General features: G+C 53.3%; 114 protein-coding genes and 1 pseudogene (2 of these 115 cut by a window edge). 69 read left to right on the plus strand and 46 right to left on the minus strand.

All coding sequences use genetic code 11. The annotated features are described in order from the left end of the window. From ruvB to ACUN8H_RS15035, 9 genes are all read left to right on the plus strand, one after another. Positions 1-731, plus strand: the 3' portion of a protein-coding gene (gene ruvB, locus ACUN8H_RS14995; RefSeq protein WP_445532868.1) for a Holliday junction branch migration DNA helicase RuvB. 307 nt of this gene lie to the left of the window's left edge; only the last 731 of its 1,038 coding nucleotides appear in the window; the start codon falls outside the window, past its left edge; the stop codon is at positions 729-731. Further along, positions 728-1,141 (plus strand): tol-pal system-associated acyl-CoA thioesterase, encoded by a 414-nt coding sequence (ybgC, locus tag ACUN8H_RS15000; RefSeq protein WP_445532869.1) that lies wholly within the window; start codon positions 728-730, stop codon positions 1,139-1,141. The genes ruvB and ybgC overlap by 4 nt, the downstream gene beginning before the upstream one ends. Before the next feature lie 58 nt (positions 1,142-1,199). After that, on the plus strand, positions 1,200-1,895 hold the full coding sequence (gene tolQ, locus ACUN8H_RS15005) for a protein TolQ (RefSeq protein WP_445532870.1): 696 nt from the start codon (positions 1,200-1,202) through the stop codon (positions 1,893-1,895). An 11-nt stretch (positions 1,896-1,906) separates the two neighbouring features. Continuing rightward, the gene (gene tolR, locus ACUN8H_RS15010; RefSeq protein WP_445532871.1) at positions 1,907-2,344 is read left to right on the plus strand and encodes a protein TolR; all 438 of its coding nucleotides are present in this window, start codon (positions 1,907-1,909) and stop codon (positions 2,342-2,344) included. Between the two features lie 13 nt (positions 2,345-2,357). After that, the gene (tolA, locus tag ACUN8H_RS15015) at positions 2,358-3,530 is read left to right on the plus strand and encodes a cell envelope integrity protein TolA (RefSeq protein ID WP_445532872.1); all 1,173 of its coding nucleotides are present in this window, start codon (positions 2,358-2,360) and stop codon (positions 3,528-3,530) included. Continuing rightward, positions 3,530-4,816 carry a Tol-Pal system beta propeller repeat protein TolB gene (tolB, locus tag ACUN8H_RS15020; protein ID WP_445532873.1) on the plus strand — a complete coding sequence of 429 codons (1,287 nt, stop codon included), beginning with the start codon at positions 3,530-3,532 and terminating at the stop codon, positions 4,814-4,816. The genes tolA and tolB overlap by 1 nt, the downstream gene beginning before the upstream one ends. Positions 4,817-4,870: 54 nt before the next feature. Next, positions 4,871-5,410, plus strand: coding sequence for a peptidoglycan-associated lipoprotein Pal (gene pal, locus ACUN8H_RS15025; protein WP_295709181.1), 540 nt, complete (start codon positions 4,871-4,873; stop codon positions 5,408-5,410). Between the two features lie 62 nt (positions 5,411-5,472). Continuing rightward, the gene (ybgF, locus tag ACUN8H_RS15030) at positions 5,473-6,273 is read left to right on the plus strand and encodes a tol-pal system protein YbgF (protein ID WP_445532874.1); all 801 of its coding nucleotides are present in this window, start codon (positions 5,473-5,475) and stop codon (positions 6,271-6,273) included. A gap of 36 nt (positions 6,274-6,309) precedes the next feature. Continuing rightward, positions 6,310-7,071, plus strand: a complete 762-nt coding sequence (locus ACUN8H_RS15035) for a YciK family oxidoreductase (protein ID WP_445532875.1) — start codon at positions 6,310-6,312, stop codon at positions 7,069-7,071. Between the two features lie 71 nt (positions 7,072-7,142). On the opposite strand, the gene ACUN8H_RS15040 is transcribed toward ACUN8H_RS15035, so the two are convergent. Beyond that, the gene (locus ACUN8H_RS15040; protein WP_445532876.1) at positions 7,143-7,811 is read right to left on the minus strand and encodes an HAD-IA family hydrolase; all 669 of its coding nucleotides are present in this window, start codon (positions 7,809-7,811) and stop codon (positions 7,143-7,145) included. Continuing rightward, positions 7,812-8,555, minus strand: a complete 744-nt coding sequence (gene ubiG, locus ACUN8H_RS15045) for a bifunctional 2-polyprenyl-6-hydroxyphenol methylase/3-demethylubiquinol 3-O-methyltransferase UbiG (protein WP_445532877.1) — start codon at positions 8,553-8,555, stop codon at positions 7,812-7,814. Between the two features lie 148 nt (positions 8,556-8,703). Between ubiG and galU the strand changes: the two genes are divergently transcribed. The 7 genes from galU (at position 8,704) to ACUN8H_RS15080 (ending at position 18,952) form a co-directional block, all read left to right on the plus strand. Continuing rightward, a complete protein-coding gene (gene galU / locus ACUN8H_RS15050; RefSeq protein WP_445532878.1) occupies positions 8,704-9,594 on the plus strand; it encodes a UTP--glucose-1-phosphate uridylyltransferase GalU in 891 nt (296 codons plus the stop codon). 3 nt (positions 9,595-9,597) lie between these two features. Then, on the plus strand, positions 9,598-10,890 hold the full coding sequence (locus ACUN8H_RS15055) for a nucleotide sugar dehydrogenase (RefSeq protein WP_445532879.1): 1,293 nt from the start codon (positions 9,598-9,600) through the stop codon (positions 10,888-10,890). A gap of 9 nt (positions 10,891-10,899) precedes the next feature. Continuing rightward, a complete protein-coding gene (locus ACUN8H_RS15060) occupies positions 10,900-11,721 on the plus strand; it encodes a hypothetical protein (protein WP_445532880.1) in 822 nt (273 codons plus the stop codon). Positions 11,722-11,820: 99 nt separating this feature from the next. After that, positions 11,821-13,674 (plus strand): autotransporter assembly complex protein TamA, encoded by a 1,854-nt coding sequence (gene tamA, locus ACUN8H_RS15065; RefSeq protein WP_445532881.1) that lies wholly within the window; start codon positions 11,821-11,823, stop codon positions 13,672-13,674. A gap of 9 nt (positions 13,675-13,683) precedes the next feature. Then, complete coding sequence (gene tamB, locus ACUN8H_RS15070; protein WP_445532882.1) at positions 13,684-17,736, plus strand: autotransporter assembly complex protein TamB; 4,053 nt, start codon at positions 13,684-13,686, stop codon at positions 17,734-17,736. Positions 17,737-17,747: 11 nt separating this feature from the next. Continuing rightward, positions 17,748-18,380 carry a peptide-methionine (S)-S-oxide reductase MsrA gene (gene msrA / locus ACUN8H_RS15075; protein WP_445532883.1) on the plus strand — a complete coding sequence of 211 codons (633 nt, stop codon included), beginning with the start codon at positions 17,748-17,750 and terminating at the stop codon, positions 18,378-18,380. A gap of 38 nt (positions 18,381-18,418) precedes the next feature. Further along, entirely contained in the window at positions 18,419-18,952 is a 534-nt protein-coding gene (locus tag ACUN8H_RS15080) for a c-type cytochrome (protein ID WP_445532884.1), read from the plus strand. Between the two features lie 28 nt (positions 18,953-18,980). Here the strand turns inward: ACUN8H_RS15080 and can are convergent, their stop codons facing one another. Continuing rightward, positions 18,981-19,628, minus strand: a complete 648-nt coding sequence (gene can / locus ACUN8H_RS15085) for a carbonate dehydratase (RefSeq protein ID WP_445532885.1) — start codon at positions 19,626-19,628, stop codon at positions 18,981-18,983. A 164-nt stretch (positions 19,629-19,792) separates the two neighbouring features. Here can and gorA point away from each other — a divergent pair, with 164 nt between their 5' ends. From gorA to ACUN8H_RS15105, 4 genes are all read left to right on the plus strand, one after another. Next, positions 19,793-21,175, plus strand: coding sequence for a glutathione-disulfide reductase (gorA, locus tag ACUN8H_RS15090; RefSeq protein ID WP_445532886.1), 1,383 nt, complete (start codon positions 19,793-19,795; stop codon positions 21,173-21,175). Positions 21,176-21,410: 235 nt separating this feature from the next. Further along, on the plus strand, positions 21,411-21,989 hold the full coding sequence (gene ectA / locus ACUN8H_RS15095; protein WP_445532887.1) for a diaminobutyrate acetyltransferase: 579 nt from the start codon (positions 21,411-21,413) through the stop codon (positions 21,987-21,989). Between the two features lie 103 nt (positions 21,990-22,092). Next, positions 22,093-23,361 (plus strand): diaminobutyrate--2-oxoglutarate transaminase, encoded by a 1,269-nt coding sequence (gene ectB / locus ACUN8H_RS15100; RefSeq protein ID WP_445532888.1) that lies wholly within the window; start codon positions 22,093-22,095, stop codon positions 23,359-23,361. Positions 23,362-23,452: 91 nt separating this feature from the next. After that, positions 23,453-23,845 (plus strand): ectoine synthase, encoded by a 393-nt coding sequence (locus tag ACUN8H_RS15105; RefSeq protein ID WP_035558199.1) that lies wholly within the window; start codon positions 23,453-23,455, stop codon positions 23,843-23,845. 144 nt (positions 23,846-23,989) lie between these two features. Here the strand turns inward: ACUN8H_RS15105 and ACUN8H_RS15110 are convergent, their stop codons facing one another. Beyond that, positions 23,990-24,526 (minus strand): DUF3833 domain-containing protein, encoded by a 537-nt coding sequence (locus ACUN8H_RS15110; protein WP_445532889.1) that lies wholly within the window; start codon positions 24,524-24,526, stop codon positions 23,990-23,992. 228 nt (positions 24,527-24,754) lie between these two features. Here ACUN8H_RS15110 and ACUN8H_RS15115 point away from each other — a divergent pair, with 228 nt between their 5' ends. The 6 genes from ACUN8H_RS15115 (at position 24,755) to yidD (ending at position 29,529) form a co-directional block, all read left to right on the plus strand. After that, complete coding sequence (locus ACUN8H_RS15115) at positions 24,755-25,591, plus strand: ATP-dependent zinc protease family protein (RefSeq protein WP_445532890.1); 837 nt, start codon at positions 24,755-24,757, stop codon at positions 25,589-25,591. 38 nt (positions 25,592-25,629) lie between these two features. Continuing rightward, positions 25,630-27,153, plus strand: coding sequence for an inactive transglutaminase family protein (locus ACUN8H_RS15120; protein WP_445532891.1), 1,524 nt, complete (start codon positions 25,630-25,632; stop codon positions 27,151-27,153). After that, positions 27,150-28,148 (plus strand): alpha-L-glutamate ligase-like protein, encoded by a 999-nt coding sequence (locus ACUN8H_RS15125; RefSeq protein ID WP_445532892.1) that lies wholly within the window; start codon positions 27,150-27,152, stop codon positions 28,146-28,148. The genes ACUN8H_RS15120 and ACUN8H_RS15125 overlap by 4 nt, the downstream gene beginning before the upstream one ends. Positions 28,149-28,234: 86 nt before the next feature. Beyond that, positions 28,235-28,675 carry a transcriptional repressor gene (locus ACUN8H_RS15130; RefSeq protein WP_445532893.1) on the plus strand — a complete coding sequence of 147 codons (441 nt, stop codon included), beginning with the start codon at positions 28,235-28,237 and terminating at the stop codon, positions 28,673-28,675. Between the two features lie 27 nt (positions 28,676-28,702). Then, positions 28,703-29,179, plus strand: coding sequence for a phosphoribosyl-AMP cyclohydrolase (hisI, locus tag ACUN8H_RS15135; RefSeq protein WP_445532894.1), 477 nt, complete (start codon positions 28,703-28,705; stop codon positions 29,177-29,179). A gap of 65 nt (positions 29,180-29,244) precedes the next feature. Next, entirely contained in the window at positions 29,245-29,529 is a 285-nt protein-coding gene (yidD, locus tag ACUN8H_RS15140; RefSeq protein ID WP_445532895.1) for a membrane protein insertion efficiency factor YidD, read from the plus strand. On the opposite strand, the gene ACUN8H_RS15145 is transcribed toward yidD, so the two are convergent. Beyond that, positions 29,526-29,942, minus strand: coding sequence for a SufE family protein (locus ACUN8H_RS15145; protein WP_445532896.1), 417 nt, complete (start codon positions 29,940-29,942; stop codon positions 29,526-29,528). The two genes, yidD and ACUN8H_RS15145, sit on opposite strands and share 4 nt — an antisense overlap. Positions 29,943-30,014: 72 nt before the next feature. Continuing rightward, positions 30,015-31,178: a tyrosine-type recombinase/integrase gene (locus tag ACUN8H_RS15150; protein WP_445532897.1), complete on the minus strand. Its 1,164-nt coding sequence runs from the start codon at positions 31,176-31,178 to the stop codon at positions 30,015-30,017. A gap of 316 nt (positions 31,179-31,494) precedes the next feature. On the opposite strand from ACUN8H_RS15150, the gene ACUN8H_RS15155 reads away from it, so the two are divergent. Further along, complete coding sequence (locus ACUN8H_RS15155; RefSeq protein WP_445532898.1) at positions 31,495-32,544, plus strand: DNA-binding protein; 1,050 nt, start codon at positions 31,495-31,497, stop codon at positions 32,542-32,544. Positions 32,545-32,601: 57 nt separating this feature from the next. Here the strand turns inward: ACUN8H_RS15155 and nfuA are convergent, their stop codons facing one another. Then, the gene (gene nfuA / locus ACUN8H_RS15160; protein WP_445532899.1) at positions 32,602-33,225 is read right to left on the minus strand and encodes a Fe-S biogenesis protein NfuA; all 624 of its coding nucleotides are present in this window, start codon (positions 33,223-33,225) and stop codon (positions 32,602-32,604) included. 231 nt (positions 33,226-33,456) lie between these two features. On the opposite strand from nfuA, the gene metH reads away from it, so the two are divergent. From metH to ACUN8H_RS15180, 4 genes are all read left to right on the plus strand, one after another. Then, positions 33,457-37,152 (plus strand): methionine synthase, encoded by a 3,696-nt coding sequence (gene metH / locus ACUN8H_RS15165; RefSeq protein ID WP_445532900.1) that lies wholly within the window; start codon positions 33,457-33,459, stop codon positions 37,150-37,152. Between the two features lie 54 nt (positions 37,153-37,206). Further along, on the plus strand, positions 37,207-38,478 hold the full coding sequence (locus ACUN8H_RS15170; protein ID WP_445533014.1) for an MATE family efflux transporter: 1,272 nt from the start codon (positions 37,207-37,209) through the stop codon (positions 38,476-38,478). Positions 38,479-38,658: 180 nt separating this feature from the next. After that, the gene (locus tag ACUN8H_RS15175) at positions 38,659-40,311 is read left to right on the plus strand and encodes a nitrite/sulfite reductase (RefSeq protein WP_445532901.1); all 1,653 of its coding nucleotides are present in this window, start codon (positions 38,659-38,661) and stop codon (positions 40,309-40,311) included. Next, entirely contained in the window at positions 40,304-40,855 is a 552-nt protein-coding gene (locus ACUN8H_RS15180) for a DUF934 domain-containing protein (RefSeq protein WP_445532902.1), read from the plus strand. The genes ACUN8H_RS15175 and ACUN8H_RS15180 overlap by 8 nt, the downstream gene beginning before the upstream one ends. Before the next feature lie 67 nt (positions 40,856-40,922). On the opposite strand, the gene smrA is transcribed toward ACUN8H_RS15180, so the two are convergent. After that, positions 40,923-41,513, minus strand: a complete 591-nt coding sequence (smrA, locus tag ACUN8H_RS15185; RefSeq protein WP_445532903.1) for a DNA endonuclease SmrA — start codon at positions 41,511-41,513, stop codon at positions 40,923-40,925. A 215-nt stretch (positions 41,514-41,728) separates the two neighbouring features. On the opposite strand from smrA, the gene ACUN8H_RS15190 reads away from it, so the two are divergent. The 3 genes from ACUN8H_RS15190 to ACUN8H_RS15200 are packed head-to-tail and all read left to right on the plus strand — an operon-like array spanning position 41,729 to position 43,276. Further along, on the plus strand, positions 41,729-42,208 hold the full coding sequence (locus ACUN8H_RS15190) for a gamma-glutamylcyclotransferase family protein (protein WP_445532904.1): 480 nt from the start codon (positions 41,729-41,731) through the stop codon (positions 42,206-42,208). Between the two features lie 58 nt (positions 42,209-42,266). Then, entirely contained in the window at positions 42,267-42,890 is a 624-nt protein-coding gene (gene wrbA, locus ACUN8H_RS15195) for an NAD(P)H:quinone oxidoreductase (RefSeq protein ID WP_445532905.1), read from the plus strand. Next, a complete protein-coding gene (locus ACUN8H_RS15200; protein ID WP_445532906.1) occupies positions 42,887-43,276 on the plus strand; it encodes a DUF2069 domain-containing protein in 390 nt (129 codons plus the stop codon). Before wrbA ends, ACUN8H_RS15200 begins: the two co-directional genes overlap by 4 nt. A 7-nt stretch (positions 43,277-43,283) precedes the next feature. On the opposite strand, the gene ACUN8H_RS15205 is transcribed toward ACUN8H_RS15200, so the two are convergent. Beyond that, the gene (locus ACUN8H_RS15205; protein ID WP_445532907.1) at positions 43,284-43,970 is read right to left on the minus strand and encodes a cytochrome b/b6 domain-containing protein; all 687 of its coding nucleotides are present in this window, start codon (positions 43,968-43,970) and stop codon (positions 43,284-43,286) included. A 239-nt stretch (positions 43,971-44,209) separates the two neighbouring features. Between ACUN8H_RS15205 and pdxH the strand changes: the two genes are divergently transcribed. Next, the gene (gene pdxH, locus ACUN8H_RS15210) at positions 44,210-44,854 is read left to right on the plus strand and encodes a pyridoxamine 5'-phosphate oxidase (protein ID WP_445532908.1); all 645 of its coding nucleotides are present in this window, start codon (positions 44,210-44,212) and stop codon (positions 44,852-44,854) included. Between the two features lie 74 nt (positions 44,855-44,928). On the opposite strand, the gene ACUN8H_RS15215 is transcribed toward pdxH, so the two are convergent. After that, entirely contained in the window at positions 44,929-47,676 is a 2,748-nt protein-coding gene (locus tag ACUN8H_RS15215; protein ID WP_445532909.1) for a bifunctional acetate--CoA ligase family protein/GNAT family N-acetyltransferase, read from the minus strand. Positions 47,677-47,779: 103 nt separating this feature from the next. On the opposite strand from ACUN8H_RS15215, the gene ACUN8H_RS15220 reads away from it, so the two are divergent. Continuing rightward, entirely contained in the window at positions 47,780-48,721 is a 942-nt protein-coding gene (locus ACUN8H_RS15220) for a histone deacetylase family protein (protein ID WP_295709268.1), read from the plus strand. Between the two features lie 111 nt (positions 48,722-48,832). Next, positions 48,833-49,465 carry a helix-turn-helix domain-containing protein gene (locus ACUN8H_RS15225; RefSeq protein ID WP_445532910.1) on the plus strand — a complete coding sequence of 211 codons (633 nt, stop codon included), beginning with the start codon at positions 48,833-48,835 and terminating at the stop codon, positions 49,463-49,465. Positions 49,466-49,481: 16 nt separating this feature from the next. On the opposite strand, the gene ACUN8H_RS15230 is transcribed toward ACUN8H_RS15225, so the two are convergent. The 5 genes from ACUN8H_RS15230 to ACUN8H_RS15250 form a co-directional block, all read right to left on the minus strand. Then, positions 49,482-49,832 carry a TusE/DsrC/DsvC family sulfur relay protein gene (locus tag ACUN8H_RS15230; protein WP_445532911.1) on the minus strand — a complete coding sequence of 117 codons (351 nt, stop codon included), beginning with the start codon at positions 49,830-49,832 and terminating at the stop codon, positions 49,482-49,484. 3 nt (positions 49,833-49,835) lie between these two features. After that, entirely contained in the window at positions 49,836-50,126 is a 291-nt protein-coding gene (tusB, locus tag ACUN8H_RS15235) for a sulfurtransferase complex subunit TusB (protein ID WP_445532912.1), read from the minus strand. A 10-nt stretch (positions 50,127-50,136) separates the two neighbouring features. Further along, complete coding sequence (gene tusC / locus ACUN8H_RS15240) at positions 50,137-50,502, minus strand: sulfurtransferase complex subunit TusC (RefSeq protein WP_445532913.1); 366 nt, start codon at positions 50,500-50,502, stop codon at positions 50,137-50,139. Between the two features lie 11 nt (positions 50,503-50,513). Continuing rightward, on the minus strand, positions 50,514-50,903 hold the full coding sequence (gene tusD / locus ACUN8H_RS15245) for a sulfurtransferase complex subunit TusD (RefSeq protein WP_445532914.1): 390 nt from the start codon (positions 50,901-50,903) through the stop codon (positions 50,514-50,516). A 110-nt stretch (positions 50,904-51,013) separates the two neighbouring features. Continuing rightward, positions 51,014-51,694 (minus strand): Bax inhibitor-1/YccA family protein, encoded by a 681-nt coding sequence (locus ACUN8H_RS15250; protein WP_290700921.1) that lies wholly within the window; start codon positions 51,692-51,694, stop codon positions 51,014-51,016. 173 nt (positions 51,695-51,867) lie between these two features. On the opposite strand from ACUN8H_RS15250, the gene ACUN8H_RS15255 reads away from it, so the two are divergent. Beyond that, entirely contained in the window at positions 51,868-52,626 is a 759-nt protein-coding gene (locus tag ACUN8H_RS15255) for a dienelactone hydrolase family protein (RefSeq protein ID WP_445532915.1), read from the plus strand. Between the two features lie 167 nt (positions 52,627-52,793). On the opposite strand, the gene ACUN8H_RS15260 is transcribed toward ACUN8H_RS15255, so the two are convergent. Further along, positions 52,794-52,964, minus strand: a complete 171-nt coding sequence (locus ACUN8H_RS15260) for a hypothetical protein (protein ID WP_445532916.1) — start codon at positions 52,962-52,964, stop codon at positions 52,794-52,796. A 498-nt stretch (positions 52,965-53,462) separates the two neighbouring features. Beyond that, positions 53,463-53,669 carry a hypothetical protein gene (locus ACUN8H_RS15265; protein ID WP_445532917.1) on the minus strand — a complete coding sequence of 69 codons (207 nt, stop codon included), beginning with the start codon at positions 53,667-53,669 and terminating at the stop codon, positions 53,463-53,465. 312 nt (positions 53,670-53,981) lie between these two features. Between ACUN8H_RS15265 and ACUN8H_RS15270 the strand changes: the two genes are divergently transcribed. The 3 genes from ACUN8H_RS15270 (at position 53,982) to ACUN8H_RS15280 (ending at position 55,648) form a co-directional block, all read left to right on the plus strand. Then, positions 53,982-54,308, plus strand: coding sequence for a hypothetical protein (locus tag ACUN8H_RS15270; RefSeq protein ID WP_445532918.1), 327 nt, complete (start codon positions 53,982-53,984; stop codon positions 54,306-54,308). Next, positions 54,305-54,448: a hypothetical protein gene (locus tag ACUN8H_RS15275; protein ID WP_445532919.1), complete on the plus strand. Its 144-nt coding sequence runs from the start codon at positions 54,305-54,307 to the stop codon at positions 54,446-54,448. The genes ACUN8H_RS15270 and ACUN8H_RS15275 overlap by 4 nt, the downstream gene beginning before the upstream one ends. Positions 54,449-54,676: 228 nt before the next feature. Further along, the gene (locus tag ACUN8H_RS15280; RefSeq protein WP_445533015.1) at positions 54,677-55,648 is read left to right on the plus strand and encodes an ion channel; all 972 of its coding nucleotides are present in this window, start codon (positions 54,677-54,679) and stop codon (positions 55,646-55,648) included. A 37-nt stretch (positions 55,649-55,685) separates the two neighbouring features. Here the strand turns inward: ACUN8H_RS15280 and ACUN8H_RS15285 are convergent, their stop codons facing one another. The 3 genes from ACUN8H_RS15285 to ACUN8H_RS15295 form a co-directional block, all read right to left on the minus strand. Continuing rightward, positions 55,686-56,297, minus strand: coding sequence for a flavodoxin family protein (locus ACUN8H_RS15285; protein ID WP_445532920.1), 612 nt, complete (start codon positions 56,295-56,297; stop codon positions 55,686-55,688). Positions 56,298-56,334: 37 nt separating this feature from the next. Continuing rightward, positions 56,335-57,171 (minus strand): MBL fold metallo-hydrolase, encoded by an 837-nt coding sequence (locus ACUN8H_RS15290; RefSeq protein WP_445532921.1) that lies wholly within the window; start codon positions 57,169-57,171, stop codon positions 56,335-56,337. Between the two features lie 117 nt (positions 57,172-57,288). Further along, on the minus strand, positions 57,289-57,483 hold the full coding sequence (locus tag ACUN8H_RS15295) for a hypothetical protein (RefSeq protein WP_445532922.1): 195 nt from the start codon (positions 57,481-57,483) through the stop codon (positions 57,289-57,291). Between the two features lie 679 nt (positions 57,484-58,162). On the opposite strand from ACUN8H_RS15295, the gene ACUN8H_RS15300 reads away from it, so the two are divergent. Continuing rightward, a complete protein-coding gene (locus ACUN8H_RS15300; protein WP_445532923.1) occupies positions 58,163-58,513 on the plus strand; it encodes a general stress protein in 351 nt (116 codons plus the stop codon). Between the two features lie 118 nt (positions 58,514-58,631). Here the strand turns inward: ACUN8H_RS15300 and ACUN8H_RS15305 are convergent, their stop codons facing one another. After that, positions 58,632-59,765 (minus strand): endonuclease/exonuclease/phosphatase family protein, encoded by a 1,134-nt coding sequence (locus tag ACUN8H_RS15305; RefSeq protein ID WP_445532924.1) that lies wholly within the window; start codon positions 59,763-59,765, stop codon positions 58,632-58,634. Between the two features lie 436 nt (positions 59,766-60,201). On the opposite strand from ACUN8H_RS15305, the gene ACUN8H_RS15310 reads away from it, so the two are divergent. Genes ACUN8H_RS15310 through cydC form a run of 4 tightly spaced genes read left to right on the plus strand, consistent with a single transcriptional unit; the run spans position 60,202 to position 66,201 of the window. After that, positions 60,202-61,608, plus strand: a complete 1,407-nt coding sequence (locus ACUN8H_RS15310) for a cytochrome ubiquinol oxidase subunit I (RefSeq protein ID WP_445532925.1) — start codon at positions 60,202-60,204, stop codon at positions 61,606-61,608. Positions 61,609-61,662: 54 nt separating this feature from the next. Then, a complete protein-coding gene (locus ACUN8H_RS15315; RefSeq protein ID WP_445532926.1) occupies positions 61,663-62,661 on the plus strand; it encodes a cytochrome d ubiquinol oxidase subunit II in 999 nt (332 codons plus the stop codon). Then, positions 62,658-64,439: a thiol reductant ABC exporter subunit CydD gene (gene cydD / locus ACUN8H_RS15320; RefSeq protein WP_445532927.1), complete on the plus strand. Its 1,782-nt coding sequence runs from the start codon at positions 62,658-62,660 to the stop codon at positions 64,437-64,439. The genes ACUN8H_RS15315 and cydD overlap by 4 nt, the downstream gene beginning before the upstream one ends. Then, positions 64,432-66,201, plus strand: coding sequence for a thiol reductant ABC exporter subunit CydC (gene cydC / locus ACUN8H_RS15325; RefSeq protein WP_445532928.1), 1,770 nt, complete (start codon positions 64,432-64,434; stop codon positions 66,199-66,201). Before cydD ends, cydC begins: the two co-directional genes overlap by 8 nt. A gap of 62 nt (positions 66,202-66,263) precedes the next feature. Here the strand turns inward: cydC and ACUN8H_RS15330 are convergent, their stop codons facing one another. After that, positions 66,264-66,749, minus strand: coding sequence for a DUF1641 domain-containing protein (locus ACUN8H_RS15330; RefSeq protein WP_445532929.1), 486 nt, complete (start codon positions 66,747-66,749; stop codon positions 66,264-66,266). Then, positions 66,749-69,739 (minus strand): formate dehydrogenase subunit alpha, encoded by a 2,991-nt coding sequence (gene fdhF / locus ACUN8H_RS15335; protein WP_445532930.1) that lies wholly within the window; start codon positions 69,737-69,739, stop codon positions 66,749-66,751. The genes ACUN8H_RS15330 and fdhF overlap by 1 nt, the downstream gene beginning before the upstream one ends. 441 nt (positions 69,740-70,180) lie before the next feature. On the opposite strand from fdhF, the gene ACUN8H_RS15340 reads away from it, so the two are divergent. Beyond that, complete coding sequence (locus ACUN8H_RS15340) at positions 70,181-71,122, plus strand: cobyrinic acid a,c-diamide synthase (protein WP_445532931.1); 942 nt, start codon at positions 70,181-70,183, stop codon at positions 71,120-71,122. A gap of 13 nt (positions 71,123-71,135) precedes the next feature. Then, complete coding sequence (locus tag ACUN8H_RS15345) at positions 71,136-72,320, plus strand: toxic anion resistance protein (RefSeq protein WP_445532932.1); 1,185 nt, start codon at positions 71,136-71,138, stop codon at positions 72,318-72,320. 4 nt (positions 72,321-72,324) lie between these two features. Here ACUN8H_RS15345 and ACUN8H_RS15350 read toward each other — a convergent pair whose 3' ends face one another. The 5 genes from ACUN8H_RS15350 to ACUN8H_RS15370 all read right to left on the minus strand — a co-directional run bounded on the left by ACUN8H_RS15350 (position 72,325) and on the right by ACUN8H_RS15370 (position 77,228). Next, positions 72,325-73,482, minus strand: a complete 1,158-nt coding sequence (locus tag ACUN8H_RS15350) for an NAD(P)/FAD-dependent oxidoreductase (protein ID WP_445532933.1) — start codon at positions 73,480-73,482, stop codon at positions 72,325-72,327. Further along, positions 73,482-74,198, minus strand: coding sequence for a methyltransferase domain-containing protein (locus ACUN8H_RS15355; RefSeq protein WP_445532934.1), 717 nt, complete (start codon positions 74,196-74,198; stop codon positions 73,482-73,484). Before ACUN8H_RS15355 ends, ACUN8H_RS15350 begins: the two co-directional genes overlap by 1 nt. A 7-nt stretch (positions 74,199-74,205) precedes the next feature. Continuing rightward, complete coding sequence (locus tag ACUN8H_RS15360; RefSeq protein ID WP_445532935.1) at positions 74,206-75,255, minus strand: type III polyketide synthase; 1,050 nt, start codon at positions 75,253-75,255, stop codon at positions 74,206-74,208. 103 nt (positions 75,256-75,358) lie between these two features. After that, positions 75,359-76,129 carry an alpha/beta hydrolase family protein gene (locus tag ACUN8H_RS15365; RefSeq protein WP_445532936.1) on the minus strand — a complete coding sequence of 257 codons (771 nt, stop codon included), beginning with the start codon at positions 76,127-76,129 and terminating at the stop codon, positions 75,359-75,361. Then, entirely contained in the window at positions 76,113-77,228 is a 1,116-nt protein-coding gene (locus ACUN8H_RS15370; RefSeq protein WP_445532937.1) for a DUF3182 family protein, read from the minus strand. Before ACUN8H_RS15370 ends, ACUN8H_RS15365 begins: the two co-directional genes overlap by 17 nt. Positions 77,229-77,554: 326 nt before the next feature. Here ACUN8H_RS15370 and ACUN8H_RS15375 point away from each other — a divergent pair, with 326 nt between their 5' ends. Next, positions 77,555-77,761, plus strand: coding sequence for a DUF2795 domain-containing protein (locus tag ACUN8H_RS15375; RefSeq protein WP_445532938.1), 207 nt, complete (start codon positions 77,555-77,557; stop codon positions 77,759-77,761). 328 nt (positions 77,762-78,089) lie between these two features. Then, positions 78,090-79,247 carry a mechanosensitive ion channel family protein gene (locus tag ACUN8H_RS15380; RefSeq protein ID WP_445532939.1) on the plus strand — a complete coding sequence of 386 codons (1,158 nt, stop codon included), beginning with the start codon at positions 78,090-78,092 and terminating at the stop codon, positions 79,245-79,247. A 92-nt stretch (positions 79,248-79,339) separates the two neighbouring features. On the opposite strand, the gene ACUN8H_RS15385 is transcribed toward ACUN8H_RS15380, so the two are convergent. Further along, entirely contained in the window at positions 79,340-80,071 is a 732-nt protein-coding gene (locus ACUN8H_RS15385; RefSeq protein ID WP_445532940.1) for a Crp/Fnr family transcriptional regulator, read from the minus strand. Between the two features lie 616 nt (positions 80,072-80,687). Here ACUN8H_RS15385 and ACUN8H_RS15390 point away from each other — a divergent pair. The 4 genes and pseudogenes from ACUN8H_RS15390 (at position 80,688) to ACUN8H_RS15405 (ending at position 82,206) form a co-directional block, all read left to right on the plus strand. Then, the gene (locus tag ACUN8H_RS15390; RefSeq protein WP_445532941.1) at positions 80,688-81,428 is read left to right on the plus strand and encodes an SDR family oxidoreductase; all 741 of its coding nucleotides are present in this window, start codon (positions 80,688-80,690) and stop codon (positions 81,426-81,428) included. Between the two features lie 178 nt (positions 81,429-81,606). Beyond that, positions 81,607-81,735 (plus strand): hypothetical protein, encoded by a 129-nt coding sequence (locus tag ACUN8H_RS15395; RefSeq protein WP_445532942.1) that lies wholly within the window; start codon positions 81,607-81,609, stop codon positions 81,733-81,735. A gap of 12 nt (positions 81,736-81,747) precedes the next feature. Next, positions 81,748-81,909 (plus strand): annotated as a pseudogene (locus ACUN8H_RS15400) (hypothetical protein); the annotation flags it as partial. Positions 81,910-81,927: 18 nt separating this feature from the next. Further along, positions 81,928-82,206 (plus strand): hypothetical protein, encoded by a 279-nt coding sequence (locus tag ACUN8H_RS15405; protein ID WP_445532943.1) that lies wholly within the window; start codon positions 81,928-81,930, stop codon positions 82,204-82,206. A gap of 16 nt (positions 82,207-82,222) precedes the next feature. Here the strand turns inward: ACUN8H_RS15405 and ACUN8H_RS15410 are convergent, their stop codons facing one another. The 6 genes from ACUN8H_RS15410 to ACUN8H_RS15435 all read right to left on the minus strand — a co-directional run bounded on the left by ACUN8H_RS15410 (position 82,223) and on the right by ACUN8H_RS15435 (position 90,206). After that, entirely contained in the window at positions 82,223-84,202 is a 1,980-nt protein-coding gene (locus ACUN8H_RS15410; protein WP_445532944.1) for a 2Fe-2S iron-sulfur cluster-binding protein, read from the minus strand. Positions 84,203-84,259: 57 nt separating this feature from the next. Beyond that, on the minus strand, positions 84,260-84,883 hold the full coding sequence (locus ACUN8H_RS15415; protein ID WP_445532945.1) for a glutathione S-transferase N-terminal domain-containing protein: 624 nt from the start codon (positions 84,881-84,883) through the stop codon (positions 84,260-84,262). Between the two features lie 135 nt (positions 84,884-85,018). Continuing rightward, positions 85,019-85,927 carry a LysR substrate-binding domain-containing protein gene (locus ACUN8H_RS15420; RefSeq protein WP_445532946.1) on the minus strand — a complete coding sequence of 303 codons (909 nt, stop codon included), beginning with the start codon at positions 85,925-85,927 and terminating at the stop codon, positions 85,019-85,021. A gap of 2 nt (positions 85,928-85,929) precedes the next feature. Beyond that, a complete protein-coding gene (locus ACUN8H_RS15425) occupies positions 85,930-86,841 on the minus strand; it encodes a LysR substrate-binding domain-containing protein (RefSeq protein ID WP_445532947.1) in 912 nt (303 codons plus the stop codon). A gap of 307 nt (positions 86,842-87,148) precedes the next feature. After that, positions 87,149-88,909 carry a hypothetical protein gene (locus ACUN8H_RS15430; protein ID WP_445532948.1) on the minus strand — a complete coding sequence of 587 codons (1,761 nt, stop codon included), beginning with the start codon at positions 88,907-88,909 and terminating at the stop codon, positions 87,149-87,151. Between the two features lie 1,078 nt (positions 88,910-89,987). Further along, on the minus strand, positions 89,988-90,206 hold the full coding sequence (locus ACUN8H_RS15435) for a hypothetical protein (protein ID WP_445532949.1): 219 nt from the start codon (positions 90,204-90,206) through the stop codon (positions 89,988-89,990). Positions 90,207-90,544: 338 nt separating this feature from the next. Here ACUN8H_RS15435 and ACUN8H_RS15440 point away from each other — a divergent pair, with 338 nt between their 5' ends. Continuing rightward, entirely contained in the window at positions 90,545-90,910 is a 366-nt protein-coding gene (locus ACUN8H_RS15440; protein ID WP_445532950.1) for a tyrosine-type recombinase/integrase, read from the plus strand. Positions 90,911-91,152: 242 nt separating this feature from the next. Here the strand turns inward: ACUN8H_RS15440 and ACUN8H_RS15445 are convergent, their stop codons facing one another. Together ACUN8H_RS15445 and ACUN8H_RS15450 are read right to left on the minus strand one after the other, a co-directional pair. Beyond that, a complete protein-coding gene (locus tag ACUN8H_RS15445) occupies positions 91,153-91,740 on the minus strand; it encodes a TetR/AcrR family transcriptional regulator (RefSeq protein WP_445532951.1) in 588 nt (195 codons plus the stop codon). A gap of 133 nt (positions 91,741-91,873) precedes the next feature. Continuing rightward, complete coding sequence (locus tag ACUN8H_RS15450) at positions 91,874-92,830, minus strand: sulfurtransferase (RefSeq protein WP_445532952.1); 957 nt, start codon at positions 92,828-92,830, stop codon at positions 91,874-91,876. 191 nt (positions 92,831-93,021) lie between these two features. Here ACUN8H_RS15450 and ACUN8H_RS15455 point away from each other — a divergent pair, with 191 nt between their 5' ends. The 6 genes from ACUN8H_RS15455 (at position 93,022) to ACUN8H_RS15480 (ending at position 99,072) form a co-directional block, all read left to right on the plus strand. Beyond that, positions 93,022-95,325, plus strand: coding sequence for a PqqD family peptide modification chaperone (locus tag ACUN8H_RS15455; RefSeq protein ID WP_445532953.1), 2,304 nt, complete (start codon positions 93,022-93,024; stop codon positions 95,323-95,325). 57 nt (positions 95,326-95,382) lie between these two features. Further along, a complete protein-coding gene (locus ACUN8H_RS15460) occupies positions 95,383-95,631 on the plus strand; it encodes a hypothetical protein (protein WP_445532954.1) in 249 nt (82 codons plus the stop codon). Positions 95,632-95,708: 77 nt separating this feature from the next. Continuing rightward, on the plus strand, positions 95,709-96,266 hold the full coding sequence (locus tag ACUN8H_RS15465; RefSeq protein WP_445532955.1) for a DinB family protein: 558 nt from the start codon (positions 95,709-95,711) through the stop codon (positions 96,264-96,266). Positions 96,267-96,294: 28 nt separating this feature from the next. Then, positions 96,295-96,807, plus strand: coding sequence for a hypothetical protein (locus ACUN8H_RS15470; RefSeq protein ID WP_445532956.1), 513 nt, complete (start codon positions 96,295-96,297; stop codon positions 96,805-96,807). Positions 96,808-96,977: 170 nt separating this feature from the next. Next, a complete protein-coding gene (locus tag ACUN8H_RS15475; protein WP_445532957.1) occupies positions 96,978-98,420 on the plus strand; it encodes a dihydrolipoyl dehydrogenase in 1,443 nt (480 codons plus the stop codon). A gap of 133 nt (positions 98,421-98,553) precedes the next feature. Beyond that, positions 98,554-99,072 carry a peroxiredoxin-like family protein gene (locus tag ACUN8H_RS15480; RefSeq protein ID WP_445532958.1) on the plus strand — a complete coding sequence of 173 codons (519 nt, stop codon included), beginning with the start codon at positions 98,554-98,556 and terminating at the stop codon, positions 99,070-99,072. A 229-nt stretch (positions 99,073-99,301) separates the two neighbouring features. On the opposite strand, the gene ACUN8H_RS15485 is transcribed toward ACUN8H_RS15480, so the two are convergent. Continuing rightward, positions 99,302-99,997, minus strand: coding sequence for a haloacid dehalogenase type II (locus ACUN8H_RS15485; protein ID WP_445532959.1), 696 nt, complete (start codon positions 99,995-99,997; stop codon positions 99,302-99,304). Between the two features lie 807 nt (positions 99,998-100,804). On the opposite strand from ACUN8H_RS15485, the gene ACUN8H_RS15490 reads away from it, so the two are divergent. Then, positions 100,805-101,269, plus strand: coding sequence for a DoxX family protein (locus tag ACUN8H_RS15490; RefSeq protein ID WP_445532960.1), 465 nt, complete (start codon positions 100,805-100,807; stop codon positions 101,267-101,269). 95 nt (positions 101,270-101,364) lie between these two features. On the opposite strand, the gene ACUN8H_RS15495 is transcribed toward ACUN8H_RS15490, so the two are convergent. From ACUN8H_RS15495 to ACUN8H_RS15510, 4 genes are all read right to left on the minus strand, one after another. Continuing rightward, on the minus strand, positions 101,365-102,435 hold the full coding sequence (locus tag ACUN8H_RS15495) for a L,D-transpeptidase family protein (RefSeq protein WP_445533016.1): 1,071 nt from the start codon (positions 102,433-102,435) through the stop codon (positions 101,365-101,367). After that, a complete protein-coding gene (lgt, locus tag ACUN8H_RS15500; protein ID WP_445532961.1) occupies positions 102,435-103,226 on the minus strand; it encodes a prolipoprotein diacylglyceryl transferase in 792 nt (263 codons plus the stop codon). Before lgt ends, ACUN8H_RS15495 begins: the two co-directional genes overlap by 1 nt. Positions 103,227-103,313: 87 nt before the next feature. Continuing rightward, the gene (locus ACUN8H_RS15505; RefSeq protein ID WP_445532962.1) at positions 103,314-103,661 is read right to left on the minus strand and encodes a hypothetical protein; all 348 of its coding nucleotides are present in this window, start codon (positions 103,659-103,661) and stop codon (positions 103,314-103,316) included. 151 nt (positions 103,662-103,812) lie between these two features. Next, positions 103,813-104,526: a c-type cytochrome gene (locus ACUN8H_RS15510; RefSeq protein WP_445532963.1), complete on the minus strand. Its 714-nt coding sequence runs from the start codon at positions 104,524-104,526 to the stop codon at positions 103,813-103,815. 194 nt (positions 104,527-104,720) lie between these two features. Here ACUN8H_RS15510 and ACUN8H_RS15515 point away from each other — a divergent pair, with 194 nt between their 5' ends. The 7 genes from ACUN8H_RS15515 (at position 104,721) to ACUN8H_RS15545 (ending at position 108,316) form a co-directional block, all read left to right on the plus strand. Next, on the plus strand, positions 104,721-105,278 hold the full coding sequence (locus ACUN8H_RS15515) for a carboxymuconolactone decarboxylase family protein (RefSeq protein ID WP_445532964.1): 558 nt from the start codon (positions 104,721-104,723) through the stop codon (positions 105,276-105,278). A gap of 61 nt (positions 105,279-105,339) precedes the next feature. After that, positions 105,340-105,648: an EthD family reductase gene (locus ACUN8H_RS15520; protein ID WP_445532965.1), complete on the plus strand. Its 309-nt coding sequence runs from the start codon at positions 105,340-105,342 to the stop codon at positions 105,646-105,648. 61 nt (positions 105,649-105,709) lie between these two features. Then, a complete protein-coding gene (locus tag ACUN8H_RS15525) occupies positions 105,710-106,276 on the plus strand; it encodes a sigma-70 family RNA polymerase sigma factor (RefSeq protein WP_445532966.1) in 567 nt (188 codons plus the stop codon). Continuing rightward, positions 106,276-106,746, plus strand: a complete 471-nt coding sequence (locus ACUN8H_RS15530) for a hypothetical protein (protein ID WP_445532967.1) — start codon at positions 106,276-106,278, stop codon at positions 106,744-106,746. The genes ACUN8H_RS15525 and ACUN8H_RS15530 overlap by 1 nt, the downstream gene beginning before the upstream one ends. Before the next feature lie 155 nt (positions 106,747-106,901). Beyond that, positions 106,902-107,072, plus strand: coding sequence for a zf-HC2 domain-containing protein (locus ACUN8H_RS15535; protein WP_445533017.1), 171 nt, complete (start codon positions 106,902-106,904; stop codon positions 107,070-107,072). A 1-nt stretch (position 107,073) separates the two neighbouring features. Next, positions 107,074-107,757: a DUF3047 domain-containing protein gene (locus tag ACUN8H_RS15540; protein ID WP_445532968.1), complete on the plus strand. Its 684-nt coding sequence runs from the start codon at positions 107,074-107,076 to the stop codon at positions 107,755-107,757. A gap of 241 nt (positions 107,758-107,998) precedes the next feature. After that, complete coding sequence (locus tag ACUN8H_RS15545; RefSeq protein WP_445532969.1) at positions 107,999-108,316, plus strand: hypothetical protein; 318 nt, start codon at positions 107,999-108,001, stop codon at positions 108,314-108,316. A 155-nt stretch (positions 108,317-108,471) separates the two neighbouring features. On the opposite strand, the gene ACUN8H_RS15550 is transcribed toward ACUN8H_RS15545, so the two are convergent. The 4 genes from ACUN8H_RS15550 to ACUN8H_RS15565 all read right to left on the minus strand — a co-directional run. Beyond that, the gene (locus ACUN8H_RS15550) at positions 108,472-109,242 is read right to left on the minus strand and encodes a copper resistance protein B (protein ID WP_445532970.1); all 771 of its coding nucleotides are present in this window, start codon (positions 109,240-109,242) and stop codon (positions 108,472-108,474) included. Between the two features lie 9 nt (positions 109,243-109,251). Next, entirely contained in the window at positions 109,252-111,138 is a 1,887-nt protein-coding gene (locus ACUN8H_RS15555; protein WP_445532971.1) for a copper resistance system multicopper oxidase, read from the minus strand. Positions 111,139-111,206: 68 nt separating this feature from the next. Then, entirely contained in the window at positions 111,207-112,541 is a 1,335-nt protein-coding gene (locus ACUN8H_RS15560) for an ATP-binding protein (protein ID WP_445532972.1), read from the minus strand. Beyond that, positions 112,528-112,572, minus strand: partial view of a response regulator transcription factor gene (locus tag ACUN8H_RS15565; protein WP_445532973.1) — the final stretch only. Its footprint extends 621 nt past the window's final position; only the last 45 of its 666 coding nucleotides appear in the window; the start codon falls outside the window, past its right edge; its stop codon occupies positions 112,528-112,530. The genes ACUN8H_RS15560 and ACUN8H_RS15565 overlap by 14 nt, the downstream gene beginning before the upstream one ends.

Below are 112,572 nucleotides of genomic sequence, written 5' to 3' on the forward strand. Positions count from 1 at the left end.
ACCTGGAGCCCGGCGACGTGCTCTTTATCGATGAAATTCATCGCCTCTCACCGGTGGTCGAGGAAGTGCTTTACCCGGCCATGGAAGATTTTCAGCTGGATATTATGATTGGCGAAGGTCCGGCTGCGCGCTCTATCAAATTGGACTTGCCCCGCTTTACGCTAGTGGGCGCAACCACCCGGGCCGGTTTATTGACCTCGCCATTGCGAGATCGGTTTGGCATCGTCCAGCGGCTCGAGTTTTACAACCTCGAAGAGCTGACCGAAATCGTTTCGCGCTCTGCGCGCCTGCTAGGTGTTGAAACCAGCCATGACGGGGCGATCGAAGTCGCCCGCCGCTCGCGTGGAACGCCGCGAATCGCTAACCGGCTGTTACGTCGCGTACGTGATTACGCAGAAATGAAAGGCAACGGCGTGGTCGATGTCACCATGGCTGATGCGGCGCTTAATATGCTCAATGTGGATCACCACGGCTTGGATCATATGGATCGGCGGTTACTGCTGGCCATGATCGATAAATTCGATGGTGGACCGGTGGGGATCGATTCGCTATCAGCTGCCATCAGTGAAGAGCGCGATACAATCGAGGATGTCATTGAGCCCTATCTAATTCAGCAAGGCTTGATAATGCGCACGCCACGCGGGCGCGTCGTGACTCGCCAGGCGTGGCTGCATTTTGACCGTGTACCTCACGATCAAGCGACCGATATGGAAGGGGAGCGTCGTCCTTGAGTATACCGATTGACCAGGATTACCGTCTGCCGCTGCGTGTTTATATGGAAGATACTGACGCAGGTGGTATTGTCTACTACGTTAACTACTTGAAGTTTATGGAACGCGCGCGCAGCGAATGGCTGCGCCAACTGGGGCTTGATCAACAAACGCTGCTAGACGAAGGTACACAGCTAGTGGTATACCGCTTGGCCTGTCATTACGCGAAACCGGCTCGCCTGGATGATGTCCTGGAAATTAGCGCTCATGTCATCGATATTGGGCGCTGCCGGATGACCTTTGAGCAGCAAGTTTGGCGTGGAGTGGAACTCCTCTGTTCAGCCACAGTCGAGATAGCCTGCTTAAGCGCTGAGCGTCTGCGGCCTAAAGCATGGCCAGCTTCGTTGAAAATTTTGACCCGGGCCTCTTAACCAAGAGGTCACTCACTGCGTCGGCAATACCGACCCTAATAGATTGATGAGGGCACCTGTGAACGATAACACCATGTCCATTCCCCACTTGATAATGAATGCCAGCACGGTTGTGCAGCTGGTGATGTTGCTACTGTTGGTGGGGTCGGTTCTCTCTTGGGTAGTAATTTTCCAGCGCAGCATTGCATTGCGCCGCGCCAAGCAAGAGTACAACCAGTTTGAGGAGTCTTTTTGGTCGGGTGTCGACTTAAATGAACTCTATCGTGAAATCCCTGCCGATGATCCGCGTCATGGTGCCGAGCATATTTTTCAAGCGGGTTTTCGCGAGTTTAACCGCCTGATGCCTAAAACCCGCGATGCAGATACCGTTTTGGAAGGCGTACAGCGAAGCATGCGTGTTGCCTGGTCACGGGAGGAGGATCGCTTGACCCAGCATTTGGTGTTTCTGGCTACGGTAGCATCGGCAAGCCCTTATATTGGGTTATTCGGCACCGTATGGGGCATTATGGGGTCATTCCAGGCCCTGTCATTAACCCAACAAGCGACCCTTGCAACAGTGGCACCCTGGATTGCTGAGGCTCTGATTGCCACGGCCATGGGCTTGTTTGCGGCTATCCCAGCGGTCATTTTTTATAACCGCTTATCCAATACATCTTCTCGCTTACTCGGTAAATATGAAGATTTTGCCGAGGAGTTTCACGCTATCCTGCACCGTAATTTGCAAGGTCGTGACGGCAAGCCAAGCGCGGATTAAGGGAGACAGCCATGCAAGGACCTTTCAATCGCAGTGGTAAAAGCAAACCAATGGGTGAGATCAATGTGGTTCCTTTCATTGATGTCATGCTGGTACTGCTCGTTGTGTTTATGATTACCGCGCCCATGTTAACCCAGGGCGTACAAGTGGAACTGCCACAAGTTACTTCCCAGCCCATTGAAACGCAGGAAGACAACGACCCAATCGTCATTTCGGTTGATAGCGAGGGAGGATACTTCATCACCCTGGGTGAAGACTCGAACGCCGTCTCGCTGGATGAAATGGCGGTGCGTGTCACCACTATCCTTGAACGCCGCCCCGGCACGCCGGTGATGGTACGCGGTGACCGCAATGTAGCTTACGGACAAATTGTTGTCCTGATGAGTACATTGCAAGGCGCTGGTGTAGCTAACGTGGGGCTGCTTTCTGAGCCGCCGCAAGATGGGTAAAGGTAGCGCGCACATGGTAGTAAACTCCCCGCGCGATCCTCAAGATGTTGGCTATAAGTGGCCAACTGTCCTGGCGATTGGTGTGCACGTCGCGATCGTCTTATTTAGCTTGATCAGTTTGCCGACTCGCAACGCCGAGCCTGATAGTTCATCCATCGTTCAGGCCACACTGGTGAGTACCGAAACCTTTACTGATCAGGCCCAGCAGGCAACGGAACAGCAAGCGGCGATGAATGCGCCTGCTGAAGCGCCTGCGGAACCCGATGCGCCAGACGAACCTTCGGCCAGTGAAGCGCAAGCTGCCGCCGAACAACAAGCAGCCGAAGAGGCTGCTCAGCAAGCAGCGGAAGCGGAGGCGGAGGCGCAAGCATTAGAAGCGGCGCGTGAGGCCGCGGAAGCAGAAGCACAGCGTCGCGCTGCTGAGGCGGCTGAACAAGCTGAACAGCAGGCCGCTGAAGCCGCTGAGCGTGAGGCAGAGGCCGAAGCCGTAGCTGAACGACAGCGTGAGGTGGAAGAGGCGCGTCGCCAGCAAGAGGCGGCGGAGCAGCAGCGCCAGGCAGAGGCGGAAGCTGAACGCCAGCGTGAAGCAGAAGAACAGCAGCGGCGTGAAGCGGAAGAAGCCGAACGCCAACGTGAAGCAGCAGAGCAGCAGCGCCGCGAAAAGGAAGAAGCCGAGCGTCAACGCGAAGCCGAAGAGCAGCGTCTTCGTGAAGAGGAAGCGGCTCAGCGAGAACGTGAGGCAGAAGCCCAGCGCCAACGTGAAGCCGAAGAGCAGCAGCGTCGCGAGGCCGAGGCAGAGCGTCAGCGCCAAGCTGCGGAAGCCGCCGAGGCGGCGATGCAACGCCAGTTGGCAGGGGAGGCCGAAGCGGCCGCTAATGCTCAGCAAGCGGAACAGGCGGCCAATAGTTTTATCAATATTGTCCGTCGTGCGGTTGAACAGGCATGGTTGATTCCGGCCGGTGCAAGTGATTCGATGAGTGCTACCCTACAAGTTAGGCTAGGGCCGTCTGGGGAATTATTGGCAACGTCGATCGTGACATCCAGTGGCGATAGTGCTTTTGATCGGTCTGTCATGCAGGCTGTTGAACATGCTGCACCGTTTGGTGAGTTGCGAGACTTACCAGCGGATCAGCAGCGTAATTTACGTCAGTTTAATCTGCGATTTACCCCGGGAGATGTTCGCTGATGCAAAGTTTGAGCAAAGTATGGTTATTCTGTGCACTACTCCTAGTGAGTAGTGTGGCAAGTGCCAACCTAACCATTGAAATTACGCGAGGAAGCGATCAAGCGCTGCCTATTGGCGTGGTACCGTTTGCGGGTTCAGAGGGAATGCCGGAGGACGTCGCCCAAATTGTTCAAGATGACCTTGAGCGCAGTGGTTATTTCGACCCGTTAGCGCGTAGCGCCATGTTTGAACAGCCTAGTCAATCCGATGATGTTGAGTTCGGGACCTGGCGGTCACTAGACGTACGCTACTTGGTCGTTGGCCGTGCAGCGCAAACCAGCGGTGGCTTCGAAATACAGTTTGAGCTGATGGATATTAGCGGCCAGCGCCGGATGATTGGCGAAACCGTCACCGTAAGAGGCAATGACTTGCGTGGTGCCGCTCATTACATTAGCGATCAAATTTTTGAAGAGATCACCGATATTCGTGGTGCTTTCTCAACCAAAATCGCTTACGTCACTGCCCAGGGTATTGGCGACAATATGCAGTTCGGCTTGTACGTTGCCGACGCAGATGGGCGCCGCAGCGAGCAAGTATTGACCTCTGATGAGCCCATCATGTCACCCGCTTGGTCTCCAGACGGCACCAAGCTTGCCTACGTATCTTTTGAAACGGAGCGTCCGGCTATCTATATCCAGGATGTCGCCACTGGGCAGCGTGTTATGGCAACCTCGTTTGACGGTATCAACGGTGCACCAGCATGGTCGCCCGATGGACGCCGTATTGCGATGTCGCTCTCAAAAGATGGCCAGCCAGAAATTTATATCATGGATGTGGCTAACCGTTCAGTAGAGCGAATTACCAATAACAACAGCATTGACACTGAGCCCGCTTGGGCGCCAGATGGACGCAGCTTGCTGTTTACCTCTGACCGCAGCGGTGGTCCGCAACTTTATCAGTACTCAATGGGTGGTGGAGATGCTGAGCGCATAACGTTTACCGGTAATTACAATGCCCGGGGACGCTACTCACCAGACGGTGAACAGATATTCTTGATTCACCGCTCTAGCCGTGGCTATCAAGTGGCAAGGCAAGATGTAAGCGGTGATCGCTTAGTAGTTTTAAGTGAATCGACAAGAGATGAATCTCCTAGTGTTGCGCCGAACGGGACCATGGTAATCTTCGCTACCCAACAGGGTAACAGCGGGGTGCTAAGTGCTGTTTCTGCCGATGGTCGCTCTTCCTTTAGACTGCCATCAGCACAGGGCGATGTACGTGACCCAGCTTGGTCACCCTTCTTAAATTGATCAACACCATTGATTAATATTGAAATTTTTAGTTTTCAGGCAAGGAGTCTGATTATGCAACTTAAACCGTTGGCTCGCTCACTAGCAGCAGCGCTATCTATCGTGGTAATCGCTGGCTGTTCCAGCACCGGCGGAACCCAAGACGGTGACTCGTACGGTAGCCAGGACGGCAGCACTACCGGATCAAGCACCTCGGGTACAGGCACGGGTAGCCAGTACGGTTCTTCTTCTGGCTCAGGCGCTGGTCAGCAGGCTGATTCACGCATTCCAGAAGTAAGGACTATCTATTTCGATTATGATCGCGACACGATCAAAAGCGAGTATGAATCTGTAGTAATGGCGCATGCGCGTTACTTGCGTGCTAACCCCAGTGCTCAGGTGGTTCTACACGGGCATACGGATGAGCGCGGCACACGTGAATACAATATGGCGCTAGGTGAGCGTCGTGCCAATGCGGTAGAGCGCTTCCTGAACATTCAGGGCGTCTCTTCTTCGCAGATGAGCGTCGTTAGCTATGGTGAAGAACGTCCGGCCGTTAACGGCCAAGACGAGAGCGCCTATTCGCAGAATCGTCGCGTCGTGTTTAATTACTAAGCCTTTAACTACTGATGAATTCGGCGTGCTAATCGCACGCCGTTTTTCTCTACGGAGTCATCATGAATCACAGTCTCAAGCGTCTCATTGAGAGGCTGTGCGGTGCGGGAGCCATAGCGCTCCCGCTGTCCGTATTGCCCCTGGTGGCCGTTGCCCAGCAGCCACTTGTTCAAGATCTTTCCAGTGCTGACTCTTCAAACAGCAGCTTCTATCAACAGACGCAGCGTCAAGAAGCGTCTAGCGGTAATTTAGTGCTGTTTAATCAGGTTCAAGAGCATCAACAAGAGATCCAGCAACTGCGCGGCCAGATTGAAGAGTTGCGTCACCAATTAGAACAACTCCGTCGTCAATCGCAGCAGCAGTATCTAGATATTGAAGATCGCTTGATGAGCAGTGGGCCAACCCAGATCGAGCAATCGACGCCAGCGGTTGAGCCGGAAGCGGCCGCAGAGGTCGTTAATGCGCCTTCCGCCAGCAACGTCAGCGAAGACGCGCAAGCAGATTACCAAGCCGCTTTTGCCCACGTTCAAGCACGCCGTTTTGAAGAAGCAATTGCGGCCTTTGAAGGCTTTGTCAGCGATCATCCTGATACCAGTTTAACGGCTAATGGCCATTACTGGTTGGGTGAATTATACGCCGCAGAGGGAGAGCTGGAGTCGGCGGATCAAGCATTTAGCCATGTTATCGAGCAGTACAGCGGTAGCAGCAAAGTGCCTGATGCGATCTATAAGCTAGGCTTGGTAAAAGCACGTCAAGGCGAAGCGGAACGCAGCCGTGAACTACTTGAGCGAGTGCGTGACGACTACCCGCAAAGCAGTGCCGCAGGGCTTGCCAGCGACTTCTTGCGCCAATCGGCAGGTTAATATTTTTTTGAGCCATTTTTGCTTCAGGGAATCAGCATGAGCTGCAAGATCGACTATCAACCAGCGCCCAACCTATTGGAAAATCGCGTCGTGTTGGTAACCGGCGCAGGAGACGGAATTGGCAGGGCGGCAGCGTTGAGCTACGCCCAGCATGGCGCTACGGTGATTCTATTGGGGCGTACCATCGCTAAATTAGAGCGTGTTTACGATGAAATCGAAGCGGCTGGTGGCCCCCAGCCGGCGATTTTTCCGCTCAATTTTGAAGGCGCTACGCTGAAAGATTTCCATGATATGGCCGAAACGCTGGATCAGGAATTTGGCCGCTTAGATGGGCTGCTACACAACGCTGGGCTGTTAGGTCGTATTACGCCGTTTGAGCAGTACAACCCTGAATTATGGCAGCAGGTGATGCAGGTCAATATCAACGGGCCTATCTGGATGACGCAAGCGCTGCTGCCATTGCTGCAGCAATCGGATGATGCTTCGGTGATCTTTACATCTTCAAGCGTTGGCCGCAAGGGACGTGCCTATTGGGGCGCGTATTCGGTTTCTAAGTTCGCCACAGAAGGCTTTGTCGATGTGCTCGCCGACGAATTACATAATCAGCCGAATATCCGCGTGAATTCGCTTAACCCAGGCGCCACGCGTACTCAAATGCGGCGCACTGCGTTCCCCGGTGAAGATCCGTTTACCCTGCGTACGCCGGAAGAGATAATGCCGACTTACCTATGGTTAATGGGCTCCGATAGTGCGGGCACCAGCGGTCAACAGCTCGATGCCCAGCCGCCTCGGGTTTAAGCTGTTAAGTACTCACCAAACTCTTAAGCACTAAAGCGGTGTCGGTGCCCATGGATGTCAGCGTTTAAAAGTTAGCGCTTGAAAGCACCCAGGGCATCGACCAGCATCGCACACTCTTCAAACCATATGTCAGCAGGCCACTGCTGGTAGTCATCCTCTTCGCTAATATACCCATAGCCAACCGCCACGGCGGTCATCCCCGCGGCCACGGCCGCTTCCATATCTCGCACATGGTCACCGATATACCAGCACCGTTCAGGGGCCACGCCAAGGCGGTGAGCAGCTTCCCAGAGCGGCTCGGGGGCTGGTTTTTTGACGCTCAAATCATCCGCGCATAGCAGCGCTCCAGGTTGCAGCAAAAGTGCTTCTAACAACGGTAAGGTGTAGCGGCGCGGTTTATTGGTCACGATCCCCCAAGGCCGCTGACTGCCGTGCCACTCTTGTAGCCACACATCAAGTGGCGAGAAAACCCGGCTATGCACAGCGACGGCCTGCTCATAGGCATCGAGTAAAAACTGGCGTGCTTGGATATGCCCATCAGCGGTGGCCTCTAATCCTAGCGCCAGCGTGACCAGGGCACTCCCCCCGTTAGAAACTTGGCGGCGAATTACCTCAAAAGGTAGCGGCGCTAACCCATGGTGAGCGCGAAGGGCATTGGTGGCGTTGGCCAAATCAGGGGCGGTATCGACCAGCGTGCCGTCCAGGTCGAAGAGTATTGCTTGCGGTGCTTGTAGCGACATTTAAGCGTTCACCTTGCGGCAATACATCATGTAATTGACCGAAACATCGTGGCTAACCAAACGGTAATGGCGGGTCAGCGGGTTATAGGTCAGCCCTGTCTGTTCGCGCACTTCTAAACCACTATGACGAGACCAAGCCGCCATTTCTGAAGGGCGAATAAATTTTGCGTAAGTATGCGTGCCACGCGGCAAGAGTTTAAGCACATACTCAGCGCCTAAAATGGCAAACGCGTAGGATTTTGGGGTTCGATTCAAGGTAGAGAAAAACACATAACCACCGGGGCGTACCAGGGCGCTGCAGGCACGAATAACGGAAGCAGGATCCGGCACGTGTTCAAGCATTTCCATACAAGTTACCACATCATAAAAGCCGGGCTTTTGAGCGGCCAGTGCCTCCACACTGATATGTTGATACTCCACCTTTACGCCACGCTCTTCGGCATGTAAACGAGCCACTGCTAACGGTGCTTCGCCAAGGTCAATGCCCGTTACCTTCGCCCCGCGGTGGGCCATAGACTCGCTTAAAATACCACCGCCACAGCCGACATCAAGCACCTTCTTACCCGCTAATCCTGAGCGCGCGTCAATAAAGTCTAGGCGCAGGGGGTTGATATCATGCAGGGGCTTAAATTCACCTTGCGGGTCCCACCAGCGGCTAGCAAGCGCTTCAAATTTGGCGACTTCCGCTGCATCGACATTGCCTTGATAGTGATGAGCAGTGCTATCCTGTGATGTCGCTTGCATAGTGTGACTCCCATAAATTTTGAACATTTAGCAAAATATTGACGTGTAACCACTTGTTCGCTGTTCGCGAGGTGGTATCCATTCACGCCTTCAGTATTATGGACATTCTAACCACTCCTGTGTCGGAACGCATGAAAAGGACCTTGCTATGATTCGTAAAGCCGTACTTCCTGTTGCTGGGTTTGGTACTCGCTGCTTGCCAGCATCGAAAGCTATTCCCAAGGAGATGATTACCATTGTCGATAGGCCGGTGATTCAGTACGTCGTGGAAGAGGCCATTGCTGCCGGCATTCGTGAAATCGTGCTGGTCACAAGTAGCAACAAAAGCGCCATCGAGAACCACTTCGATACCCATGCTGAGTTGGAAGCCAGCCTGGAAAAGAAGGGCAAACACGAATTATTGACGATGTTGCGCAATTTAGTTCCGGATGACGTCAATATCATTAGTATCCGGCAAGGTGTGCCTTTAGGACTTGGCCATGCGGTGCTATGCGCTCGTCCGATCATTGGCGATGACGAACCATTCGCGGTGCTGCTGCCCGATGTGCTGGTCGATAACAGCGCCAATTCAGCAACTGATTTAGCGGGCATGTTAGCGGCCTTCGACCAACAGCAAACGGCGCAGTTGATGGTAGAAGAGGTCGCCTGGGAACAAGTGGAGAAATACGGGATTGTGGCCCCCAAGGAGGAAGCGCCTGCTGCCAATGAATCTGCCGACTTGGTCGGTATGGTGGAAAAGCCCAAACGTGATGATGCCCCTTCGAATCTTGCCGTAATAGGCCGCTATGCACTGCCAGGTAGTATTTTTTCGATCCTGGAAAAGACCCCGCCGGGTGCGGGTGGTGAAATTCAATTGACCGATGCCATTGAGTCCCTGCGCGAGCAGTCGGGTGTTCAGGCCTATCGTATGCAAGGTATCACTTACGATTGTGGCCAGCCCTTAGGGTATCTCGAAGCCACTCTTGCCTACGCGCGCCGTCACCCCGAGTTTGGAGAGGCTTTCCAAACACTGCTGTCACGTTACCACCAGGAGGCGTAACGCATGCAGGTGTTACTTTACGGCAGCGAATTAAGCGCCGCGACGGCTGCGGCGGCGCTTGCTTGGGTGGGCCATCAGGTTCAGTGGTTACCCCATGCAGATGCGCCCTGGTCGACCCTTTCCCAGGAGGACTGGTTACGCAGCGAACCGCATTTAATGACCCAGCTCGAGCAGGGTTTAGCCGAGGGCTCTCTGCAGGTCATTGAGCACCTTGAGGATGCCGTCGTTCCTGAAGTGATCTGGATGGCCTTATCGCCGGCACAGCGAAGTGCTGCCAGTGAAATTCTTGACACATCGTTGTTAGCCGATCAGCACAGTATCGTGCTGATCAATAACTCGACATTCCCAGTTGGTGAGACCGAGCGCCTGCATACGTTAATGGGGTCTCAGCATACCAGTGTGGCGCTTCCCGACACCCTAGAAGAGGGCCGTGCGTGGGACTCTTTTACACGCCCAACCCGACGCTTGCTAGGCTGTGACGATGCCATGGGGGAGCAAGTCACCAGAGAGCTCTTACGCGCTTTTAACCGTCGCAGTGAAGTCTTTCAGTGTATGCCACGCCGCGCGGCGGAGTTAACGAAGCTGGCCATTAACGGAATGCTGGCCACACGAATCAGTTATATGAATGAAATTGCTGGTTTGGCTGATACTCTGGGCGTGGATGTCGAGCATGTCCGCCAAGGCATGGGGGCCGATTCGCGTATCGGCTTTGAGTACCTGTACCCTGGTTGTGGTTTTGGGGGGCCTAACTTCTCTCGCGATTTGATGCGCTTAGCCGATGTACAGCTAAAGAGTGGTCGGTATTCAGCGTTGCTTGAGCAAGTGATGGATATTAACGAGCAGAAAAAAGAAACCCTGTTTCGAAAGCTTTGGTCGCATTTCTCCGGCGAAATGGCAGGTAAAACGGTGGCGATTTGGGGGGCTGCATTTAAACCCGGCACCGCCCGTATTGATCATGCGCCCGTGTTGACCTTGCTTGAAGCGCTTTGGGCGCAAGGAGTCAAGGTTCAACTTCATGACCCGGCCGCGGTGCCTGCTTTGCATGCGCTGGTAGGGAATCGTGAGGACCTGCGTACGTATACGCATGATCCCTACCAAGCCTGCGAGGGAGCCGATGTGCTAATGCTGGTGACCGAATGGAAAACCTATTGGAACCCGGACTGGCATCGGCTTAGCGCGTTATTAAACGCTAAGCTCGTATTAGATGGACGCAACATTTACGACCCTGAATTTGTTGCTAGCTGTGGATTAATGTACCGAGGTATAGGCCGCCGTGCCGACCCTAAGACTCTCTGAGGAACTGTTATGCCAGACGCCACTGCATCCTCTCGAATTGTGCCCGATGTGGATCAAAGTTTGACGGCGCAGCATTTGCGCCACCGAAAGGGGCCTATCCTGTGGCCATTATGGCTATGCTTGCTCTTAATCATTGCCCTGTTGGGTGCGGCGGCGGCTGGACTCTGGTACGAACGTGAACGACTGTTAGACGAACTACATAGGGTGAGTGGAGAAGTATCAAATGTTCATGCTCGCTTGGATTCGGATGACACGGGTGTACAAGATACGATAACCTTTGTACAAGCTCAGATGTCGACGCTCTTCCAAGAGCAAGAGCAACTCTCCATTGCGCTGAACGATACCCGCGAAGAGTTGTACAGCCTACTTACCATGAATGAGGACATGGCTTCTAGTGATTCGATTAATTCATTGCTCCAGCAGTTAAACCAGCTTAATGAGCAGGCTGAATTGCGTGACAGCCAACTGATGGCAATGCGGGAATCGCTGGATGCACTGGAACAAACGGGAACCTCGGGACGTCAGAACCTTATTGAAGAAGTGTCCCACCTGGAGCAACTGACCGAACAGCGCCTGTCTGTATTGGATAGCCAGCTCAATTCGATGGGTAGTGATTGGGAAGAGCAGTTGTCAGCGCAAAGAAACGCCATTGAGGCACGCTTTGACGAATTGGAATCTTCCGTTGCTGAGGTTGAAGCGCCCGCGGATCAACAAGCGCTAGCGGCATTAGAGCAGGAGTGGTCTCAACGCTTGAATTCGCTGGAGAGCGACGTGAGGCAAGTTCGTCAAGCACAGCTCGCGTTCAGTGCTCAATTAGAAATGTTGCGTTAAAAAATCTGCATAATGGTTATACGTTCTGCTACTGAGATTTTGCTAAGACGTTGTAATGCTTAGGTAATGAAGCCGCTGATTTAGGTTAGGATAAAATGTATGGGAAGACAACGGCGATGGACTTCAGCCACTGGTCGCACCGTGTTGGTGGTGCTTCCACTGTTATACGTATCGCACGGAGCATGGGCATTACAGGCGACGATCACGGGTGTTTCCGATGAAGTCGAAGGCAATATTCAAGCTTATCTACAGAACGTCGAGGCTGAGCAGTACACCGAAGTACGCTTGGAAGGCGAGGTTCGCCAGCGCACCCAAGAAGCTATGCGTGTGTATGGTTATTACGAGCCTGATATCTCTTTCGGACACGCTGACGATGAGCGAGTGTCGCTGGATATTGATCCAGGGCCGCAAGTTGAAATTGAAATTTTATCCATCAATGTCGAAGGCGACGCCAGTGGCGATCCACCCTTTCAGCAAGCAGTAGAGGACTTTCCGCTGGAAGAGGGCAATGTGTTGCGGCATGCTCCTTGGGAGCGCTTGCGTGGTCAACTCTCCGGATTGGCTATTGAGCGAGGCTATTTCGACTGGGGCTTTACGGACCGTCGTATGGAAGTGCGTCCTTATTTACAAAGTGCGCGCCTCTATATGGATTTTGACAGCGGGCCACGCTACCAGTTTGGAAACACGTCGATAACGGGCAGCCATATCGAGCTCGATCGATTACGCCGTATACAGCCCTTTGAAAGTGGTGATCCTTATCTCGCGCAAACACTGGCTGACTATAACCAATCGCTTGCAGAAACCGGCTGGTTTAGCTCAGTGTCAGTACGCCCACGCCTTGAAACAGCGCAAGAGTTAACCATTGCTCCTCCTGGCGGTGGCGACCCATGGTGGAGCGAAGCCACCGCGTCTCAGCCTGAGCGCCCACGGGTCAGCAGTGCCGCGTTAGCCAGTGCATTAATCCTTAATAAACCCAGCGACACGCAATTACCTATCGATGTCACCGTTGAGCCTGCTGACCGTCATCAGTTCGAAGTCGGTATTGGCTACGCAACCGACGTAGGCCCCAGGCTACGGTTTGGTTGGGAACAGCCATGGATCAATCGCTATGGCCATAGTCTGGATCACGATCTCTATTTATCCGCGCCTGAGCAGCGTTTTACCGGGGTATATAACGTTCCGTTAGAAGACCCGCTGCGCGATAGCTATCGGCTTCAATACGGTATCCGCAACGTCGACGACAGTGATACCCAATCACTCGAAGGTACCGTCGAAATTGCAAGACGCTGGGAGTTTGATAACGACTGGGTACAAACCGTTTACTTCCGCACCACTTATGAAGACTTCGAGCAGGGCGGTGAAGCCGACCAAGTATGGCTGTTTTACCCTGGGGTTCAGTGGTCTCGGACCCGAACACGTCCTCAGCGCTTTCCATTATGGGGCGATCGCCAACAGCTTTCGTTGGAGTACTCTGACAAGGTCTGGGGGTCAGATGCACAGTTCACCCGTGTTACGGCCGATACCGAGTGGATTCGCACCATTGGCAACGATAACCGCTTCTTAGCGCGGGTAAGCGTAGGCGCTATCGAAACCGATGACTTTGCCAAAATTCCGCCGTCGCTACGCTTTTTTGCCGGTGGTGACCGCAGTGTGCGGGGTTATTCTTATGAAAGTCTTTCTCCGCGCAATGAACAAGGTCGACTACGTGGCGGCCAGCAAATGCTTACCTCTACCCTCGAGTATCAACGCCGTGTCACGGGAGATTGGTGGGCAGCCACCTTCGTTGATAATGGCGATGCTTTTGATAACTGGGGGCCCAATGATTTAAAAACAGGCGCCGGTGCCGGGGTGCGCTGGGTGTCACCGGTCGGGCCAATTCGCTTTGATATCGCTCATCCCTTTGATGATGAAGACGATTGGCGTTTGCACTTTTCCATCGGACCGGAATTCTAGGAGATAGCTTTGTCTCAGGTTGAAGCAGCGACGTCTGATAAGCGCCAGCGATTGTCACCCAAGTATCGGACTTGGCTGTTATTCTGGAGCCTGTTGCGCCTTGTTATCGTAGTGCCTATCTGGCTGCTGGGTATTGTAGCGCTGGTATTGGGGGTGGCGTTATCTCCCTGGGGCACGGGGATACTGCTGTCGCAAGGTGAGCAACGCGATTTTTTCTCCTACGCGCAGCATGAGGGCGGTTTGCTTGATCATTTTATGATCAAAGATTTCCAGCTTCAGCTGGGTGGAACCCGCATAAGCGTCGACGAATTTGAGCTTGATTGGGCGGATGACTGCGTCCTTTCAGGCCGGTTATGCGTCGATACACTCCGCGTGGTGGGTGCTGATGTAAGGCTAGGTGCCTCGGATGAACAGCAACAACCACCAGAAGAAGAGGGCGCGCCACTATCTATTCGTTTCCCTTTTCCCATCGAGTTACGTTCATTACAGCTCGATGATGTCAACCTGCGGCTTGCCGATGGTACACAAGTAGCGTGGCGCTCATTGAGTTCGGCGGCCGTCGCTGAAGGCAACCAAGTGCGGCTTGAGCCGACACATTTGGAGCAACCGCGGCTTTACCTGCCACCCTCGGCAGGCGTTTTATTAACGCAAAATATGGACAGTCCTCTTTCTGCCCAGGCGATCGATGCCGCTATATTGCTCCGCGAACCGCAAGACCAAGCCATTCAGGCGGTCACGTCGCCAGAGGAGCAGTTAGAAGCACGCGAACGTCTCGAGTTACCCGATATCTCCTTGCCGGTAGATATCCAAATACCCGAATTTACAGTGAACGATTTTCGTCTTGAGGGGGCCACAGAATATCGCGTGGAGCGGCTCCAGCTTGGGTTAATGACCGAGGGTAACCACGTCGAATTAAACGAGCTTGCGGTCAAGACACCTGATGTGCAGGCTGATTTAACGGCCAACGTCACACTAAGGGATAATTATCCACTTGATGCACGCTTGAATGTAGAACTGTTTTTAGCCGAGACGTTTCCTGAGTTGGATGGCGAGACATTATCGTTAACGCTCTCGGGCCCTCTGGATGCACTTAACGCTCAGTTGAATGCCTCTGGTGCTGTTAATGCTTCGCTAAGCGGCCAAATTGATGCGCTAGCACCCACACTGCCGTTTCAACTTCAGCTGCAGAGTGATCAGGTTCAGTGGCCGTTGCCAGTCACCACGGATGAAGCGTCGGATCAATCCGAAGAGAGCGTGGCAACCGACCCCTATGTGGTGGATGACCTGAATTTGCAGGTATCAGGGAGCCTGGATAATTACAACGCTCAGCTCGCGATGTCGGTCGAAGGCCCCAGTGTACCACTTACCCAGATTGACCTTCGCGGTGAGGGCGATCTTGAGCAGTTTAGCTGGCAGCCGCTCACACTGGCGATCGACGAAAGCTCCTTGCGCAGCGAAGGCACCATTCGCTGGTTAGCCCCGATACAGGTGGATGCCAATGTTCGTTTGGATCAGTTTGACCCCTCCCACTTTGTGAATCAGTTAGATGGAAATTTGAATGGCGACATTGAATTTTCCTTGTCTCAACAAACGAGCCCGCAAGGCGATCTATGGGCTGTCAGTATCCCTAACCTATCGATTGATGGTGTGTTGCGTGATTATCCGCTAACACTGCAAGCGTCGCTGGACGCCAACAGCAATATGGAAGTTGATATTGATCAGCTGCTGTTTACCCAGGGCGATAACCGGCTGGAAGCAGCGGGGCAAATCAGCGAACAGACGATGTCGCTCGATGCCGACATCGCGCTACGCCAACTACAGACCCTCTCACCCGATCTGGCGGGCACTATCGTAGGGACGTTGGAGGCTAGCGGCAGTTTTGACCAACCGCAATTGCTGGCTGACTTACAAGGCGATAGTGTTCGATTCGGCGAAAATCGTGTGGAAAGATTGACGTTGAATGCCGATGTTCAGGGGATCGAAGATCCAAATCTCGATGTACAGTTGGCACTGCAAAACGTCAATGCTGGTGGTCAGGCGCTCTCCACAGTGGCCGTGGATCTTGACGGAAGGCTGTCAGCGCACCGTCTTGAACTCAATGTCCAGGGAATGGGTGACAATGTAGTAAGCCGCGCGCAGCTTGCCCTTGATGGGCGTTTCGACCAGCAACGTCAGCGATATCAGGCCCGGCTAACACCGCTGGAAGTTGACTCGGAGGCGGGCGATATTCGCCTCGAAGCGCCGTTGGATCTCCGCTATAACCTTACCAACGGTCAGGCGAATATTAGCCCATTCTGTTTGCGCCGTGAGCAGGGAGGCGTGGTGTGTTCGGAAGAACCGATTAGTGCATCCGCGCAACAGGGCAATGCCATACTCACGTTACGTGAAGTACCTATGGAGATGTTGGAGCCCTTTTTACCCGAAGAGTGGCAGCTAGCGGGTGATACAACGGCGGATCTTGACGCTCGCTGGCGTCAAGGAGGGGCGCAATGGCAGGCTAATCTGCAGGTGCTCAGTGAGCTTGCAGTGACTGCTATCAATGACTATGGCCAGCCCGTGCCACTGCCCGAAATCAGTTTGGATGCTCAAATCGAAGCTAACCAAGCGCAGGCGGATGCCAATGTGGCTTTTTCGCTTGCCGAAGCGGGTGATTTGAACCTGAGTTTATCGATCAATGATCCACTCGGGGCTGGCGAGCTCAGTGGTGAATTGCGTGCTGATGATGTTTCGCTGCAGCCTTATCGTCCCATGCTGGTGGGGATGGATCGATTGGAAGGTGATCTCAGCGGCAGCGTGCAAATTTCCGGCTCCACCGCTCAGCCTGATTTGCAGGGTCAGCTAGGTCTTCGCGGTATAGGGGTCAGTGGCCCCGATATTCCTGTCGATGTGCAAGGGGGTGAATTGGTAGTCACTTTCGACGGTGAGCAGGGCGGTATTGATGGTTACCTGGCGGCGGAACGTGGGCGCTTGGAAATTACCGGAGATGCTTACTGGCCAAGCGGTGACGACTGGCGAATTGGGGTAGACCTCAATGCCGTTCAAGAGCCTATACTGATCGTATTGCCGCAGTTTGGGCGATTAGAAGCTGCCCCGGATATTCGCATTCGTGTGACGCCTGACAGACTACAAGTTAGAGGTGATATCAATCTGCCTTGGGCAAGGCTTGAAATCGGCGATATGCCGTCATCCGCGGTAACGCCCAGTGGTGACGAAGTCATTATTACCGAGCGCGACGATCGACAGGCAGAAATCGAGGCCCAGCGTGCCGCCGCAAGGGGCGATGAGCCGAGTAATTCCGATGAGCTCGCCGCGACCGGCATGGCGCTTGATGTGCTGGTAACGTTGACGCTAGGCAGCGACATGCAGATTTCAGCCTATGGCCTAGAGTCAGGTTTGGGCGGCGCCTTGGAAGTTCGCCAAAGTGACGGAGCGTTACAGCTGTTCGGCGATGTCAATCTCGTGGATGGCCGCTTCCAGGCGTTTGGTCAAGACCTGGTCATTCGTCGCGGTGAGCTACTCTTCAGCGGTCCGCCTGGGTTGCCTACTCTTGACTTCGAGGCCATCCGAAACCCGGAGGTGACCGAAGATGACGTCATTGCAGGCCTCCGGGTCACCGGTAATGCTGAAACACCTAACGTGATGATCTTTTCTGAGCCAGCGATGGACGAATCTCGTGCGCTTTCCTACTTACTCCGTGGCCGTGCCCCGGACGCCTCTGGTGGCGGAGTTGACAGCGCGCTCACCACGGCACTGATAGGAATGTCGTTAGGACGCACCGGCGGCGCCGTAGGTTCCATAGGTGAGGCTTTCGGTATCGACGATTTAACCCTCGACACCGCCGGCGCAGGCGACGAGAGTCAAGTAGCCGTCAGCGGTCAACTAACTGATGACTTGAGAATCAGTTACGGTGTGGGAATTTTCTCGCCGATTGCAGAACTAACCTTACGTTATACGCTATGGCGTAATCTTTATCTTCAGGCCGTATCGGGTACCAATCAGGCGGTGGATTTGATCTACACCTTTACCCGTTCCGGTGATCCAACCATCTTAAAGCAGCAATGAGTGAGGACGATATGTCGCTATTTTCAAGTGCTAGTTCAAGTGCCAGCCGGGTACTGCCTGGCCGCGATGTCCCGATTAAAACCAGCGATGTCCACACCATCAGCGGCCACTCTCTACATCCGCCGTTTCCAGAGGGGCACGAGGAAATTGTGGTGGGCATGGGCTGCTTCTGGGGCGTCGAGCGACTATTCTGGCAGTTGCCCGGCGTCTATGTCACTGCGGCGGGGTATGCCGGTGGTGAAACCCCCAACCCGACGTATGACGAGACCTGCACGGGGCGTACCGGCCACACTGAAGTAGTGAGAATTGTTTATGACCCGCAGCGGGTCGATCTTGAAACGCTGTTGCAGGTATTCTGGGAGCAGCACGACCCTACCCAAGGAAACCGCCAAGGTAATGACATTGGCTCGCAGTACCGCTCCGCTATTTTCACCACTACCCAAGCGCAGCTTGCCACCGCCGAACAGAGCGCAGCGGCTTATCAGCAGGCGTTAGAAAAGGCGGGCAGAGGCCAAATCACCACTGAAATAAAACCGCTGGACACGTTTTATTATGCAGAGGCTTATCATCAGCAGTACCTCGATAAAAACCCGCATGGCTATTGCGGCTTAAAAGGCACTGGGGTGACATGCCCGATAGGCTAACGAATATTGATGAACCCGCACACCCACAGGAAGCTTCTATGCTGAAGCGTGAAAACCAAACACGGGCTTTTCAACGTCACGCACTGGGCGCCAGCTTGGCATTACTGCTTTGCGTGCCGCCAGTCTTGGCGGGCGAAGAGAGCAATGGCGCGGCGTTAACGATGCCTGAATCCGTGGGCGATACACCATTCGCTAGCGAGCGTGAAGCTGTGATGTGGCGCCAGCAAGAGCTCAAAGATATTGAAAGCCTGGTTCGTCAACTGCGTTTTGACTTGGTTAACAATCAAGATGTCGAGGCTGCCGCCCCTCGCTTAGCTGAACTACAGGAGCGTGCGCGTGGCCAGCAGCTACTCCCCGCTTTTATAAAAGGGACTCATGGCAGTGGTTCGGACGCTCGACCCACGCTATGGGAGGAATGGGATGAGTTTGCGGCTGGCTTTACGGATCTTGAAGCTAAAATCGACCAGTTGGCTGAAATAGCCGAACAGGGTGACGTCCGCCAGACGGCCAAAGCGCTTTCTGAGGTAGGGGCCAGTTGTAAGAGTTGCCATCGCGCCTACCGCTACGACTAGTGTCTCGGCAGGCGCTCAAAGATAAGGCTTAATCGCCTGGTTGTAGGCGGTCGATGCGGTAAAGCGTTTCGACTTGTTCTAACCCACTGATGGTGCAATTAAGGTCTTTCACGCGGCCATCACTTAAACCGTAAACCCAGCCGTGCACCGAGATTTGTTGGCCTCGCTGCCAGGCGCGCTGCAGAATCTTGGTGCGGCATAAACTGTTCACCTGGGCTTTGACGTTGAGCTCGCACATACGGTCAATTTGGTCTTCCAAAGGAAGGTGGCCGAGGGTGTCTCGGTGGCGATTATACTGCTCACGGACCGAATGCAGCCAATAATCGACTACACCGCATTCGCCGCCCATCATGGCGGCCTTGATGCCGCCACAACCATAGTGCCCAACGATCATGATATGGCTAACTTTAAGCACATCCACGGCATACTGAACCACCGAGAGGGCGTTCATATCCGTGTGGTGGAGCAGGTTGGCTACATTACGGTGAACGAAAACTTCCCCGGGTGGCAGCGCAATAATTTGATTGGCAGGCACACGACTATCGGAACAGCCAATCCATAGATAGTCGGGGTTCTGCTGACTTGAGAGACGTTTAAAATAGTCGGGATCCTCTTCGCACATGCGCTCAGCCCAGGCACGATTGTTATCGAGTAGCGTCGCAATAGGGTCAGCCATAAAGTCTCCAGCTAAGTTTAATAGAGTTAAGCCACTGATCGAGAAGCAGAATAATAAATCTTGGTAAGTATAAAGGATTGGACAGTATAAAATAGCAGCAAATGGTTTTAACCTCCCTCAGCGGCCAGGTCAATAACCCTACTTTAACTCCACAGGAGCAAACGATGGCAGACGTTTCTGAATACGAATATGACCTCCTGGTGATTGGTGCAGGCTCGGGTGGTGTGCGTGCAGCCCGGATGGCTGCCGCCACGGGCGCCAAGGTAGCCATTGCTGAAGATAGGTACCTGGGCGGCACCTGTGTCAACGTAGGGTGTGTTCCTAAAAAACTTTACGCTTACGCTGCCCATTTCCACGACAGTTTTGACGATTCCGCCGGCTTTGGCTGGCAGTTGCCCGGGCCTGCCAGCTTTGACTGGGCGACCCTGCGGGACAATAAAATCAGTGAAATAAAACGCCTTAATGGCATCTACCAGCGCATGCTGGAGGGGGCGGGGGTAACGCTCTTGAATGCGCGAGCGCGGTTAACAGATGCGCATACGGTAGCCCTAAGTGGCGAGCATGGCGACTCATCGGTGACCGCTAGAAAAATCCTGCTGGCGACCGGCGGCTGGCCGTGGGTGCCGAATTTTCCGGGCAGTGAGCATGCATTAGACTCCAACCAGATTTTTGATTTGGACACGTTTCCCAAGCGCTTTCTCGTCCTGGGTGGCGGCTATATTGCCGTTGAGTTTTCCAGCATTTTTAACGGGCTCGGCAGTGATACGCACCTGATTTACCGAGGCGAGCTCTTTTTAAAAGGTTTTGATCAGCAGGTGCGCGAGTTCACCTGTGCGGAAATGGAGAGAAAAGGGGTCAATCTCCATTTCAATATCAATATCGAGCGCATCGAAGCCACCCAAGATGCCTATAATGTCTACCTCACCGATGGGCAGGTGATGGAAGTCGATGTGGTGTTGGCGGCCACCGGGCGTAAAGCTAATATTCGTGATTTAGGGCTTGAGGCCTTAGGGTTGGGGCTAGATGAAGCGGGCAAAATTCCGGTGAATGACCGGTTTGAAACAGCGCTGCCTTCAGTATTGGCGCTTGGTGATTTAACCGAGGGGCCTGAGTTAACTCCCGTGGCCTTAGCGGAAGCGATGCAGTTAGTGGATATCCACTTCTCGGATGCCATTCCTCAACCGTTGGATTACATCACCATTCCTACTGCGGTGTTTTGTCATCCCAATATTGGCACGGTAGGGCTGTCCGAAGAGGCAGCGCGGGAAAAATTTGCCAATATCCGTGTTTACAGCACCAACTTCCGCGCCATGAAGCACACGCTCTCCGGCAGTCAAGAGCGTACTTTAATGAAATTGGTGGTAGATGATGCCTCTGATGTGGTCGTTGGTGCCCACATGGTGGGCGATGATGCAGGTGAAATCATTCAAGGAATTGCTATTGCAATAAGGGCGGGACTGACCAAGCATGATTTTGATCGCACTGTGGGTATTCACCCGACAGGAGCCGAGGAGTTTGTCACCATGCGGACGCTCACACGCCGCTAACTACTGTAGTCATTATATCCCCGAACAGGCGTGCCATTGGTGCGCCTTTTTTTGTCGCCCAGTTGCGCTACTCTAAAAGCAGTGAAGGCATCCCCTTGAATGTGAGCAGGCTGGGCATAACAGCATTTTCATAACAAAATATTATGGAAAACAGGATGGTGAATAATATGATTTTTGAATTGCTCATAATCAGCTGTTATAATGATTCTCAAATTCGCTACAGCGAAGCATAACTATGAGTACGCCGATACAACCGTTTACCCCCTCTGCTGATTTAGCACGACCTACAGTGGCCGATGCGGTCGTTGGGCATGCTGAAATGCCGCTTTTTATTCGCAAACCTAACGCGGATGATGGTTGGGGCGTTTACGAGCTTGTCAAAGCCTGCCCGCCACTGGACGTTAACTCTGCCTACGCTTACCTATTATTAGCCACGCAGTTTCGTGATACCTGTGCGGTGGCTACCAACGAAGAAGGCGAGGTCGTTGGTTTTGTTTCCGGCTATGTGAAAGATAACGCGCCGGATACCTACTTTTTATGGCAGGTGGCCGTGGGTGAAAAAGCCCGTGGCACAGGGTTGGCACGTCGCTTGGTTGAGGCAATCATGTCTCGCCCAGAGCTTGATGATGTGCACCATCTTGAAACCACGATTACCCCCGATAATTTAGCTTCATGGGGCTTATTTCGCCGCTTGGCAGCGCGTTGGCACGCACCGCTCAACAGCCGCGAATACTTCTCTACCGAACAGCTCGGCGGCGAGCATGATCCGGAAAATCTGGTACGCATCGGTCCGTTTCAAACCGACCGCATCTAAAGCGTGCCACGCCGTTAGAAACGCAATGGATCGAGGTTTTTCCACTTCTGTTGCGCCGGGCTAGCAACGTCTAATAGCAAACTGATCAACTAAGGAGGTCGCAATGCAGACCCAGACGCTTGAACGCATGGAATCCAACGTACGTACTTACTCTCGTTCCTTTCCGGTGGTATTTACCAAGGCGCAAAATGCGCGCCTGACCGATGAAAACGGCCGTGAGTACATTGATTTCCTCGCCGGCGCGGGCACGCTCAATTACGGCCACAACAATCCGCACATGAAGCAGGCAATGATTGACTACCTGTCAACGGACGGCGTCGTTCATGGGCTGGATATGTGGACCAATGCCAAGCGCGATTACCTTGAAACGCTCGAAGAGGTCATTTTCAAGCCACGTGGGCTCGACTATAAAGTGCATCTGCCTGGCCCAACGGGCACCAATGCTGTTGAAGCCGCTATACGTTTGGCCCGTGTCGCTAAGGGTCGCCATAATATTGTCACGTTTACCAATGGCTTTCATGGCGTGACCATGGGCGCATTGGCGACGACCGGTAACCGTAAGTTTCGTGAAGCCACGGGCGGCGTACCTACTCAGGGTGCCAGCTTTTTACCCTATGATGGCTACATGGGCGAGCATACCGATACACTCGATTATTTTGAAAAACTGCTGGGCGATAAATCTGGCGGCTTGGATATACCTGCCGGTGTGATTATTGAAACCGTGCAAGGCGAGGGCGGTATTAACGTTGCAGGCCTGGAGTGGCTAAAGCGTCTGGAAGGCATCTGTCGCGCTCACGATATTCTGCTGATTATCGATGACATCCAAGCGGGCTGTGGTCGTACCGGTAAATTCTTCAGCTTTGAGCATGCGGGCATTACCCCCGACATTATTACCAATTCGAAGTCACTCTCTGGCTTTGGTCTGCCGTTCGCCCATGTCTTGATGCGCCCTGAGCTGGATCAGTGGAAGCCGGGTCAATATAACGGCACTTTCCGCGGTTTCAGCTTAGCGATGGTGACCGCCACGGCCGCCTTGAAAAAATACTGGTCCAACGACACCTTTGAGCGTGATGTTCAGCGCAAAGGGCGTATTGTAGAAGAGCGTTTCCAAAAGCTTGCAGCACTACTGACGGAAAGCGGCATGCCTGCTACCGAACGTGGCCGTGGCCTGATGCGGGGTATTGACGTTGTTTCTGGCGATATCGCCGACAAGATTACCAGTAAAGCATTCGAGCATGGCTTGGTGATTGAGACCAGTGGCCAGGACGGCGAAGTCGTTAAATGCCTTTGCCCGCTAACCATTAGTGATGAGGATTTGCTAGAAGGCTTGGATATCCTGGAAATGTGCGTGAAGGCTGTTGCTAGCGAGTAATTTAACGTTAGGATAAAGCGTGGGCCCACGCCTGATTCGTTAGGGAAACCGCGGCTGGTAATCGCTAGTCGCTATGCTATGGAGTACTTCTATGATCGTTCGTAACCTCGAAGAAGCACGCAAAACAGAACGCCTAGTGACTGCTGAAAACGGTAACTGGGACAGCACACGCCTGGTTTTGGCTAACGACAACGCCGGTTTCTCGTTCCATATAACCCGTATTTTTCCCGGTACTGAAACCCACATTCATTACAAAAATCACTACGAAGCAGTGTTTTGCTATGAAGGTGAAGGCGAAGTAGAAACCCTGGCCGATGGCAAAATCTGGCCGATCAAAGCGGGCGATATTTACCTGCTTGATCAGCATGATGAGCATCTGCTGCGCGGTAAAGAGAAAGGCATGACGGTGGCCTGTGTCTTCACGCCACCCATCACTGGCAACGAAGTTCACCAGGAAGACGGCTCTTACGCAGCGCCTGAGTAAAGCCTGGGTAATAAGAAACCAAGTGATAAAAGCGTCAGCCTAGAATGAAAAAAGCAGCCTGCTAAATAGCGGGCTGCTTTTTATCGCATAGCTTTTTACGAGGCTATCGATGGTTTATCAGGCTGCGATGCTGCGTACATTGTATTAACCACTCGATTTATCGAACACCAGTGTAATCTCTCCCAACGCAAAGCCGAATTTACGCATGGCAGTTTTGTTGATCAAGCGGCCATCCGGTTGAAGATACATCCAGTCATCCATAGTGAACGTGATCATTCGACCATCAATAGCGAGCTCAAGCGGGTAACGCATGTGGAAAGCATGGCCGTATTGACGGGCTTCAACGTGGCCCTCTACATCGCTTGCAGTACCGATCCAGCGGTGTTCGTCAATCCGCTTAAATGTCCATACACGTCGATCAGTTTCGCCGTCTGAAAACACGAAAGACTCATCCAGCGTCAAGGTGTCGTCTTCGTAGGTTCCTTCGATCTCCACGGTGAAACGGCGCTGTACTTCACCCGAATAGTCCTGAACCATGCCCCAGGCTTTGGTGGTACCAGAAAAGTACTCAGCGATATCCAGGCGTGGTTCTGAACCAGCGTACTCTTCAATATCAACACTCGCGCAGCCCGCCAGCAGAAAAAGCAGGGTGAAAAAACTAATACGCAGAAAGGAGAACATACCATTATTTCCTGTATTTATAGTGGCCTTAGATACAAGTATGGTAAAACATTTTACTAGCATAGGGCAGCTAACCATTTGTCGCTACTCAACCTTGGTCGGGTTCGCTTAATATATATTATGTTAAATCAAGTAAACTGAGTGGCCGAAAAAACATTGATGGCGTTGGACACTCGTCGCCCATCTCCTTATTATTCCCCCACCTATTGTCCAAGGATATCTCTCGTTATGCGCCCAGGTGTTTTGTGGCTTATAGCTGGCTTGTCGCTTTCTATTGCAGGCTGTGCAGCAACCCAGCCAGAAACTAATGAACCGCCTCCACTAAGCGAAGCGTCTTTCAATACCCGTATCCTTGAATTAGAGACTCAACTGACGCAGCAATGCGACACCCACGCTGAGCTGCAGTCACGCCAGCTTGATCAACAGCAGGTGCTCACTGCTGACGTGCGTGAAGTAGGCAGTTTGTTACGTTCACTGCGCCAAGATGTTCAGCAGTTAGAAGCTCGTGGTGACGAACCTGTCATCATCCGTGAAGAGTGTGAAGTGGATGAGACACTAAGCACTAAAACGCTGCTGGGCCGAAGTGAATGGGTCGGTCTGCCCAGCCTGGGGACTTATCTTAAAGCGCGTGTCGATTCTGGCGCCAACACATCGTCGCTTTCTGCGGCAGATATTACTCGCTTCGAACGCGACGGTGAGGACTGGGTGCGCTTCAAACTGGCGCTTAACGACGACGATGTCGCCGTTGAGGCGCAGCGTGATGAATGGGTGGAAGCGCCCATCGTGCGTCGAGTGCGGATTGTTCAAGCGTCGGGCGAAGAGTCACGGCCAGTCATTTCCCTATTGATGACGCTTGGCCCTATCCGTGAAAACGTCGAATTTACCCTCAATGACCGTTCCCATTTGGATTACCCGGTACTGCTTGGCCGCCGTTTTTTGATGGACATAGCGATCATTGATGTAGCCGACACCTATCTGTATGACCGCCCCGAGTTTCCAGGTGGCGAGCCAGCCGATCAAGCTGCTGAAGACGAAGCAGCCGATCAAGACGATACAGAAGAGTAACTGCTCTCCCCTGGCGCTATACGCTGAAAGGAATCTCCATGTCACGGTTAATGTTTTATATTATTGTCGGCTTGCTACTGGTGGCGGGTGTTGCCACCAGCGTACATCGCCATGTGCAGTTTGAAATTCCCTGGTTACCCGGTGAACAACGTCAGGTTTGGGAAATTGAAGCCGGCATCACTTTTAATGCTCAAGATGGCCCCGTGCAGGTCGACTTGGCGCTGCCCTCTCATCAGGCGGGTTATCGCGTTTTAACCGAAAACACCGCATCGTCAGGCTATGGTTTAGCCTATCAAGCAGACGAGCTGGGCCGTACGGCGCAATGGACGATCCGTGAGGCAGCAGGCAGTCAAACGCTTTACTACTCAGTGCAAATGTTGGTATCACAAGATGCTCGCTCCCCAGTGCAAACACCGCCTCAAATGTCGCCTGCGACCCCATGGGAAAGCCCCTACGACACGGCGGCTAGCCAGCTAATTGAACAAGCCTGGGCGCGTAGCGCTAACAATGCGACGTTTGCCCGTGAGTTAATCCGTGATGTAAACGGTGAGCGGCAGGAAGAAAACGCCCGGCTACTGCTTTCTCAAGAGAATCCAGCGGCCCTGGTGGTGCGCTTGTTAAACCAAGCGGGCGTGTTAGCGCGTGAAGTGAGCGGCCTACTATTGGAAGATGGACGTCGACGGCAAACGCTGAGCAGTTGGATTCAAGTTTTCAACGAATCGGGTGAAGAGTGGTCTATTTTCAACCCCTTAACCGGCGAACAAGGTAAGCCTGACAATCTGCTGTTGTGGGAAACCGGCGGTCGCGCCGTGTTGGAAGTTCAGGGCGGCACCAATTCACGAGTGACGTTCTCGATGATGACCCATGATCAGCCTGCATCGGCGGCGGTACGCAATCATTACTCTGAAGACACCCTGCTGAACTTCTCTATTCATAGCTTGCCCCTGGAAGAGCAGGCGCTGTTCCAAACCATCCTGTTGATTCCGATTGGCGCATTGATGGTGGTTTTCCTGCGTGTCTTGGTGGGTATCAAGACCTCCGGTACGTTTATGCCGGTGTTGATTGCCCTCGCTTTCATTCAAACCACCCTACCCACCGGCCTGATCGGCTTTCTCTTGATCGTCGCGGTTGGCCTGATTATCCGAAATTATCTTTCTTACTTGAACTTACTGCTGGTGGCCAGGGTGTCCGCGGTCATCATTACGGTGATAGCGATCATCTCCATCTTTACTGTGCTGGCCTATCGTATGGGGCTGAGTGCTGGCTTAACGATTACCTTCTTCCCGATGATCATTCTGGCCTGGACGATCGAGCGGATGTCAATTTTGTGGGAAGAGGAAGGCCCCAAACAGGTGCTGATACAGGGTGGCGGCAGTTTGATTACCGCTATCTTGGCTTACTTGGCAATGAACAACCCTTGGGTGCGCCATATCACGTTCAACTTCCTGGGCGTTCAGCTGATACTGATGGCAATGATCCTGCTGCTGGGTAATTACACCGGGTATCGTCTGCTGGAGCTGCGTCGCTTTAAGCCCATCACTGATGATGAGAAACCTTCATGAGCTGGTTGAAAAACTGGACCTGGCCCACGCGACTGCGCGACAAGGGCATCATCGGTATGAATCGGCGTAATATCCGCTATATTGGTCGTTACAATAGTCGCCGGCTCTATCCGCTAGTGGACGATAAGCTTAAAACCAAGCTGCTCGCCCAGCAGTATGGGATTACGTCGCCAGAGCTGATCGGCACGGTAACCACCCAATTTGGGGTGAAACACATCGGAGAAATGCTTACCGGTCATGCAGGCTTTGTGATAAAGCCTGCTAAGGGCAGTGGCGGCAAGGGTATCCTGGTCATTGAAAAGGTGGAAGATAACGCCTTTATCAAACCAAGCGGTGCCCAGCTGTCGATTACCGATGTCGAGCGGCATGTCTCCAATATTCTGTCGGGCCTCTACTCCCTGGGCGGCTCGCCCGATGTGGCGGTGATTGAAACACTGATCAACTTTGATGAAAGCTTGATGGATTACACCTACGAAGGGGTTCCCGACATAAGGGTTATCGTCTTCAAGGGCTACCCTGTCATGGCCATGATGCGATTATCCACCGCCGCCTCTGACGGTAAGGCAAACTTACACCAGGGTGCCGTTGGGGTGGGTTTAAACATTGCGACGGGAGCTGCCCTCCGCGCCGTTCAGTTTGACCGTCCCTGCTTTAGCCATCCTGACACAGGCCACGATTTAGCGAGTTTGGTGGTGCCTCAATGGGACACTCTGTTGAACTTGGCGGCAGGCTGTTACGAGATGACGGGCCTGGGCTATTTAGGTACCGATATGGTGTTGGATCGTAAGCATGGGCCAATGCTACTCGAACTTAATGCACGCCCAGGACTCGCCATTCAGATGACCAATGGTGAAGGGTTGCGGCGACGTCTAGACCTTATTGAACGTCAGCCGGATGGCGTGCCTGCCAAACAGCGTGTTGCCTTTGCCCAGCATCACTTTGCACGGCAAAGTGAGTTGGTAGAAAGCCCTGACACCTCCTCATCCAGCGCGTAGACTAACGGCGTGTAGGTAAGCGCCTCAGACTGGCCAGAAGTAGTGAAAGGCCAGATACTAGGCTAATAACGTCCAATGAGTTGCCCATGACCCAAGCGAATACACTACTGCAGCAGGCGGAGTCTCAATGCCACATTCGAGGCGTTCGTTTCACCCCCATACGCAGGCGCGTACTTGAGCTAATTGCCGAAAATGGGGGTGGGCTGAAAGCGTATGATCTACTCGATAAACTGTCGACTGAACATGCGGCGGCTCGGCCACCGACGGTTTACCGGGCGCTTGAATTCCTGATCGACCAAGGCTTAGTGCACCGCATTGAATCTCAGAACGCCTATGTGGCTTGTGCATGTCCTGAGCATGTTCATGGTTTCCAGCTACTGATATGCCGTCATTGTGGCTATGTCGAAGAGCTGCATTTGGATGAGATCAGTGATCAGTTGGCAGCACTGGCAAAAAGCCAAGGATTCAATGTTGAGCGCCAAACCATTGAGCTTCAAGGGCTCTGTCAAGATTGTCGAGCACACTGAAGCACCAATAGCTAGTGAGTAGAATGTATGTCCCGTTTTGATCAAGTAACACCCGAGGCACTTTTTAAGCAGCTTGAGCGTGCGACCCCCGCTGATAGCTTACCCGCTGTATCGACCCTGCTGGCAGCCGTTCGCTTTAATGCCGATGGCCTGATTCCAGCCATTGCCCAGCAGCATGATTCCAAAGAAGTGTTGATGATGGCGTGGATGAACCGACAGGCGCTCGAAGAGACGCTAGCCACCCAGCGGGTGTGTTACTACTCACGATCAAGAGGTAAGCTGTGGCGTAAAGGCGAATCGTCGGGGCAGCAGCAGCTGCTTATCTCAGCGGCGTTTGATTGCGACGGTGACACCCTACTGCTCCAGGTGGACCAAACAGGCCCCGCTTGTCACACCGGACGGCGTAGCTGCTTTTATGTGCAGGTAGGCCATGAGCAAGTAGCGATTACCAGCACGCCGCTAATCGATCCCGATGAGCTCTACGGCCAAAAAGCGACATCCTAACCGTGAAGCGCTTCGCCGCGAGCCGTTGGCTGACAGCCCTACCATCAGCGTTGCGCTGGTTGCTGATGAAAGTAATGATCGGGTGCGTTAAAACCTACCAATACACGATCAGCCCCCTGCTAGGGCCGCGCTGCCGGTTCTGGCCAAGTTGCTCGTCTTATACGATTGAAGCAATACAGGTGCATGGGCCGTTAATGGGCGGCTGGATGGCTATCAAGCGAATTGTTAAGTGTCACCCCGGCAACCCTGGTGGAATGGATCCTGTGCCGGGCGGTCGCAGCGAGCAGCTCTACCGTGAAGATCAGGAAGCGCTCCCACACGCCTGCAGCAACGACCACCTGCCCCGCTAGTGCTGCTGAGCCACTTGGTAGATTCTTTCCAACATGGCATGCAGGCCATTGCTACGCGTCGGCGAAAGATGCTTGTCCAGCCCCAAGTCCGCTAAAAAGTGCGGTTCGGTAGCACGAATTTCAGCCGCCGTACGGTCGCTGTAGATACGCAGCAATACCGCTATCAGCCCGGACACGATAGCGGCATCGGACGTTGCTTTGAAAATCAGCTTATCGCCCTCCTCTTCATGCCGCATCCAGACATTTGACTGGCAGCCCTGGATTTTAAACTCTTCACTTTTCCAGTCGTCGGGAAAATCAGGTAGTTGTTTCCCCATATCGATAATGTATTGATAACGATCCATCCAGTTATCGAATATTTCGAAATCTTCAATTAGCTCTTGTTGGGCCTGCTCGGCGCCGGAAGTGCTCATGGCGTTTCCTTCTACGTTGGTCAATGCGTTGGTCATTCTCTATGGCGAATGCAATGATCCTATTATAACGACTCAGTCGCGGCTTGAGGGGTTATCAAGCGGCGAATTGTCTAAGCGATGGCGCTGCTGTTCGCCATGCCACTCGATGTCCTCGTTGTGTAGGTATCTTGACGTGGTTTCAAGGCGCGCATGGCGGGCGGACTCGGCCAAATAGCGTAGGCTAACGCCCGATTGAGCCTGATGAGTTATCGAGGTGTGCCGTAACCAGTGTGGGGTTGCCTGACGCAACGTGTTGATATGCGATGAGACTCCGCCCTGCGCTTCAAGCGCTAGTGCTGCCTGTTGAAACGTTGCCCTAATCAGCCTGTACAGCTGATTGTCGCCCAACCCACGCTGACCATCCAGGGCGCGAAGCGCCGGTGTCGTGCGCTCCTGCTCGCCAGGCTGATCTGGCAAGCCTAGCGCTTGTCTCCATTGCAGCAGGCAATCCAGCATATCGCCGGGCAGCGGAATTCTCGCCACCTTACTGCCCTTGCCTACCACGCTCCACCACCAGCGCCCTTCGCTGCGCTGAAAATCGCCCATATTGGCCACCGCCATTTCACTGATACGCGGGGCAAGCAAATAGGCAAACGCAAAGATAAAGCGTCGCCGTGCCTGCTCAAACAGCGCCCGACTACCCGCCTTTGCTGGCAGCGGTTCATTGAGCCACTGCCATAGCCATGCCCACAAATCACTCTCCAGGTAACGCTCGATGCGTGGGGTTTGATTATTCAATCGGCGTGACTTGTCCCGCATCAGCCGAAACGGGTTGTGACTCACCCACCCAGCCTCTACTAGCCAGGCAAACATTCCTTGCAGAATGACCAAGCTCTGGCGTCGACTAGATGCCGATAAGGGCCCGCGAAACGGTCGCCACGCTGGATGAGCCCGAGGCTTGGAGGGTCCGATCCACTGCTCTCTTGGCTGTGGGTCAGTAAGGAAATGCTCAAATCGGCGCAGCAGCTCTCGGTCTATTGCTGCCAGCGTCAGCCCTTGCTGCGTTAACCAAAGCAGCAGCCGCTCGGATTCCCGGCGATACGCTTTCCAGGTCTGTGGGCTATCCACGTACTCGTCCAGCCATGCCATAACTGCCTGAGTATCGTTGTGCGCTTTTATTCTAACGTCAAGCTGTCCGCCTTCGGGCGTGCGCCCCAAAAAAGACACGACACGGCCGGGTATCAGCGCTTTAGGCATTGCTTACGGCTCGATGAGGCATTTTTTGATGACCTATTGATTGCCTACCTGTTTTTTGAACACCCATTTTTGAGACCCCTTTCCTCGCTCAACTATTCCCTGAACACCCATTCCCTACAACACAATAACCTCTAGGTGCTAATTGTGTCGCTGTAGCGCTATAAATTCAAGATAAGACGGGTAATCTTGAATTTATGCTTTTTATAATAAATATTATTACGTAATACGTAATATGTAACAATTGCTTTTTACTACTTAACTATCGACAATGGTGGCTCTAAGGCGGCTAGCAACATACACAGGGAAGGACGACACCATGGCCCGCAACGGCATTCAGTACAGCGATGTTCAGCAAGCAATTGATGAATTGCTCTCTCGCGGCGATACGCCCAGCGTGCAGCGTATCCGCGATGTACTGGGCACCGGCAGCTTTACAACGATCAGCGATCACTTCCGCCTTTGGCGCAGCGAGCGCGAGCAGAATCGTGACGTACCACCGCCCAAGGGTGTCCCGGAAGTGGTGGTGAGCATGGCCAGCGAACTGTGGCGCGAGGCTCAGGAGGTGGCGAATCAAACGCTGCTCCACTATCGCGAAGATGCAAATCGCCAAGTGGCTGACGCCCAGCAGCTCGCAGAGGAGGCTAAACAGCAGGCCGCTAACGCTGAACAGCGCGAAAGCGCCCTCGCCGAGCATTTGCGCCATATGGAGCAGCGGATGGAGGCGTTAAACCGGGAATTAGCCGCTAGTCAAACCAATGAACATCACTGGCATCAACAGGCCGAAGCGTCGCAAGAAGAAGTAACCCAACTGAAGCAGGTACAGCAGCAGCTAGAGAGGCAAGCAGACTCACAGCGCGATGCGCATAGCAATGCCATCAGCGAGCAGCAGGTAGCTTGGGAGCAGCGTCTAGTCCAGGAGGAGCAGCGTCATGAGGCGGCCGAAGGAAGGCTAATGGCAATGCTGGATAGTGCTCAGCAGGCGCGTGCCCAGGAGGAGAAGAGTTTCCAAAAACGCCTGCAGCAGTCTGAGCAGCGCACTAATACATTGAGCCAGGAGTTAAAGACAAAACAGCAGACCCTGCATCAACTGCAGTTGCAAGCCAGTGAGCGTGAGCAGCAGCTAAGTGAGCAGAAGCAGCAAATGACGGAACTGGAAAAACAAGAGAAAGCGCTGACTCAGCAGTTAAATGAGGCCAAAGCCACGCTAAACAGCCAATCCCAGCAGCATGCCGAGCGCGAAGCGGCGCTACAACAAGCTTGGCAAGAGAAGCTTTGGAGCCGCATGGAAGCACTGCAAACACAGCTAACGGCGCTCCCCGAAGCGCTTTCCAAGCAGAGCAGTGAGCCAGGCCAATCGTCAACCTAAAGACATAAAAAAAGCCCAGCGATGCAAGCTGGGCTTCTGAGGCTGACGATCGCTAATTTAACGATAGTAAGCGTTAGTGGTGTCGCTGTGATCCGTTACGTCGCGGATGCCTGCCAGCTCTGGAATACGCTCCATCAATGTCTTCTCAACGCCATCTTTAAGCGTTAAGTCAACGGCTGCACAACCCTGACAGCCGCCGCCAAAAGCAAGCACGGCGTACTGCTGCTCTGTCAGCTCGACCAACTTAATCTCACCGCCGTGGGCTGCTAGGCCGGGGTTAATCTCGCTGTAAAGTACGTAGTTAATACGGTCTTCCAGCGGACTGTCGGCATTGACCTTGGGCATCTTGGCGTTAGGCGCCTTGATGGTTAGCTGGCCGCCCATGCGATCGGCGTTGAAATCCACCACTGCCTCTTCTAAGAATGCCAAGCTGTTTTTGTCGAGATAGACGTTGATCTTCTCGAGTTCCAGCAGCACATCTGTCGGCTCTTCTTCACCAGGGCGGCAATAAGCCAGACAGGTCTCTGCGTAAGGCGTGCCGGGCTGGGTGATAAAGATGCGCACGGCGATGCCTTCGACGTTTTGCTTTTCCAGCAATTCCGCAAGGTAAACCTGGGCGCTATCGGTAATATCGATACCCTGAGTATCGGTATGCGTATCTTTTTCGCTAGTCGTGGTCATGAGGGCTGTCTTCCTCCCGTGGTAGTGGCTTGGCCACTTCACATGTCATTTGTGTCTATGGTAAGCAAAACGGCGCGCGGACACAATCCCGACTGTTTTAGTCGGCTATTTTAAGGGCGCCTTTTGCCCTCCCTTTTGCTACAATTGCGCGCCTGATAATCACATATGCTGCTTTCACGACGATTATAAGCTCCCCTTTGACGACTGTGACGCTGGAGAATTCCCCCTGCCATGGCTGATAGTGCTTTGACCGCAACCCTCACCCAACGCCTTGCTGAACGCATCCTGATTCTGGACGGTGGTATGGGAACCATGCTGCAAAACGCCCAGCTGAGTGAGGAAGATTTTCGTGGCAAACGGTTCAGCGATTGGCCCTCAGATCTTAAAGGCAACAATGACTTGCTCGCCCTAACCTGCCCGGATGTGGTCGCACGGATTCACCGCGACTACCTGGAAGCCGGTGCGGATATCGTTGAGACCAACACTTTCAACAGCACCCAGCTTTCCCAGTCTGATTACGGCATGGAAGCGCTGGTGGTGGAGCTAAACCGCGAGTCAGCGCGGCTTGCCCGTGAAGTGTGCGATGCCGTCGCCGCTGAAACCGGTGTGCCTCGCTACGTTGCGGGCGTCCTTGGCCCAACGTCGCGCACCGCATCGCTGTCGCCGGATGTGAATGATCCCGCCAAGCGTAACGTCACCTTTGATGAGCTGCGCGAGAATTACTATGAAGCCGCCGAAGCGCTAATCGCTGGCGGTGCCGATTTGATCATGATCGAAACCATCTTCGATACGCTCAACGCCAAGGCGGCGATTTATGCCCTTGAAGAGCTATTCGACGATCGCGGCGAGCGCCTGCCGGTCATGATCTCTGGCACGATCACCGATGCATCCGGGCGTACGCTCTCTGGCCAAACCACCGAAGCCTTCTGGAACTCCGTACGCCACGCCCAGCCGCTCTCCGTTGGCTTGAACTGCGCCTTGGGTGCCGAAGAACTTCGCCCTTACCTGGAAGAGCTTTCCACCAAGGCAGATACCTTCGTCTCAGCGCACCCCAACGCGGGCTTACCCAACGAGTTTGGCGAGTACGACCAAACACCAGAAGAGATGTCGGCGATCGTCAGCGAGTTCGCCGAGAGCGGCTTGGTCAACATAATCGGCGGTTGCTGTGGCTCCACGCCTGAGCACATTCGCGCCATTGCCGATTCCGTGCGCGATATGGCACCGCGGGTCATTCCTGAGCGCCGCCGCGCCTGCCGCTTATCCGGGTTAGAGCCGTTCAACATCGAAGCGGATTCACTCTTCGTCAACGTCGGTGAACGCACCAACGTCACCGGTTCGGCGCGTTTTAAGCGCTTGATCGTAGAAGAGGACTTCACCACAGCGCTGGAAGTCGCCCTTGAGCAAGTGGAGAACGGTGCTCAGGTCATCGATATCAATATGGACGAGGGGATGCTCGAGTCCAAGGAAGCCATGGAGCGCTTTCTTAACCTGATTGCCGGTGAACCCGATATTGCCCGCGTGCCGATCATGATCGACTCCTCCAAATGGGAGATCATCGAAGCGGGGTTAAAGTGTGTTCAAGGCAAAGCGGTGGTGAACTCCATTTCGCTAAAAGAAGGTGAAGCCGCCTTCCGTGAGCAGGCAACCAAGTGCCGCCGCTTTGGTGCGGCCATTGTGGTGATGGCGTTTGACGAAGAAGGCCAGGCAGATACCTTCGCGCGCAAAACCGAGATTTGTCAGCGTGCTTACCGTCTATTGGTCGATGAAATCGGCTTCCCTGCCGAAGATATCATTTTTGACCCGAACATTTTCGCCATCGCCACCGGCATCGAAGAACACAACAATTACGCGGTCGACTTTATCGAGGCGACCCAGTGGATTCGCGACAACCTGCCTCACGCCATGGTATCTGGCGGTGTTTCCAACGTGTCGTTCTCGTTCCGTGGCAACAACCCTGTGCGCGAAGCGATTCACTCGGCGTTTCTGTATCACGCTATCCGGGCGGGCCTCACCATGGGCATCGTCAACGCGGGTCAGCTCGCGGTTTATGACGACCTTCCCGCCGAGCTTCGCGAAGCCGTCGAAGACGTCGTACTCAACCGTCGTAGCGACGGCACTGAGCGGTTGTTAGATATCGCCGACAAGTACAAGGGGGATGGCAGCGGCGCGGCGAAGAAAGAGGACCTTGAGTGGCGCAGCTGGCCTGTCAATAAGCGTATCGAGCATGCGTTGGTGAAAGGCATAACCGCCTATATCGAAGATGATACCGAACAGGCCCGTGCCCAGGCGGAGCGCCCTATCGAAGTGATCGAAGGCCCGCTGATGGACGGCATGAACGTGGTCGGCGACTTGTTTGGCGACGGCAAGATGTTTCTGCCGCAGGTCGTCAAATCGGCGCGAGTGATGAAGCAAGCTGTTGCCTACTTGATTCCTTATATCGAAGCAGAGAAGAGCGAAGAGGCCAAGGCCAAGGGCAAAATCGTCATGGCCACGGTAAAAGGGGATGTTCACGATATCGGTAAAAACATCGTGGGAGTCGTGTTGCAGTGTAATAACTACGAAGTGATTGATCTCGGGGTCATGGTCGCTGCAGACAAAATCTTGCAAGCCGCCAAAGAGCATAACGCCGATATTATCGGTCTCTCTGGCTTGATTACCCCATCGCTCGATGAAATGGTGCACGTGGCCAAAGAGATGCAGCGCCGTGGCATGGACCTCCCCTTATTAATCGGTGGCGCAACCACTTCTAAAGCGCATACCGCGGTGAAAATCGAACCTCAATACGAACACCCGGTGATTTATGTGACTGATGCTTCTCGCGCGGTGGGAGTCGCAGGTCGTTTGCTAGCGCCTAATCAAAAAGCCGCTTACGTGGCGGAGATCCGCGAAGAGTATGAGAAAGTGCGAGAGCGTAATGCCAAGCGTCGGCCGAAGGCGGCGGATCTTGACTACACTCAGGCACGTAAACGGCGCTTTCGTACCGACTGGAACGCCCACACCCCAGCCGAGCCCAACATGCTGGGGCTGAAGACCTTCAATAATTACGATCTGGAAGAGCTGATCGAGCGCATCGACTGGACGCCCTTTTTCATGAGCTGGCAGCTAGCGGGCAAGTATCCCAAGATTCTTGACGACAAGGTGGTAGGTGAAGCGGCCCGCAACTTGTTTGAAGACGCCAAAGTCATGCTGCGCAAGCTGGTTGAAGAGAAGCGCGTTCAGGCCTGCGGTGTCATTGGCCTTTGGCCCGCCAACAGCGTCGATGATGATGTGATTGAAGTGTATGCCGACGAGTCACGCAGCGAAGTGATAGAGCGGCTACACCACATTCGCCAGCAGACCACGAAAGGCCGCGATGGCATTTGCTACAGCCTGGCTGATTTCATTGCGCCGAAAGAGAGCGGCAAAGCCGACTGGATCGGCGGTTTCGCGGTCACTACCGGCCACGGTGTCGACGAGCTCTCCAAAGCATACGAGGCGGCCGGTGATGACTATAACGCGATCATGGTGCAGGCATTAACGGATCGCCTGGCGGAAGCCTTTGCCGAACGTATGCACGAACGCGTACGCAAAGAGTTTTGGGGCTATGTGCCGGATGAAACGCTGGACAACGATGCTCTGATTGCCGAGAAATATCAGGGCATCCGCCCTGCCCCTGGCTACCCCGCCTGCCCGGATCATACCGAAAAAGCGGCCCTCTTCCGGCTGCTGGATGCGACTGAAAATACCGGATTGGCGTTGACTGAAAACTTTGCCATGTGGCCCGCGGCCGCTGTTTCCGGTTGGTACTTTGCGCATCCCCAGTCGAAGTACTTCTCGACGGGCAAAATCACGCGGGATCAGGTAGAGGCTATTGCCGCCCGTAAGCAGATGCCCCTTGAGGAAATGGAGCGCTGGCTCTCGCCGGTGCTCTCCTACGACCCGAGCTAACCATTGCTGTTTGCACAACGCCATGGCCGGGTATTACGCCTGGCCTTTCCCATCATGTTGGGCATGCTGTCGCAAAGCGTGCTCAATTTGGTCGATGCTGCCCTGGTCGGCCATTTGGGTGAAGTGGCACTGGCCGGCGTAGGCGTGGGTGGTTACGCCATGTTCATGTTGAGCGCGGCCGTGTTTGGCCTCTCTTCTAGTGTGCAATCACAAACCGCTCAACGCTTGGGCGCGGCCCGATCAGGGCTCTACCACCCGCTTCAGTCAGGCTTGGTGGTCGGTCTTGCAGTGGCGCTACCGCTTTCCCTGTGGGCATGGTGGCAGGCACCGCTGCTGATTGGCTTGATCACTGACGCAAGAGACGTACACAGCGTTGCCGTCGACTATTTCCGTTGGCGCGTAGTGTCGCTGGTGGCCATCGCTTTGACGCTTTGTTTTCGTGGCTACTGGAATGGACGCCATCAGACACACCTCTATTTGCGTATCATCGTGGCGGTTCACCTGCTCAATGTGGGGCTAAGCGCCGGGTTGATTTATGGCCTGGCAGGCTTACCCACCTTGGGGCCTAGTGGTGCTGGCGCGGGCACTACGCTATCGCTGTGTGCAGGCTTGATGGCGTGGTATTGGGTGACGACAATGCATGTATCCTTGCCACCAGTGTTGACCCAATTACCGTGCCTGACCACGTTGCGCACTACCCTACGGCTTGCCGTGCCTCATTCAATGCAGCAGCTTTTATTTGCAGCGGGCTACGCGGTACTATTTTGGCTGTTAGGCCAGCTAGGAACCGCTAGTGTCGCGGTTGGCCATGTGCTGATTAATTTGTCGCTGTTACTGATCTTGCCGGGCGTGGGCGTTGGGGTAGCCGCGATGAGCTTAGTCGGCGAAGCGCTAGGCCGGGATGCCCAACAAGAGGCTCACCGCTGGGGCTTGGATGCATTAAGAATCGCTTGGTTGCTGCTGCTGTTGCTGGCATTACCTATGCTGTTATTGCCAGAGTACGTATTGAGCCTCTTTTTCACCGATCATGCGCTAGTTGCCCTGGGAGCCCTGCCGCTGCAGTTAACCGGCGTGATGATTGTATTCGATGCGGCAGCATTAGTGCTTGCCCAGGCGTTGATGGGCGCGGGGGCTCAGCGTACCGTTATGCTTCTGACGCTGGGGATGCAGTGGCTGCTATTTCTACCTCTGGCTTGGTGGGTAGGCATTAGTCTTGAACACGGCTTGCCGGGTATCTGGCTGATGCAGCTACTTTACCGCTCGATTAATTCAGTTGGATTTTTATGGGTATGGCAACGTCGCCGTTGGGTAGCGCTGGCTGTTTAGCCCCGCCCCCCAATCTGGGTTCTTTTAACCGTCCCTTTGCTTGATTATTATCTAAATAGCTTTTAGAGATAAAAAGATAATTATATATTCTTTTGTAGAATATGACGCCCGCGTTAAGGTGACGCTACATTAACGTCCGTCTCAACGTGACCATTTCGCTTTTTAGCAGGATCGTGCCACATGTACCGTTATGATATTCACGACCAAACACTGGTTGATGAGCGTGTCGCTCAGTTCCGCGACCAAATGGAACGCTACCGCGCTGGGCGTTTGGGTGAAGAAGAATTCCGCCCATTAAGGTTGCAGAACGGCCTCTATATTCAACGCCATGCGCCTATGCTGCGTATTGCGATACCCTACGGCATGCTGGCGGGTAATCAGCTGCGTGCGCTGGCTGAGATTACTCGTCGCTATGACCGTGGTTACGGCCACTTCACCACGCGGCAGAACCTTCAGTTGAACTGGCCTGCCCTTGAGGATGTGCCAGATATCCTGGCCGACCTGGCCAAGGTACAGATGCACGCGATTCAGACCAGCGGCAACTGTATCCGCAACACCACCAGCGATCAATTTGCCGGTATCGCCAATGATGAAGTGGAAGACCCGCGCCCCTGGTGCGAATTAATTCGTCAGTGGTCTACCCTGCACCCTGAATTTGCCTATCTGCCGCGCAAATTTAAAATCGCCGTCAGCGGTGCAGCCCAAGACCGCGCCGCGATTCAGGTACACGATATTGGCCTACGCCTATGGCGCAATGCCGATGGCGAGCTGCGCATCAAGGTGTTAGCCGGTGGTGGCCTGGGCCGCACCCCCATGATTGCCGATGTGGTGCGCGAAGATCTGCCCTGGCAGCATCTGCTGACCTATCTGGAAGCCTGTGTGCGGGTTTATAACCAGTTCGGCCGTCGTGACAACAAGTTCAAGGCGCGGATTAAAATCCTGGTTAAAGCGCTAGGCATCGAGGAATTCCGCCGCCGCGTCGATGAAGAGTGGGCGCACTTGAAAGACGGCCCTCAGACGCTCAACCAAGCCGCAGTCGATGCCGCTAAAGGCCACTTCCCCGAGCCGGATCGCCGCCCGGTGGCGGAAAACGCCAATGAAGCGTTTGACCAACTGCGTGCCGAGAATCGTAGCTTCGCCCGCTTTGTGACCAATAACGTGTCGGATCATAAGGTGCCTGGTTATAAAGCAGTCACGCTTTCCTTGAAGCGCCGTGAGCACGCGCCTGGCGATGTGACCGCCGATCAGATGGAGGCAGTCGCTGATCTGGCTGATCGCTACAGTTTTGGTGAAGTGCGCGTTACCCACGAGCAAAACCTAGTGCTTTCAGACGTGCCGGTCGATGAGCTGGAAGCGCTGTGGCAAGAGCTCGAAGCGCTGGGCATGGCCAATCCGACGGTGGGCACACTCAACGATATCATCTGCTGCCCGGGTGGCGATTACTGCAGCCTGGCCAATGCGGTGTCTATTCCCATTGCTCAGGCGCTGCAGGAGCGCTTCGAAGACCTGGACTTCCTCTACGATTTGGGGCCACTGGATTTGAACATTTCTGGCTGCATGAACGCCTGTGGCCACCACCATGTCGGCCATATCGGCATCCTGGGTGTCGATAAAAAAGGCGAAGAGTTCTACCAGATCTCCATTGGCGGTAACTCCACCGATGATGCATCGCTGGGTAAAATTCTGGGCCCCTCATTTTTCCGCTCTGACGTGCCGGATGTGGTCGAAAAAGTATTGGAAGTCTACGTGGCGCAGCGCCATGAAGACGAGCGCTTCCTAGATACTTACCGCCGTATTGGCTTAAAACCCTTCAAGGAGCGTGTTTATGCCTAATAAAGCCAATGAGACAACCGCTGAACCCGTTGAACAGACGCCAGTGCATGTTGATCATCTGATTGCCAACGGCGAGCTAGCGGCGGAGAACGCTTGGTGTGTCTCCTACGATGCGGAAGCACTTCCCGAACAGCGCCCGGCGTTTGTACCACTGACGCTTTGGCAAGCTAACCAGGAGGATGACGAAGAGCTGTCGCCGTTGCTTACCAGTGATACTGAACTGACACCAGAATTGGCGCAGCAAATTGGTAAAGCTGCAGCGATTGCCGTCGATTTCCCGGCCTTTACCGATGGCCGTGGCTACACCCTGGCCCGCTTATTGCGCGAGCGGTACGGTTATGCAGGTGAAGTGCGTGCGGTGGGTGATGTTTTGGTAGATCAATTGGAGTACATGCGCCGCTGTGGGTTTTCTGCCATGGCGCTGCGTGATGATCAGGACCCAGAGGACGCCCTACGCGCACTGAGCTTTATCAGCGTGCGTTACCAGCCGGATGTAGAAGAGCGTCAGGCGCTGTTTGAACGCCGTTTGACCACTAGCGAGTAGCTTAATCAGGCAGGCATAAAAACATAAGGGCAGCTTCGGCTGCCCTTTTCAATGAATAAGGGTCAGATTACCCTCGCCGTTTCTGCTGTCGTTCACGGTTATTGGCTTTAGCGCGATCGCTCTTACGCAGCATCACCCAAGTAGCGCCCAGCCCCCCTTCCGATGGTTGCGCTGATACGTAAGCTTGGACTTCCTCAAATTGACTTAGCCATTTGGCAAGATAAGAACGCAGCACATTGGCAGGACTGTCGATTTCACGCCCGCGGCCGTGCACGATGAGTACCGAGCGTAAATCATGCGCGTAAGCTTCCTGAATAAAGGGAAATAGCATCCGACGGCACTCACTCAGCGGTCGCCGAAGTAGGTGGAGTTGGGATTGAGCACTATAGCCACCGTGCTTTAATTTATCGATGACGCCTTGCTGAATGCCCTCCCGGCGATACTCCATCGGGTCGAACGGAGGAAGCAGGTCGACAAAGTCATCGGACAGAAAGTTGCGAGCGCCCATCTCTTCCTCCGCCCACTCACGCCGGGCCAGCTGCGACTCGGAAGGCTTTTTACGATTAGCGCCAGGATCTGCACGGTTGCTGGGCGCTATTGGCGCGACATCACCGACTAGCGCGCGAAAATCCATTTCATCTCGAAGTGGCTGATTCATTGCAGACTCCTCCGGCAGGGGCTAATAACCACCTAGTTTACATACATAGCCTAGCAAACACGTCCACTTTGCTTAAGCAGATAAAATAAGTCGATAACCCAGTACTAGAAAAATAGCGCGTGAAAGATAACGCTTAGAAGATAGCGCTTGTCATCGATAAGTTGACGCGCCAAGCTGAGCAGCCACTTCTTTCTATCGCCTAGGAGCCTGTTAGTGTGGCTAAAAAGGTTTGGATAAAACGTTTTTTTGTAGTCGGTGGTGTGGGCATGCTCAGCCTGGCGGGATGGCTATGGTTAATCATGCTTAGCCCTTGGTTTTATGAACGCCCCAATGACTTGGCCGAGATTGAACCGCGCCCCCATCAGGTCTTTGTTTACGGCACGCTACGCTATGCTCCCATTCGCTTGATCGTGATGGGTAGTTTTGGCGAACCTAAACAGGCTTTGCTTGAAGGGTATGAGCGCAGTGGACTGGACCTTTCCCCTGACGCAGGAAGTCGCGTAGAAGGCCTGCTACTTCGCGTCGATCCCACCGAGCTTGCGCGTCTGGATCGCTATGAGCGGCTGGGTATTCGTTACCAGCGGCGGGAGATCACGCTAAGCGATGGCACTCGCGCCTGGGTCTACCAGCGACTTAATGCGCTAGAAAATACCTTTGTACCGCACACGGACTTACCCATAGCTCTGGTACCATAGATACCCCTGTTATGTGCTTATGGCGTGACAGTTTCCATGATTTTAGCCAGGAATAAAGATGAGTGAAATGACTCCGTACGTTTTGGTGCTCTACTACTCCCGCTCAGGTGCAACGGCCACCATGGCGCAGCAAATTGCCGCCGGTGTCGAAAGCATAGCCGGCATTCAAGCACGTTTGCGCACAGTGCCACCGGTTTCAACGACCTGTGAAGCCGTTGACCCCGAGATTCCTGAGCAGGGCGCGGTCTACGTTGACTTGGATGATTTGCGTCATTGCAGCGCACTGGCGATAGGCAGCCCTACCCGATTTGGCAACATGGCCGCGCCGCTGAAATATTTTATCGATTCGACCAGCAGCCTTTGGATAAATGGCGCACTGATCGATAAACCCGCCTGCGCCTTTACCTCGACCTCAAGCTTACACGGTGGTCAAGAGAGTACGCTGCTGACCATGCTGGTGCCACTGTTGCACCATGGCATGGTTTACGCAGGCGTACCGTATAGTGAAACTACGCTCCTAGAGACGCATACCGGCGGCACTCCCTATGGGACCAGCCACTTGGCAGGCCCACGTAGCGACCGCTCGGTTGATGAACACGAGCGCTCGCTATGCTTAGCCCAGGGTAAACGTATCGCCCGACTCGCACTGGCGCTGCGCGCTATGCGTCAGGAGGCGTTATGAGGCAGTGGTTAGAGGATGTGGAAGCCCGCCACGGTATTGATAAACTCACAAAAAGAGCTCGCCAACTGGTGTTAGCGAGCTTTGGCCTATTGCTGATGCTGGTGATCTACCGCGGCTTTCTCGTTCAAGGCGATGAGTTCAACTGGCGCCCGGTGGTCGCTTTCGTGCTGCCTTTGGTGCTGTTTTTGCCTTCTATCATTGGCCAGCGCGCCCGCGGACATGCGTGGCTTGCCTTCGTCAGCCTGCTCTATTTTACCCAAGGGGTAATGCTGGCAACGCTTCCCGGACAAAGTATGCGCGGGGTGCTGGAAGCGGCGGTTTCAATGGCGCTTTTTGCGGGTTGCATGGGCTATGCACGCTTTCGTAGCCGGCAGTTACGGCGTTAAATAGCAATTAAAACCAAAGCCATACGACAACGCCTGCCGCTATTAGCAGGCAACCCAGCGCGCGTAATCGCAGCATGGCAGCATTCAAGGGTTCACTACGGGCATCAACCGGCTGCTGATTAAAGCGTTTGGTGCCTGCCAGCATTGCCGCTAATAATGGCTCGCCAAGTAGCCGATGCACGATCAACCCCACTAAGTGCAGCCCTATGAGAATAAGCAAGAAATCGCTATTCCACTGATGCAAGGTTCTCAGTTGGCTGCTAGTGGCGTCATTGACGAGGCTGTAGAGAGGCGCCTGAAAAAATATATCATCACTTAAAAACAAGCCACTCACCGCTTGAAAAGTGAGCGAAAGCAGCATCACAACCACCATCCAGCCACCCAACGGGTTATGGCTAGCGTAGGCACTCGGTTTTCGTTTGATGAGCGCTTTTGAATAGGTCATGGCTTTTGTGGGTGGATATAAAAACGTTTGGAACCTTGCATATATACTGCCCAGCACCCCCCATAGCCAGCGAAAAACGAGTAGGCCGATAACCAAGTAGCCCGCTTGTGCATGCACCTCAATGGGAAAGAGAAAAGGCGTGGCGCTCGTCTTAGTGGTATAAAATGAGAACAGTATGGCCAGTACCAACCCCCAATGAAATAGACGAATCCATCGATCCCATACCTCTATTGCTACCTTATCAGGCATAGCCCTTTCCTCTATCAGCCGTAATGAGTTAACCGGTGGTGAGCCCCTATGGGTGGGACAGCTTCGCATTAATTCTAGCTTTCTCATAGAATGCGAGACAGTTGGTCGCAACGGTGTTTCTTCTGACAGTTCAGAAACAGCCACTATGAATAAGTGCGTCAAACATTCATTGATGGCGATCACTTGAGCTTTATAGGCAGACCAGCGAACATGGAAGAAATTCAAGGGAGCAGCATGCGATGACACGTAATATAGCCGATATACGACGTGATTATGAAGGCGGCAGGCTAGACGAGTCCCAGGCACCTGACGATCCATTCGTGTTATTTGATGAGTGGTTCTCCCTCGCGCTGGAGAAAGAGGGTAAAGATGGTAATGCCATGACGCTGGCTACCGTAGACAGTCAAGGCAGGCCTCATTCGCGGGTCGTGTTGCTAAAGGGGTTTGACGAGCGTGGCATGGTATTTTTCACCAACTACCATAGCCATAAAGGTAGCGAATTAAGCAATGTACCCTATGCCGCGATGACCTTTTGGTGGCCTTCGCTCTCTCGTCAGGTACGCATCGAAGGCCCCGTTGAGCAAGTCACCACGGATGAGTCGGATGAGTACTTTGGCAGCCGCCCACGAGGCAGTCAGTTAGGCGCCTGGATCGCAACGCAGAGCGTCGTCATACCTGATCGTAACTGGATCGAAGAGCGCCAAAAACGCTTCGAGCAAGCCTACGACGGCCAGCCTATTCCTCGCCCGATTCATTGGGGAGGCTATCGTGTTGAGCCAGAAATGATCGAGTTTTGGCAGGGCCAGCCGAGCCGCTTACATGACCGGCTGCGCTTTGAACGCCGCGATGGTGGCGAGTGGAGCCGTTTCCGTTTGGCCCCTTAATTGCCAAGAGAATTGCCCAACGCTCATTGAAGGCCTGCCGATGAAGACGCAGGCCTTTTTACTGGATGGCTAACTTAGTCTGGCAGACTCTCCAGGCGATGTCGCTGCCATTCGCTTTCGGGTTCGTTAAGGCGCAGCACGGCATCAATCACCTGCTCTTCCATGTTGTAACGGGATTTAAAGCCCAAATGCTTCATTAGTGCCCGCATCGGATGGTTGTCGACCATGATCTTACCAATCATTTCCAGCGTGCCGATGTTGGTGCAGTAATCGATCATTTTCTTCATCAGCAGGCTGCCAATGCCCAGCCCCTGCAGGTCATCGCGAATAATAACGGAAAACTCGGTACGGATATTGTCCGGATCGTTCCACACCCGCACGACGCCAAGCATCTCCTTGCTGCCATCGTCGCTCAAGTGCTCGGCGATAAAGGCCATCTGGCGGTCATAATTGATATGCGACAAGATCGATAGATCGCGCTGGGTAAGGTTGGATTTATTATGAAAGTAGCGAAAGCGGATACTCTCTTCCGAGAGCTGACGGTGGAAGGTGGTAATCAGGTGGGCATCCTCGGCGCGAATCGGCCGCACCTCTACTTGCCAGCCATTTTTGAGTGTCACCCATTCCCGCAGCTCTTCCGGGTACGGCATGATGGCAAACCGCGAGGGAGTGCCGAGATCCATTGCAAAGTCGACCGCCACCATGCCATCGCGATTGAGTAGCAGCGGATTCACTTCCAGCCCACGTAAATCACCCAGGTCCGACGCCATCTGAGAGAGCTTCACCAGCATTTGACAAAGGTGCTGGATGTCGCGCTCAGGATCGGCGGAGTGCTCACGGATCAGCGAGGCAGCATGCGTTCTACCCACGACGTCCGCCGCGAGGCTCATATTGAGTGGCGGCAATGCCACCTGGCGGTCAGCCAGTACGTTGACTTTATAACCGCCGATACCGAAGACAATCAGCGGCCCGAACACAGGGTCGCGTGTAATGCCTGCGCAAATCTGCATCGAATGCTTGCCACGCTGCATGGGCTGCAAACAGTATTCGCGTATGGCGTACTCGGGGAATTTCTCAGCGACTTTTTCGCCGAGTTGAAGAACCCCCGCGGCTACCTGCTCGGGGGTGTCCAAGTCCTGCAGCAGCCCTGCCGAAATTTTATGCGGATGCTTGCGGTAGCGATAAGGGCGGCAGTTACCTTCGTGAACGACTTTAAGCGCCTTGGTGCCAGGTATCTCCGCAGCACGCGCAAGCGCCTCATCGGGGTTGGCCAAATACACGCTGGGGGCCGTTGGGATACCGTAGGCCTCAAGCACTTGGGCCGTTTCCGAGTGTGTTAGGGTTTGTCTACCCTGCTCTTTTGCCTGTTTAATCAGTTGGCGGCACTGAGCACGAATTTCGGGGCTGGTCGAAAACGGCAGGCTGGGCGGAATTTCCTGAAGCAACGCTTGAACGCGCTGGTAAATCACCATATGCATAAAGGCCTTAACGGCTTTTTCTGGTGAAATATACGTCGGGATCCCCGCTAAATTACATATATGCCGTGCGTTAAGTGCTTCTTTTAACCCCATCCAACTGGTCAGTAGATTGCGGCGAAACTTTTTGCGGTTATCGATCAGGGCTTGCGCTGTCACCAGCGAAGGAGCCATCCGGGTGGGAGCATGAACCACCAACACAGCGTCCACATTGGCATCGGAGGCGACGATCTCCAGCGCCTGAACAAACCGCTCTGGTGAGGCATTGCCGCCCAGATCCACCGGATTCTCGCCTGGCTTGCTCATATCCACCTGGCTCTGATGGAGAGCAGCCTGGGTGTCGGCACTGAATTCGGCTAACTTACCGCCCGCACTGATCAGCTTATCAATGGCCAGCATGGCAGGCCCCAAACCATTCGAGACGATGGCCAAGCGGTCACCCTTCAATGGTTTCATCCGCGATAGGGTTTCCAACGCATCGAGCAGTTCGTCGGAGTCATCCACCCGCACGACCCCGGCTCGGGCAAAGGCAGCATCGAATACCACATCACGGTTGGCGATGCCGGGCGTGGGTGCCATGCCGGAAATATCCGATTCTGGGGTGCGACCGCTTTTTATCGCTAGTACCAGACGATTACGTGATGCGTCACGCACGGCGGTCATAAAGTGCTGGGCGTCGCTGATTCGCTCAAGGTGCAGCATGATGGCCTGAGCTGGCGAAAATTGATTTACGTAATCGATTAGGTCGGGCAGTAACACATCAACGCTATCGCCTACCGTAATTAGGTGCGAAAAACCGACGTCACGCCCTGCCGCCCAATCGATCATTGCATTGGCGAGCATCCCGGACTGCCCCAGATACGCGACACGGCCAGCTTTCACTGGTTGGCTGGCATAGGAGGCGTTGAGTTTTTTACCCGGCACAATCAGACCCATGCACTCCGGGCCCAGTACTCGGATACCGGATACCCGAGCCGCACTCAGCATGCGTTCGCGAATCGAGCCCTTGTTGCCTTTATCGCGGTCAAGGTAGGCACCGCCAGACAGCACGAGTGCTGCCTTGACCCCGTGCTGGCCGAGCTTTTTGATCAGGCTGGGCACGCCTTCAATGGGTGAGCAAACCACCGCTAGATCCGGCACTTCAGGTAACTCGCTCACACGGCTGAAGCACGGCACGCGGAATACCTGCGAATACCCTTTTAGATTGACCGCCCAAAGCGATCCTTTAAAGCCGCCCTCTTGAATATTTCTCAGTACCAAACCGCCCAGCGATGCGGGCTTTTCAGAGGCGCCAAACACCGCTAGTGTACGAGGTTCGAAAAAATGGTGTAAAAAGCGCGTGCTCACGGATGAGTCTCCCTGACATAAATAGCGACCGTACGACTTATTGACACTGTCGCGTAGGGCATGGAGGCGATTAAGGTGGCATCAATAATAATGGAGCGTTTGAATGATTACCGCCTACCTTACCCACCCAGACTGCTCATTGCATCATATGGGGCCGGAACATCCCGAAAGCCCTCAGCGTCTGGAGGCTATTCGCGCTCGTCTATCGCTTGCTGGCCTATTACAGCAGACCATGCAGGCAGATGCCAAAGAAGCCTGCGAAGAAGCCCTTGCCCGCGTTCACCCCTTGCGTCACCTGCGCGCGCTTGAGAAGTGCCTGCCTACGGAGGGCATCGTCAGCCTAGATAGCGATACCATGATGAACCCTAACAGCCTGCAAGCGGCGCGTGTGGCTGCGGGTGCGGTCATTCGTGGCGTTGACCAAGTCTTCAAACGCCAGGCCGACAATGTTTTCTGCGCGGTAAGGCCACCGGGGCACCACGCAGAAGCCAGCGATGCCATGGGATTTTGCTTCTATAACAATATCGCGGTCGGTGCTGCGCACGCCCGAGCCAAATACGGGGCTAAACGGATTGCCATTCTCGATTTCGATGTGCATCAGTGTAACGGCACCATCGATATCTTTAAAAATGATCCGGAGGTGTTGATATGCACCAGCTTTCAATACCCCTTCTACCCATGGCGCTACCTTCGCAGCGAGTGGCAAAACGTGGTGAATACACCGCTGGAAGTAGGCACGGAGGGCCACGAGTTTCGCCGCATTGTAGAACGCCATTGGTTACCTGCGCTACATGCCTTTAAGCCTGACCTTGTGATGATATCCGCTGGCTTTGATGCGCATCGTGACGACCCGATGGGCGATGTTTGCTTGGAGGATGAGGATTTCTATTGGATCACTCACTTGGCGATGGAAATTGCGACGCTCTATGCGGATAACCGAATTGTCTCGGTACTCGAAGGTGGCTATAACCCCAAATCACTGGCCAGCGGTGTAGAAGCGCATCTCAAAGCACTCTTGGGCCTACCCTTTGGGGAAGTGCCATAATTAAGGCCTCATTTACACCTGCTTGGCGGGCATCTTCCCGCTTCTAGGCTGTGCTATCATGCGCTTCTTACGACACACGCCTAAGCTATCGCCGCCAACGTGACGAGCCTTATGACCGCAACTTCTGAAGAGCATGCCGCACTGCGTATCGCATCGGGAAGCAAACCCTTTGTTGAGCCTCTGCGCCTTGGTGAACGGCTCAAACAAATTCGCTTGGCCAATCAGTGGACCCTAGAAGACGTTAGCCAGCGCACGGGGCTAGCGCGCTCCACGCTATCCAAAATTGAAAATGACCAAGTCTCTCCTACGTTCAGCGTGGTTCAAAAGCTGACCACCGGCCTGAATATCGACCTACCTCAGTTGCTGACGCCGCCCAAGCGGGAGCGTTACACCATGGGGCGGCGAGATCTAACCCGCAAAGGAAAAGGCCAGCTACACCCAACACCGACTTATGAGCACGAACTGCTGGGGCATCAACTGGCTCAAAAGCGAATGATACCCTTCAAAACCATCGTACGGGCGCGTAGCTTTGATGAGTATCAGCAGTGGGTGCGCCATGATGGCGAAGAGTTCTTGATGGTGCTGCATGGCGACATCATGCTCTACACCGAATTCTACGCCCCGCTGCTGTTAGCAGAGGGTGACAGCATCTATTTTGATAGCGACATGGGGCATGCGCTCGTCTCTACTAGCCAAGATGATGCGGTGGTGCTTTCCGTGTGTACCCGTGGCGATGCGGCGTAGCTAGAAACAGTGCGTTCTACAAGCAATTGGTAGGCTTGGGCAGCCCGGCTAGGCGAGCAATCCTTTTGGCGGGGCTGCCGGGGAATAGCTGCATCAGATAGATCGATCGCCCCTTCTCTTCTCCCAGCGCATTTTTGGTTGCCTTGACGAGTGGGCGCATGGCCGGTGCCATTTCGTAGCGCTGGTAGAAGGCCCGCACCACATCAATCACTTCCCAATGTTCAGCAGTAAGTGTCAAGCCTTCCTCTTCAGCCATCAATTTGGCAACGGATTCGCCCCAGTCTGCTTGATTAACTAAATATCCCTCCGGATCGAGCGGATACTTTTTTTCAGAATCAAGATAACGGTATATTTTTGGTTCCGACATTCATTAATACCAGGTAACTGTCTTTAGGTGCTGTTCGGTAAGCGATACAAAATCGTCCATTTCTATCGTCGGCAACTGGTGCTTGGCTGCAATGCTGGCAAGCCCACGCGAGGTTAGGTCTTCCGATAGCATAAAAATACGCGACTGATAGCGTTGCCAAGCCTCCCAAGTGGGGTCAAGCGCCGCAGTAACCGCCTCTTCAATCAGCAGCACACTATCTTGCTCCCCAATCGCTTGCTGCATTTCGAAAGATGCGCTGCTGTTAGGCCCCTTGGTGAGGATGTGTAGCATCATCGTTACCCCACTAAAAGTTGAGTATGTTGGTGTGTTGCTGCAATAAGTCAGGTATGTCCCGCTCTGCGATCACGGTTACCCCATTCACTAACATGTCAGTGGCGATATACAACGCTTGCAGAGCTTCTTCGGCTATCCAGAGCTTATCAATATCGTACATTTCTAACATATCGATGGTAGGAAGGGTCGCCTTTTGCCCAGGCGCCCCACTGCTCTGCTCCTTCATTAGCGCCAGTATTCCCTGCCCCATAAAAAGCAGATGAACAGGTTGACCAAACGCAGCGGCCACCAAGGCGGCATCTAGCCCTTCACGCAACCAGTTAGAGCCGTGGGGAGCGTGTCGGATAATCACTAATAGCGCATTAGGGGTCGCCATGTAATCTCCTCTCAAGCAAACGTAATGAGTCGGTCGGCGCGTTGCTGTAAGGCATGCAACTGGCCAAGGCCGGTTAACTCAAAGGGGGAAAAGACATTGTACGTCTGCTTACCGTGGCGCTGCGCCTCGGATTCATTCATTAATCCGCGCCTTAGTGCGGCGGCGATGCACACATCCAACGGAATAGCATGCTGCTGATTCAATTCCAGCCAGGCGTCATGGAGGTTGAGTTCGTCCTGAGGAGGCGCCATCAAGGAAGACGCATTATGAACGCCATCGTGATAGAAAAACACACCCGCCAATTGATGCCCACGTGATAGCACGGCGTACGCAAAACGTAATGCAGAGTGCGGTGCCGGGCTACTGTACGGCGCGCCCATTACTAATAAACCGTACTGCATCTCTAGATACCTAGTCGTTGATGAAAAAAAGATTGATGCCCAGTAGTGGTGGCCTAAAAAAAGACAGACCCTAAATAGGGCCTGTCATTGCTTCTAATTACTGCCAAGAATCAATCGTTGCTCATGATGCCTAAAATGGAAAGCAGGCTCACAAACAAGTTATAGATGGATACATAGAGCGTTACGGTAGCGAGAATGTAGTTGGTTTCACCGGCACGGTGAATAATCTCGCTGGTTTGATACAGAATGGCGGCTGAAGCAAACAAAACAAAGCCTGCCGAAACCATTAGTGATAGCGCAGGAATGTTAAAGAAGAAACCAGCGACCATGGCAAGGATCAACACGATGGCACCTGCCATCAGGAAATTGCTCAAGAAGCTGAAGTCTTTTTTGGTGGTTAACGCGACTGCCGAAAGACCCACAAACGTCAGGCCAGTCATAGCCAGGGCGTTCATGATCAACGCGCCGCCATTGGGCAGGGTTAGGTAGGCAGAAAGTATCGGCCCTAACGTGAACCCCATGAAGCCTGTGAAAGCGAACGTGGCCAATAAGCCCGCAGCAGAATTCGCGGTTTTGTGGACAAGGAACATCAGGCCGTAGGCACCGATGAAGAACACGAAAATGTTCATCTGCTGAATGCCAAGTGCAACAGCGGCACCTGCCGTAACTGCTGAAAACAGCAGCGTCATTGCCAGTAGTGCGTAAGTGTTACGCAACACCTTGTTAGTGCTGACACTGTTGGCAACACCGCCCGACTGGGGGCGTGCCATACGTGAATCATTATAAGCCATGTGTTCATGCTCCCTAATGGTATTTCCAACAACTGACAAGAATGCCGTTGCCGAGTTCCAGACGCAAGTCTTTGTCTATCTTACACAGTCTAGCGAACAAATGGTTATTCAACGTTTTATCAGTTCACCCGCTATCGGCTATGCTTCATCAACACTCGATTGGACACAATAATATGAAAAAAATTCTACTCCCAGGCAGCGCTTTAACGCTCTTCTTTTTAGCGCTGCCGGCTTCAGCATTCTCCCCCGCGGGGCAAGATATTGCTTACAACGTCAACGGTGAAGATTTTCAGGGCTATTTCATCACTGGCGGTGAAAACGCAAAAGGCAGCGTACTGATCGTTCATGACTGGGATGGGCTGGATGACTATGAGCGCCAACGCGCTGATATGCTGGCCGATAAAGGGTATGACGTTTTTGCTGTCGACCTATATGGCGAAGGAAACCGCCCCCAAGCGGTCGACGACAAGCGGGCGGCCACTAACCGCCTCTACCAGGATCGAGAACGAATGCGCGCTCTAACGCTGGGCGGCTTGGCACAGGCAAGAGAACAGGGCGCTACTGAACAAACGGTGATCATGGGCTACTGTTTTGGCGGTGCGGTAACGCTAGAAATCGCTCGCTCCGGGGAAGCCGACAACATCGCGGCCTACGCCAGTTTTCACGGTGGGCTAACAACACCGGAAGGCCAAGCCTATGCCAGCGAAACGGCTCCCCTCTTCATCGCCCATGGCGGTGCGGATAGCTCGGTGAGCTTAGAGGATGTGGCGACGCTGGCAGAAGAGCTAGAAACCGCGGGGGTGACGTATGAAGTAGGTATCTATTCAGGCGCCCCCCACGCCTTCAGCGTGTTTGGCAGCGACGCTTACCACGAACGCGCAGATCAACGCTCATGGGCGACTTTTAACGCTTGGCTCGATGAAATGCTTTAAAAGCAAAAACCCTAGCGGGGCTTCGCGCCACTAGGGTTCAATTAAAACGTTGTTGTCACTCTGCCTTTTAGCGCTGGTCTTATAGCTCTGTTCTTATAGCTCTGTTCTTATAGCTCTATTCTTATATACCTGCCCTTTTGGCTATGTTCTTTTAATGCTACTTTTTTCTAACTCAGCATTTCTTCTCCGTCATCTTTCTCCTCTTTATGGGGCGTAACGGTAGTGGTAGCCGTTTGCCGCGCATCTTGAGGAGAATTATAAAGCCGAGCATCAATCACATGCAGCACCGCCAATTGTGCAAATAACACCGCAAAACAGACGATTAAACCTTTTAACATGGCGGACTTCCTGAGGGCTAGTGTTAAACGCATAGTAGCTCATCGTTAGCCAAACACCATCTATTTAAGCGTCAAAAAATGCTCCGTCTAACAGCCTGAAAATCAGGCAAAGCAGCCCGTTGGTGGCACAAGGCAAACAGCGCAAAGACATGTTGTGCAATGCGCTTCATCTATTACTCCCAACAATTTTAAAAGATGGTCTACAGTGAAGGTGTCTCAAAACCCAAGGAGAGGATGATGTCGACATTTATTGTCTACAGAGCCGTTAAGGAAGGTGCGGAGATCGATTCACAGCCCGAATGGTGGGTAGTCGATACTCGCGAGGCGAGTGATAGAGATGGCGAGTTCGTTAGGCACCGCTGCGCAACGAAGCCTGAAGCGGATAAGAAGTGCAAGTGCTCAACGAGCAATATGCCGCCCCTTGAGCAAGGCGGTGGAGGCCTCTCTGGCCTCCTTTCCACTTATGGTAAGCGCACTGAGAAATTGAGGCGCGTTGCGTTAATCCTTCACCGAGACAGTACGCAGATCATCAACCGTCACCCCTTCTGGCAAATCTGAGATGTCGGCAGGTAACCACACGGGAGAAAGGTCACTGTCTTCTCTGCCATCGTCAAAGTGATGGCCAGGAATTCGATAAACGACGCGGTTATGGTGATGATCCCAGGCAAATACACGATCCATATGCTTATCCCGATAGTTGAACATACTCCTTCTGACACCCTCCAGGCGTATGACGTTCCCTATCACTAATCGACACCTATGGCTTAAATGATGTTAAATGCAGCAAGGAAATTCCTATGGCAAGGAGTCATTAATGAAAACACTTATCTCTCTTTGCCTACTTCTCTTCATCCTTGCAGGCTGTAGCACTGGCCCCACCTCTTCCAGAACCGCAGATTGCCGTAAGCTCGCAGAAGAAACCGGAGATACAATGGCCTACGGTGACTGTATCCGCGGCACACAGGTCAACAAAGCCGGGTTCTAATATACTCTTCAAGCTATTCAATAGGTGGCCGTTTGAAGGAACCGCATGAGGGTAAAGACCCGCAAGAGGCGCTACGGGTAAGGCTCAATAAAAGCTTACGAGAACGCAGAGCTTCAGCGGCTCGTAGAAAAATAGGCGCACGCGCAACCCGTCAGCAGTTCCTGGAAGCAACTCGCAACGTAGGCGTTATCGTTGTGGCCACCTGCTTTACTGCAGGCTGGGTGGTGACCAATCCCAGCTTGAATACTGATAACGTTTGGATGGGCGTGGGGCTAGGTCTACTCTTGATCTTTGTGGGGTCGTTCGGCTATGGTTACGTAGAGCGGGACAAAACCTCTGATGAGGAAAGAAAGCCATGAATGAATTTATTCTTGCCAGTATGTTGATGAGCCTTGCGGTCGTTTCCGGTGGCATGGTTTGGAGCCAGCACCGTGAACACCATGGAAAAAAATCACTTACCGAGAGCGCATTTTCCTGGATTGTCAAACGCTTTGCCTGATTGCTTCAGTTTGTGAATATCAAAGGGTCGCTACCAGCGGCCCTTTTTGTTTCTTCAACGTAAGCTAAAGCGGTAGTTCTCGACTTCCGCGCCCACTATAAAATATGCACGCCATTACCATTACTTTAAGGGACCCAAATGCCTGTCATCCAACGACTGCTTCGTGTCCTCAAAGCATCGACGCTCCAAATCTCATGGACCTTTCTTCTGCTAGTCGTCCTGGCCCACATGGGGACGACATGGGGGCTTTTTTCTCTCATTGGCGAAGCAATGGCCGATTCCGTTTCAGATTGGGTGTATTTTTACGTAGTAGTTGCCAGCACCGTTGGCTTCGGTGATTTCAGCCCAGAAACAGTGGCTGGCAAATGGATCGCTACGCTCTACCTCATTCCCGGTGGCATTTCACTCTTTGCGGCATTAATCGGTAAAGCCACGGTCACACTATCAACTTTTTGGAGACTCCAGATGCAAGGCAAAGGCGATTTTAGCCATCTGAGCGGTCATACCCTTGTCATCGGCTGGCACGGCGAAACCACAGAGCGAATTTTGGATATTCTCAAAGCCGACAAAAGCCTGCCGGACGAGATTGTACTGTGCGTCATTAAAGAAATGAGCAATCCACGCCCAGCTGATCTTAAATTCATTAAAGGCGAGAGCTTTTCCAATGCAGAGTTGCTCAAACGGGCAGGTGTTGAGAACGCGAGCCGCATTATCATCTATGACACCAGTGATGACCGTGTTGCAACAGTCGCGCTCAGTGCTTACAGCCTAAAAGGGGATGACGCCCATATCGTCGCCCACTGCGCCAATCCCGATACCGCCGCCATGCTACGCCGCACCTTGCCCGGCATTGAGTGCACCCAAGCGCTAGCGTTAGAGATGCTGGTACGCTCCGCTTCGGATGCCGGGATTTCGAGGGTGGTCAATGAGCTGCTTGCCGTCGATCGTGGCGCTACGCAATATCAAACGAAACTCATTGACCCGCCAGCGGGTGCTACGTTTGGCAACCTGTTTGTACAGGCGAAAAAAGTCTGTAATGCGACCGTCTTAGGATTGGCCAGCAGTCATGATGATAGCGACGGCAGTATGCTGAACCCAGCTACCGACCGCCTACTGCAAGATGGCGATGTTGTGTACTACATGGCCAATACGCGACTTTCAGAGCGACAGCTAGGTGACCTGCTTAACGAGGCCCACTAGCACTTTGCCCCCTCGCCCTGCTTACCCTAGCCAAGTGTTAACTTTCCTGTTTAGGGTAAGGGGTTTGTTTCAGTAGCGTCGCCAGATGAACGCAGTTGCGAGCAAGCCCCGCCGTAGCGGTTTGTACCATCTCCGGCGTTTGCTTCAAATCTTTGAAATCGGTTGCCTGCATTGCTTCACCCACCCAGTAGGTAGAAGCATTCGCTGGAATAGTGAATCCAACATCGTTCAAGCCTTGAAACAGTTCGGCGATAATGTGGTGAGCGCCATCTTCATTCCCCACTGCTACAACGCCAGCAACACAACCGTATGAAACCAGCCGCCCCTGGTCGTCTTTCTCATCCAGAAACGCATCCAGGCGCTCTAAAACACGCTGACAAATACTGGAGTGATGACCGAGCCAGACCGGACTGCCCAAGATGAAGATATCAGCGTCCAGGATACGCTGGCGAATACCAGGCCAGTCATCTCCTTCCCCTTCGTCGGAAGTCACGCCAGGCTTGATATTATAATCTACCGCACGGATCTGCTCGCCGGTGACACCGTGGCGCTCGAGTTCTGCCAGCGTCTCAGTGATAAGTCGCTCGCAAGAGGAGTCGGCAGGTGAAGGGGTAAGGGTGCAGTTAATTGCGAATGCCGTCAGTGCCATGTTGTTACCTCCATGTGAAAACAGTTTTATTGCCAGGTTATCGCACGCTCTTACCGTGCGAAGGACGGGCAATGTGGTCAAAATGCTGGGCTAGATTCTCTAGCTCATGCTCCAAGGCTTCACCCTCCATGGGACGACCATGACCAGTGATCACCGCGCGTGGCTTAAGCTCGGCCAGACGCCGCACGGAGACACGCGCAGCGTCCCAGTCGGGCGTAAAATAGCGGGGTGGCCCACTAAGCTCCTGATGCTGGGTCAAGACTTGATAGAGTTCATCCTGCCGAACCGTCACGAATGCATCGCCTGCGATCATGGCGCGGTCACTATCGCGAAAGAACGAAACATGTCCCTCGGTATGGCCTGGCGTGGCTATCCAGCGCCAATCAGGTAGACCGGGAACGCTGCCATCCTCGGACAAAGGGTGAATATGGGGTCGTAGATCTATCGGCGTGTTAGGAAAGAGGGCTGACAGCTTGGCCAGGATGCCCCCCTCCACCTTGGTGTCTGGGTAGGGGTAATGCTTTTCCCCAATGAGATAAGGCAACTCTAAAGCGTGAGCGTAAACAGGCACCTCCCAATACTCTGCCAACTCAATAGCTGACCCCACATGGTCGAAGTGGCCATGCGTCAGCAAAATAGCGTTAGGAGGGACATTATCGCCAAATCGGGACGCCGCCGCTTCGACGATCAGCTCTTTGCTGTGGGGCATTCCAGCATCAATTAAGACCCAATCGCTGCTACCGGGGTGTCCGACAAAGCAAACATTAACGATTTTAACGGTGAGTCCCGCTACATCAGGAAGCAGCTCGAAAAGGTCACCACTCTTAATTGATGTCAGCGGCATCATTTTGCTATTAAGCGGATTGTTAGGCATAACCCCCTCCTTGGGCCAGTAACAAGCGCGATATAACCATCATCGTCGCCCACCTTTTCTTGCTGCGTTTGGTAAAAAAATAGTGATGTCGCTACGAAAAGAAGTCAGTGGTGGTTATTACTTTTTCCGCATAAAAGGAAAAATCTTCGCCATCGTATCGGCCATTACTTGATCGATAGGTTTATGATCCAAGCTGATAGCCGCCCTTGCAGCCGTGTACGTTCCTTTATACGCCCGGGCGATTTCACTATCCGTCATGTTATCGGGTAGCTGCTCTTTGGCTCGGATAATATCTATGACCTGCTTATCCATATAGCCTCTCCTTTAAACTCAGCGTGCTCTCTAGCCTAGTACAGAGCGGATATTGGCGGGGATGGTAAAAGGTTAACAAATTTTAGAATTTACGCTCCCACGCTAATTAAAATGAAAATTTTCGTTATTGCTGATGGAAAATATTTAGTGAAAAAATCGCGATCTAGGCCCATCACCTGCTCAAAACTGCATCCGGTTCAGGAAACACCTGCACGAATCGATAGGCAACGGATATACCGCCAGCAAACAAGAGCCATGCACTGCGCTGCCACGCTTGAAGAGAGCAAAGTTTACCAGCCACGAGATGAATGCTAGCCAACCCTATGATAGCCACTAGCTGAAACCATATATTTAAACTTAACCTACATTTTAACTTTTAAAAAAGTAGCTATTAACAGCTTTTTAGAAATTTCTCTTTAGCCTCCTCGTTTCAATAAAACCAGACTCCGCTTAATTAACAATAGTCAAAAAAATCAAGAAACGATTATAAATAAGTTGATAAAAATTAAAAAATATCTTTCCGGCTTGTTAGCAAGATTATTTCTACATATGTTTTGGTCACCAGCACAGGATTGCTGCGTCCACTGGGTAGACCAGTGGAAGTGAAGCGTTAGGAATGGCGACGTTGAGTAACCTATAAACGCGCTTTTCCCCAATAATTTGCTGAAAGGAGAATGCAATGAGTGATAAACGGAATAGCAATTCAGATAAAATGTCTGTCAGTGAAGCGGGTAAAAAAGGCGGTGACGCCACTGCCAAAACCCACGATAAAGAATTCTACGAAGATATTGGCCACAAAGGGGGTCAGAATAGCGGCGGTAATTTCGCCAACGACCCTGAAAGAGCGGCCGAAGCGGGCCACAAAGGCGGTCAAAACAGTGGCGGCAACTTCGCCAACGATCCCGAAAAGGCGTCGGAAGCGGGCCAAAAAGGCGGCCACAATAGCGGTGGTAACTTCGCCAATGATCCAGAGAAAGCTTCCGAAGCGGGACAGAAAGGCGGAAAAAACAGCCACAGTGGCGGCCGCTAATCACTGAAATATCTTCTCAAGGATGAGTATAAAAGTACGACAAGGACATATCAACGCTGCTAGCGATGCCCCTTTCGCTAGCAGCGTTTTGTAAAAGACATTTTCTTACGACAGCTTCTTACTCTGAAGCACCCGCATCATGTTCCGCAGCATCTTCTTCACCCTCTTCGACCATTTCTTGTGCTTCCTCCTCTTCTTCCTCTGACGCTTCGGGCTTTTCCTGATCTTTACGCCCAACGGCGAGCGTCGTAACGATGCCGAAGTGGTCGGAGCCAATCACTTTGATCCGTTCAAGCTCAACAAGGTGAAGCCCGTCAGAGACAAAAAGATGGTCGATTGGGTAGCGCCAAAACGGGTACGCCGAATGGTAAGTACTCAGCAATCGTCGGCCACGACGTGGATCTTTTAGATCGCTCAAATCGGCAAACAATCGCGTGGTATACGACCAGCCTACATCGTTAAAATCACCGGTGACGATCCAGCGGTTATCCGGGTCCTTTTGCACATGCTCGGCTATCAACATCAGTTCCGCATCGCGTTCACGGCTGTCCCGTCGGGCCTCGGTATCTTCGCTCTCGATATCTTCTTCAAGGCCTGGTGGGACTGGATGAGCCCCCACAAACCGCACGGGCCCTATGCCTGGTACATCTAGGGTGGCAAAAACCGAAGGCCTGCGCTCGGAAACCAAGTGCTCCACCTGCTTCTCCAGAAACGGATAACGCGACCAAAGCACAAGCCCCTGGCCTTCATCACGCACCTCTCCCACTCGATAATCGTAGTCGTCGTCCAGCGGAGCCAGCCCTTCTTCCCAGGCGCTATCAACTTCAATCAACAGTAAGAGATCTGGATCCTCACGCCGCACCATCTCTATCAATTCGGCATAATGATCGTTTTTGAAGGTAATATTGGCGGTCAGTACTTTTAATGCGGTCCGATCGTCATCGGATCGCATTTCCGCCGATGGCACCTCGGTGGGCCAAACGGGTGTAAATGGCAAAATGTGATAAAGGTGCCACCCAGCAATAGCCAGGATAACGGCAACCCAGGCGGCATGCTCTTTTCGGGGACGCTTGAGCCATGCATGGATAGCTAACAGAAGAAGCGGAAACACCAACGCGGCGGTTAACTGCACACGAGGGAAATCCCACAACCTAACCCACCACTCACCACTAGGTAACAAAGGCAGAAGGCATACCACCAGCATTAAGGTAACCAACACTCGGCTGGCCCAGAGCAGGAGCTTTAAAAACATGAAACCTCTCAAAAGCAGCGACGGCGAACGCGGGAATCCCGGGCATAGTGAATCATGTTGCCGCCAATATGGTTACGATTTATATATTCCGCTTCACTAAGGGGCAAATTCACCGAGTACTTCGTGCCTGAACCAGTGAAGGCTAACCTAGCTTGCCGCCCTAAGCGCATTAGGCAATTACGCTTTCATGGAGCAAATTCAGCGTATGTTGCACTCATTTTGTGGCCGCCTAAGGGTACGGATTTACCGCAAAATAGCCAAGCAAGGTATAGCGCATCGCGGGTATCGCTGCCGGCGCCAGCACGTAACACTCTCAGCGCTAACTTAACATGTGTAAAGGCACTCCGCTGCTACACTTATCTGTTTAGAGGATTCATCAGCAGCCTAAATATGGTCTTTCATTAGTGCGTGTTTTTCGGACAAGGAGAGTCCAGTCATGATGGGGTTAGACACCGTCGACTTGGCCCGCCTCCAGTTTGCCACCACGGTGATGTACCACATCATTTTTTTGGCGCTAAGCATTGGGTTGGCTACTTATCTGGCCTTTCTCGAAGGAATGTGGCTCAAAACAGGCAATCGAGTCTACTTGGGTATCTATCACTACTGGCTGCCTCACTTCGCCGTCAACTACACAGCAGGCGTGGTGTCTGGGGTCATCATGGCTTTCGAGTTCGGCACCAACTGGAGCGTATTCTCGTCTAAAGCGGGCGAAATCAGCGGAGTATTGCTGACCTATGAAGTAGTCACCGCCTTTTTTCTCGAAGCGGGCTTCTTCGGCATTATGATGTTTGGCGAAGAGCGCGTTGGTCGAAAGGTCCACTTTTTCGCCACCTGTATGGTCGCGCTTGGCGCCTACATTTCCAGCTTTTGGATCCTAGCCTCGAACAGCTGGATGCAAACACCCGCCGGTTATGCATTCCAGGACGGTCGGATTATTCCTGCAAACTGGTGGGAGGTCATTTTTAATCCTTCCCAACCCTTTCGCTTTGTCCACATGTCACTAGCGGCTCTAATCGCGACGGCTTTTGTCGTGGCCGGTGTTGCTGCCTGGCATCTGTATAGGAATCACCGTGATACCGTCGCAAGAAAGATGTTCTCAATGGCACTGTGGATGCTAACGCTGATCGTACCGCTGCAGATCATCGCCGGTGACGTGCATGGGTTGAATACCCTCAAGCATCAGCCCGCCAAGGTAGCCGCAATGGAAGCGTACTGGAAAAGCGAGCCTGACCGTGAAGGAATGCCCATGGTGGTTTTTGCTTGGCCTGACCCAGAACAGGAGAAAAACCTGTTTAGCTTGGACATTCCGCGACTCAGCAGCCTCTACCTGACCCATTCATTGTCCGGCAAAATTCAAGCACTGGAGCAATGGCCAAAAGAGGATCGGCCCTATGTACCGCTTGTGTTCTATGCCTTTCGGCTGATGGTTTATTTAGGTTTTACGATGTTCGGTCTGGTTGCTGTGTCGCTATGGATGCGTAAGCGAAAGCAGCTTTACCAATCACGCTGGTTCTTGATCCTGATGATGCTGGCCACCCCCATTGGCGTTATCGCCATTGAGGCCGGTTGGGTCACCACGGAAGCGGGAAGGCAGCCCTGGATTATTTATGGCTTATTACGAACTGCTGATGGCGTTTCGCCATTTAGCGTCACCACGTTGGTCACCAGTTTGGCCGGACTATGGGGCATCTACACTCTGATCTTTTTCATCGGTGCCTACTTTTTCTTCAAGCTGATACGCCACACGCCTGAGAGCATATTGCCTGACAACGAGGAGCATGATGATGCCCATGAGCAACGCGGCCCTAAAGACCCCTTCAGCCGACGATATAAGCGCCAGTGATAAGGTTTATTGACTTAGATAACCAACACATGAGCCAGTGGCAAGGAAGCCTCTATGAGTGATGAACTCTTTCCCATCATCTGGTTTGGACTCATCGGTTTTGCACTGATTGTTTACGTCATTCTGGATGGCTATAGCCTGGGTATAGGCATTCTGTTTAATGTCATTCAGGACGATGAGCAGCGTGGCGTCATGCTAACGACTGCCTCGCCCTTTTGGGATGGCAACCAAACCTGGCTGGTGCTCAGCGTTGCGGGCCTTTACGGCACTTTCCCTCTGGTCTACTCCTCACTCCTGCCCGCTATGTACTTGCCATTGATTTTAATGTTGATGTGTCTTTTTTTTCGCGGCATGACCTTTGAGTTCCGCGCCAAAGCACGCACTCATCAACGCGTTGATAACGGCTTTCGCGTGGTGACAACGGCCGTCGCTTTTATTCAGGGCATGATCGTGGGTAGCGTAGTGGACGGCGTGGGGACGGATGACGGCAACTTCGCCGAGAATGCCTTAAGTGCTTTTTCGTGGTTCGGGTTATGCACTGGCGCAGCCCTCGTGATCGGCTATGCACTGCTAGGAGCCGCCTGGCTAATTATCAAGACAGAAGGCCAACTGCAAAGAAAGTTTTACCGATTAATCCGACCACTCATGCTGCTTTTTATATTGGCCATTGGAATCGTGGTGGCCATAACACCAATTGTTAACGAGCAAATTGCTGAACGCTGGTCGCAGTGGCCCAACCCGCTTTGGCTGGCAGTGACCGCGGTATTAATGATGGCCCTAGCCGTGCTTACCATCCGCAGTGCCACTCATCGACACGAAAAACGTATCTTCGTCCAAATTGCGATGATGTTCATGATAGGCGTGATCGGTTTGGCCGCTAGTTTTTTCCCCGTCATGCTCCCCCCCGACATTACCTTATGGGAGGCTGCATCTAGTCGCGCCAGCCAACAATTCCTGCTGGTGGGTTATGCCGCGCTCATCCCTATCACTCTTGGCTACACTGCTTATAGTTATTGGTTGTTTCGTGGCAAGGTTCGCGTGAGCGAAGAATGAGCCAGGAAACAGCCACTACTCGTCGCTGGCTGGCAAGCCAAGCACGGCATGGCGGATTCTGGCCCTATGTCACTATCCTCGCAGGCAGTGCCACCACGCCCTTGCTTTTCTTACAGGCATGGGCCATTGCCAGCATTACGCAACGCATGGTCATCGATAAAGCGACATTCACCGATGTGACTATCCCGCTGTTGATTTTACCGCTGGCCTTCTCTGCTCGCGGTGCACTGGCTTGGGTGAAGACCGAAGCCGCCACACGTAGCGCGGTGGACGTGCGTCGGGCGATCCGCAGTGAATTGCTTCAACGGATCGGTGAAAATGGGCCGCTTTGGGCCCGCCGATATCACACGGCAGCCCTCGGGAGTCGTGTTTGGGATCAAATCGATGCATTGCACGGTTACTATGCTGATTACCGCCCTCAGCGGGTATTGTGCATTATTATTCCTTTATTGATTCTAATCGCCGTATTTCCACTGAACTGGGCGGCAGGGCTGATTTTATTGATCACCGCACCGTTTATCCCCCTCAATATGGCGATGGTCGGGATTGGTGCCCAAAAAAAGCATCAGCTTCAGTTTCAGGAAATGGCGCGCATGAGCCGTCATTTTCTGGATGCGTTACGGGGTCTGCCAACCCTCAAGCTATTTGGGGTCAGCCATGCTCAAGCCGAGGTGGTGCATGAGGTCTCTGAGCGCTATCGAGTGCGAGCGATGCGCGTGTTGCGGGTAGCGTTCCTGTCGTCAGCGTTGCTTGAGTTTTTTAGCTCCTTGGCCATCGCATTACTGGCCATTTATATCGGCTTTGTCTACCTGGACCATTTCGAGTTTGGCACCTGGGGCGACGAGCTAACGCTGTTTGCGGGCATGTTCATTCTGATACTTGCGCCCGCTTTTTATCAACCCCTGCGTGATCTGGGCACCCACTACCACGCCAAAGCCGAAGCGGAAGCGGCGGCAGGCGAGTTGATCCCCTTGCTCGCCCCCCCGGTGGCCGCCCGCCAGGGCCGCCCCGAATGGCAGGCACCCAAGCGACTGGGCGTAGCGCTAAAACATGCCACCTGCCGCTACGCAAATCAGCCCACGCCGGCCCTGGATAACGTCAGCTTCACGCTTCAACCGGGCGAGTGCTTGGCGGTAGCGGGCGCAAGCGGAGCGGGCAAGTCTAGTTTACTTAACTTGCTGATGGGCTTTTTGCCGCTTGAGTCAGGCAGCCTGGAAACACACGACGGCCTACGCATCGGCTCCTTGGCTATACAGTCGTGGCAGCGCGCTATTGGCTGGATGGGGCAGCGACCGACGATACTCTCGGGCACGCTGGCCGATAATCTACGGCTGGCCGATCCAGACGCTGACGACGATGACCTCCGCCAAGCACTTCAGGAAGTCGATTTAAGCAATTGGCTCACTTCGCTACCCAAGGGGCTTGCCACGCCTATTGGCGAAGGCGGCCAGCCCGTATCCGGCGGCGAGGCGCGACGCATTGCATTAGCACGAGCGTTTTTGTGCGGTTCACCGTTACTGCTTCTTGATGAGCCCACCGCCAGCCTGGATCGTCTTAGCGAAGCACACGTTATGCGGGCGCTGGCACGGCTCAAGCAGGAACGTACGCTGGTGGTGCTCACTCACCGGCTGGATCTTCTCGCCTTGGCCGACCGCATTTTGATACTCGAACACGGCAGGGTTCGCGCCATTGATACACTGGTTGGTCTTCGCGCCAGCTGTCCTGAACTGCTTAATGCTTCTTCTTATGCTCCTTCCAGGGAGGATAAGCATGCCTAAGCACGCCAATCCGTCATCTCGTGTCAGCGTACTGAGCCCTTACCTGGGTCAGATGCGCCCTTTCGCTGCCTGGTTGATGGCTGGCATGCTGTTCAGCCTCGTTACCTTACTTTCCAGCATTGGCATGATTGCCCTGTCGGGCTGGTTCTTAAGCGCTTCTGCCCTGGCGGGACTAACCGCCAGCACGGCCGCCGCTTTTAACTACTTTTTGCCCTCGGCGGGCATTCGCTTGTTTGTGCTTACCCGTACGTCGGGCCGCTACGGCGAGCGCGTGACCTCTCATGAGGGAACGTTACGACTATTGTCGCAACTACGCAGGCATGTCTATGCAGCCATTGAGCCGCTTTCACCCACGGCTCTGCAGCGCTACGGCAGTGGCGAATTGTTTAGCCGCTTAACGGCCGATATTGATGCTCTGGATAGCCTTTATTTGCGCATCGTTGCGCCCTCTATCGTCGCGCTGCTCGCCATTATTGGCTGTGGCACGCTGGTCGGGGTGTTCTCTCCCGTTATCGGCGTGTTTGCCGCGCTCGCGCTAACCTTTTCAGGCACGTTGGGCCCATGGCTTGCTTGGCGCATGAACCACTCACCTTCCTCAACCTGGCAAGCGCTCAATGGTCGCCTGCGTGGGCAGTTGATTGAAAGGTTGGATGCGCTTGCGGAACTGTTGATTTATGGCCGCTGGGAAGCCGAGTCCGCGTCTCTAATCCGTGTGCAGCGCCAGCGCGATGCGGCTGAATGCCAAACGGCAAGGATATGGGGGTTCTCGCAATGGCTAACCCAAACGTTACTTGGCTTGACGCTTACTACCGCCCTCGCCATGGCCGCCTGGTTCATTAGTCATGGTCGGTTAGAGGCACCGCTAATTGCCTTTATGGGTTTGGCCGTGCTCGCCGGCTTCGAAGCAATCTCGCTCCTGCCCCAGGCGTGGCAAAACGTCGGCAGAATTCAGTACGCCGCTCAGCGGCTTGAAGGGGTGCGTACCCAAGTGCCGACAGTGCGTTACCCTTCTCAGGATCAAGCGGAACCGCTGGGTACCCAACTGACGATCGATCACCTTCACGTTACTTTTGCCGATGGCACTCAGGCACTCAGCGATGTGTCGCTAACCATCAATGTGGGTGAACATGTGGCACTTCTCGGCCCATCGGGCAGTGGCAAGACGACGCTGCTGAATGCGTTGGTACGCTTTGTTGAGCCACAGCGTGGCGAGGTATCGTTGGGGCAAGCCCCGCTATTTACGCTAAGCGAGCACACCTTGCGAGCGGCTTTCGCCGTGGCTCCGCAAAACATCCACTTGTTTGTAGCGAGTTACCGGGAGAACCTGAAACTGGGCGATCCTCAGGCTAGCGATGAACAAATGACCGAACTGCTGTTAGCGCTAGGGCTAGGCGAATGGCTGAGCGAGCAACCTGAGGGGCTCGATAACTATCCTGATGAAGGCGGCAGTTCATTATCAGGCGGCCAGCTCCGCCGCTTCGGCGTGGCTCGGGCATTGCTATCCTTAGCCCCCATCGTGCTACTGGATGAACCCACCGAAGGGCTCGATGACACCACGGCAACCCAAGTACTCAATGTGATAGGTCAGCGCTGCCAGGGGCGGACGCTGCTGTTGGTGACGCACCGCCCTGCTGGCCTTACTCAGTTGGATCGTATTGCTGTTCTCGACAGAGGGCGTCTGCTCGAAGCAGGAACGCCCCAAGCGCTACTAGCCAAGCCCAAGAGTTACTTTTGCAAAATTAACCAACGGGTTGTGCTGTAGCCCTGCCGCTGTCGTATGGCGCAGTATCTAAAGCACTTTGAGGAGCGCCTTTTACCTGCGAATTAAGGGCCACTGGTCGGTTTACCGGTGTAATCCGATACCGGCTTGTCGACCGGCGTATCCAGCCTTTCGGCGAACGCTTTTAGCCCATCAATAACCGGCATAATGGCGTGCCATAGCTGGTCATCGTGCAGCATTTTGTAAGCGCCACTCACCCCGGGCGAGGCGTGCTTTTCGTCCTCAGGCTGATGCTGGCTGATCTTTTCCACGGCATCGCGTAGCGCAAAGGTAACGCGGTAGAAATCGTTGGGCTCTATACGCGACAACACCATGCCCAGAATGGAAATATTCTGGATCGCATTGAGTGACCCTGGTTTGCCAAGCCCATTGATGAGCACCTGGGCAACCTCAGTATTGGCACCGACCACATCATTGGCGAAGCGCAGCACGCCATGCTCGTGCAGCGTTTGTAATAAACGCTCCAACTCCTCATGGGCATCAGGTCCGATTTTGGGAGGCGTCACGGTGTGTGAAATTCGTTCTGCCATTACATTTTCCTCGGATTGGATAGCTGAGCGGGCGGCGTCACGTAATCGCTTTTATCCCATTTAACCTCGACCTCTACGCCTTTTCTCGGCGTGCGGTGGCCGTAGCGGAAATTATTGCTTTTCAAAGGAGGCGCGCCCTTTTCACGTGGCAGTACTTCAAGCTTGACCGCCGTTTCCTTATAGGCGGGCGTTTCAACATCAGGGTCATGGTGCTCCCCCGTGAGCGCATTGACGCCAGGCTTACCCTGGTGGATCGGCAAATATAGCGTGTAGCCGCTGACGCGGTCGGTGACCAGCGCACGGACTTCGATATCATCTCGCCGTGAAGTGAGCTTCACCCAGGTACCGTCTTCAATGCCGTACTCCTCGGCCAACTCGGGACTGACTTCCACGAACCAACCTGGCGCTTCGTACCAAATGCGGGGGCCACGCCCGGTTTGATTGGTTGCCTGAAAATGTTCGAGCATTCGCCCGTTGTTCATCGAGAACGGATACTCCTCGTCTGGCGCCTCTGCGGGTTCTTGCCACTCCATTGGGTACAAATTCGCTTTACCGTCCTCGGTGTGAAAACGATCGGTATATAGCAATGGCGTATCACTGCCGTCAGCCTTGACCGGCCACTGAAGTGATTTCCAATCCGCTAGCCTTTCATAGGTCACCCCGGCGAACAGAGGCGCGATACTGGCGCACTCTTCCATAATTTGAGAAGGATGCGTGTAACCCCAGTCATGCCCCATGCGCGCGGCTAAATCGGTGAGGATTCGCCAATCGGGCCGGCTATCACCCAGAGGTGGCATTACCTCATAGAAACGCTGGATACGCCGTTCGGTATTGACGAAGGTGCCCTCTTTCTCGACGCTTGGCGCACCCGGCAACACGACATCGGCGAACTCAGCGGTGCGGCTCAAGAAAATGTCTTGCACGACAAGAAAATCCAAATCTCTAAACGCCGCGTGCACATTGTGCGAGTCGGCGTCAGAGAATGCGGTTTCCTCACCAATAACGTACATGGCCTTGAGCCTATCCTCAGCGGCCGCCTGCACCATCAAAAAGTTGCCTTCGCCAACTTTATTCGAGAGCTGCTCTTTGGGAACACCCCACCCCTTTGCCCAGCGCTCGCGTGCCGAGTCGTCCGTGACTTTTTCATAGCCGGGATACATATTGCGTAAGCAGCCAAAATCGCTGGCGCCCTGAACGTTGTTGTGGCCCCGCATGGGGTAACCGCCAGTGCCCGGCTTGCCATAATTACCCGTTACCACCAACAGGTTTGATAATGCCGTACTGGTGTCCGAACCGTGACTGTGTTGCGTGATGCCCATGGCCCACAGCAGGCAAACACTCTTTGCCTGACCAATCATCTCCGCTGCATCGACCAGCTCCTGCCTGGAGAGGCCGGTTTTTTGCTCGGCAAATTCCAGCGTGAATGGCTCCAGCGACTCACGGTACTCACCGACCTTATTGACCCACTTTTCGAGGAACTCCTGATCGGCGTAACCACTGTCAAACATATAGCGCGAGAGTGCCGAGGCCCACACCAAGTCAGTGCTCGCCTTGGGACGTAAAAATATATCGGCTCGCTCGGCCATTTCATGTTTACGCGGGTCGACAACGATGAGCTTTTGTCCGCGTAATTTCTGTGCGGCCTTGATACGTGAGGCAATCACCGGATGGTTCTCGGCGGTATTGCTGCCGACGATGACGACCACTTCGGCTTTCTCGATATCTTCGATAGAGCCCGCGTCGCCACCATAACCCACCGTCCGGAACAAGCCCTTAGTCGCGGGGTTCTGGCAGTAGCGCGAGGAATTATCGACACTGTTGGTGCCGATGATCAAGCGGGCGATTTTTTGCGTCAGGTAGGCTTCTTCATTACTCGCCTTACTCGAACCAATAAAACCCAGGCTATCGGCACCGTACTTATCGCGCGTTTCAAGCAAACGGCGAGCAACCAGATCGAGCGCTTCATCCCAGCTGGCTTCACGGAAACGTCCGTTGTCACGAATGAGCGGCATGGTCAGCCGTTTCTCGCTATTAACGAAATCCCAGGCGAATTTGCCTTTAATGCAGGTCGAAATCCCGTTGGCCGGGGCATCTATAACAGGCTGAACCTTCAAAATATGCCGATCCCGAGTCCACATTTCAAAGGAGCAGCCCACCCCACAGTAGGTACACACCGTTTTAGTGCGTTTGATCTCCGGCTGACGCCAATGCATATCCATTTTGGACAGACCGGTCACCGCAGTCGCACCAGTGGTGGTCTCGACAGTTTTGATAATGTCGATCATTGGCCGCTTTAGCGACTGTGGCATTGACGTGAAAGGGCCCGCATCAGGCTGCATGGTTTTTTCCATCAGCGCGTTACAAGGACAGACAGTGACGCAATGACCGCACTGTACACAGCTAGAATCATCAATCTGTTTGCCGCCATCCCACAACACACGTGGGTCTTCCATGGAATAGTCGATGCTGAGCGTTTCGTTAACTTCAACGTTCTGGCAGGCTTCTACACAGCGTCCGCATAGAATGCATTGATCAGGGTCGTACGTGTAAAACGGGCTCGAAGTATCCTTTTCGTAAGGCTTACGCTGGAACTCATAACGCTGGATGGGAATATCCATCTCGGCCATGGTGTTGTGCAACGTACAATCACCGGTATTGTTTTCACATACGGTACAGTAAAGCTCGTGCTTACCAAGAAGGCGATCCATCCCTTCATGACGGGCAGCGATGGCAAATTCGTTTTGGCTGGTAACCGTCAGCCCTTCTTCGGCTTTTAACGTACAACCACGCTTTAATTCGCCATCGACTTCCACCCAACATGAGTCACAGGTTTCTAGCGGCCCCAACGCAGGATGGTAACAAACGTGGGGTAAATCAATGTCATGGGTTTCTAGAAAATCAATTAGTGGCATGTCTGCCTTACCCGACAGCGACTTGCCATCAAAGACAATTGTGCAGATATTATCGGTGCAAATATAATCCTTAGCCATAACAATCCCTCTCTCCCTGTTGGATCCTTGACTCTTTTTTACCGTAGTAAATGCCCTTAATATTGTCGAGAGGATAGCAAGAGGGAAAAGTGTATCGCTTTAACGTTGATTTAAAAAAGCCACTATGACGTGTTGTACATCAGCACAGCAGGCCATAATGCTGTCGATGGTTAATATATTTTAAATTTTTTTGCACGTTAAAAATTAAGCTTAAATAACCGATGAAATTAACACTGATCATCACTTTCATTTTTTCACTTTCAGTATAAAAGCGAAGACAGTTTAGTAGCATTCTTCGCCGAGGCGTTGCGCCGACAAGCGCTCACCAATCTGGCGTAAACGACTGACGAACAGCATACCCAATTAGCGCTTAGCGCCCCCGCTCGGTTACTCTACACTCGACATTGGCACTCTATGAACGAAGGAAGGATAGCCGTCTCCATGTTGGGATTTTTGCAGGGTTTTTCCTATGGCCTCTTTATGACCTGCCTGCCCTGGCTACTGGTCGGCCTTTTTAACCCAGCGCTGGCGCTTCCTGGCCTGGCGCCCAACAGGCTGCAGGTCATCTTGCGCTATTGCCTGCTGGTGCCCTTTATCAGTGTGCTGGCATGGCTAACCTCCTTATGGGGCGGCTTCAGCCCCAGTTTATTGGGCTGGCTGGCGGGGATTATCGCCATTCCGGTAGCATTACCCCTTGAACGAACGCTGCGCGGTTGGCTGGCCCGCCGTCGACAGCGGCGCCAGGAAGCCCAAAGAGCCGACGCGGTGCGAAAGCAACGTGCGCAGGAGGAGCGGAAGGTCTATGAGTCGGGGGTCAGGGTACTTGACCCAGCCCACCCGCCCGAAGGAGCCGACGAACTGGTACTCGCGATGTGTCGGGTAAAACAGCGCCTGATCGACGCCCAGCGTCCCGACCTAGCGATCCAGGCAGACCGCCTCTATAGTCGCTACTCCCATGTGCTGGAGGCCTTGGGTAGCCGTTTTCATACCGGCGAACTGGCCTTCGAGCGTTCGCGGGGCCTAGTGGCTCAGGTCTGCCTCGGCGGTGTTGATACCCTAACGACCATGGCTTCCCACGCACGCGGGGTAGCGAGCGTAGACGGCCATTACGTGCGCGAACGCCTAACCCGGGAAGGTAAGCGACTGAGCGACGAAGAGCGCACGGCCCTGGTGCGGCGCCTGGATCTTCTGGTAGAGACCGAGCACCGTTTAAATGGCCTCACCGCCCGTATTGAATCGGCCCTGACCGTGCTCGACGATACCGCTGTCGCCATGGCACGTATCGAGACAGCGCGCCCACAGGCTGCCGTTACCACTGAGAAAGCACTGGAAGATTTGCGCCGCTTCGTCGAAGGCGCCGATCGTTATGCCCGCAAAGAGTAATTAGGAGACTTAAATGACGCAGCCATCCAGTGATAAACGCCTCTCCCTACCGCTGGTAGATGATATCGCTAGCCAACTGGGCACTGGCCAAGCGAATTCAGCTGATGCCGAGCTAGAAGCCATGGCCGACCGCTTTATCGACGATATTCTCGCTGAGGGTGAAGACGCGTCAAGGGTTCGTCAGCGCCGTGCGGTAGACGAAATGGGGCTTGAATTACAGCAGCAGGCCGCCCATCGCAGCGCTATGCTACAAACCCCATTGAACCAGTTGGCCCACCAGGGCGACGAGGGAGGCCCGGTCGCCAAAGCGCTAAGTGACCTGCGGGGGCGCATGGAAGGGCTCGATCCTACTCGCCACCGGTTGGCTCCAAGCGCGCTGGATCGCGTAATGGCCGTCATTCCCGGCCTCGATAGCCGCCTGCAGCGCTATTTTCGTAAGTTCGAGAATGCCCAACAGGCCTTGGACGCCATCATTGACGAGCTAAAAAGTGGTCACGATATGCTGCAGCGTGACAACCTCACGTTAAACGATGACCAGCAGGCCTTAACGCACATTCTTACCGAATTGGATCGTCAGATTACGCTAGGCCGCTTGATCGACCGTCGCTTACAAGATGAAATTGCCGCGCGTGATGCTGATGACCCACGCCGTCACTTTATCGAGGAAGAGCTGCTCTTTCCGCTACGCCAGCGCATTGTTGACCTTCAGCAGCAATTAGCGGTTAGCCAACAAGGCGTGCTGGCGATCGAGGTCATCATACGCAACAACCGGGAGTTGATGCGCGGGGTCGATAGGGCCATCAACGTCACCGTCTCGGCGCTAACCGTGGCAGTGACGGTCGCCATGGCGATGGCCAATCAGCGCTTGGTGTTGGATCGTATCGAAGCACTCAATACGACCACTTCACAAATGATTGGCGGCACCGCAAAAGCCCTGCGCCAGCAAGGGGTGGATATCCAAAAACGCGCCTCTTCGGCGATGCTCGACATGCAAGTACTCGAAGAAGCCTTTCGTGAGGTAATGGGCGCGATCAACGATCTCTCAAGCTATCGCCAGGAGGCGCTGCCCCGGCTGGAGGAGCAAATCGAACGTCTGGCAACGTTAGCCAAGCAGGGCAAAACATCCATCGATCATCTTCAAGAAGGCAGCCGTTCGCAACCCGATAGCGACTTTACCCCTAACGACACGCGTCAGTAGGGTTTTAGACCCTTATCCGCGTTCGCAGCGCCGCTGCGCTCAATAACGCTGGCCAACGCCGAGCGCACATAAACGCCGCCTTTCGGCCTAAGCGATAGGAAAGCAGGTTGGCCAATTGCTCCGCATGGCGAACAGGCCGCGTTAGATCGGCATAGGCCAGGCGCTGATACGCTTTGGTATCGTCTCCCGCAGTGTAGATGCGGGCAGCAAGTAACGCTGTGTGCAGCGCAATCGCAATGCCATCGCCTGCGAAAGAGGGAATCACCGCGGCTTGATCCCCCAGCGGAAACAGGCCCGGCAGTGAGTGGCCTGGGGAGCGGAGATAACCGTAAGGAACACTGGAAATGGCCAAGGGCGCATGCCAACACGGGGTTAAATCGGCGAGGCGCTGCTTCATATGGGATGATGTCTCACTCAACCACCCAAGCACACCCGGCCAATCCCCTCCACACGCTTTGTAGATATCCTGCCGAATTAAAAAGCTGAGATTGACACCGCCCTGCTCTATCGGCTCCAAGCCAGCATAACCGCCATTGAATAAATGCACCTCAACCGTGTCCTGCCATGGATGCTGCTGCCATGTGCTAGGACTAAAATGCATTTTAAAACCAATATAGTCATGGTGACGCTTATAGTGATAGAGGCGCTTAACAACAGAGCGGCGCTGGGCGTGAGGGCGGCGTTTCCAATCACGCAGCTCATGCTTGCCCGTGGCGAGAAACACCGTATTCGCTGACATCGCTGAGCGGTGGCCAAATCGGTTCCGAGTAAGTAGTTCCCACCCATCATCTACATGCGCTAAGTGTCTGACGGTCGTACCAAGTTCAACAGCCGCGCCTGCTAATTCTGCCTGCTCAAGTAGCGCATGATCCAAGCGGTAACGGGACAAGCTCCAGGCAGTAAAAGGCAGTGGGAAGTTAAGCTCGCTCTCGCCGTTGTAAAACCGAGCGTTGTGAATGGGTTCAGCGCCTAACGCCGCTAGATTCACCCCTAAACCCGCCAGGTAATGCGCGGCTTCCACACTAATGAATTCGCCACACACCTTATGGTGCGCATCCGCTTTACGTTCTAGCAAGCGTACCGGTACGCCGCGCCTGGATAGCGCAATAGCGGTCGCCGATCCCGCGGGGCCGCCGCCAATGATGACGGCCTCTTCCCCCATCAGCAATACGCCTCTTTGTGGCAGGAAACACAAATACGAAACGGAAAATACCGCTTAACCTGCACACGCCCCTCAAGCCCCGCCTGGCCGACCAGGCGTTGCCAGTCCACGACGCTAAAAGCACGTGCCACCGAGACAGCCGCATCATGACGAATGAGCCGGTTGCGACTAAACAGTGCAGTCGCTAACTTTATAAAATAGTAGGGAACCGGATGCCGATGTAGATCATTAATAAACCAGCCTTTATGCGCACGCCGGTCCATCCACTGCATAAACTCGACCACCTGCTTATCGGTGAGATGGTGGGTAAAGAGAGACGATATGATCAGATCGATGGGCTGTCCTGGCTCAAATGCAAATACATCCGCGGTTTGATAATCGATAGCGGCGGATGATGGCCAAGATTCGGCAGTTTTTTTTGACCACGGGTTCAAGTCAACGCCCACTAAGCGGCAAGGCTTCTCCGCGTCCACAGGCTCCGGCCGCCGCTGGGCAATCTTTCGTAGCATATCCCCTCCGCCGCTGGCCACGTCCAGAACCAAAAGCCGCTGCCTGTTTTTTAACCAGGGGCGAAGCCATTGCAAGGTCGGGCGATAAGCGAGCGTTAGATGATTAATGCGTTCAAGGCCGATGAGACAATCGTGAAACTCTTCGAAAGCGATATCCTCCTCATCCATAAGCTCATGTTCATCGCTGCGCTGGCTGAAATCCCGCATGGCCGCTCTATTCCTTCAGCTCGAAAAGCATGCTTTCGACCGTTACCCCCGGCCCAAAGGCCATGGCGAGCCCTGGCCCTGGCTTCTGGCTGTTCATCATCTTTTGCAGAACAAACATGATAGTGGCCGACGACATATTGCCAAACTGGCAAAGCACTTCCCGTGATTCCATCAACTGCTGCTCTTCCAGCTCAGCACCGGCTTTGACCGCATCTAACACCGTTCGCCCGCCGGGATGAATTGCCCAGTGCGCTATATCCGCGTGTCGATAGCCGCTCAACAAGGTTTTCAAGACACCCGGTAAGTGCTGGGCAATGGCGCCGGGCACTTTTCCTGATAACTGCATATCGAAGCCCTGATTGCCAATACGCCAGGTAATTAAAGCGTCTGTTTCCGGCAGTACGTCGGCGTTAAAGTGATGCATTTCAAGACCAGTAGGTTGGGCCGAGACGATACTAGCAGCACAGCCGTCGGCAAACAGTGCGAACGACAAAATCTCTTCAAGCGTTTCCGTGGGCTTTAGGTGCAGGGTACAGAGTTCAAGATTGAGCACCAGCACTGTGGCGTGTGGCTCTGAGCGCACAATATGGCGCGCCATTTTCAGCGCATTGATGGCCGCGTAACAGCCCATAAAACCGACATTGGTACGTTCAATGTGCGTCGCTAGCCCGTAATGGTGAATCAATTGATGGTCTAGTCCTGGTGCATAAAAACCGGTGCACGTCGTGGCTACCAAGTGGGTAACGCCGGAGAGATCAAGTTGATCAAGCGCGCGCTTCGCTAAAGTAAAAGCGAAGCGTTCGTAGAACTGCATGCGCGCGTGCGTATCCGGGAAAGCTTGATTGTGATAGAAGCCTTCTTCGTCCAGCTTATCGTTGTCTGAGTGAGGTTTCAGGAAAGAGTAACGATGCGCTATCTGCGCCCTTTCAGCCATCCGCTGGAACACCTTTACCGAGCGCTTATCCGGCAGCAGTCGGGGGCAGTAGTCGATGAATTTGCTATGGATGTCATGATCCGGCACGGCAGTGGCGATACGATTGATAAAAACTGGCGTCATGTCTACCCTCCTTGGCAACCAAAGGCCTGGCCGCTGCGCCTGTGCTTCGTTTGACCAACTGGCTATCCGCGTCAAGATCGCCCTGCGGTGCGGATAAGCAGCGTCAGGGTTGGCGCACCATGCTCGACTCCATAAACCCCATCCGACGTCCTATGATCATTTCCATGGCCCAGGCGGAGAGGATGGACGTATAGGCCTGCTGGCAAATTTCGCCACTCATGGCATGATCGGCGCCATCCACAATGCGGTGTGTCAATGAGTGCGCCTTCTCGAAGGCTCGCCGGTAATTCATGATCGTTTCATGGGGAATCAAGTGATCATGCTCGGCTTCGATCAGCAGCACGTCGCCTTCGAATTGCGCGCAGGCGGCGAGCGCCTTATTCTCGCTCGACACGACTTGCCGGTGGCGATACTCCGTCAGATCCGCTCGATTCAGCGCTCGCTTGGGCATGTCCCACTGCGTATCTCTATACAGCGCGGGCACGCTCAATGCCAACCACTTCACCGGTCGGCGAGTGCTCAATAACGTTGCCAGATAGGCCCCATAGCTGTTGCCCATCACGGCAATCGCCGAGGGATCAATATCAGGGTTGTTAGCCAAGACATCATAAGCTGCGATTACATCGTTCAGATTATCCGCTCGACTCACGGTTTGCTGCTGCGCCAAGGTGCCCCCGTGGCCGCGCAAGTCAAAAGTAAGGCATATACAGCCCAGGGCAGCGATCCGCTTGGCGCGGATAAGATCGCTCTCTTGGCTTCCGCCCCAACCGTGCACAAACAGCACACCGGGAATTTTGGCTTCCGGAGCGAGCACCGTACCGGCTACTTTGCCGTTGTCGACCGTAATCTCGATCGCTTCACTGCTTGTAGTCATAACCACCCAACATGACGCATTTCGTTATGGGGCCTACCGTCGCATCCACCCCACTGAAGAGGATGATTGCCTCCGGTGGCGTTGTTTGCTCTGCCCCATAGCGTTCAATGGATGAGGTCTGGACGATTTTCGGGGCTGGCGTGGCTTGAAACGCTTCCATCGCCACTATCTCAGCGCTACTCGCCCCGCCAATGCGCCAGGACTGCTCAAGCACACCGACTCGTCTTATGCCCTTCGCATCCACCCCACACGCCACATCATAGTTTCGGCGTGAGGCAAAAAAGCCCGGTAGACACTGCGTCGCCGCGGTATCAAAAATTTGTGCTTTCGAAATTGCTTCGCGTAGTTCGTCGGAGAGTTTTAATGTAAGCAGCACCTCGAAGCTGCCCTCAACGGCCACAAGATCCGTGCCGCCATAGACAACGGCGCCTTGGTTATCGGTAGTGAGGTGCTGAGTTCCGTAATAGGCAATTTGGGAGTTCCCTATTCGAACTTGCCCAACACTGTGGGTGGTTACATCAGAGAGATGCCCTTCAAGTACAAGGCCATGACTCGCTATCTCGTCGGCATTAAGTGTGTTTAAGATGCTGGTGAGCTCATCAACGTTGGAGGCAACCGCCTGCCCTCGCCCCGCCGTGGCCCGCACCGCTTTAATACGCACCGGGCCATGCTCAAGCAGGAGTAACCCCGCCACTTTTGCGTCATCCAGCGAAAAGGCTGAGTAGCCATCAAGCACGACACGTTGAACACGCTGACAAAACTCATCGGACCATGCAGAAGGTGCCGGCGATTGTGAGCTGACAAGGGGATGCACAATCGCCTTTGTGGCCATAAAAGGTTCCGATACCACACCCCCGAACAAGTCTTGTTCGCTTCGTATACCTAAGCGATGGGCTTTTTGCCTATCGGTCAACACATCAGCAGGCACAAAATAAACAGGCGCGGGGTAATCTTTTGCCGGATCATACTCACCAAGGAAATCCATTCCATGGCGCTTGGCGATCCACCGAGCGATCTCGCGGTGGGTGGCTCGCTCATGCTCAGCGGCGTGTTCGGGTTGCGGATATGTGACCACGCTTCCGCGCTTCTCGTTTGGCATAGGCTTCCTTGTCCTTGGTATGAACGAACACGTTACGACCGCGCGCTCCCAGAACGTTGTCAAAGTTCTCCATCATAGTTTCAAAGGTAGCTAAGTCGGATACCTTTACAAGAGAAATAGAAACTGACACAGTCATTTATTTAATCGATACTCTCTTATGCTGCCAGACAGTGCCAAGAATCCTATAACAGCTATAAAAAGTTAAATAAAATAACCGGCCTTGTTTCCTGCTTTTAGTATCCTCTATGTTTATAAGGGTAAGGTTAAAATGCGGCAAAAAAGCACTACGACATTTGCAACGAAATTGATAGAAAAGGAGGTCAATCATGACACGTGCTCTTGGTGGTCAATCGCCCGCTAACGTGACACATCACCTTAGTGGCATAGACTTTCCCGCCAGTCGCTCCGACCTTGAACAGCATGCCAAGGATAACGGAGCAGAGAACGAAGTACTGGATGTCATACGTCAAATGCCCGACCAGCAGTATGGCAGCATGGCCGATGTGACGAAGGGCGTCGGCGAAGTGGAGTAATAGCAGCATAATATTCGTCGCCCTCTAGGCTAAGCGCTCTTGCGCGTAGAGGGCGCACTCTATGACTGGACTCAACAAAGCAACGGCCAAGCGGGAAAACTGTTTATGTGCGTCTTGGCGACAGATGCATCATAAAAAGCTACCTAGGTAATACTGTATTCCCATTAACGCCTCTACCCCGCCTTCCTTTTGCGATTGTGTTCTCATCAAAGCGGGCGGGCTCCCTGTAATATCGTTGAAGGCAAAACCGGTGTTAGATAGTTTACTGGCTTGTTTTAAGATTTAACCTAATCCGGAAAACTCATACTGCATAAAAAGGAATTTATGTATGTTTAACAGGGATTCATGGCAATCCTGGGAGATATGGATTTCTCAACCAAGTTTTGTGAACTTCCTTTTAGTGATAGGTATCGCGGTCGTCAGCTATATCGCGCTGCGCCTATTAATGAACTCGGTCCTGGCGCGGGTGGTTAATTGGCTATCCCATAAAAAAGGTCGCTGGAGCCGATACGGTGCAGAAGTTTTTAAGCACACCAGTCGGCTACTGATCGCCGCCATGGCATTGCAAATCGGCTTGGCAGTGGCTGAATTAGGCCCCGTCTGGAGCGCACGCGTCAGCCATTTATGGTTCTTAGTACTCGCCCTGCAGTTTGGCCTTTGGGTCGACGCCGCCATCGCTTTTTGGAAAGAGGGCATCGTTCAAGATAAAGCGGGCCGTGATAACCAACTGACGGTGACCATGGTCGCGCTGATGTTTCGCATTGTGGTCTGGGCCGTTGTATTGCTATCGGTATTAGCAAACCTTGGGGTAGATATTACCGCTTTCGTTGCCAGCCTTGGTATTGGTGGTATTGCCATCGCCCTTGCCGTACAAACGCTCTTAAGTGACTTGTTCGCCTCGGCTGCTATTGGCGTCGATAAACCTTTCAAGACGGGTCATTTTATCGTCTTCAACGACATTGCCGGCACGATCGAATATATAGGCTTAAAAACCACACGTATCCGCAGCTTGAGTGGCGAACAAATCATTTGCTCGAATACAAAGCTCCTTCAGCAAACGATTCACAACTACAGCCGAATGAGCGAACGGCGTGTGGTGTTCAATCTGGCCATCTCCTTTCGGACAACCGCCGAGAGAGCACGCGAGATTCCGCCCCTCGTCCAACAAGCCATCGAGGCAGTGGAGAACACTCGGTTTGATCGGGCGCATTTACTGATGTTTGATGATTATGCGCTTAAATACGAAGTCGTTTATTACGTTCTGAGCGCAGACTACAACCTCTATATGGATATACAACAAGCGATTAACTTCACGTTGTTGGAAGAGTTCAGGCAGCGGGGTATCCAATTCGCCATGCCGTTGCGTGCGCTGGAGTTCCTTGAGGATGTGCCGCTCGCCACCGAGGGGCGAGGAGTTGGTCAGCGTGGGCCAGCTCCTTCTGATACAACGACATTGCACCCAGGCGGTGGGCATTCAAATAGTTAAATGAGAATAGTAAAAACCATTGCCGTTACTTCCTTTTCACACTCACTAGCCAATTAGTAATAAAACATAGAATTAGACTAACCCAATTCAGATTATGCCACTAGATGCAGGTAAAGAGGATCGAATTCACCCGTTTCCTTTAACTTTTCCCAATCATTTACAGTTATCTGGTTTTTATGGCTGCTAATTAGGCCATCTAAACGAAGTGATTGAAGTACTCTGTTCATATGGATCTGGGTCATCCCTGTTGCATCAGCTAATTCAACCTGGGTAACAGGCATATCAAATGTTTTATGTGGCGCCAACCCTACTGCATCCAGTCGTACTAATAGTTCGCAGATAAGGTGGGCAATTCGGTTATATGCATGCCGTTGCCCGTTATTCAAAAGCCACTCACGGGTAATAGAAGCACTCACCAGGGTCTCACGCCAAAGAACCGCTGTAAGGCGTGGATGAAGCTCACAAAGTCTTAGCACATCGTCGTGCTCGATAAAGCCAAGTATGCAGGGCGTAATCGAGGCAATATTTATATCTAGATACGACAAATGCAAGCTTTCAAGATCAGGAATATCTCCCGGTATATAAAGGGATAATATTTGACGTTTGCCTTCAGATGTCAGCTTATAGGCACAGATAAATCCGTCAACCACTAGACAGCACTGAGTCGGGTGATCGCCAACTTTTAATATATCTTGATCTGCTTTAAGGGATACCGTCTTTATCGATAACGCCTGTATTGCTTGCTTTTCCTCATCATTAAGAACAGAAATGCTTTCTAACTTACGGATAAAAAGGAAGTTAGGTGTAAGGATTAGGGTTTTCATAGGAGGCTCCACAATTTGCAGGTATGAAGCCGAATGCAACATTTTACTGCTCGTCTATAGACGATGAAACGTATTTCTCATTATGCGCTTCGTGGGTACAAAATGATAGCGCGCGCTTCTGTTGTCTTTTTTGGACGCATTTTGGAAACGTGAGTGTCGAGTAGCCTACCACGCGTTATTATAGTGAAAAATGAAGCCATCTCTTAGCATGGTCGAGTCTTTAAAAAAAGTGGCCATTAAGTTAAGAGTGGGTATGGCTACACTAAATTTAAATATCAGGTTTTATATCATAAAATTGTAAGCGTTCGCCGTTAAAAGCTGCTCGCAACAAAGGCTCTAAAGATTCGCTCTCAATGTACGGAATATTTCAGTCAGGGTTTTGATGAGCTAACAGCAAGGCAGCCCTTAGACCTATCCTCATCATACCTAGTGCTTGGGGTGTCTTCAGAGGTGTTGCTCTCCCCCTTCGTAGCTTGAAAGTTGGAAAGTGATGCCGACCGCCCGCACATCTTTTGCTAGTAATAGGATTAGGCAAACATATAGCAGGATCGTCTCTGTTGCCTCTTGCTCCCGCTAGTTAATCTTCACCAGGTATTTTTAATGAGAGGATTAACCCATGACAGTTTCAACTAACTTCGTATCAAAAGTTGTTTTATTAACCGGCGCCAGCAGCGGTATCGGCGAAGCCACTGCTCTCTGGCTTGCAGATCAAGGTCACCGTCTCATCATCGGCGCACGCCGTACCGACAGATTAAAAGCATTGGCCACGAGCATTCGTGCCAAAGGTGGCGTGGTGGATTATCGAACCCTGGATGTTACCGACCTGGACGACATGCAGGCATTCGCGGATTCTGCCGTCAATTTGCATGGGCGCGTTGATGTCATCATCAACAACGCTGGTGTAATGCCGCTCTCACCACTGGCCTCTCTTAAAATTGACGAGTGGAACCGTATGATCGACGTCAACATTCGTGGCGTCCTTAATGGTATTGCCGCCGTTCTACCCACCATGCAGTCACAGGAAGGTGGCCAAGTAATCAATGTATCTTCAATTGGCGGCTTCACGGTCGTCCCGACCGCTGCGGTCTACTGCGCCACTAAATATGCAGTGCGCGCTATTTCGGATGGGTTACGCCAGGAAACAGACAACATCCGCGTTACCTGCGTTTATCCCGGGGTGGTGGAATCAGAATTAGCCAACACCATCACAGACCCCGAAGCAGCTAAAGCGATGGTGGCTTATCGTCAGATTGCTCTTAAACCTGAAGCAATCGCTTCAGCGATAGCACACGTCATTAATCAGCCAGATGACGTGGATACCAGTGACATAGTGGTACGGCCTACAGCGAGTGTATGATCAGAGTACCTTTTAGCCGCCGTTCGCTCGGGCGGCTTTCGGTTCGTATCGGGCCGAGTCGGCAGCCGTGAAGACGGCTCAACCGAGCCGGCCTTCGCTACTCAGTACAGCCCCCTTCGGCAGTCAGCGAACGTTCGCGCCACCACGTTCGTGTATGGTCCCGAGTCGCCTAGCGTTTATGACTACTTTCAATAAGGCCGCTTCTGGGGCAAGTTTTCTAGCCATCACCACCGCCCATGTGCTTGATATCATCGAAGCCGTGCTGGGCAACGTTACAGAAGTCGATGCCAGAACGGAGCTCTTATGACGGGAGGTTAAACTGACCGATACCGGCGAAACCTCGGTTCGAGAGATTCCCGACCATGTCCACATCATCGCGAAAACAGCGCTCGGCGCCCCCGTTTCCGTTCAGGTGCTGGCCGGCGTTCCAGAAAACGAGGCGAATTTTGTAATGGAAATTCGCGGCTCGAAAGGCTCACTACAACTAAGAGGTAATCATATGGCCGGTGTCCAGGTTGGTGATCTGGCGCTATCGGCAAGTGTGGCGTTCGCGCCACCCGAAACACCGATAGCACTGGGTGCCGTCAATGCCTCTGCCCCCAGTGTGTGGGCAGGCGCCGCTATCAATGTAGGTGAAGTGTATGACAGCTTGGCCCGCGATATGGCGCAAGGTACCTTCAATACACCGGGCTTTGCGCACGCAGTTCATAATAGCCAGCTGGTAGCTGCGGTCGAACGTGCGGCGCAAACGGGCGAACGGCAGCGCAACCTCGGCTGATGAAGACGGGTGACGGCTACTTTGCCTCGCCAGCATTGACCGTCACTAACCGTAGAGCAAGCCTCCCAGAATGTGCAGCAGGACGAGCACTGCACAGTAGAATTTTCCCCTCCGGTGACGATATGCCATCGGGATAGGTCACCTCCCCCTGCTCCAATAGACAGGCGCACTCACCACAATTGCCACTGCGACATCCAAAGGCAGGTTGAAGCCCGGCTTTTTCAGCGGTTTCCAACAGGCTTTCGCCTGGCTGCCAATGGGCCACCACGTTTGAATAGGCAAAGCTGACTTCAACGGATTGTTCGGCGACTGGCACTGTATAGGTTGGCGTCAGCGCCGAAGGGCCAAACGCTTCGGTGTGTATCTGCTCAGGTAATAGGCCGATAGCCAACGCCTCTTGGTGGTAGCGCTGGACAAAGGCAGCGGGGCCACATAAGTACAACTGCACTTCTGAAAGGGGCTTATCAGCCAGTACCGACGCCAGCGAAACTCGACCTGAAAACCAGTCGTTAGCGGCAGCGGTTGACCCGGTAACGTGTCGCTGCAATCGTAGCCCTTTCGCGCCAAGGTCGTGTAGCTCCTCGCTAAAAGGCGCCTCGCTAGCAGCTCGCACGCTCTGAATTAACGTTACGGGGCCGCGGTCTGCGCCTGTTAACTCATGCGCTAAACTCAGTAGCGGCGTAATACCGATGCCACCGCCCAGCAGCACCCAATGAGCACGCTTTGAGCCGCTAGCATCTGCTGTAAAAGCCCCTTTCGGCAGGCTCACTGTCAGCGATGAGCCCACCTGTAGCACGCTGTGCAGGTAACGCGATCCCTCACCGTCAGCCTTCACGCTGATGCGATAATCGTCCTGCTGGCTATCACCAGAAAGGGTGTAGCTGCGCGTCAGTGAAGTACCATCCAAGCGCGGCACGCGCAGCGTAATGAACTGCCCCGCTTTAAAGGGAGCCAGCGTCTCACCCTTTAAATAGAAAGAGCGAATCTCAGACGTCTCCTGCACCACGGCGGTCACCTGGACAGGCTGCTGTGTAGAGGGAGCAAGTGCTTTCCATGGCCCATAGGGCGCTGCTTCAGGGGCCACCTTGCTGGCATGGCTACGCCAACTCATAGCCCCTGGGCGCCAAACGATATGACGGGGAGTTAAGCACCAATAGCGCTCAGCGCCTGGATAGTGTGCCCCAGCGGTCCCTTCATCCACCAGCCGCGCCTCACCGGAGAGATGCAGCAAATCGCCGCTGGCAAAATCTGGTATCACTAAAGCGGCGCGTCCGCTGGTCAGCACGTTGCCTAGCGTGTTGAAGAACCGATTGCCCGCAAAATCGGGCAGAATCAGATCACCTCCCTGGCGCCGAATAAACCCCGGTTGACCACCGCGATGAGAAGCGTCCACCTGAACGCCCTGGTCAGTATGCGCATAACTGCCTACGAAGGCTGTGATCGCCCGGTCGATATGCGCAAGTACTTCAGAGGGTAATTGGCTGAGGGATGAGTCGCGCATGGCGAGTACGGGGCCTGGCTGGGGGTGCACCGACCTCATCGCCGACCAGTCGTGAATGTACTGCGGGCAATTACCGAAGGCGTGCGCCACTTCCAACTGCCATTGGCCAGCTGATCCCCGCAATACACCGTTGACCCGGTTACGACGGCGTGTGTGCAGCTCGATGCCCAATAGGCCAATGCTGGTGCCGCTGCTGAATAGTGGTGTAAGAGGGTCATGCTCAGGCGGCGTTAACGTTAGCTCAAGGCGTGACTCGTTCGGCGCATCAACAAATCCCGGCGCGCCCTCCAGTAGCGTGACCCAAGGCCAACCGTCACCGTCCACCGCCGCCGCCACTACAAACGGCAGTTGAGGGAAGAAGTGCTGCAGTTGCGGCGTTAAAAAGGGGCGCATCACCTTGCGGCCTACCTCTGCCATCTGTTGTTCCACGCCGACCACGCGCTGCAAGGCAAGTTCGCCTTCATGCCACGGACGGCTGGTAATGTCTTTATTCACCCTCGACTCCTCGCGAGCAGTTCACCTGCACCGATTTGAAATGCTGCCACGGCTGGCCTAGCGCACCAGACCCACTTTGGTTACCCCCATAGACACAAAGCCTTCCAGCACCTCGATGCGCCTCAACCAATCGCGAATATACGGGTAGGGTTCCAGCGAGACATTTCCTTCTGGCGCGTGAGCGATGTAGCTGTAGAGCGAAATCTCCGCCAGGGTAGCCTGATCACCCGCCAGGAAAGGCTGATCCGCCAAGTGGGCATCCACAAGCGCGAATAGCGCATGCGCATCGTCAATCAGCGGTTCAGGGTCGAACGGGGCATTGAACACCGTGACCAAACGGGCCTTCATGGCGGAGTTTGCTAATGGCCCTGCCGCCACCGATAACCAGCGTTGCACCTGTGCTTGGATGAGCGGATCGTTCGGCAGCCAGCGACCAGTCCCATAGCGACGCTCCAGATAGACCAGGATGGCATTGGAATCCGCCAGGATAATCCCTTGGTCATCAAGCACCGGTACCTGCGCGAAGGCGTTCAGGTTTAGAAAAGGCGGCGCCTTATGCTCGCCTGCGGCAAGATCGACATCGATAAAGCTGGCAGGCAAACCGAGCAGCGAAAGCAGCAGCTCAATGCGGTGGCAGTGGCCAGAAAGAGCGTGGCGATAAACTTTGATAGCATTGGACATTGCTGGACTCCTTGAATGGGCGCTTTTAGCAGATGAGCGTCACCCGCTATTTAGCGACGTTACTCATCCTGCGCCAAACAAAGAGAGGCAAGAATAGCGATCAGGAACAACACAAAATTGCGCTAAATGAAACAATCACTCCGCCAACTGCGTCCGCAGCCAGGGGGTTGCAAGTTCAAGAAACGCCAAAACACTGGCAGGCGCTCGAATCCCCAGGGCGTAGGTAAGGGCCAGCGTGTCAGCCGAAGGCCATAGAGGTTCGGCAACGGGTTCGAGCAGCCCCTGCGCGCAGGCATGGCGCGCCTCTAGCGCGTAACACCATACGATGCCCGCACCCTCCATCGCCGCCCGCAGCGCAGCGGCACTTGCGCTAATGCTTAGCCGGGGTGCAAAGCGAAGGGATTGGCCCCCAGCCAGCGACCAAACCGGCGCCTGCCCTTCCCGTGGACAGTGAATAAGCGCATGGCGGGCCAAACTATTGAGGTTTTCAGGGCGCCCTGCCTTATTCAGATAATGGGGGCTGGCAAATAGGCCAATGCGCAAATCCCCCAGGGGCCTGGCGTAAACGGTCCCAGGTAGCGGCCCACGCATAAGGCGAAGATGCATGGGTGCCTCGCGCTCTATACGGCTGGGGTGTTCATCAGCCAGCAGGTAGATCTTCAGCACAGGATGCTGCTCTTGCAGCCGCAGCACCAACGGCAGTAGAAGTGGCTCTATCAACGCCTGGGGTGCCTGTAGACGTAACGTGCCCTTGAGCTCACGGTGCTCCTGGCGCGCACTGGCTTCCGCACCGGTGACTGCGTGGATCAGAGTGTCAGCGTATTCGCACAAACGCTCGCCCGCCGCCGTTAACGTGCTGCCTCTTGCGGAGGTCGTCACTAAAGCGACGCCTAAGCGCTGCTCCTGCGCGCGAAGCTGTCGATGGAGTTTGGGCGCTGAGAGGCTGCTCGCGTCAGCGGCCGCCTGCACGCTGCCGTGCTGGGCGATGGCAGATAGCGCGATTAAAGCCTCAACGCGCAGCGGCGATTCAGTGGGGAGCTCCATGGTCAGCCACGGTAGCCGAGCGCCGGATCGGCACGCAGCTGCTCGGCAAGAAAATCAACGAAGGTACGCACGCTGGCGGCGCGACCACGGCCCGCCGTTATCCAAATGTTAATAGGAATGGCGGCGGGCTCGAAGCGCGTTAAAACGCGCTGTACCCTGCCTTCGGCTTCACTGGCAGCCACCTGGTAAGAGAGCAGCCGGGTAAGCCCAGCGCCCGCCTCGACCGCGGTTAATGCAGCGTGAATAGCGCTGATGCGCAGCCGTGGCGATGGCGTCACCTCAATACGTTTGCCCTCATTGTCAAACCACCAATGGCCGCTCAAGTTACCGCCTTCCGCCACCACTGTGGGCAAAGCTTCCAGCTCCAGCGGGTGCGCTGGCTCGCCATGTTCGGTCAGCCACGCGGGGCTTGCGCAAACCACTTGTCGCACCTCACCCACCGGCACAGTCAAGTGTTGGCAATCCTCTGGCACATGGCCGATGCGTACCGCCACATCGATGCCCTCTTCCTGTAAATTGACCGGCCGATCAATCAGGTCGGCGCGAACCTGCACATCCGGATACTGTTCCAGGTAATCGACGATTTGCGGGGTAACGAAGTACTCGCCGAACAGCACCGGCGCGGTGACGTGCAACAACCCGCGTGGGGTGAGGTAGCTACCGGTCGCAGCAGCTTCGGCTTCGGAAAGCTGCGCAAGCACCTGCTGGGCATCCTCCAGATAGCGGCGCCCCGCTTCTGTTACGCGCACTTGCCGCGTGGTGCGCTGTAATAATGCAATGTCTAATCGCGCTTCAAGCGCTGCTACCGCCCTAGTCACCCGAGGGCGTGACAACTCAAGCTGCCGAGCAGCGACTGAAAAGCTTTCTAGCTGAGCCACCGCCGCAAACACGCGCATCTCTTCGAATCTATCCAAGACAGCTCCAGAGTCATGGGAAGGAGTAGCAAAAGGTATTGAGTCCTCAAATTCCGTACAATATTACTGTAGAGGCTATTTATTAAAAATGACTTTTCAAACCGAGGCGCCTGAACCGCAGCACAAATCGACCGCTTGTCCAGGCTATTACTTAATCACGGGGTGACGTCGCTTTCAGGCTACCCTCTTCGGGTGTTGCGCTGGCTTCAGTCCGCCCCCTTTTACCTACCATTTCAGGATGACGCGATTGTGGAGTTTTCCGGCTTGCATAAAATTTCTCTCCGCTTTTCAGCGATCTCAGTGCTGACTAGCTAGGCACTTGGTGCTCGGTGTAGGTAACGATCCAGTTATCGTCCCGCTCAAGGAGAGCATGGAGCGTTATGGGCACGCCGCGCGGCTGGATCACAAGCGGCTCATTGCTGCCGTTGATGGTATAGCCTTCCTGGCACACTACAGGGATAGGGTTATGGAATGACCCGTTGTCTCCCTGCTGCCCGTAGAGGTGAAAAGTGACAGGCAACACGCCGCGGAACCGCTCCGCCTGCTCGCTGTGCCGTAGGCTAATTTTGGTGGTGTTGCGAAACGGTTGTGCAAACTGTGGTGCACCGTTCATCTGAGTCGCTGATGCGCCGTAATTGCCTTCATCTTGACTACGTTCGCCACCCAAGCCTGGATACCACAAGCTGCCCTCATACATAAATGTAATCGGGAAATACTGCTTGGTTGTGGATCGGCCTTTCGTGTTCGTGCGCTTGGGCTCCATGCTGATCCAGTCGGACAGGTCGAGCGCGGTAGAAGACCCAAAGATGGTGCCGTGAGAATTAGTCCGAGTCTGGTTCATGTAGACCAGATCAGCAAACTCGCTGGCCTCAAAATAAACCGAGCCAAAGAAGCTGCCGCCAAAGGTGTTATCAGGATCAGACCCAAGAACCATATCAACGCCGCAAAATTGACCAGTATAGCCTTCTACGTTTGCACTCGACTGGCCAGTTAGCCAGCACCCAATACCGCTTCGCATCGCTGATACGTGGCCAATCTTAGCTTTAGCAGTATGCCCTCCGCTGTAGCAGCAGACACCACCGCCATACACAAGTTGGCTACTATCCAGTGTTTGCTCTGCATCAGGCACCATCGGATAAACACGAACAGCATTTGCCGCACGATCTACCCCAATAATTTTATAGGGCTCCCCTGCTGCTGAAATCCAGAAGGCGCGATACATCTGGTGCGCGTCACTTGGAATAATAGAACCAGGAGAAAGGGTAACTAGCGTCGACTGGTGAATAGTGTTGTGCTCGTTATTGCGATACGAGGCCACAGACACTGAATGGGTGCGCCGGTCTTTACCCGTAGCACCCATATCGGTTGTGGAAACATCCTCAACAGTGCACATGTTATTGTTGCCAGCACCAAAATAAACGCCCCAGCCGCTGCCTTCTTTAGCAGATAAATTACACAACTTAGCCCCTCGGCAGTCGTCAATACGAATGCCATTAACGCCCTGCCGCTTGCTCAACCACTGGTCGCCAAAACAATGAACGGCAATTTTTCCGGACCAGACGCTTCCTCGACAGCTTTTAAATGTCAGTACTTCATCCATCGCATCCAGTGCTTTGATGAAGAAGTTAACACTGTAAACATACCCGGCGCCTTCTATTTTCAAGGGGATAGAGCTACCAAAGCGGCCGCCCCCATAAATCTGATAACCCCGCGCAGATGGCTGAGCACAGAAGTCGAAAAACAATTGAAGCGCTTCACCGCTATCCTCATCTTCACCACCCTCGCCAGTACCAAAATGAAACGGCGTTACGGTCTGTCCCGGTTGTAATACCCAGTCACCGATACGCGGTCCATCTGTTCCAGGAGAGTGAATAAACGTGCCTCCGCCTTTGGTTGAACCTTCGTGATAGCCAATCAGCATCGCCATTTTCGCGCCACCAAGCTGGGCCAGTTCTTCCGCATTACTGGCAACGGCAATGCCTGTTTGTGGAGTGGGTCTGCTAGGAGGTTGCTGAAGGTCAGCCGCATTAACTTTTAGCGTTACGGGGATGTCGACGATGTTTTGCATAGGTACCTCTTACGCTTCTTCGGTTGACGTGATGCGGGTAAACCTAAGTTGGTTAACCCTTTTTCTAGCGGTATATCAATCAGCATATAAATACCGCTTGGTTGGTTCAGGCTTTCAAAACCTTGTTGTGCCTTCTCCTTATCCGTCCCCTTTGGCATGGTCGGGCATATCTCTTAATTGGCCTGTTTGTGTGTGTGAAAAAGCCATCTTTATTGGCGGCAAAAGCTACTGCGTGCTTAACCTTTTTCTTATTGATAAAGGGTAGATGAATAAAAGTACCTATACCCAACGCGTTTTCGGTTTGCCATCAAGCCAAATGATTCAGGACATCAATGCGCATTCCGTACATTGCTCTAGATACCGAAACTATTCACTTCCCACTGTCACTACTTACCCAACAATATGGATTCGAGAAGGCACCAGCTGCCAGCAGTATCAGCAACCTGGCTTTGATAAAATAAGCACTGCCCTTTTTAAGCTACGCTCATCGCTTCAGCAGCAGCCAAGCCGCACATCCCAGGGTCACTGCGATCAGTTAGCGATTCAGGCGGGTATAGAGCTACGAGACGAGACGCTATGCAGAAAACACTTGCGTCTCCAGTGAGCGCATCGGATCGAGATTGAGCAAACGGAATCCCGGTACGGCGCCAGCGGTTTTATGTACGGCTGGGATGGCGTTCCCAATAAACGGCTGCCGTATACGCTTCGATTTGGTCATGCCCGAGCGCAACAGCGACAAATTCACAAAAACCGAAACAGACAGTGAGCGAGCACAAGCACAAGCACAAGCACAAGCCACCAAGCATGGGGACAAGCCTGACGCCAATGGTGGTGCACCCTAGTGCTGGTTATCAAAGCCAAGCTTGAAGTGGTCGAGTCAGGCATTGCCGAGTTTAAAGTGGGGTTTTTAGCAACATTGTTCTGCTTAAGGGCAACACCGTCGATCGCTGGATACTGCCTCAGGTTCATAGCGCCTAGCAGGCGGATGAAATGCCCCCATTACTGTCAGCGCCGGGGGCTAAATGGAGGAACAACAATTGATCACTAGTTGCTCAGGTGAAAATAATCGGGCTGCTAACTATCGCTTATGGCCGGTCAATCTATCGACTGCCTTCCTTAGCCCTTTTTCCACAAGGTGCTGGTCATCATTGTCATCATTCTTCTCACCTGTGGGAGGCGAAACGTGTCTGAACAACTCTGCCCCGCAAGCATCACATTTGGGGGTTTCTTCTGTGTCCATTTTAACTTCGGGGTTGTATTCCTTACCGCAATTTTCGCACTTATCGACATGCTTCATGGCAGATCTCCTTTTGCCTAACCCAATGCTATTGAGCGGCAAGCTAAGCAATAGGTTCCATAAGCACAGAGTGAAATGGTGACGACGATTATCTACATCCATCGTGCAACGTGTTGGAAAATTTTAGGAGACTGCACAGCACCTGTGGGCAAGGCGCTGACCTGGAAGGTAAGTGGTTGGTGCTTTACCGAGATCTCGACAAGGGTCGCATCATCACCAATCTGCAGGAATGGGAAAGCCAGTGGTGGACGCTTGCCCTCGAAGACTGTCCCATCTGCACGAAGAAGTAAGCTTATTTATCGCCGAGCTACAGGGGGATCAGTATCTCATCTAAAGCTTTGCAATTTCTTATCCTGACGGCAACGAGAACATCCGAAGTTCTTAATGCAGAATGGCATGAGATTGATCTAGGCAAGAAGACATGGACGGTTCCTGCTGAAAGGATGAAAGCACGAAGGGAGCACAGGGTGCCTTTATCCACCCAAGCATTAGAGCTACTCTCTGTCTTTCCCGGATCCAGGGTAATCTATTTATCTTTCCAGGCGCTCGACATGGACGCCCTCTGTCAAATATGGCAATGCTTCAGCTTATGCGAGGCATGGAATATGGCGTTGGTGGAAAGCGGGGTAACTTCGTCCCTCATGGATTTCGCTCTAGCTTTAGAGACTGGTCGGGTGAAGTCTCCAGTTACCCTAGGGACGTAGCAGAAATGGCACTTGCTCACACTATCGAAAACAAAGTAGAAGCCGCCTATCGGCGTGGTGATCTCTTTGAAAAACGTCGGGAAATGATGCAGGACTGGGCAAACTATGTAAAACCATAAAGACTCAGCTGAAAATGACATTATCAGATGATTTATTTAATGGCACATAACAGCGTTTAACTGTCACTGCACAACAACGTTTTTGATATAAAACTCAACAAAACAAATACTTACTTAAAAAAGTCAAACTAAACCACGCAAAATATGTGACACTTGCAGGTTTGCCTGCTGCTGCGTAGCGCCACTTTTTAATAACATCCGTAGCCCTGACATTGAAAGCGTTAAGAAATATGCTGAGCTTTGAGGGTCGCGCTGAGCGGGAATGGAGCCTTCGACTTGCGCCTGTTCAATAACCGTTACAAAGAATGAAGTTATAGCCTGAACGCTTTGTGTAGCGGCCTCAGCTTCAGATGAGCCTTGGCTGCCAAGCTCAGTGGCAGAGTTAAAAATCAAGCAGCCCAAGGCGGCTTGCTCGCTTTCCGCCTGCTCGGCAGTGCGCATCAGAAGGCGTTCTATAAAACACCAAGCACTCTCTTCTTGTGCTAGTGAGGAAGTCAGTTGAGCCAGCAACTGTTCGCGATAGCGTGCAAGCGCCTTCGTAAAAAGCGTCTCTTTATTACCATAGAGATGGTAAAGACTACTGCGCGAAATGTTCATGGCCTCTAACAGATCACGCAGTGATGTATGGTGATATCCCGAACGCCAAAACGAATGCATGGCAGCGCTTAACGCCGCCTCTGGTTGATGCTGCATCGGTCTTCCAACGCTCATGTGTCTACCTCACTGCCTATCTAACTGATTAGCTGCCTAATGTACCATATTGACCGTACCGCTTACTGTACGCGCTTTTTATTCACCCATAAAAAAAGCCCGCATTGATCCGGCGGGCATAGCAGAAAAGGGCTTAATTAAGCAGCTCACGCACCTGTTTTATGCCTTCACGGGCGAGCTGCACCGGGCGGGAGTCACTGATGGTCCAGGCGGCCATGGAGCCATCGTACATGGCGATATTCTCAAACCCGGCCACTTCACTGAGTACGAACCAGTCGGTCGCTGCCCAATGCCCGGTATTGCAAAAGGCGATGGTACGCTCACGGCTATCGAGGTCGGCGTCATTGATGCGTGATTGCAAACCATCGACATCCAGGTAGTAAGCACCGTTTTGAACATTTAAGTGGCTTTGGTGCGGTAGGCTCCGTGCCCCTGGTATCGTTCCTGCCACTCGCGCAGCGGGTGATTTATTCTCACCAGAAAAATAGTCAGAGGGTCGTGCGTCTACCAACTGCGCCTGCTCTTCTCGTGCCGCCTCTACCTCTTCCGTACTTGCTACTAACTGCTCACGTAAAGACGCTTCGAAGTTTGTCGAATCAAAGGCATCAGGGTCGCCCGTAGCAACGTCATAGCCCTGCTGCTGCCAGCCTGCAAAGCCACCGTTCAAAATCGAAACGTCATCATGACCTAATACTTTCAAGGTCCAATAAATCCTTGCCGCGCTGCCAAAATCCGTCGGCCCTGTCCCTGCTGGCACGATCACCACGTCGCTGTCGTTGCTGATCCCCAGCCTACCGATCAGTGCTTCCAAGTCGTCGACCTCGGGCATTAATCCCGCCACGCTGTCACGGGTTTCACGCCATCCATCATCGGTGTAACTGGTATAGCGGCTGCCAGGAATGCGCGCTTCTCGGAAGCTATCTTCATCTCCGCCGTTATCGATAGAGGAACGTACGTCCAAAATCACCAGTGATGACTCCTCTTTGTGGGTATCCAACCACTGCGCATCCACAAGGGGCGTCATTTCCAACGCTTGAGCTTGGGCAACCACAGTGAAGACACCAACGGCACTGACAATGATGCGTTTCATGGGGACAACTCCTCTAATGGGAAGGAACGATTGGTACAATACTCTTATCATGCGCTATAAAGAGAGAAGCTGACAATAGAGTTTGGCTATATGGCACTCTCCAAGAGCACAGGAAAATAATCTACGTGACGCTGTAAGTATTTTGAAGACGGCCTCACTGAACATGAGAACAATGCATCAGGAGCACTGTTATGCCCCCTTCCACACTACGCTCGTCTGCGTCAGCTCCAACCTTCTGGCTGAGCGGTAAGCGCCATGTTGAGCAGGATCTTTTTTTCCGCCAGACGCTGCAAGCCAAGGGGTGGAAAGAGGGAAATGAACAGGACTGGCAGGCGGCCTGGGTCACCGGCATGCCGCCCAGGGCAGCGTTCAAGACGACGTCTGCCAGCCGTGTGATGAACCACATTCCCGGCAACGCCGCGCTCACGGTCAAAAGCCGCCTGCATGCGGGATTGAGGGCGCTGCGCGAACGCACCCGGCGCCACTACGGTCAGGCGCATCCCAACACGAAGCGGCTGAATTTCTTCCCCCGCGCCTATGAAATGCCCCACGACTATCCGGCGCTGGTCGAGGACGCCGCCACGCATCCCGAAAAGCGCTGGATTTTAAAGCCGACCAATGCGTCCAAGGGACAAGGGGTTCAGGTGTTGCGCGACCCGACCACCGCGCCGCTAGCACCAAACTGGCTGGTGCAAGAGTATGTTGCCAACCCGCACACCATCCGCGGCCACAAGTACGTGCTGCGCCTTTATATGCTGATTGCCAGCATTGACCCACTACGCGTGTATCTCTACGACCAGGGCTTTGCCAAGCTGGCCTCGGCGCCGTGGAGCCCGGATGACATCGACAACCCCTTTAGCCAGTTGACCAACCCCGACATCAACGCGCTCAACCTGGACGCCGAGATTCCGGTGGAGTTTATCGACCTTGACCGCTATCGCCACTGGCTTCGCGAGCAGGGCCACGACGACCAGGCGCTGTTTAGCCAGCTTCAGGATCTGGCCACGCTATCCGCGCTCTCCGGCGTCGATGCGATGCGCGCCCGCTCCCAGGAAGACGGCGCCGACCCGCGGGGCTGCTACGAGTTAATCGGCCTGGACTGCCTGGTCGACGACCAGCTCAAGCCCTGGATTCTGGAGTGCAACCTGAGCCCTTCGCTGGGCACCTGCGCCAAGCCCGAGCACGGCGGCGTAGTCGAAGAGGCCGTCAAAACCGGGCTGGTCCAGGACATGATTGCCCTGACAGGGCTTGATCAGCCGCCCCACGACGCGACGACCTTCGATGCCGCGGCGCTGTTGGCCGAGCGTGAACGGGCAGGTGGGTTTGTACCGCTCTACCCGACCCTGGATGCCAATCGCTACCTACCCTTTGTCGGGCTACCCAGCCTTGCCGATTACCGTTTGGCGTCCGAGCTCGCCCCGCTGAGCCTCTCGTTCCACGGCCACGATGTCAGCGAGCTAATCGACGGCGAGTGGCTGGCGCTTTACCACCACCCCAGCGGGCGCTACTTCCAGCTTAACGACAGCGCGGCGCTGATCTGGCTGCTAGCCGGCGAAGGCGCGCCGATCGAGAGCGTGATCGAGCAGCTCCAGGCAGCAAGCGGCGGGCAGGTCGATGCTGCCACACTTGCCAGCGATCTGTGGGCGACGTTATCGCTATGGTGGAAGCACGGCCTGCTGGCACCTGGGGATAGCGATATTTCAGCGCCCATCACGGCGTCCCCCGCTCGCGAGCACCCTGCTACCTGGCGCAGCACGCTGTTCTTCGATCAGCGCCGCTGGTCGATCAGCGCGCCCCAGGGGCCCGTGGCAACACGCATTGCCGATACACTGGCGCCACTACTGAAGGCTGGTAAACAAGCCCCCGATGCGTCGCTGCACATACTGGAAAGTGCCAACGGCTATTGCCTGACTAACGACAGCCGGGTGATTCGCTCGCGCCTGCACCTCGACGACATCGTCCCCGCCATCACCCAGCACTGCCTATCCCACGCCACTGGTGACGGGCAGCTGGTGCTCGACATCGTCCTGCTGAGTCGGCCGGAGGGTCATATCGTCTGCGTTGTGCCCGCACAGGAGCCTGCCCAGGCGATAGACACACTGAAGTCGGTGGCGGCGCAGCACGGACTTGCCCTGACGCGCGGGGCACGCTTTTCATTGGCCGCGCCGGACACCATTGAGCCGCTTAATGTACCGTTTGAGAATGCCGGGTTCTTGTTTCAGGAACGCGGCCCTTGCGTTGGACTTTTATGGCTTGAGGCAGCCCCGAGCGACCGCCAGGAGGCACCGTCGTCGCTTGAATGGCTCGGCGCCCTGCTGCCCCTAGCCTTGGAAACAGCAGAACACCAACAAGGATTAAGCCCTGACGCCTTAACCGCGCTGCAGCACATGGTCCAGCTCGCGCGCTGCGCCCGGCTGGTCACGACGCAGGTCGAGGCCGTTACCCAGTGGCTTAGCCAGACACCGCTTTTAACCTCTTCCCAAGCCGCGGTTTAGCGGCAGGAAGGCGCGCCATTTGGCGCATTTGCTTGTGACACTATAAGGAGAAACACCATGTCTCAACACGAAGCTAAACGTCGTTTACTGAGCCGTCTAAGCCGCCAGTTCGGCTATACCGCACCTGCCCTCGCCCTGGTGGCAAGCGGTCTTGCTTTCCAAGCCCAGGCAGACGAGCCCAACACAGGATTCACGCCGATGCAGGAAGCGCCCATGATGCTGGCCGAAGGCGGTGCCGAAGGTGAGGAAGAAGAGATGGAAGGTGAAGGTGAAGGTGAAGGTGAAGGCGGTGCCGAAGCCGGTTAACGATTTACAGCACGCGTAATTTGCTGTGTTGTGCTGAGCTGGTGATGTCGCCAGCTCAGCGTATCAGGAGCTTCGTTATGTCCGTTAACTCATTGTCCGCAGCTGAACCATACGCCACGAGTAAGGAGCTGGTGGATGAAAACATCTATCCACTTAATCAGCTCAGCGATTTACTCCTACTAATGCCTTGCACATTATATCAACAGCTGTTTGAAACCCAGTCAGTGGGTAAGCATGTACGCCATGTACTAGAGCATTATCAAACGCTACTGGCTGGCCTCAAAGACAGCGTCCAAAAAAATACTATCGATTATGAACAGCGTGATCGGCAGGCAGCGCTAGAAGAAGACCCCAGCGTTGCGGCACAAGCCGTTGACAAGCTTCGGACTGAACTACAAGCGCTGAGCCACCAATCTACCGATAAACCCATAATGCTTAACTACCCAATTGAGCCACCGGGTAATAGCCTTACGCTACCATCTAGTCTAGGTCGTGAGCTGGTGTTTCTAATGAGCCATACCGTACACCATATGGCGCTTATCCGGCTGTTATGCGAATCAATGAATATGGCCTTATCAAGCGATTTTGGTGTACATCCCTCCACGCAGCGCTTTTGGCAGAAAAGCATACGTTAAGTCGTTCTTTTATAAGGAAGAGCTAGCAATGGACCCATTTATCAAACAATCCCGCTATTTCCTTACAGTGTTGATGGTGGCAGGGGCCAGTGGATCGTTTATCACCCAAGCATCCGCGAATGAGCCGATTGATTGGCCAGAAGAGGGTTGGACAGTCATTGCTTCAGAGAAAAACTACGCGACGCTACTCGATGATCTACACCAGGCTGTTTCTGATGCTGGGATGGTAGTTGTTACAGAAGCTGGTCCAACCGAGGCCGCTGCACAGCGCGGCGAAACCATTCCAGGTAATCGAGTCGTCGGGGTATTTCGTAACGACTTTGCGGTAGATATCATCCGTGAAAGCGTACCGGCAATGATTGAAGCACCACTGCGGTTCTACGTTACTGAAGATTCAGCCGACAGCGCGACACTGTCATGGAAAATACCTAGCTATGTATTTGCTCCTTATATCAACCAGAGCACGCCTAAATTAGACGATACCGCTCAGACGTTAGATGCCTTATTTCAACAAATAGGCGATAGCGCTGTGTCTCCTTAATGTAGCCGCGCGTATACCCCCTTAACAGTCGGTGTGGCTCGCTTGGTTGATGTGGTCTCCCTCGATTTTAGTCAGCATAAAATAATTTGAGGTTGGCGTTTCAACTTCTCCAGACGTCCTACCGTTAAGTAAATAACACCATTCGAATGGTTATATTTGGAGACGATGAGATGGCTACAAGAGAAGTAGATGTTGCGATTATAGGTGCCGGTACAGCGGGTCTCACCGCCTATAACGCCGCGCGCAAACATACCGATAATCTAGTGTTAATCGAAGGCAACCACTACGGTACAACGTGCGCCCGGGTAGGCTGCATGCCCAGCAAATTGCTGATCGCAGCGGCGGAAAGTGCCCATGATGCAGCAAATGCAGAACTGTTTGGGATTCAGGTAGAGAATATCGTGGTCAATGGCGAGAAAGTCCTTGAACGCGTACGCAAGGAAAGGAATAAATTTGTCGGGTCGGTGCTGGCATCAATCGACGCTATCCCCTCCGCTCACAAGCTGGTAGGTAGTGCCCGCTTCGTGGCACCGGGCAAGCTGTCGGTCGGTGAAGGAACTGAAATAAAGGCGGGTCGAATCGTGATTGCCACCGGGTCGAGTCCTACTATTCCCGATATGTTTCAGGGGTTGGGCAAACGGCTGCTGGTGAATGATAGCCTATTCGAATTGCCTGATCTGCCTGAATCGGTGGCAGTGTTTGGAACCGGCATAGTCGGCTTGGAATTGGGACAGGCACTGAGTCGCCTAGGTGTTCGCGTGCGCATGTTTGGTCGAAGTGGTTCTCTTGGCGGCTTAGCTGACAAGGAAATACGCGATTATGCCGAACAATGTTTTAACGAGGAGTTCTATCTAGACACTCGCTCAGAGGTAACCGATGTTTCCTCAGTTGAGGAAGGAGTTTCCATTAGCTTTGTTCATCGCGACAAGGGCGCACTGACGGAGCTATTTGACTATATCCTGGTGGCGACAGGCCGTTCGCCTAATCTTAAGGAACTGGCTCTTCACAACAGCGGGCTAGTTCTTGATGACAACGGCGTCCCGCTAAACGAATCATCGACACTCCAGTGCGGAAACAGCCCGGTTTTCTTGGTAGGTGACGCCAATCAACAGGCACCCGTTCTTCACGAAGCGGCTCATGAAGGCCGAATCGCCGGGGACAATGCGGGCCGTTACCCAAACGTGATCCCTGCTGAAAGGAAGGCGCCCTTTTCCGTGGTGTTCTGCAGCCCGCAGATAACCAGCGTGGGCCTCGGCGTTGGCCGCATGCCGGCAGCCGAACGCGAGAACTATATCGTGGGCAAAAGCACGTTTGAAGATCAGGGGCGTAGCAAGGTGTTAGGAAAAAACCGTGGAATGTTAAAAGTGTATGCAGAACGCAGTAGCGGTTTTTTTGTGGGCGCCGAGATGTTTGGCCCCGCCGCTGAACATATTGGCCACCTCTTGGCCTGGGCCGCGCAGCAACGCATGACCATCTCCACAATGCTGGCGATGCCGTTCTACCACCCGGTCATTGAGGAAGGGGTGCGTACGGCACTTAGAGACGCGCACGGAAAAATGAACAAGGCCGACACCGACATCGATCCCTGCTTGGAATGCGGGCCAGGTACTTAATCTTTCGACGAATAGCAACGGATCGACTATAGCTACTGTACGTGAACCGGAATCTTCCACGTATTGAGGTGTCCACTCAATGCCCCTTTTACAAACAATCTGTTAGGGGCCACACGTTAAAAGGAGTTATATGATGTCAGCACACGCTAAAATTGACGCAACCTTTCCGGCTATTGATTTAAAGACCGTTACTGGTGAGACGGTGACGCTAGGACAGCCACCGCAGGGCCAATGGCAAATGCTGGTTATGTACCGGGGTCTTCACTGCCCCATCTGCAAAAAATACCTCGGCCAGATTAATGATATGAAAGCCGACTTCAATAATAGGAATGTGCAGATCGTTGCGGTCTCCACCGACCCTGAGGAAAAAGCCAAACAATTTGCCGATGAAGTAGGCTTAAATTTCGACGTCGCGTACGGCCTTGGTATCGATCAGGCGCGTGACTTAGGCCTATATATCTCTACCCCCTTGGATAGTACAGAAACCGATCAACCTTTTGCCGAACCGGGGCTGTTTTTCATTCGCCCGGATGGCGGACTACATTTTGCGGAAATCTCTAGCGCGCCTTTCTGCCGTCCCGATTTGGAAATGATCAAGATGGGTATTTCGATTATCCAGGACAAGAATTACCCGCCTCGCGGCATCGGCTAAAACTTTTTATTTAAGCGTTACCGCCACGATGCAAACCATCCAGGTCGATTTCGAAAGTAATAAATTGTTAAAACAATCTTTTGCCTAATCTATTTCCATGCAGACTTAAACCCAGCTCCGGCCGAGCGGCCGGAGCTTAAATATCTCACGTTAGGCTGGCTGTTTGCCCCCTTGGGAGCGTTTGGTGTGCCGCGCCGAGTGCCAATAAGCCATTGCTGTGTGCCGATGTTCACCGGAGCCGTTGAACTCCAAGATCCACTGCATCGACCAAGCTAGTAACCTGCCCATCAGGGTTACCCATTAAGGGATGGTAGAACGACTCTTGGCGTTGAATCCAAATGCCATGAAAACCGGCTTGAATCGCGCCGTGAACATCCCAGGCATGGGCAGCTACCAGCAGAGCATTCGCAGGTGCGCATGAGTGTTTCAATGCAGCCAGACGGTAAAGCTCTGTTTGCGGCTTCCAGATGCTGAAATCCTCCACCGATACAATATCGTCAACCAGATGCTCTATGCCGTTGTCGCGTACCAGCTTCTCTGTATTAGCGCGGGAGCCATTAGTGAGCAGGACGGCTTGGCACTCTGAGTTCTTCGCCCTTTCAAGCGCGGGTTTGACATCTTTATGGGCAGGGAGCTGGGAGAAAACGCCCAAGATATCTTTCAACGCGGTTTCATCGGCCTCGCGTCCAAGGCTGTGCAGCAGGACCGTTAGTGTCCCTTTGGCAATGTCTGGAAAGGGGTGAAAGACGCCGCTGGCCGAGAGAGCGAAAGCATCTCTCAGCAACTGTGCGAAAAATAGTCGAGCCGTACCGGCGGGCAGGTTTAACTCAGTCAGCTTATCTTCCAGCGGAGCCAGAGAAAAAACCGTTTCAACAACATCAAAAAAAATGATGCGTGGCTCTGCTTTTAAAGTTTTTTGGATCATTTAGGCACACCTATATTTATCATGATTACGAAGCCATGTTACGGCAGATTGGCGGCAAAACCAGGGTAATCAATTTAACCGAGCTCACCACTCCTTTAGGAAATTTCGTCAGCAAGTAAAGCAATGTTATCAAAACGATCAGTGCGGTTTTCAATGCCCGTGACCATAGCGGGAAATGCCTATCGCCATGGGCTCCACGGTGCTCAGAAAGGAGTGCGTTTGTTGTTGAGATAATGTTGCCTCGCCGAGCCGTTAAGCGCTAAACGGAGATTTGGACTGATCATTCCCAATAGTCTACGACGGTTGTTATGTTTTGTATTTATTTTTAACCTCAAAGCATGAGGTCAACATTAATGGCACAGAAATGCCCCCATCGCGTCCGCTATCCAAGGCAAGGCGCCCCAAAAAAAGCATTGCTGCTCTGTAAGGTAATCGGTTCAGTTACCACGAAAGCCGGTCATCAGCCCAGAAATATTCTATGCATACCCACTCCGGATGTTTGCATCGCCAACCACACTGACTAACACTGAGTGCTCAGCACTTGAGACAGCGACTGGTGAGGCTTACCTCATGTATAGCTTTATTGGTGTTTAACGGCTTCCAATGCTGATGCATCCATAGATTGCACGCAGGAAGGTTGAATATAAGAGGATGGCCCAGGGAGCGCCATGCTGCTGCGGCCCCCCCAACACTGCCTGCTCCTAATCGACAGGGTGATGACGATGGACTGGCGCTCATTGCCAGTGAACTGAACGAGCTGCTCATGGGCATCTTCAGCAACGCAATCAACAACTAAGGAGCATTCGAATGAAAGCACTAACGCTGCTATTCCTGCGCATCTCACTATCGGGTTTGATGCTATTCTGGGGCGCCAACAAGCTGCTCAACACCGAAGGTAGCGCGGCAATCAGCGAGAAATACTACCTGTCGTTCATGTCCGCAGAGGTGCTTCTGTACCTTTTCGGCGTGTTACAGATCGTGATCGGTTTATTGGTTCTGGTGGGGCTGATGCGCCGCTGGGTACTTCCCGTACAGGTGGCGATTAACGGGGCCTCTCTTGTTGCCGTTTTCCCCTCAATCATTGACCCGCTCGGCTGGTACCTGGAGGGCACCAACGTGCTCTTCTACCCTTCGCTGATTATCTTTGCGGGTAGTCTGCTATTAATCGCATTTCAGCGGGAAGACTCTTTTTCGATTGATGCTTCAAGCGTTAAGAAACCAAAAACATGGAAGGCTCGCCAGATGTGTCCACGCGACCCACACCCAAATTAAGCATTTATGTGGTACACCTTCATGACAAGGCAGCGTCATGAAGGTGTTATACTCAGTTTTAGCCGCTAAGAGGCATCAAACAATTAGCAACAGCTTTAAGTTGAAGGCGTCTGCGTTATCATTTGATAAATATCCATGCTTGCTGCTTCCGCTTCACCCTCCTTCGGTGCTTGAGTAAGTGCAGATAACGCGACTATTTGATCATCAGGCTGGTCGAATAGCGCCTTCAAACGGTTATCATCCAGCCCTGCAAGACTCTCCTCAGACGCCGACAACTCCAAACGCAGCCTCGCTTTCAGCTCGTCAGCGCCTACCTTATCGCTATCAACTGTTTTAAAGACCTGCACATAGGCATCGCCCTCTTCACTAACGCCCACTTTAACGGGCTGGTCGATAATATTGACCTGCGTACCACTGGGCACGTTATCAAATATGGAGGCAATATCCTCTGGATACATGCGTATGCAGCCCCGGCTAGCGCGCATGCCAATACCATCGGGCTGATTGGTGCCATGAATTAAGTAGCCAGGAATATCCAATAAAATCGCATGCTCACCTAACGGATTGTCAGGGCCGGGAGGCACCACCGCCGGTGCAGGGTCTCCCCGCTCAGCGGCTTCCTGGCGCATAGAGCGTGGCGGGTACCATGCTGGATTCTCTAAACGAATCGTTGTTTTGGTAATACCCAGCGGTGTGTTGAAGCCTTCACGGCCAATCCCAATGGGGTAGGTTTCAACCCGTGGCGTTTCACCGGGCTTGATCTCCGGGTAGTAATATAGCCTCAGCTCAGCGACGTTAATCACAATCCCCTTACGCGCTTCGTTAGGCAAAATATGGCGCCGTGGAATGGTAACGGCCGTTCCCTTACCTGGCACCCACACACTGACCTCAGGGTTCGCAGACAGAATCTCTTCGTAGCCCACCTTGTGCACACGAGCGATATCAATAAGCGTATCTTCTTGGCTAGCTATCACCTGGTAATCTTGACCGATCATATTGCTCTTTTCAGGGATAGAGTAATGGTTGTTGTCAGGCACCTCCTGCTCATCGCCATAAACCAATAAAGGCCATACTGACGAGCTAACAGCGGCCATACTGCAGACAGCGAGAACGCTCTTTTTTAAAAACATACGGCGTGTACTGGTGGGGTTCATTAAATTCATTATTAGGCTCCTTTAACGCTAGTAACAGGCTGGGAACGTGACCACAGGATCAAGGCAGCGCCACCTAATAACATGGGCAGTGTCAGCAAATGACCCATGGTGACCCAATCAAAGGCGATGAACCCAATATGGGCATCGGGCAGTCGCACGAACTCCACCGCGAAGCGGAATACGCCATAGCCGAATAGAAAAGCCCCGGATAGCAACCCCCGTTGACGAGGGCGGCATGATAACCAGAAGAGCACAACAAATAGCACCACCCCCTCCAGTAGCATCTCGTATAGCGCAGAGGGATGGCGTGGCTCAGGTCCTACCTGCGGAAAAATCAGGGCCCACGGCACATCCGTCACACGGCCAGGAAGCTCTTGATTAATAAAGTTGCCCAACCGCCCAGCGCCTAAGCCAATGGGCACGAGAGGCGCAATGAAGTCAGCGATATCGATAAACGCGAGTCGCTTTTTGCGTGCAAAAAAAAGTGCTGCAGCTATCACGCCAACGAGGCCACCATGAAAGCTCATACCGCCATCCCAGACCTGCAACACCCACAGCGGGTCACTTAACCACTGCTCCATGCCATAGAAAAGGGCGTAGCCCAACCGACCGCCAACAATCACGCCGACAGCGCTATAAAACATCAGGTCACTGATATCATCTTTACTGAGGCCTAGGTAGTCTGCACGCCAGCGCCCCAGCCCCCACGCAGACAAGAAGCCCACCACATACATTAATCCGTACCAATGAATCACCAGTGGCCCAAGTGCCACGGCAACGGGATCAATCGCCGGATAGTCCATTGCTTTCTCCGTTTTTCTAACAGGCATACCTTGGTTTCACGGGATATCCCCATGAACGCTAAGCGGTATGAAAGAGCGTTTAAGGTGCTAGAAAGACAAGAAAAAGCGGGGAGGTTTTTCTAATTGCTCAGGAAGGGATTGCGGGTAAGGCACCTTCATCAACCCTTGTGGGGAAGGCGTTAGAACAGGGCCTGACATCGCGCAGGCACTCGCAGGTGCAAAGGGAGAACAAGAGGCATCGGTATGCTCGGCGGCTTGCTCTAACGCAGAGGGAGATAGGCAATGAGCGTCAGCAACACTAGACACTGACACAGGCGTATCGACTAAGCAGCTTCCTTTAGCGATGCTGCTCACACTGGCGCCTGACAGCATGACGATGACCACCATCATCATGGCAGCCAGTTGCTTAGTAAGTCCGTTACGCATTTTCGCCATGTCAGTCAATCTTCTATGTCTACCTATCAGTGTCTTTTAACCGTGCGAACAAACGCCGGCGAGTGTTTTTACCACAAAAAGAACACTCAGTCCAAAAGGCGACTTTCATTCATCAGCGGAAAGTCGCCCAACTTCCCTTTCTGATCAAGCACTATCGATTGCAGTGCCCGTCTGCCTCGCCTGCGAAGCGTTGCTGTGCGTGAACGACATAAGCCGCCAAGGCCGCTAGCTCATCAGAATCCCAAGGGAGTGGGTCTGCTGCCATAGGCGCTACCATACAAAGTTGAATCATTTCATCTGCATGAACGGTCTCCATACCAAACATATTGGTGCCCATGGCGACTGGATGAGGGAAAGGCTGGTTGAACGTTGACTGATAGCCTTGTTGGCCGTCACCGCCGTGACAGCTAGCACAGGAAAGCCCATTAGTACTGAGCGATGTGTCGTTGAACAACGCTGCACCACGCTCAATCAATGACTTAGGATTCTCACCGTTTTCATCGTAGCCAGGCACATAACCTTCGGGTCGCGATACTAATTGGGTGCGCTCATTGGGCTGAACACCTCCCGCTGACGCACCCTCCGCGCCTCCTTCCGGTTCACCTTCGGCCTCTGCTTCACTCTCACCTTCTGCCTCACCCTCAGCGTTAGCTTCACCTTCAGGTTGTGCCTCAGCCTCTGCGTGATGACTTGCCAGCAAGAGTCCACTCGAAGCCGATTGATCGTTAGCAACTACGCTTTGCTCATTGGCCGTAGCGCTTAAAGCGACGCCGCCGACTACAAGTACTAACAGGGGGGCGGTGTAACGCACATGGTGACGAAGCCTATGCAGCAAATCACTACGTTTTTGTTTAGTTAGTGTCATGAGGTTCACCTTAGTAGCTAAAGGTTTTTATTTGCCGTTTCGCTATATGAGTGAACGTCCTCACATTTTCCTTACGCTTCTTTTTGCTTTTTTTAGCATTCTTATTGCCAATTATGAACCGACTGTTCCATAATCATTTAGGCGAGTTAACAACTCAGCGTAGCCGATCTTTTTTTAATCAGAAGGAGTTTGAAATGACTGATTTTCCATTACATATCGCTGAGAGTGCACCTAAAGAGGCTCAAGCAAACCTTCAGGCCGCTGAAAAAAAGATGGGCTTCCTGCCTAATATCTTTGCCAAGATGGCGGAAGCACCAGCGCTGCTCGAAGCCTATCTAACGCTTGACGGTATTTATGCCAAAACCAGCCTAAGCCCTGTGGAACAGCAGACAGCATTGCTCGCCATTAGCGCTGATAACCACTGCGAATTCTGCGTAGCAGCCCATACCGGTGGGATAAAGAAAGCCGGTGCCGATGACGAAGTCATCAAGGATTTACGTGCTCGAAACACACCTAATGATGCCAAACTAGCTGCAGTGACTCGCTTTGCCCGCCATTTGAACGCCCAGCGCGGTTGGGCTGAGCAAACCGAGTTAGATGCATTTCTTGAGGCAGGTTTCACTCAGCAACAGGTGCTTGAGCTGGTTATCGCTTGCGCCCTTAAAACCCTTTCCAACTACACCAACCATGTGGCAAGCACACCGCTCAATGAAGAGCTCAAGCCTTTAGCTTGGGAAGCGCCTGCGTCATAAAACCTATTAACCTGTGGCCGTCGTTGCGGTCATGGGCTCATTTTTATATTAGGAGAAAATGATGATCGACGTTATGATCGCTTACCCCGATTCTGGCACCCTCAAATTTGATGATGCCTATTACCTTGAAACCCATGCTGCATTGGTCAATGACTTATTAAGCGAGCATGGATTACGCTATCTCCGCGTACACCGTCGTCTCGACCCTCAATCCCCCTACCATTTGGTCGCGCACCTAGGATTTGACTCGGCCAAATGCTTCGAGTCTGCGTTTGCCGCTGTTGGTGACCAGTTACTTGCCGATATTGCCAATTTCACCAATGCCGAACCCTTGTTGCAGGTGAACGAAGTTATTGATACGCCCAACTAGGCCGGCATGTAATGATGAATGGTGATTATTATGAACTCAATTTGCCCATGAGGACGCTGCCGTGACGACCGACATGGAATCGATTGAAGACCACATTGCTGCCATGCGGCCCAAGCTTGTCGCCTTCGCACGCTTACAGTTACGAGACAGCGCCGCTGCTGAAGATACAGTGCAGGATACTTTGATCGTCGCATTAGAGAAGCACCAATCCTTCTCGGGACGTTCGGCTTTTGAAACCTGGGTATTTGGTATTTTAAAAAATAAAATTCTTGAGCGATTTCGTTATGAACGTCGCTACCTCTCTTGGCAAGATGATGAGCTGAGCGATGAAGACTCGTTTGAAAACCTATTTAAAGAAAATGGGCGTTGGCAAGCCGCCAGCAAACCCACCCCTTGGGGTGAACCAGACCAAGTACTCGAAAACGCAGCGTTTTGGCGTTTACTCGACACCTGCTTGATGGTACTGCCTGAGAATATTGCCCAGGTATTCACTATGCGTGAGTTAATGGGGCTGACCACCCAGGAGATTTGTGAAGCATTAACGCTTAGCGATGCAAACTGTTGGGTAATATTGCACCGTGCACGCTTACGGCTGCGTGATTGTATTGAAAAAGGCTGGTTAACCTAATGAACAAACAGCGAAAAACACCCTCTTCCCGTCAAAAGAAAGCATCTAGTAAACCACCTAAAAAAATAACAGCCCTGGTTAAGAAATCACTCATTGCACTGGCGTTTCTAGCCGTTCCGGCGGCCTGGTTAATCGCTAACGAACACACCGCACGGGCAGAATCGGATCTTAGCGTTATTGGCAGCGGCACGCCGGTAGCGGTTCAAGTTCATGATCATAGCTGTCCTCTTTGTCAGCGTTTAAAGGCCAATGCTGAAACAGCACTCGCTGAAATGGAAGCTCCACCGGCTTGGCGCATTGCGGATATCAACACTACAAAAGGGGCTGAATTCGCCAGTCAGCAAGGTGTCGGCCATGTCACGATATTGCTATTTGACGCTCAAGGACAACGCCAAGAAACCATACAGGGGGTCACGGGTGTTAACGCGCTACGGGATTCATTTGAGCAGCTTAACTCATTGAGCCGCTAGGTTTTTTTGAAGATCTGTATTACAAATTGTGTCAACGCCTCCATTTGTAAGGAATTTAGTTTCAAAGGCACTGAACGTTAGGCGATGACTAAACGCCGACCAATACTCTTGAGAGGGGTTACGCTATGATGATGTGCCGCGAAGCAACGCGTTTAATGTCACTCAAACAGGATAGAGCACTCACCTTTCGTGAAAGCACTGCCTTGCGATTTCATCTTTCAATGTGCGGGGCTTGCCGCACCTGCGCCCGCCAGTTCTATCTTCTGCACCAACTTGGCAAACACCACCCCTCCCTTCCACATACATCCAAAAATAAAGATGACTGACATGAGCCGAACTAAGCGTACCAGTGTCGCCTTGATAAGAGGCGCTAGCTTATGTAGCGCACTATTTCTCGTAAATACGGCGCTCGCCCAGGAAATTCACTTCACTCCTAACCAAATCATGACATGGCCCACTCGAAGCTTTGAAGGCGATACACGGTACACTATCGTTGAGAAGTCAGGACGTCGTGTGCTAGAAGCACAATCCCAAGGTCAAGCGTCTGCCCGCTACCTTGAACGTGAAATTGATCTTAATGAAACGCCCTATCTGCATTGGTGCTGGAAAGTAAGCAACACTTATCCGGGGTTGGATGAAACCACTAAAACTGGCGATGATTATCCTGCTCGCGTTTATGTGGCCCATAAAACAGGGCTTCTTCCATGGCAGGTGGAGTCTGTAAACTATGTATGGGCTTCTACCCAGCCACAGGGTGCTATCTGGCCTAATGCGTTTACTCATCGGGCGAATTTAATGGCGTTACAAAGTGGAGAACATCGTGTTGGCGACTGGATAGCTGAAGTGCGTGATGTACGTGCTGACTTCGCTGCACTCTTTGGAAGTAACCCTAGCTATATCGATGGTGTTGCTTTAATGAGCGATGGTGATAATGCAGGTGTTAATGCAACCGCTTGGTTTACCCACTTAGGTTTTTCAAACACTAAAAGCAAACCAACGTGCCCGCAGTAAATGTATAGACTTGCCTTAGATATTCACACCATTTACATATCAAAATAATGGCATCCTAAGACTTTTTCATAGGACTTTTGTTTATACACGTAGATTAAAAATCTGGGCTATTAATTAATAGCCCAATTATCGTTAACATGCATTAATACTAACGAGCATTAGCGCTTCCTTGGCCTACCAAATCACTTGGTAAAAAGTTAGTCTCCTTATCGCCAACAGAGGCATGAAGCAAATACTCACAATGCCACTAGGATCGCCGGAGTGGCTGGCGGCGCGGCTAGGACGAGTGACCATGTCAGAGTTCAAGGCGTTGCTGGTGAATGGCAAAAGCTCCGGTGGATTGGGTACTGGTGCCATCACCTACATGCACCTGTTGATCGGCGAACGCATGAGCGACGAGCTGGCGAAGCAATTTCAAGGCAATACTCATACCAAGCGAAGCCATGAGCTAGAAAGCATCGCCCAATTGCTGTATCGCTATATGACCGGCACGCCTCAGTCAGGTGTATGGGCATTATCCTCAACCACAATGTGGGCTAATCGCCCGATAGCTTTGTAGATGCTAAGGGCCTGTTGGAAATCAAATTCAAACTGTCCAAGTTTCAAATAGAAGTGCTGCTTGGTAGCGACATCCTCGGAGATGAATTTAAAAATTAAAAATAATAAAAAAAAGCCACCATTTGGTGACGTTAAAAGCTACACACTTTTAGATGGTTAAAACATCAGTTTAACACCAGCAACGACCCCAGTATCTTCCGTGTTGTCCCCACGGGCACGGGATAGATCCGCTGTATCACCGTACTCTTTCTCCCAATAAGCACCGATGTAGGGGGCGAAGCGGCGGGTGACTTCATAGCCTAGCCGCAGGCCAGCACGAACCGAGTTAAGCCCTTCGCCCACGCCAAACTCTTCCACTTCACTGGCGGCCACGGCGATTTCGGTGCGCGGCTGTAGGTAGAGCCGCTGTGTGAGTCGCAGATCGTATTCACCCTCAAAACTGGCAGCCACGTCGCCATCTTCACTCACTTGCATGGCAACGTCAGTCTCAATGCCATAGGGCATCACACCTTGTAGGCCCACTACGCCATAGGTTCGCTCAGCGTGGTCATCGGAAAAGACGCCACCCTGGTAACCCACGCCGCCCTGTAACTCCCAAAAATCAGCCACTAGGCGACTGTAGAGTAGTTCCAGGGATTCAAACTCAGCATCTTCGCCATCGCCCTGGACATTTTCGCCCTCTGACTTCAGGTAAACACGGTTGATATCACCGCCATACCAGCCTTGAAAGTCCCATGCCACGGCGTCTTGGCCTTTGTCGGGAACGGTGTATTCAAGCCGGTCGAACAGCCCCATGCCCATGTTGTGTTCCATCGTGGGAGCTGGCCAGTGGTCCGGAGCCGCATAGCCATCTTCGGCAAAAGCGGTAGGGGCTGCGGCCATGCCGAGGGCGGCGCTGGCGAGGGTTAAGTAGTGCTTGGTATTCATACTGCCTCCTTAAGAAACCTGAACAACGCGGAACATGCCGGCATCCATGTGATAGAGAAGGTGGCAGTGGAACGCCCAGCTGCCCTCGGCGTCAGCGGTGATCAGCGCAGACACGCGTTCGCCGGGCTTCACATTCAGGGTGTGTTTGCGCGGAATCAATTCACCCTGGCCGTTTTCCAGCTCCATCCACATGCCGTGGAGGTGAATAGGGTGTTCCATCATTGTGTCATTGACGAGGATAAGACGCAGCCGCTCATCTTTCACAAAATGAATAGGGCCGGTCACTTCGCTAAACTTCTTGCCGTCGAATGACCACATGTAACGTTCCATGTTGCCGGTCAGGTGCAGCTCAAGCTCACGGCCTGGTTCGCGGCGATCGGGCCATGGCGTGAAGGCTTTTAAATCGCGGTAGACTAAAACACGACGTTCATCAGGGTCGATGCCGATGCCCGCCTGGTCGTATCGAGAGCCGGGCTGGGCTTCACCGGCAACGAGCAAGCCATTTTCGCCGATTTTCGCCTGTTCACCCGCCATGCCACCCATATTAGAGTGATCCATGCCTTGCATGTTGGACATGCTGGAGTGGTCCATCCCCGCCATGCTGGAATGATCCATGTCCATATTCGACATGTTTGAGCGATCCATTTCCGACATGTTGGAATGATCCATACCTTCCATATTCGACATGCCGGAGTGGTCCATCCCCGCCATATTTGACATGCCAGAATGATCCATCCCGCCCATACCGTGGGCACCCATGGCTTCCATACCGCGGTCGGCAATTTGACGGCGTTCAGGAATCTCCGCCTGCATGCCTTCACGTGGGGCTAGCGTGGCGCGAGCATAGCCGCTGCGATCCATGGATTCGGCGAAGATGGTGTATGCTCGGTCGTCTTCAGGTGAAACAAGCACATCGTAGGTTTCCGCCACGCCAATACGGAATTCATCAACGGGAACGGGTTGCACCGGCTGGCCATCAGCGGCTACCACGGTCATCTTCAGGCCGGGTATGCGAACATCAAAGAAAGACATGGCTGAGCCGTTAATAACGCGTAGCCGTATCCGCTCTCCTGCCTTGAACAGTGCGTTCCAGTTTTCCTGGGGGGAGTGGCCGTTGAGCAGGTAGGTATAAGTGCTGCCGGTGACATCGGCGATATCCCGCGAGCTCATACGCATTTGGGCCCACATGCCGCGCATTTCAGCGGTTTGTGAGAAACCTTTTTCGCGTACATCGGCGAAAAAATCAGCAATCGTGCGTTCTTGGAAGTTGTAATAGCCTTCCATAGTTTTCAGATTACGGAACACCGACATGGGGTCTTCAAAGGTCCAGTCGGTGAGCAGTAACACATGCTCACGGTCGTAACGGATAGGCTCGCGCTCGGCGGCGTCGATAATCAGCGGCCCGGCATGGCCTAACTGTTCCTGCATACCGGAGTGGCTGTGGTACCAATAGGTGCCGTTTTGGCGTACGGGGAAGCGGTAGGTAAAGGTTTCACCAGGGGCGATACCGGCAAAGCTAACCCCAGGTACACCATCCATTTCCGGCGGTAGGATGAGGCCATGCCAATGGATAGAAGTAGGTTCATCAAGCAGGTTAGTGACGCGAAGCACCGCGTCCTGCCCTTCTTGTAAGCGAATCATCGGGCCTGGACTGGTGCCATTGATGGTAATGGGGGTCGCCTCCTGACCATCAATCGGGTGTGATTCGCGACGGATGGCCAGTGATACTTCGGGGCCTTCTTCAACGCCCTGCGCGTAGACATTGCTGCGGCCCCAGGGGTTTGCCCAGGCGGGGGTTAATCCCATTGCCGCAGCGGAACCTAACCCTAAGGCTGCCCCGCCTTTTAGGACCTGCCGACGAGAAAGCGGGTGAGAAATGATGCTTGAGCGTGCCATGTGTAACTCCCATCAATGATGAATGGCACCATCTTGATGGAAGAAGCTGAATCAAAGCTGAATAGTGATTAATTAGTCACTTCAACCGCTAGAGGCAATGTAACCGTAACGCGCAGTCCACCCAGTGAACTACGCTCAAAACGCGAGTGCCCTGAGTAGCGGGCAATTAACTGCGCAAGAATCGACAGGCCTAAGCCGTAGCCGGGACGGCGTTCATCCAGTCGTGTGCCACGCTCTCCCAAGCGCGAAAGATCCTTTTCTGCAACGCCGAGGCCATCATCATCAATGGTGAGCGTGAGTGTGGTACCGGAGACGACAATATCGCAATTAACGCACCTATTCGACCATTTACCAGCGTTATCGAGCACGATGCCTAATATTTCAGAAAAGTCGTGAGCCTCAATAGGCACTTGGTCTTTCTCGCCTGCCGAGTGGGTGAGGTTGAAGATACGCTCAGGGTAAAGGCTGCGGAACATCTCTATGAGCCGTGAACTATCACGCCTGACGTTGGCCATTCGCCCCGCGTTAGGGCCTGCAATACGCGAACGACGCAGCTCCGCATCTAACTGAGCGTTAATATCTTCAATACGGCTGAGCAGTTTATGCCGTCGGTTTTCATCAATAGGCCGGTTGCCGCGTAGTACTTGGGTAACCGCTGCCAACGGGGTTTTTAAGGCATGGGAAAGATTGGCGACTGATTCCCGCGAGCGTTGTAAACGAAGATCTATATCATCCATAAACCAGTTCAATTGGTCGACTAACTCATCTAACTCAGAAGGAGCTACTAATGACAAGCGATCACGTTTACCTGACCGCAAGGCTTCAAGCTGTTGACGCAGTTGCCAAAGTGGCGTGAGGCCGCGGTTAACTGCCAGCATATTGAGTATGATGAGCATTCCTAAAAGCACGGCGGCAATTCCACCGACCCACCAATGCAAGGTAGCAAGTCCTGCTTCTACCTGAGAAAAATCCTCACCCACCAGTAATACGCCGTTAGAACCCTGCCACTCAAAATGGCGGCGGTAGACGAGCATGTGCTGATCGTTATGTTTAACGTCCACAAGAGCATCGCCGTTCTCTTCCAGCAGAGGCGCCAGCTGTTGCTGCCATTGCGGGTCGGAAGCGCTGACCGAACCGTTAAAGCGGAGTACGTAGAGATGATGAAAGACTTGATAGCCTTGGCTAACCGAGTCTAGCGCAGTCGGGACAGCCGATTGATCCTGCTCTAGCTGTGCGACCGCATGATTGGCTTCGCGCTGAAGACGCTCACCCAAAAAATCCCGAGCAAGATTCTGTAACAATATGCCATGCAGTAGCCAGGTCGTCACCACCACAAATAGCGCCACGCCACCTAGCCAGGCGAGTAGTCGAAAACGTAAACTGCGCCGATCAATGTGAAGCAAAGAAATACCCCTGGCCGCGCCGCGTTTGAAT

The sequence above is a fragment of the Vreelandella sp. V005 genome (assembly GCF_052645115.1).

What these genes read in the sequence shown, in the direction of transcription:
- ACUN8H_RS15275 (WP_445532919.1), top strand. Translation starts at nt 54,305, where the DNA reads ATGAATGAATTTATTCTTGCCAGTATGTTGATGAGCCTTGCGGTCGTT.
- ACUN8H_RS15520 (WP_445532965.1), top strand. Translation starts at nt 105,340, where the DNA reads ATGATCGACGTTATGATCGCTTACCCCGATTCTGGCACCCTCAAATTT.
- tusB (WP_445532912.1), bottom strand. Translation starts at nt 50,126, where the DNA reads ATGATGCTACACATCCTCACCAAGGGGCCTAACAGCAGCGCATCTTTC.
- ACUN8H_RS15445 (WP_445532951.1), bottom strand. Translation starts at nt 91,740, where the DNA reads ATGAGCGTTGGAAGACCGATGCAGCATCAACCAGAGGCGGCGTTAAGC.
- ACUN8H_RS15220 (WP_295709268.1), top strand. Translation starts at nt 47,780, where the DNA reads ATGATTACCGCCTACCTTACCCACCCAGACTGCTCATTGCATCATATG.
- ectB (WP_445532888.1), top strand. Translation starts at nt 22,093, where the DNA reads ATGCAGACCCAGACGCTTGAACGCATGGAATCCAACGTACGTACTTAC.
- ACUN8H_RS15110 (WP_445532889.1), bottom strand. Translation starts at nt 24,526, where the DNA reads ATGTTCTCCTTTCTGCGTATTAGTTTTTTCACCCTGCTTTTTCTGCTG.
- tamA (WP_445532881.1), top strand. Translation starts at nt 11,821, where the DNA reads ATGGGAAGACAACGGCGATGGACTTCAGCCACTGGTCGCACCGTGTTG.
- ACUN8H_RS15540 (WP_445532968.1), top strand. Translation starts at nt 107,074, where the DNA reads ATGAGCCGAACTAAGCGTACCAGTGTCGCCTTGATAAGAGGCGCTAGC.
- ACUN8H_RS15060 (WP_445532880.1), top strand. Translation starts at nt 10,900, where the DNA reads ATGCCAGACGCCACTGCATCCTCTCGAATTGTGCCCGATGTGGATCAA.
- ACUN8H_RS15420 (WP_445532946.1), bottom strand. Translation starts at nt 85,927, where the DNA reads ATGGAGCTCCCCACTGAATCGCCGCTGCGCGTTGAGGCTTTAATCGCG.
- ACUN8H_RS15345 (WP_445532932.1), top strand. Translation starts at nt 71,136, where the DNA reads ATGACGCAGCCATCCAGTGATAAACGCCTCTCCCTACCGCTGGTAGAT.
- ACUN8H_RS15145 (WP_445532896.1), bottom strand. Translation starts at nt 29,942, where the DNA reads ATGAGCACTTCCGGCGCCGAGCAGGCCCAACAAGAGCTAATTGAAGAT.
- tolB (WP_445532873.1), top strand. Translation starts at nt 3,530, where the DNA reads ATGCAAAGTTTGAGCAAAGTATGGTTATTCTGTGCACTACTCCTAGTG.
- ACUN8H_RS15535 (WP_445533017.1), top strand. Translation starts at nt 106,902, where the DNA reads ATGTCACTCAAACAGGATAGAGCACTCACCTTTCGTGAAAGCACTGCC.
- ACUN8H_RS15315 (WP_445532926.1), top strand. Translation starts at nt 61,663, where the DNA reads ATGAGTGATGAACTCTTTCCCATCATCTGGTTTGGACTCATCGGTTTT.
- ACUN8H_RS15180 (WP_445532902.1), top strand. Translation starts at nt 40,304, where the DNA reads ATGCCTAATAAAGCCAATGAGACAACCGCTGAACCCGTTGAACAGACG.
- ACUN8H_RS15465 (WP_445532955.1), top strand. Translation starts at nt 95,709, where the DNA reads ATGTCCGTTAACTCATTGTCCGCAGCTGAACCATACGCCACGAGTAAG.
- ACUN8H_RS15390 (WP_445532941.1), top strand. Translation starts at nt 80,688, where the DNA reads ATGACAGTTTCAACTAACTTCGTATCAAAAGTTGTTTTATTAACCGGC.
- pal (WP_295709181.1), top strand. Translation starts at nt 4,871, where the DNA reads ATGCAACTTAAACCGTTGGCTCGCTCACTAGCAGCAGCGCTATCTATC.
- ACUN8H_RS15305 (WP_445532924.1), bottom strand. Translation starts at nt 59,765, where the DNA reads ATGTTTTTAAAGCTCCTGCTCTGGGCCAGCCGAGTGTTGGTTACCTTA.
- ACUN8H_RS15375 (WP_445532938.1), top strand. Translation starts at nt 77,555, where the DNA reads ATGACACGTGCTCTTGGTGGTCAATCGCCCGCTAACGTGACACATCAC.
- ACUN8H_RS15300 (WP_445532923.1), top strand. Translation starts at nt 58,163, where the DNA reads ATGAGTGATAAACGGAATAGCAATTCAGATAAAATGTCTGTCAGTGAA.
- ACUN8H_RS15080 (WP_445532884.1), top strand. Translation starts at nt 18,419, where the DNA reads ATGCTGAAGCGTGAAAACCAAACACGGGCTTTTCAACGTCACGCACTG.
- ACUN8H_RS15360 (WP_445532935.1), bottom strand. Translation starts at nt 75,255, where the DNA reads ATGACGCCAGTTTTTATCAATCGTATCGCCACTGCCGTGCCGGATCAT.
- ACUN8H_RS15515 (WP_445532964.1), top strand. Translation starts at nt 104,721, where the DNA reads ATGACTGATTTTCCATTACATATCGCTGAGAGTGCACCTAAAGAGGCT.
- ACUN8H_RS15280 (WP_445533015.1), top strand. Translation starts at nt 54,677, where the DNA reads ATGGGGACGACATGGGGGCTTTTTTCTCTCATTGGCGAAGCAATGGCC.
- ACUN8H_RS15330 (WP_445532929.1), bottom strand. Translation starts at nt 66,749, where the DNA reads ATGGCAGAACGAATTTCACACACCGTGACGCCTCCCAAAATCGGACCT.
- ACUN8H_RS15555 (WP_445532971.1), bottom strand. Translation starts at nt 111,138, where the DNA reads ATGGCACGCTCAAGCATCATTTCTCACCCGCTTTCTCGTCGGCAGGTC.
- can (WP_445532885.1), bottom strand. Translation starts at nt 19,628, where the DNA reads ATGGCTGACCCTATTGCGACGCTACTCGATAACAATCGTGCCTGGGCT.
- ACUN8H_RS15545 (WP_445532969.1), top strand. Translation starts at nt 107,999, where the DNA reads ATGCCACTAGGATCGCCGGAGTGGCTGGCGGCGCGGCTAGGACGAGTG.
- ACUN8H_RS15405 (WP_445532943.1), top strand. Translation starts at nt 81,928, where the DNA reads ATGGCCGGTGTCCAGGTTGGTGATCTGGCGCTATCGGCAAGTGTGGCG.
- nfuA (WP_445532899.1), bottom strand. Translation starts at nt 33,225, where the DNA reads ATGACCACGACTAGCGAAAAAGATACGCATACCGATACTCAGGGTATC.
- ACUN8H_RS15395 (WP_445532942.1), top strand. Translation starts at nt 81,607, where the DNA reads ATGACTACTTTCAATAAGGCCGCTTCTGGGGCAAGTTTTCTAGCCATC.
- ACUN8H_RS15470 (WP_445532956.1), top strand. Translation starts at nt 96,295, where the DNA reads ATGGACCCATTTATCAAACAATCCCGCTATTTCCTTACAGTGTTGATG.
- smrA (WP_445532903.1), bottom strand. Translation starts at nt 41,513, where the DNA reads ATGAATCAGCCACTTCGAGATGAAATGGATTTTCGCGCGCTAGTCGGT.
- ACUN8H_RS15225 (WP_445532910.1), top strand. Translation starts at nt 48,833, where the DNA reads ATGACCGCAACTTCTGAAGAGCATGCCGCACTGCGTATCGCATCGGGA.
- ectA (WP_445532887.1), top strand. Translation starts at nt 21,411, where the DNA reads ATGAGTACGCCGATACAACCGTTTACCCCCTCTGCTGATTTAGCACGA.
- ACUN8H_RS15480 (WP_445532958.1), top strand. Translation starts at nt 98,554, where the DNA reads ATGTCAGCACACGCTAAAATTGACGCAACCTTTCCGGCTATTGATTTA.
- ACUN8H_RS15370 (WP_445532937.1), bottom strand. Translation starts at nt 77,228, where the DNA reads ATGCCAAACGAGAAGCGCGGAAGCGTGGTCACATATCCGCAACCCGAA.
- fdhF (WP_445532930.1), bottom strand. Translation starts at nt 69,739, where the DNA reads ATGGCTAAGGATTATATTTGCACCGATAATATCTGCACAATTGTCTTT.
- ACUN8H_RS15290 (WP_445532921.1), bottom strand. Translation starts at nt 57,171, where the DNA reads ATGCCTAACAATCCGCTTAATAGCAAAATGATGCCGCTGACATCAATT.
- ACUN8H_RS15530 (WP_445532967.1), top strand. Translation starts at nt 106,276, where the DNA reads ATGAACAAACAGCGAAAAACACCCTCTTCCCGTCAAAAGAAAGCATCT.
- ACUN8H_RS15485 (WP_445532959.1), bottom strand. Translation starts at nt 99,997, where the DNA reads ATGATCCAAAAAACTTTAAAAGCAGAGCCACGCATCATTTTTTTTGAT.
- ACUN8H_RS15150 (WP_445532897.1), bottom strand. Translation starts at nt 31,178, where the DNA reads ATGCCTAAAGCGCTGATACCCGGCCGTGTCGTGTCTTTTTTGGGGCGC.
- ubiG (WP_445532877.1), bottom strand. Translation starts at nt 8,555, where the DNA reads ATGCAAGCGACATCACAGGATAGCACTGCTCATCACTATCAAGGCAAT.
- ACUN8H_RS15170 (WP_445533014.1), top strand. Translation starts at nt 37,207, where the DNA reads ATGTTGGGCATGCTGTCGCAAAGCGTGCTCAATTTGGTCGATGCTGCC.
- ACUN8H_RS15355 (WP_445532934.1), bottom strand. Translation starts at nt 74,198, where the DNA reads ATGCGGGATTTCAGCCAGCGCAGCGATGAACATGAGCTTATGGATGAG.
- ACUN8H_RS15455 (WP_445532953.1), top strand. Translation starts at nt 93,022, where the DNA reads ATGCCCCCTTCCACACTACGCTCGTCTGCGTCAGCTCCAACCTTCTGG.
- ACUN8H_RS15510 (WP_445532963.1), bottom strand. Translation starts at nt 104,526, where the DNA reads ATGACACTAACTAAACAAAAACGTAGTGATTTGCTGCATAGGCTTCGT.
- ACUN8H_RS15380 (WP_445532939.1), top strand. Translation starts at nt 78,090, where the DNA reads ATGTTTAACAGGGATTCATGGCAATCCTGGGAGATATGGATTTCTCAA.
- lgt (WP_445532961.1), bottom strand. Translation starts at nt 103,226, where the DNA reads ATGGACTATCCGGCGATTGATCCCGTTGCCGTGGCACTTGGGCCACTG.
- ACUN8H_RS15475 (WP_445532957.1), top strand. Translation starts at nt 96,978, where the DNA reads ATGGCTACAAGAGAAGTAGATGTTGCGATTATAGGTGCCGGTACAGCG.
- msrA (WP_445532883.1), top strand. Translation starts at nt 17,748, where the DNA reads ATGTCGCTATTTTCAAGTGCTAGTTCAAGTGCCAGCCGGGTACTGCCT.
- ACUN8H_RS15250 (WP_290700921.1), bottom strand. Translation starts at nt 51,694, where the DNA reads ATGGCTTATAATGATTCACGTATGGCACGCCCCCAGTCGGGCGGTGTT.
- ACUN8H_RS15265 (WP_445532917.1), bottom strand. Translation starts at nt 53,669, where the DNA reads ATGTTCAACTATCGGGATAAGCATATGGATCGTGTATTTGCCTGGGAT.
- gorA (WP_445532886.1), top strand. Translation starts at nt 19,793, where the DNA reads ATGGCAGACGTTTCTGAATACGAATATGACCTCCTGGTGATTGGTGCA.
- ACUN8H_RS15260 (WP_445532916.1), bottom strand. Translation starts at nt 52,964, where the DNA reads ATGTTAAAAGGTTTAATCGTCTGTTTTGCGGTGTTATTTGCACAATTG.
- tusD (WP_445532914.1), bottom strand. Translation starts at nt 50,903, where the DNA reads ATGCAGTACGGTTTATTAGTAATGGGCGCGCCGTACAGTAGCCCGGCA.
- cydC (WP_445532928.1), top strand. Translation starts at nt 64,432, where the DNA reads ATGCCTAAGCACGCCAATCCGTCATCTCGTGTCAGCGTACTGAGCCCT.
- yidD (WP_445532895.1), top strand. Translation starts at nt 29,245, where the DNA reads ATGAAAGTAATGATCGGGTGCGTTAAAACCTACCAATACACGATCAGC.
- ACUN8H_RS15505 (WP_445532962.1), bottom strand. Translation starts at nt 103,661, where the DNA reads ATGGCGAAAATGCGTAACGGACTTACTAAGCAACTGGCTGCCATGATG.
- metH (WP_445532900.1), top strand. Translation starts at nt 33,457, where the DNA reads ATGGCTGATAGTGCTTTGACCGCAACCCTCACCCAACGCCTTGCTGAA.
- ACUN8H_RS15120 (WP_445532891.1), top strand. Translation starts at nt 25,630, where the DNA reads ATGTCACGGTTAATGTTTTATATTATTGTCGGCTTGCTACTGGTGGCG.
- ACUN8H_RS15155 (WP_445532898.1), top strand. Translation starts at nt 31,495, where the DNA reads ATGGCCCGCAACGGCATTCAGTACAGCGATGTTCAGCAAGCAATTGAT.
- tusC (WP_445532913.1), bottom strand. Translation starts at nt 50,502, where the DNA reads ATGGCGACCCCTAATGCGCTATTAGTGATTATCCGACACGCTCCCCAC.
- tolA (WP_445532872.1), top strand. Translation starts at nt 2,358, where the DNA reads ATGGTAGTAAACTCCCCGCGCGATCCTCAAGATGTTGGCTATAAGTGG.
- ACUN8H_RS15255 (WP_445532915.1), top strand. Translation starts at nt 51,868, where the DNA reads ATGAAAAAAATTCTACTCCCAGGCAGCGCTTTAACGCTCTTCTTTTTA.
- ACUN8H_RS15205 (WP_445532907.1), bottom strand. Translation starts at nt 43,970, where the DNA reads ATGCCTGATAAGGTAGCAATAGAGGTATGGGATCGATGGATTCGTCTA.
- ACUN8H_RS15115 (WP_445532890.1), top strand. Translation starts at nt 24,755, where the DNA reads ATGCGCCCAGGTGTTTTGTGGCTTATAGCTGGCTTGTCGCTTTCTATT.
- ACUN8H_RS15430 (WP_445532948.1), bottom strand. Translation starts at nt 88,909, where the DNA reads ATGCAAAACATCGTCGACATCCCCGTAACGCTAAAAGTTAATGCGGCT.
- ACUN8H_RS15230 (WP_445532911.1), bottom strand. Translation starts at nt 49,832, where the DNA reads ATGTCGGAACCAAAAATATACCGTTATCTTGATTCTGAAAAAAAGTAT.
- ACUN8H_RS15055 (WP_445532879.1), top strand. Translation starts at nt 9,598, where the DNA reads ATGCAGGTGTTACTTTACGGCAGCGAATTAAGCGCCGCGACGGCTGCG.
- ACUN8H_RS15295 (WP_445532922.1), bottom strand. Translation starts at nt 57,483, where the DNA reads ATGGATAAGCAGGTCATAGATATTATCCGAGCCAAAGAGCAGCTACCC.
- ACUN8H_RS15035 (WP_445532875.1), top strand. Translation starts at nt 6,310, where the DNA reads ATGAGCTGCAAGATCGACTATCAACCAGCGCCCAACCTATTGGAAAAT.
- ACUN8H_RS15130 (WP_445532893.1), top strand. Translation starts at nt 28,235, where the DNA reads ATGACCCAAGCGAATACACTACTGCAGCAGGCGGAGTCTCAATGCCAC.
- galU (WP_445532878.1), top strand. Translation starts at nt 8,704, where the DNA reads ATGATTCGTAAAGCCGTACTTCCTGTTGCTGGGTTTGGTACTCGCTGC.
- ACUN8H_RS15365 (WP_445532936.1), bottom strand. Translation starts at nt 76,129, where the DNA reads ATGACTACAAGCAGTGAAGCGATCGAGATTACGGTCGACAACGGCAAA.
- wrbA (WP_445532905.1), top strand. Translation starts at nt 42,267, where the DNA reads ATGAGTGAAATGACTCCGTACGTTTTGGTGCTCTACTACTCCCGCTCA.
- hisI (WP_445532894.1), top strand. Translation starts at nt 28,703, where the DNA reads ATGTCCCGTTTTGATCAAGTAACACCCGAGGCACTTTTTAAGCAGCTT.
- ACUN8H_RS15435 (WP_445532949.1), bottom strand. Translation starts at nt 90,206, where the DNA reads ATGAAGCATGTCGATAAGTGCGAAAATTGCGGTAAGGAATACAACCCC.
- ACUN8H_RS15460 (WP_445532954.1), top strand. Translation starts at nt 95,383, where the DNA reads ATGTCTCAACACGAAGCTAAACGTCGTTTACTGAGCCGTCTAAGCCGC.
- ACUN8H_RS15350 (WP_445532933.1), bottom strand. Translation starts at nt 73,482, where the DNA reads ATGGGGGAAGAGGCCGTCATCATTGGCGGCGGCCCCGCGGGATCGGCG.
- ybgF (WP_445532874.1), top strand. Translation starts at nt 5,473, where the DNA reads ATGAATCACAGTCTCAAGCGTCTCATTGAGAGGCTGTGCGGTGCGGGA.
- ACUN8H_RS15550 (WP_445532970.1), bottom strand. Translation starts at nt 109,242, where the DNA reads ATGAATACCAAGCACTACTTAACCCTCGCCAGCGCCGCCCTCGGCATG.
- ACUN8H_RS15175 (WP_445532901.1), top strand. Translation starts at nt 38,659, where the DNA reads ATGTACCGTTATGATATTCACGACCAAACACTGGTTGATGAGCGTGTC.
- tolR (WP_445532871.1), top strand. Translation starts at nt 1,907, where the DNA reads ATGCAAGGACCTTTCAATCGCAGTGGTAAAAGCAAACCAATGGGTGAG.
- ACUN8H_RS15125 (WP_445532892.1), top strand. Translation starts at nt 27,150, where the DNA reads ATGAGCTGGTTGAAAAACTGGACCTGGCCCACGCGACTGCGCGACAAG.
- ACUN8H_RS15340 (WP_445532931.1), top strand. Translation starts at nt 70,181, where the DNA reads ATGTTGGGATTTTTGCAGGGTTTTTCCTATGGCCTCTTTATGACCTGC.
- ACUN8H_RS15310 (WP_445532925.1), top strand. Translation starts at nt 60,202, where the DNA reads ATGATGGGGTTAGACACCGTCGACTTGGCCCGCCTCCAGTTTGCCACC.
- pdxH (WP_445532908.1), top strand. Translation starts at nt 44,210, where the DNA reads ATGACACGTAATATAGCCGATATACGACGTGATTATGAAGGCGGCAGG.
- ACUN8H_RS15490 (WP_445532960.1), top strand. Translation starts at nt 100,805, where the DNA reads ATGAAAGCACTAACGCTGCTATTCCTGCGCATCTCACTATCGGGTTTG.
- ACUN8H_RS15385 (WP_445532940.1), bottom strand. Translation starts at nt 80,071, where the DNA reads ATGAAAACCCTAATCCTTACACCTAACTTCCTTTTTATCCGTAAGTTA.
- ACUN8H_RS15105 (WP_035558199.1), top strand. Translation starts at nt 23,453, where the DNA reads ATGATCGTTCGTAACCTCGAAGAAGCACGCAAAACAGAACGCCTAGTG.
- ACUN8H_RS15450 (WP_445532952.1), bottom strand. Translation starts at nt 92,830, where the DNA reads ATGAAACGCATCATTGTCAGTGCCGTTGGTGTCTTCACTGTGGTTGCC.
- ACUN8H_RS15285 (WP_445532920.1), bottom strand. Translation starts at nt 56,297, where the DNA reads ATGGCACTGACGGCATTCGCAATTAACTGCACCCTTACCCCTTCACCT.
- ACUN8H_RS15200 (WP_445532906.1), top strand. Translation starts at nt 42,887, where the DNA reads ATGAGGCAGTGGTTAGAGGATGTGGAAGCCCGCCACGGTATTGATAAA.
- ACUN8H_RS15040 (WP_445532876.1), bottom strand. Translation starts at nt 7,811, where the DNA reads ATGTCGCTACAAGCACCGCAAGCAATACTCTTCGACCTGGACGGCACG.
- cydD (WP_445532927.1), top strand. Translation starts at nt 62,658, where the DNA reads ATGAGCCAGGAAACAGCCACTACTCGTCGCTGGCTGGCAAGCCAAGCA.
- ACUN8H_RS15415 (WP_445532945.1), bottom strand. Translation starts at nt 84,883, where the DNA reads ATGTCCAATGCTATCAAAGTTTATCGCCACGCTCTTTCTGGCCACTGC.